Origin of the sequence: Shinella sp. SUS2, from assembly GCF_001262505.1 — a bacterium.
GTDB lineage: Bacteria > Pseudomonadota > Alphaproteobacteria > Rhizobiales > Rhizobiaceae > Shinella.
Window position 1 is genome coordinate 364,119 of the sequence record NZ_KQ410732.1, and the last position, 114,141, is coordinate 478,259.

Consider the following 114,141-nt stretch of genomic DNA (forward strand, 5'->3'; position numbering starts at 1 on the left):
CAAGAGATTTGACTTAATAAGGAGCCGAAGAGCTCCGGGGAACGGCGGCGGGTCTCCCGCCTTGATCCGACAAGGAGCTGTCAATGGTCCTCAGGGGCCGAGGCGGCCCGAAACGACCAGGGGTGCCCACAGGGTGCCCTCGGATGCATGAACCAAAAAAAGGAGGACGCAATCATGTTGAAATCGATAAAGAAGACCTTGCTCGGCGCGGTGCTGGTTGCCGGCGTTTCCGTTCCGCATGCCTTTGCGGAAACGACGCTCAACGCGCTCTTCATGGCGCAGGCCGCCTATAGCGAGGCGGACGTGCGCGCCATGACGGACGCCTTCACCAAGGCGAACCCCGACATCAAGGTGAACCTGGAATTCGTTCCCTACGAGGGCCTGCACGACAAGGCGGTGCTCGCGCAGGGTTCCGGCAGCGGCTACGACGTCGTGCTTTTCGACGTGATCTGGCCGGCCGAATATGCGACCAACAACGTGCTGGTCGATGTCTCGTCCCGCGTCACCGACGAGATGAAGAAGGGCGTGCTGCCGGGCGCCTGGACGACCGTCAATTATGACGGCAAGTCCTACGGCATGCCGTGGATCCTCGACACCAAATACCTGTTCTACAACAAGGAAATTCTTGAGAAGGCCGGCATCAAGGCGCCGCCGAAGACCTGGGCCGAACTCAACGAACAGGCAAAGGTCATCAAGGACAAGGGCCTGCTGGCGACCCCGATCGCCTGGAGCTGGTCGCAGGCCGAGGCCGCGATCTGCGACTACACCACGCTTGTCAGCGCCTATGGCGGTGAATTCCTGAAGGACGGCAAGCCGGCCTTTACGGAAGGTGGCGGTCTCGATGCCCTGAAGTACATGGTCGACAGCTACAAGTCCGGCCTCACCAACCCGAACTCCAAGGAGTTCCTCGAAGAGGACGTGCGCAACCTCTTCCAGAACGGCGAGGCGGCCTTCGCGCTCAACTGGACCTATATGTACAACATGGCCAATGGCGGCAAGGACAGCAAGGTCGCCGGCAAGGTCGGCGTCGTGCCCGCACCGGGCGTCGAGGGCAAGAGCGAGGTCTCGGCCGTCAACGGCTCGATGGGCCTCGGCATCACCACGACCAGCAAGAGCCCGGACGAGGCCTGGAAGTACATCGTGCACATGACCTCGCAGGAGACGCAGAACGCCTATGCCAAGCTCAGCCTGCCGATCTGGGCGTCGTCCTACGAGGATGCCGCCGTCACTGCCGGCCAGGAAGAGCTGATCGCGGCCGCCAAGCTCGGTCTTGCCGCCATGTATCCGCGGCCGACCACGCCGAAGTACCAGGAGCTTTCCACGGCCCTCCAGCAGGCCATTCAGGAAGCCCTGCTCGACCAGGCATCGCCGGAAGATGCGCTGAAATCGGCAGCCGACAACAGCGGTCTTTGACCTTCGGCCTTGTGGGCGGCTTCGGCCGCCCGCACACTCCCCTTTCCTGCAATCGATGAAGAGGACGCTATGTCCGGCACCTGGATGACGACCCGGGCATGGCTTCTCATGCTGCCGCTGCTGGTGATCATGCTCGCCGTGATCGGCTGGCCGATGGTCGATACCGTGCGGCTCTCCTTTACAGATGCCAAGTTGATCGGTTCCGGCGGTGCTTTCGTCGGTTTCGACAACTACCTGAAAATGCTGTCGAACAGCAATTTTCAGCGCGCGCTCTATGCGACGACCTGGTTTGCCGTGGTCTCCGTGACGGCGGAGATGGTGATCGGCGTTCTGGCCGCTCTCCTGCTGAACCAGCGGTTCTACGGCCGCACCGTGCTGCGCGCCCTGCTGATCCTGCCCTGGGCATTGCCGACGGTGGTCAATGCGACGCTCTGGCGGCTCATCTACAATCCGGAATACGGCGCGCTGAACGCGGCGCTGACACAGGTCGGCCTTCTCGACAGCTACCGCTCCTGGCTCGGCGAGCCCGGCACCGCCATGACGGCGCTGATCGTCGCCGACTGCTGGAAGAACTTTCCGCTCGTCGCCCTCATCGCGCTTGCCGCCCTCCAGGCCGTGCCGCGCGACATTACCTCCGCCTCGCTGGTCGATGGCGCAGGCCCCTTCGCGCGCTTCCGTTTCGTCATCCTGCCCTATCTCGCCGGCCCCCTGATGGTGGCGCTGGTCCTGCGCACCATCGAGGCCTTCAAGGTGTTCGATCTGATCTGGGTGATGACGCGCGGCGGCCCGGCCAATTCGACGCGCACCCTGTCGATCCTCGTCTATCAGGAGGCCTTCTCCTTCCAGCGTGCCGGCTCCGGCGCCTCGCTCGCCCTCGTCGTCACCCTCATCGTGACGGTGCTGGCGATCGGCTACGGCATGCTCGTGCGGCGCACGGCGGGGAGTGCCGCCTGATGGAAAGCCGCAGCCTTCTCGCCTCGATCCTCATCCATGCCGCCGCGCTGCTGCTGGCCGCGGTCATCGTCGCGCCGATCTTCTGGCTCTTCGTGATGAGCATATCGCCGGCGGCCGACCTCGTGGCGCGCCCGCTGCGCTGGTGGCCGAGCACGGTCGATTTCTCGCGTTACGCCACGCTGCTTTCGACCATCCCGAACAGTGCGGGTGCAACCTTCGTCGCCTCGCTCGTCAACAGCATCCTCGTGGCGGGCATGGCGACGGTTGCCGCCGTACTGCTTGCCGTGCCGGCGGGCTGGGCGGTCTCGCGCACACCTTCGGTCGGTTGGTCGCTCTCGCTGGTCATCGCCACCTACATGCTGCCGCCCGTCGCACTCGCCGTGCCGCTCTACATGGCGCTCGCCGCCTTCGGCCTGCTCAATTCTGTCTTCGGCCTGGCGCTCGTCTACCTCACCATCCTGGCACCCTTCACCACCTGGCTGATGAAATCCGGCTTCGACGGCATTCCGCGGGAAATCGAGCAGGCGGCGATGATGGACGGGGCAAGCCTTTTTGCGACGCTGCGCATCATCACCCTGCCGCTTGCCATGCCCATCGTCGCGACCTCGGCGCTCTTTGCCTTCCTGCTTGGCTGGGACGAGTTCTTCTATGCGCTGCTTTTCACTTCGGACCAGCGCGCCCGCACGCTGACAGTCGCCATTGCCGACCTCGCGGGCGGCCGGGTCTCCGACTACGGGCTGATCGCGACGGCCGGCGTTCTGGCAGCGCTGCCGCCGGTTCTGGTCGGCCTCCTCATGCAACGGGCCCTGATTTCGGGCCTTACCAGCGGCGGTGTGAAAGGATGACGATGGACACGACTGCATCCCGGCCGGAAGGTCTCAAGGCGATCGATCGCGAAATGGCGCGCCAGCATGCCGATGCGCTCGCCTCGTTCCGCAACACCGGCGCAATGGCCGAAAGGGCCGCTGCCAGCCTGAAGCGCACCGGCCGGCTGCTGCTCCTCGGCATGGGCGGCTCGCAGGCGGTCGGTCGCGCCGTCGAGCCGCTTTACCGCCGCCTCGGCATCGACGCGATTGCCTTGCCGCTTTCCGAGCAGCTCGGCGCGCCGCTCGCCCTCGACGGGCGCACGATCTTCGTCACCTCGCAGTCGGGGGAAAGCGCGGAGGTGCTGCGCTGGTTCGGGGAGACCGGTGGCAATGAGGACACATTCGGCTTCACGCTCGAAGGCGGCTCCTTCCTTGCGCGCACGGCGCCCTGCCTCGTCGGCCACGGCGGCACGGAGCAGGCCTTCGCCGCGACCCGCAGCCTGACCGTGAGCTTCGCGCTCCACCTTGCGATCCTCGCTGCCCTCGGCGAAGACGCCGCGTCTGCGGTCGGTATCCTGGAAACCCCGCAGGAGCCTTCCATCGATGCGGCGCTGGCCATGTTGCGCGACGTGCGCTCCGTCGTGACGTCCGGGCGGCGGCTGCAGGGGCTTGCCGAGGCCATCGCGCTCGGTTTCACCGAACTGTCGCGTCTGCCGTGTTTTTCGCTGGAAGGTGGCCAGCTGCGCCACGGGCCGATGGAGATGCTCTCGCCAGAGGTGGGCGTGGTCCTCTTCCGCGGTGACGACGCGACGGCGGATCTTGTGACGGCGATGGCGACTTCGGTCGTCGAGGCGGGCGCAAGGCTCGTCATGTTCGACGCATCCGGCCGGCCGCCGGTCGAGGGCGCGGCGACGATCGCCTTCTCGCCGCTGACCGGGCTTGCTGCCATCTTCGCCATGCTGCCGACGGCGCAGCGGCTGATGATCGCCTTTGCTGCGGAGCGTGTCACCGATGCCGGAACGCCGGTGCGCACGACCAAGATTACCCGGAGTGAATGAGTGAAGCCGCTTGCCGTCATCGGAAACGTCAATGTCGACCTGATCATGGGACCGGCTGCGCCCTGGCCGCAGCCGGGCACGGAAAGCATCGTCGATCACGACGAGCTGCGCGTCGGCGGTTCGGCGGGCAATGCCGCGCTCGCCTGGATGGCGCTGGGCACGCCCTTCGAGATCGCCGCAAGCATCGGCCGCGACCAGTTCGGCCGCTGGCTGGCGGAAAGTTTCGGCGCACGCGCAAGCACCTGGCCGGTACACGGCGACAGCACGACGCTCTCCGTCGGCATCACCCATCCGGACGGTGAGCGGACCTTCTTCACGACGCGCGGGCACCTGCCGCTGTTCAGCCTGGAGGACGTCCTTTCGGTGCTCGACGGACCGAGGCTTTCCGGCGGCATTGCGCTCCTTTGCGGCTCGTTCCTGACGGAGCGGCTGGTGGAGGACTACGACCGGTTTTTCGACTGGGCCGATCGGCATGATATCGCCGTCGCCCTCGATACCGGCTGGCCGCTGGACGGCTGGACGGAGGCGAACAGGCGGGCGGCGAAACGCTGGCTGTCGCGCTGCCGGATCGCGCTGTTCAACGAGGTGGAGACGACCAGTCTTGCCGGTGTTGCCGATCCTGCGGAGGCGGCACGTATCTTGCGGCAGGGCATGCCGGAAGGAAGCTTCGTCGTCGTGAAGTGCGGCCCGAAGGGGGCCATCGCCGTGGATCCCGACGAGCGGGTCTTTCACGTCGCTGCGCCTTTCGTGCAGGTTGTCGATACGATCGGCGCGGGCGACGTGTTCAACGCAGCTTTCCTTGCTTCCCACGCAGTCGGCGGAGGGCTTGAGGTAAGCCTTGCCGCCGGCACAGCGGTGGCCTCGCGCGCAATTTCCACCCATCCCCGAAGCTACACACCGACCGGGCAGGACACTACGGCATGAGCACGCTGACCATTGACGCCATCCGCAAGAGCTACGGCGCCGTCGAGACGCTGAAGGGCATCGACATCGCGCTCGAAAGCGGGGAGTTCCTCGTGCTGCTCGGCGCCTCCGGCTGCGGCAAGTCCACGCTGCTCAACATCATCGCCGGCCTTGCCGAGCCGACGAGCGGCGACATCCGCATCGGGGACCGCTCGATCGTCGGGGTGCACCCGAAGGACCGGGACATCGCCATGGTGTTCCAGTCCTACGCGCTCTATCCCAATCTCACCGTGCACCGGAACATCGGCTTCGGCCTCGAAATGCGCAAGGTGGACAAGACGGAACGCGATAGGGCCGTGCATGAGACGGCGAAGCTCCTGCAGATCGAGAACCTTCTGGAGCGCAAGCCCGGCCAGCTATCCGGTGGCCAGCGTCAGCGCGTCGCCATCGGCCGTGCGCTGGTGCGCAATCCGAAAATCTTCCTTTTCGACGAGCCGCTGTCCAACCTCGATGCGAAGCTGCGCATGGAAATGCGCACCGAGCTGAAGCGCCTGCACCAGATGACGAAGACGACCGTCGTCTATGTCACGCATGACCAGATCGAGGCGATGACGCTCGCCACCCGCATTGCCGTCATGCGCGGTGGCCGGATCGAACAGCTCGATACGCCGGAGGCCATCTACAACCGGCCGGCGACACTCTATGTCGCGACCTTCGTCGGCGCGCCACCGATGAATCTTCTGGCCGCTACCGCGGTCGAGGACGGCGTGCGGATCGACGGCACGGACATCGCCGTGCCTGTGCCGGGTCTCAACGGCGTCTCGTCCGGCCGCCGGCTCGTCCTCGGCATCCGGCCGGAGGCGGTCGAGCGGACGGGCGAAGGCGTGTCGCTTACGGCGCGCTGCGAGGTCGCGGAATTGACCGGGCCGGAACTGGTCGTCGCGGCGGTCATGGGCCGCCAGCGCCTCGTCGCCGCCCTGCCGGCCACCGCCCGCATCGCCGCCGGCGACGAGATCGCCCTTGTCGTTGCGCCCACTGCCTTCCATGTCTTCGACGCTGAGACGGAGCAGCGGCTGAACTGACGGTTACTTCGCCGCGGCGAAGGCTTCGGCGATGGCGGAATAGACGCGGATCATCGCCTGCGCACCACCGGCGGCGATGTAGAAATCGCCGGACGGCAGATAGACGACCTGACCCTTCTTCCACGCCACTGTCTCGGCGACCAGCTCGTTGTCGAGCGTGATCCTGGCGTTCTGCTCGTTGGAGCCGATCGCGGCGGCGCGGTCGAGCACGATCAGCCAATCCGGGTTGGCCTCGCGGATGAATTCGAACGAGACCGCCTCGCCGTGCGTTGCCGCCTCTACCTCGGTGATCGCCGGCGGAAGATCGAGCGAGCGGTGCAGCCAGCCGAAGCGCGAGCCGGGGCCATAGGCGGTGACTTTGGGCCCGTTGGTCATGACGATCAGCGCCTTGCCCTTGCCGGCAACCGCGGCACGGGCCGTTTCGATGGCGCCGTCGAGTTCCTTGCGCGCGGCCTCGGCCTCGGTTTCCTTGCCGAACAGGCGTCCGTAGGTGGCGATCCGCGCGCGGGCCTGGTCGATGAGGTCGTCCCCGTCCATCGTCATGTCGATCGTCGGAGCCACCTTGGCCGTGGCGCCCACCTTGGTGGAGGAGCGGCCACCGAGAATGATGAGATCGGGTGCGAGCGCGCTCAGTGCTTCGAGATCGGGTTCGAAGATGTCGCCGACCACAGTCGCACCGTCGCTCAGGCGCGACAGTTCCTTCAGGTAGAGATTGGACGGCAGGCCTGCCGGCCTGATGCCGAGTTTGTCCAGCGTGTCGATGGCGGCGATGTCGAAGACGGCGACGGTGGCGACAGGGGTTGCAACGGTCTTCCGGCCGGCCGCCGTGTCGATCGAGATATCGGCGGCGCCGGCAGTGCCGGTGGCAAGGAGGACTGCCGCAAGGGCGAGGGACTTCAGGCGTTTCATGTCTGTCTCCGGTAAGGCCCCGGCGGTCGGCCGGGGCCATGACGTCAGAACGTGGCGCGCACGCTGAGGAGGAACGCGCGTCCGGGCTGGTAAAGCGGCTTCACCTCGCCGAACTCCTGGCCATAGGTGGCGCGGTCGGCATAGGTCTCGTTGAAGATGTTCTTCACCTCGGCACGCAGCGTCAGGTTCTGGTGGCTCGGCGGCTTGTACTCGACGAAGCTGTTGACGACCTGATACGCCTTGAAGGCAGGGCTTCCATCCGGCACCTTATCGTATTTCGGCGCGATCTCGATATCGCCGCCGACGGTGAGGCCCCAATCGGCGAAGGTATGGGCGGCGGAGACCGTGATGATCTCACCGACCGGTGTCGTGAGGTAAGTGCCGGTATCGGAATCGGCCGGCTTCCCGTCGATCAGCGTGTCGATATTGGCATATTTCACGCGGATGTAGCCGTCGGTCCAGTCATAGCCGGCGCCGATCGAAAAACCTTCCGATTCCACATGCCGTCCCTCGAAGGCATATTTGTAGCGCGCCGCGCGGGCATTCTCCATTTCCGTGCGGAACACCGAGCCTTCCAGCGAAAAGCCGGCATATTTTGCGACGAGGCCGACCGTGTAGTTGTCGGAGGTCGTCGGCTCCGGCTCGGGCGAATAGACCCAGGCGGGGTTCATGATGAAGTTCTCGGCGAGCGGAATGCCGGCCCAGACATGGGAGTACCCGGCCTTGGCGATCAGGAAATCCGGGATGAGGTCGTACTCGCCGGAAATGTTGCCGCTAAGGCCGGCATTGTCCCATTCCTCGCCGGTCGTGCCGGTGAACCATTGCCGGTCCGCGCGGCCGCCGAAGGACAGGCGGGCACGCTCGAAGGGCTCGAGGCGCGCCTGGACATAGGCACCGATATTGCGCGCCTTTTCGGTGGCGGGCTCGTAGAGGTCTTCCACCTCCGCCTTGTCGCTGTAGAAGTCCACGCCGGCCGTCACCGTGCCGAGATCGAAATGGAAGCGGTTTTCGAACTTGCCGTTGAAGGTGCCGGTGATGCCGGTGACCGGATAGGTTTCCGGTGCGCTGCCGGGTTTCAGGTAGACGGTCGTGCCGACCTCCGTCTGGCCGTAGGCGAGCACAAGCTTCGGATCCCACCAGCCCTCGGGCGCGGCGTCCGTATAGGTCAGGACCGTGTTGGTGCGGTCGAGCGCGTAGTCGCGCACCAGCGGCTCCCACGGTTTGGCCCCCGTCGTCGTGCCCATGTTGGCGCGGAACGGGCGCGGTGCGTTGTCCTTGATCGCCTCGTGGCTGAGTTCGATGCGGTCGCCGCTTTCGAACTCATAGGCAAGCTTGCCGAGGCCGCTCTGGAAGTGCGTTCGGGTGCCCAGCACCTCGTCACCGTTGCCGGCGGAGAATTCGCTGCCGCGGCCAATGTTGAAGTAGCCGAGATATTCGAACCCGTCCTGCTTGCCGAAGGTCGAAAGGCCGGTGCTGAAAATGTTGCCGTTGGTGTTGAAGCCGGAATTGACGAAGCCGCCGTAGCCGTTGCCCTGGAGGAAATCGCCGACATCCTTGGTCTCGTAGACGATGGAGCCCGCGAGCGCGCCCGGGCCGGCATCGGCCGGGGCCACGCCCTCGTCGACGCTGACGGCCTTCAGCAGCGTCGGGTCGATCAGCGTCGTCGCATTGTGGTGGAACACCTTGTTGTTCTGGCGGCTGCCGTCGATGGAGATTGCGAGGTTGGTTTCCTCGATGCCGTTGACATAAACCTTCTGCGACATGGGCAGCGAGGAGCCCACCTTGACGCTCGGCTCTTCGCGGAAAACGTCCTGGATGGTGGCGGGGTTCTTGCGCTCGAGATCCTTGGCGGAAATGTTCAGTTCGCTGACGTCGCCCTCACCGACCTGTTCGCCCTCCACCGTGATCCGGTCGAGCGTCGTCGAGCCGTTTTCCACGGAACCGGTCACGAGCGGGGAGAGATGCGAGGCTGTGACGATCGCCGTGCCGTCGGTGGTGACCGAATGGCGCGTGTCGGTGCCCTCGAGAAGCCGGGCAAGCGCTTCCTGCGGCGTGAACGTGCCCTTGACCGGGCGGGAGGTCAGCCCGCGCGAGGTGGCGGCGGCGAGCGAGACCTGCAGGCCGGATTGCCGGCCGAAGCTGTTGAGGGCGCTCGCCAGCGGCTGTGCGGGAATGTCGAACGCCATGGTGCCGATGCGGGCGGATTTCGCCTGGGCTGCTGCCGGCTGTAGGGCGGCCTGCGGCAGGCTGAAGACGAGCGCCGCCGCCGTGGAGACCATCAGCCTGGTCATGAAGACGGTGCGCGTGCGCGCCTTGGCGCGCGACGTGGTCGATCGATCGATATGCAAACGCATTGTACCCCCGGTATCATCCTCGGGATGCGCTGCTCCTGAAGCGCGCATTCCCGGTGCAGAAACGATCGCCTCGGGAATCTTTTTCACGCTTCCGGCAAATTTCCTGAATTTTTCGGAAAACTTTCCGAAAGGCTCAATAACGCGAGACGATCCGGGTATAGGAGGAAATCGCGCGCACCTTGCCGCCATAGGGTTTGACCAGCGCCGTCAATGCCCGGTCCGGGTCGCGAAGGTCGTAGAGGCCGGTCACGCGCTGGCGGCCGAGCGTGCGATCCGGCACGCTGATCCAGGCGGGATGGTAACGCTGCAGGCGTGCAACGACGCTGTCCACGGTGACGTCATTGACGAAGAGCAGGCCGCTCCGCCAGGCACCGATCTCCTCCAATGGAATGGTCGCGTGGCGGATCGCGCCGGTCGCGCCATCGACCGTCGCCATGTCGCCGGGCGCCATTTCGGCAACGGCCTGTCTGTCGCCTTCGCCGGAAATACCGACCACGCCGCGGGCGAGCTGCACTGTGGTTGCGGTATCGTCGAGCGCCACGTCGAAGGCGGTCCCGAGCACGACCACCCGGGCATTGCCGGCCTCCACGGTGAAGGGGCGCTTGCCGTCATGCGCCACGTCAAAGAAGGCCTGGCCGGCGAGGAGGCGCACATGGCGGCCCTCCGGCGTCAGCTCGACATCGATGGCGCTGTCGGCGGAAAGGTTGACGGCGCTGCCGTCGGCGAGCGTCACCATGCGGCTTTCGCCCGTGCCGGTGCGGAAATCGGCCTTGAGCCAGATCATCAGGGCCGGCGCGGCCAGCACGACGAGGAGTGCGGCGGCAAGGGCCAGGGCGATGCCTGCCGCAAGGGGCCGGCGGCTGCGGCGGGGCAGGGGCACGACCGGGCGGGCCGGCCACAGGTCGGCGTGGCGCGGCCGTACCTCGCCGAGGGCATCCCACGCTTTCAGTGCATCGCGCCAGGCGGAACGGTTGGTTTCCGCCCGCGCAAGCCAGTCCTCCACATCCCGGGCGGCCTGCGGACAATCGGGATCGGCCTTCAGCCGCAGCAGCCAATCCATGGCTTCTTCGATCGCGCGGCGCTTTTCGCTGTCGTCCTGAATCAAGTTCTTACCCGTGCCCCGGCTCCCCACGCCATGCCTGGCGTTCTAGCCGAATATCAAATTGCTGCGTAGGGACGATTTGCGCGCCGATTTTTTTCACGGGGCGTCATTGCCGAGCCGAAGCGCGATCTCCACCAGCGCGGCGCGGACATGGCGATGAGCAGTGGCGACAGAGATCCCGAGATGGGCGGCGACCTCCTCCAGCGTGTAGCCGCCGAAGCGGTGCATTTCGAGTGCAACGCGGACATCCAGCGGAAACCGGTCAAGAATCCCGGTGATGGTCCGCACTTCGTCGGAGACGAGCACGGTCTCCTCCGGCGTCTCGACGGCGCGTGGCAGGGACCAGAACGGCGGCTCGCTGTCCTGTTCCCTCATCTCGATCTTGCGCCGCTTGATGAGATCGAGGCAGAGATTGCGCACGATGCGATAGAGATAGGCGAGTGTCTGGCTGGCGGAAGCGCCATAGGTGTTGGCCGGAGAAAAGCGCAGGAAGGCGTCCTGCACGATATCCTCCGCGGCCTCGCGTGAGCCGAGGATCCGCGTCGCATAACGCACGAGGGCAGGGCGGTGGGCGGCGTAGAGCAGTGAGGTGGCATCTCCTTCCTTCACGGCGCAGCCTTTTCGAGGTGGGTCCAGCGGGAGGCCGTCGGCAGGAGTCCGACCCGGCACGTCAAGCCGCGCGCCAGAACCTTTCCCGCTCGTTTTCCGGCATCGCCGCACGTCGCCGCCATTGCCAATCCTTCAGAATCGCCGCGCCTCAGGCGGCAGTCGTGTGTCCATGAGACATATCTTAACTTGATTTATAAGGTCAAGTTTGTCTCGGGAGCGCGGCTGCCCGTCATGCCCGCCGATGCTTCGGCGTCACGCCATAGGCCTTCTTGAAGGCGGTGGTGAAGCTCGATGGGTTGCGATAGCCGGCGAGGTAGGCGGCCTGCGAGATCGGAATGCCGTCCCGCTCCAGCGCGGCGGGTGCCGTCTCCAGCCGCTCCCGCCGGATGAAGTCCGAAACGGTCGTGCCGAAATGCTCCTTGAAATGGCGCTGGATGGAGGATGTGCTGATGCCGACTTCGCGTGCGATGCGGTCGAGCGTCAGGTCCTCGCAAACATGGGCGAGGATGTAGTCGCGCACCTTCTCGCTCTGCCGGCGGCTCAAGGCCGTCGGCTGGTGCGGCGCGGCCGCGTCGGCCTCGACCAGAACCGTGCAGGCCTGGCACATGATGTCGAAGGCGTGCGAGTTGCGGTAGAGTGTCAGGAGTTCGCCCGCCATGGTGCCTGGCGGTTTGAGGATGTGTTCGGCGATCTGGATGAGGTGACGGTTCGGGGCAAAGCTGAACTCGGCGAGGTGCCGGGCGAAGAAGGCGCGCAGCTTCGGCATGCTCGTCGGCTGCGAGCGCATCAGCCGGTCGATCCAGGGCAGGGGCGCGGAGATCATGACCTTGCGCAGCGGCGTCGTGCTTTCATTAACGAACTGCAGCTTGCAGTCCCGCCCGACATTCAGCATGAAGACGGTCGGTTCCGGGTTTGCCGCATCGCCGGCATCGATGCGGAAGTGCTCCCCGTCCATCACGAAATGCTGCTGGCCTTGCAGAAGCACCATGATGAGGAATTTCGGCCAGACGTCATAGAGATTGTCGTCCGGCGTGCAGCTCGCCGGGCCATCCATGGCGCCGACGAACAGGTGTTGGGGAACTTCCGGTTTGATCCTGATGTTCAAGACGCCGCCCTCTTGCATCGCCTTTTTCCGCGCGAGCTGACCTCGGCTGCCGCTTCCGCAAAGTTTTCTGCGGCTTCCGCGAAAGTCTTTGCGGTCGACAGCCGATCCAAGCTACTGGCATAGTTGACTTCGTTAATCAAGTTTAATTGCCGGCCGCCATGCCGGCCTTGTCGTATGTGGATTCAGGAAATGTGGGGCACTCTTTCGCCGTCGATCAGACACCGTCGTATCATGCTGCTTGCCGCGGCCAGCGCCCTGGCACTGAACGCAGCCGTCGCGCAGGATCAAGGGACCGGCCAGGGCAGCACCGCGCTGGAAGCGGTCGTTGTGGAGGGCGGCGCCGGCGAGCGGGGCGATGGACCGGTTGACGGCTACGTCGCCAAGAAGAGCCTTGCCGGTACCAAGACGGACACGCCCGTTTCCAAAACGCCGCAGACCGTCAGCGTCGTTTCCAAGGAGCAGATCGAGGACCAGAGCGCCCAGTCTGTCGCCGAGGCGCTGCGTTACACGCCGGGCGTGCTGACCGACTACCGCGGTGCCTCCAACCTGCGCGACGAGCTTTTCGTGCGCGGTTTCTACTATGTGCCGAAATATCTCGACGGTCTCTTTCTTGGCGGCGACCTCTCCTATGCGAAGATCGATCCCTATCTTCTGGAGCGGGTGGAACTGATCTCGGGGCCTGCTTCCGTCCTGTACGGGCAGGCCAATCCCGGCGGTATCGTCAACATGGTCAGCAAGAAGCCGACCGATACGCCGCTGCGCGCGGTGGAGCTTTCGGTCGGCACGGACAAGTATCTTTCCGCCGGCTTCGATATCTCCGACACCTTCGACGATGCTTTCGGTTACCGCATCGCCGCGAAGGGGCTTGGGCGCGACCTGCAGGAAGACTACGCCAGGAACCGCTCCTTCGCCATCGCACCATCCTTCACCTGGTCGCCGGACGAAGGTACGTCGCTGACGATCCTCGGCGGCTACCAGAAGGAACCGGATGCCGGCTATCGCAACTTTCTCGATGCCGCCGGCACCGTCACGCCGATCCCGGGTTTCGGCTTCGTGCCGCGCGATTTCTTCGTGTCCGATCCGGATTTCGAGCGCTCGGAGCGCAAGCAGGCCTGGATCGGCTACGAATTCAAGCACGAGTTCAACGACAATCTCACCTTCCGCCAGAATGCGCGCTACCACCATGTCGACTGGCTGCACCACACGCTGGTCTATGGCAGTGCCGGCCCCGACCCGGTGACCGGCAACAACACGATCGTCAGCCGCTCGGCGAGCGGCGGCACGGACACCTGGAACCAGTTCACCGTCGATAACCAGCTCGAGGCGACATTCTCGACGGGGGCGGCAGAACACACGCTGCTCGGCGGTGTGGATTTCCAGTATCGCACCCGCGACTACAAGTGGGGCCGTGCCGCCGGGCCGAGCATCGACCTTGCCGATCCGCGCTACGGTGATTTCGACTTCTCGTCGCTGGTGCTCGCAACCACTGATCTTCAGGACCTGACGGCCCGTCAGGCCGGCGTCTACCTGCAGGATCAGGTGGAGATCGGCGCGCTCAACCTCCTTGCCGGCATCCGCTACGACCGCGCCAAGACCGAGATCGACGACCGGCTGGGCACCAACGACCAGTCCTATGAGGACGGTGCCTTCACCTGGCGGGCCGGCGCGCTCTACGCCTTCGACAACGGCCTCTCGCCCTATGTCAGCTATGCGACCTCCTTCGAGCCGGCGCTCTACATGCCGCCTGCCGGGGCGTCGGCCTTCTCGCCCACGACGGCCGAGCAATTCGAAGTCGGCGTCAAATATGCGCCGGAAGGCTCCGGCCTGCTGCTGACGGCCGCCTATTACGATCTCAGGCAGAAGGACGTGGTGGCCGGTGCCTGGGACCCGGACCTCGGCCAGACGGTCTATTCGCAGGTCGGCAAGATCCACAACCGCGGCATCGAGCTTTCCGCCCGGGCGGAGGTGACGAACAACCTCTCGCTGATCGCCGGCTACAGCTACATCGACTCGATCGTCAAGGAATCCGTCAACACCAGCGAAGTCGGCAAGATGCCGTCGCGCATTCCGCAGCACCAGGCCTCGCTCTGGGCGACCTACACGGCCGATGAGGGTGCACTGGAGGGGCTGACCGTCGGCGGGGGGCTGCGCTACATCGGCACGAGCTGGGGTGACGGCGGCAATTCGTTCAAGGTCGGCGCCGTCACGCTGTTCGACGCCATGGCTTCCTACGATTTCGGCGCGAAGAGCCCGGACCTGAAGGGGCTCTCGCTCCAGCTCAACGTCAAGAACATCGGCGACGAGCGCTATGTCGCCTCTTGCGCCAGCGCCTATGCCTGCTTCTATGGCGAAGGCCGCAGCATCGTCGCGACGCTGAAGAAGGAATGGTGATGCGCAGGATAGTAGGATCGGGCGTCGTGGCCCTGATCCTCTCGGTGACACCGCTGCTCACCGCGGAAATGACACACGCCGTGCCGCTCGCGGTCGGCGCGGTGGTAACGGGGAAGGCTGTGGCGGCCGGGACAAGGCAGGTCTTCGATCCCGAGGCGGCTGCGGGCGACTATGTCAAGGGGACGCTTCGCGTCGAGGCTGGCGTGTTCGATCTCGATCTCGTCGCCAACGGGGGCCGGCACATGCGCCGCCTCGCGGAAGGGGCGGGGGGCGTCGCGGAGTTCCAGTTCGTTGCCGAAGGTTCTGGCGAGCGGCTGGTCGTCACGGCTGACCGCGAGGGCACCTATGTGCTCGGCATCGAGCGCAAGGTCGGCGTCGCCGATCAGCGGCCGGCGCCGACCGCCTATCTGAGCCCTGCCATCGCCGGGATCGCCGCCGCGGTCGCGACGGGTGGGACGACGGAGGCCTTCTGGGCGATGGTCACGGACCGCGGCACGCCACTCGTCGAGGACGGGCAGGACGGGCGCAAGGTCGTCACCTTCCTGGGGCGCGGTGCAAAGCGCAACATCCGCCTGTTCGGCGCACCGAGCGGCGATCACGAGGAGTTGCAGCGCCTTGGCGGCTCGGACATCTGGTTCAAGAGCTTCGAGGTGCCCGACGACACGCGGCTGTCCTATCAGCTGGCTTTCGATGTGCCTGATGTGCCGGGCACCGCGCGCGACCGGCGCGTCGCTATCCTTTCGACGGCCAAGGCCGATCCACTGAACCGGCACGGCTGGCCGGCGGAAGCGAAAGACGCCTACAATCAGGATTCCGTGCTGGAACTGGCCGGTGCCCCGCCGCAGCCGTTTCTGGCGGAGAAAGGCAACCCGCAGGGCCGGCTGAACACGCTGTCGGTCGAAAGCCGTCTGCTCGGCAACCGCCGCGACATCACGTTTTACTACCCGCCCGGTTTCGACCCGGCGCGCAAGGACACGATCCTGCTCTTCGTCTTCGACGCCGACCAGTATCTCGGGCGCGTGCCGGTGCCGCGCATCCTCGATAACATGCTCGCCGCCGGCGCCGTCCCGCCGGTGGTCGCCGTCTTCGTCGCCAATCCCGACCGGGCGGCGCGGGCGCGGGAACTCCCGGCCAATCTGGCCTTTGCGGATTTCATGGCCACCGAACTCCACCCGCTTGTCGCAAAGGAAACGGGGCTGGCGGTTCCGGCCGCGCGTACGGTGCTGGCCGGTTCCAGCTATGGCGGGTTGGCTTCGGCCACCGTCGCCATGCGGCATCCGGAGGTCTTCGGCAACGTGCTCGCCATGTCCGGCTCTTTCTGGTGGAGCCCGCCGGGTACGCCGGAGGATCGCCGGGAGCATGTGGCGGGGCTGATTGCCGCAGGCCCGGCGCTGCCGTTGCGCTTCTTTCTTTCGGCCGGGCTTTTCGAAACGGGTGCGCAGGGCACTGCGGGCATCCTCGAAACCAGCCGGCATCTGCGGGACGTGCTGCAGGCCAAGGGCATTTCCGTCATCTATCGCGACTATGCCGGCGGCCACGACTACCTCGTCTGGCAGGGCGTCATCTCGGACGGGCTGATCGCGCTTTTCGGTGGGGACCGGCCCTGACGGCCGGCTTCCCTTGTTGGGAAAACATGAGTAAAGACGTTATGTTTTCGGTGCCGTCGGCAGGAGAGCCGACCGCCGGACAGGAATGAAAGGGAAGGCCATGCTCGAATCCGTCGCCCATCTGGAAACCGCCCACGGCCGGAAATACCTGGCCCAGCTGTGCAAGCACTTCGCCCACAAGATCGAGGTCACTGTTTCGGAAAACCACGGTGAATGTCACTTCGCTTGCGGCCTCGGCATTCTCGATGCCGATGACTATGGCCTGCGCATGACCGCCCGGGCGGAAAACGGCGAGGATCTCGCCCAGACCCAGTCGGTGATCGAATCCCACCTCGCGCGCTTCGCCTTCCGCGAAGAGCTTCAGCCGCTCGACTGGCAATGGCAGAACAAGGCCGGCTGAGCGCTCGCATCCATCCAGCATGACAGGTAGACCATGAAACAGTTCCGCCCGCTCGCGGCTTTCGCCGCGCTTGCCCTTTCCATCCTGCCCGCCAGCGCCATGGACGTGACGACGGCGCGGGGAACGGTCGCGGTGGACGGCGTGCCGAAGACCATCGCCGTCTATGACATGGCTGCGCTCGATACGCTCGACCGTCTCGGCATCCGCCCGGCGGGCGTGCCGGACAAGCTTTACGTTCCCGCGCTGGAGCCGATCAAGGCGGGTGCGACCACGGTCGGCACCCTTTTCGAGCCCGATCTCGAGGCGCTGAGCGCGCTCGGTCCCGATCTCATCATCGTCGGCAGCCGGTCCGCCGCAAAGGCGGATGTTGTGGCCAAGGTCGCGCCGACGATCGACATGACGATCGATGGCGACGATCTGGTCGGGCAGGCCAAGCTGCGCCTTCAGGCCTATGGTGCCCTGTTCGGCAAGGCGGCTGAGGCAAAGGCGATTGCCGGCGAGTTGGACACGAAGCTTGCTGCTGCCAAGGCTGCTGTTGCCGGCAAGGGCAAGGCGCTGATCGTCATGACCAACGGGCCCAAGGTCTCCACCTATGGCCCCGGCTCGCGCTTCGGCTGGGTGCATGCGGCGCTCGACCTGCCGCCGGCAATCGCCGAGATCGAGACGGCGACCCACGGCGAGGCGGTGTCCTTCGAGTTCATCCGCGAGGCGAACCCCGACTGGCTGCTGGTGCTCGACCGTGCCGCCGCCGTCGGCTCCAACGAGCAGGCCGCGAGGGTGACGCTCGACAATGAGCTTGTCGCGGAAACGACGGCATGGAAGAAGGGCCAGGTCGTCTACCTGCCGGCACCGGATTTCTACATCGCGGCCGGCGGCGTACAGTCGCTCGAACGCGTGCTTGCGACGGTCACGGAGGCCTTTTCCGCCGCGAAATGAGCGCCAGCGCCCTGCACCCATCCTTGCGGACCGGAACGATCGCGGGCCTCGGGCTCGCGATCCTCTTTGTGCTGAGCCTTGCCGTCGGCGTCAGTCCGCTGCCGCTCGGCCGGGTGCTGAGCGATCCCGAAGCGCTCCAGCTCCTCCTCGTCAGCCGCCTGCCGCGCACGCTTGCCGCGGTCCTGTGTGGCGCTGGGCTGGCGATCGCCGGGCTCATCATGCAGACGCTGGTACGCAATCGTTTCGTCGAGCCAGCGACCGCAGGCACGGCGCAGAGCGCCGAACTCGGCATCCTCCTCGTCACGCTGCTCTTTCCCGCCGCCGCGCTGCCGGTGAAGACGCTCGTCGCCAGCGGCGCGGCCCTTCTCGGTACCTCGATCTTCCTGGCGACCGCCCATCGCCTGCCGCCCGCCCAGCCCTTTCTCGTGCCGCTCTTCGGCATCGTCTATGGCGGGGTCATCGGCGCGGCGGCGACCTATGCAGCCTGGCAGGCGGATCTCCTGCAGTTCCTCGCCGTCTGGACCAACGGGGACTTTTCCGGCGTGCTGCGCGGGCGCTACGAGCTCCTGTGGATCGCTGCCGTGATGGTCGCCATCGCCTGGGTGGTCGCCGACCGGCTGAGCATCATGGCACTCGGGCGGGAGGCGAGCATCGGGCTTGGCATCGACTATGCCCGCATGATGCAGATCGGCCTCGTCCTCGTCTCCGTCATCACCGCGCTGGCCGTTGCCGTCGTCGGCATGATCCCCTTCGTCGGGCTTGCCGTGCCCAACATCGTCTCGCGCCTGATGGGCGACAATGTGCGCGGCACGCTGGGCTGGGTCGCCGCCGGTGGAGCGGGACTGGTTCTCGCCTGCGACATCGTCGGGCGCCTCATCCGCTATCCCTACGAAATTCCGGTCGGCACGGTGATGGGCGTGGTCGGCGGCGCGATCTTCCTCTGGCTGCTCTTCCGGCGTGGCGCTCATGCCTGACCGTCGTCTTCTCGCTCTTGCCGCGGCCGCCCTTGCCGCCGCCGCCGCGTTCCTGGCGATCGGCCTCAAGGGCAACATCGTCTTCGTGCTGGAACTGCGGCTGCTGAAGCTTGCGGCTCTGGTGCAGGTGGGTGTGGCGATCGCCATTTCCACCGTGATCTTCCAGACCGTCACCGGCAACCGCATCCTGACACCATCGATCATGGGTCTCGATGCCCTCTACCTCTTCGGCCAGATGCTAATGGTCTTCCTGTTCGGCGGAGTCGGTTACGTGACGCTCGATCCGCAGCTGAAATTCGGCCTGGAGGTGCTGGTGCTGATGGCGCTCGCCTCGGCGCTGCTACTGCCCATGCTCAAGAGCCGCCTCGACATGGGGCTGATGCTGCTGGCCGGCGTCGTCTTCGGCGTCCTGTTCCGCAGTCTGCATTCGCTGCTCGCGCGCCTCATCGACCCCAACGAATTCTCCGTCGTGCAATCGGCGAGCTTTGCCAACTTCAATGCCGTGCGTACCGACCTCCTGGTCTTTGCTGCCATCGTCACGGTCGTCGCCGCCGTCATCGCCTGGCGCGCGCGCCACGTGCTCGACGTTATCTCGCTCGGGCCGGATACGGCGACGGGGCTCGGCGTCGGCTGGGCGGGCACGGTGACGGGCCTGCTGCTGCTCGTCTCCGCGCTGGTCGCCGTCTCCACGGCGCTCGTCGGGCCGGTCGCCTTCTTCGGTCTTCTGGTGGCGGCGCTCGCCGAGCGCATCGTCGATACCCGCCGTCACGGCGTGCTGCTGCCGGCAGCAGCCCTTGCCGGCATCGCCGTGCTTGTCGGCGGGCAGACGTTGTTCCAGCACGCGCTCGGCAATGCCACAGCACTCGGCGTCGTCATCGAATTCGTCGGCGGGCTTGTCTTCCTCCTGCTGCTGGTTCTCGGGAGCCGAAAATGATCCGGATCGAAAACGTCTCCTTCAAACACCGGACAACGCCGATCCTCACGGATGTCAGCCTGACGATCCCGAAGGGCGGCGTCGTGGCGCTGATCGGACCTAACGGCGCGGGAAAATCCTCGCTTCTTTCGCTCGTTGCCCGCCTGCAAGCGCTCCAGACGGGTACCATCGACATCGACGGCCTGCCGGTGGACACGACGCCCGGCCGGGAACTTGCCCGCGTCATCGCCATCCTGCGGCAGGACACGACGGTGGCAAGCCGCCTCAAGGTGCGTGAGCTCGTCGGCTTCGGCCGCTTTCCCCACGGCCGTGGACGCCTTACCGAGGCCGACCACGCCATCATCGACGCGGCCATTGCCCAGTTCGACCTCGCCGACCTTGCCGACCGCTTCATCGAGACGCTGTCCGGCGGCCAGCGCCAGCGCGCACTGGTCGCCATGGCCTTCGCGCAGGGTACGGACTACCTCCTGCTCGACGAGCCGCTGAACAATCTCGATATGTACTATGCCCGTGAGCTGATGCGCTCGCTGCGTAGCGCCGCCGACGGCAAGGGCAAGACGGTCGTCATCGTGCTGCACGACATCAACCAGGCGAGCGCCCATGCCGACCGTATCGTCGCGATGAAGGGCGGCCGTATCGTTGCGGACGGCGCACCGACGGAGATCCTGACGCCGGAAATGCTCGAAACCGTCTTCGGCTTCCGCATGCGGGTGGAGACGATCGAGGGCAAGCCCTTCGTGCTGCATCAGCTTTAGGGCTGATTGACGAACGGGTACGGGATGCGCATCAGTCCCTCCCGTCGCAGGCCGAGGGGGAGCAGCATGGTCTATCCGGATACCTATTATCGCCGCACCATGACGGATCAGGTGGTGCGTCCGGCGCTCTCCGGCACCGTCGAGTGCGACGCGGTGATCATCGGCGGCGGTCTTGCCGGTCTTTCGACGGCTCTCCAGCTCGCGCGGGCGGGGCGGAGCGTCGTGGTGCTGGAAGCGGAAAGCATCGGCTTCGGCGCCTCCGGGCGCAATGGAGGCTTCGTCAGCGCCGGTTATGCGACGGGGGAGGACAATATTGCCCGCATGGCCGGCCCGGCCGTGGCGCACGACCTGTATCGCCTGTCGATGGAGGGCGTGGAGTTCGTCCGCGACAACATCCGGACCCTCGGCCTTTCCGATGCAGATCTCCGGCCCGGCCTGATGAGCGTGCTGCGCTACGATGACGGCGCGCGTCTCAGGGCCGATGTGGAGGAGGTGCGCCGGCGCTATGGCGAAGATATCGCCTACATGGATCGTGACGCCGTGCGTGCGGTGCTGAAATCGGATCGCTACCATCAGGCGGTGCGCCACGGGGCTGCCTTCCACATGCACCCGCTGAACTATCTGCGCGGCATTGCCCGCGAAATCGAGCGCCTCGGCGGTCGCATCTTCGAGCAGTCTACGGCGACAGGCAGCGAACTGGACGAGGCGGAAAAGCGAGTGAGGACGGCGGGCGGCATGGTGACGGCGCGCGACGTCGTCTTTGCGACGGGTGGTTATACCGGGTCGCTGAATGCGCGGCTCCAGCGTGCCTTCCTGCCTATCGCCACCTATGTGATGGTCAGCGAGGAGGCGCCCGACCTTCTCGCCTCGGCAATCGCCACCCGCGACGCCATCGGCGACAACCGCCGGGCGGGCGACTATTACCGCCTGGTCGACGACGGCCGGCGGCTGCTCTGGGGCGGGCGTATCACCACCCGCGCCGCTTCGACCGCCGGGCTGGTGCGCGAACTGCGCGCCGAAATGGTCGGCACCTATCCGCAGCTTGCCGGCCTCGGGACGGAGCTCGCCTGGTCGGGTCTGATGTCCTATGCCCGCCACCTGATGCCCCAGATCGGACGCATGGCGCCGGGCGTCTGGCATTGCACCGCCTTCGGCGGCCACGGCCTCAACACGACGGCGATCGGCGGCAAGGTCATTGCGGAGGGCATTCTCGGTGAAAGCGAACGCTACAGGCTCTTTGCGCCCTTCGGCCTTGTCTGGGCCGGTGGCCTTGCAGGGCTGGCGGTGGCACAGCTGACCTACTGGAAACTGCAGGCACAGGACTGGTGGCGCGAACGCGCGGCCTGAGACGACGGCCGCCACTGAGCGGTGGGTTGCCTGAATTGCGGTGTTGACTATCGACGCCGTCGCCCATTCTTCTTCCGGGAGGATATCGCATTGGAGCAGAGACACCCATGACCGACCAGACCCGAGTAGCGCTCATAGCCGGTGGGGCCGGCGGCATGGGAGCGGCGATTGCCACGCGGCTTGCCGCCGACGGTTACGCTGTCGTTCTCGCAGACCTTGAATCCGAACGCCTGACGGCCGCGGCGGAGGCAGTGCAAGTCGGGGGCGGTGCCGCGCTTGCGGTGCCGCTCGACATGCGCAAGGTCGCCTCCTGTGCCGCTGCCGTGGAGAAGACGCTCGCCTGGCGCGGGCGCCTCGACGCCCTCGTCAATGCCGCCGGCGTCTGGCGCGAGGGCGCGGCCGGAACGATGACGGAAGAGGACTGGGACATCGTGCTCGACGTCAATCTCAAGGGAGCGTTCTTCCTCATCCAGGCGGCCATTCCGCATCTGGAGAACGGCGCCTCCATCGTCAACATCGCCTCGGATGCCGGCCTCGTCGGCAACAACGGCGCGTCGATCTACTGTGCCTCGAAGGGCGGGCTGGTTCTGTTGACCAAGGCGCTGGCGCTGGAACTTGCGCCGCGCCGCATTCGCGTCAACGCGGTCTGCCCTGGCGACGTCGCAACGCCGATGATCGAGTTCCAGGCGGAACGCTATGGCGGAGGCGACCCGGACGGCTACAAGGCGAAACTCCTGTCCAACTATCCCCAGCAGGAAGCCGCCCGCTTCATCCGGCCGGAGGAGATCGCCCGCATGGTCGCCTATCTCTGCGAGCCGGATGCCGCGCCCATCACCGGGGCCGCGCTCTCCATCGATTTCGGCGTGACGGCCGGCTACTGAGGAGGGACGGATGCAGCGCAAGACGGCGATCATCACCGGAGCAGGGGCCGAGGACGGCATCGGCTTTGCCTGCGCACGGAGCCTGGTGGAGGAGGGCTATGCCGTCCACCTCGTGGCAACGAGCGATCGGATTTTCACCCGTGCCGCGGAGTTGAGGCGCGACGGGTTCTCCGCGACGGGCCACATTTGCGACCTCACTGTCAAGGCCGATGTCGAGCGCCTGCGGCAAGCAACGGGGCCGGCCGCGGTGCTCGTCAACAATGCCGGCATGGGCAGTCTCGCGCAGCCGGCACTGCAGCGCGACTTTGCGATGCTGGAGGAGGCGGATTGGGACCGCGGCATCTCCGTCACGCTCAAGACGACGTTCCTTTCGACACGCCTCTATTTGCCGGACATGCTGGCGGACGGCTACGGCCGCATCGTCAATGTGGCGTCGGTGACGGGCCCCTATGTCGCCAATCCCGGCGAGACGGCCTATTCCGCCGCCAAGGCCGGCATGGTCGGCCTCACCCATGCACTGGCGCTCGAAGCCGGCCCGCATGGCGTCACGATCAATGCCGTGGCGCCAGGCTGGATCGATACCGGCGCGTCGACGGACGAGGAGCGCCGCGCCGCCATGGCGACACCCTGTGGCCGCGCAGGCCGGCCAGACGAAGTGGCGGCCGCCGTCGCCTTCCTTGCCTCACCCAAGGCGAGCTATATCAACGGTGCCGTGCTGGTGGTCGATGGCGGAAACATTCTTCAGGAGCGCAAGGCCTGAGATGTTACCGAGGCAGGCGCGGGGATTTCGGTTTTGCCCCGCCACTGTTTTCATCATAGTGACCACACCCCAACAGGCGCTGCAGGCGCCAAGACTGGAAGGCTTCCCATGACCGATCCCTGGCCCACTGCCGGCACGCCGCTCGACGATGTCCTCACCCCGATGCCCGTCATCGACGAGGACCGGCTGGCCGCCAACATCGCCCGCGCGCAGGCCTATTTCGACGGGCACGGCAAGGCCTTCCGCCCGCATATCAAGACCCACAAGATCGTCGCCGTCGCCGAGGCGCAGCGCGCGGCCGGCGCCGTCGGTCTCAATTGCCAGAAGATCAGCGAGGCCGAGGTTTTCGCCGATGCCGGTTTCGAGGACATCCTGATCACCTACAACATCCTCGGTGCGGCGAAGCTCGGGCGCCTGCGCGGGCTGCACGAGCGGGTGCCGCGTCTTGCCGTGGTCGCCGACAGCGCCACGACCGTGGACGGTCTTGCCCGCGCCTTCGATGCCGCCCGTCCGCTGACCGTGCTTGTGGAGTGCGATACGGGCGGGCGCCGATGCGGCGTGCAGACACCGGAGGCGGCAACAGAACTGGCGGCCCGCATCGCCGCCGCGCCGCCCCTCCGCTTCGGCGGCATCCTCACCTACCCTGCAACCGGCGGCGCAAGCGCCGTGGAGGCTTTCATCGCCGGGACCATGACGCTGCTGGCGGCAAGGGGGCTCGATTGCCCGGTGCGCTCCAGCGGTGGTTCGCCGGACCTCTGGAAGGCCCATCTCGTGCCTTCCGCCACCGAACACCGCGCGGGAACCTATGTCTACAACGACCGGAGCATGGTGCGCGCCGGCCATTGCACGCGGCAGGATCTTGCCATGCATATCCTTGCGACCGTCGTCTCGCGCCCGGCTGAGGATCGTGCGGTGCTGGATGCCGGTTCCAAGGCGCTGACCTCGGACCTGCTCGGTTTCAGCGACTACGGCGAGATCGAGGGCCACGAAGGCGCCCGCATCGTCTCGCTCTCGGAGGAGCATGCGGTGGTCGATCTCAAGGATTGCCGGGGAGAGTTTCCCGCCATCGGCAGCGTGGTGCGCATCGTGCCCAACCACACCTGTGTCGTCAGCAACCTGTTCGACCGTATGGTCTTCCACCGCGGTGGCATCGTGACGCGGGTCGAGGCAGTCGCCGCACGCGGCACGGTCTGGTGAGGCCGGATTTCGGTTGATGGCGCGCGGCAAAGCCGCTCGTGCTGGCCGGCAAACGCATTCAAGGAGAATCGCCATGGCTGACAACGACGCCCCCTTCTTCATCGAGGATACCGACGAGACGGAGATCTCCTCCGACACCGCCGGCCTAGGCAACCTCCTCGTCACCACGCATATCCCGCTGCGCGCCGACGGATCGCTGGAGACTGGCGATATCAGGACGCAGAGCATCGCGACGCTGGAGAGCCTGAAGGCGTCGCTGGAAAAGGCCGGAAGCAGCCTTGCCGACGTGATCCACCTGACAATCTACCTCATCGACATCAATGAGCGCCCGGCCTTCAACGAGGTCTATTGCGCCTATTTCAAGAAGCCCTATCCGGTGCGTTGCGCCGTCGGGGTCGCCGCGCTCGCTGATCCCGATATGCGCGTCGAGGTGACGGCGATGGCGGCGCGGCGCGGGCGCGCCTGAGCCCATGCCGGACGCATCGCCTGGTTTTGCGGTGCGTCTGGCTCTGCTCTCGCCGGTCGGCGCGTGCATCCACGGGCGATGCGCAATTGAAATTCATATTTTCTATAAAAATAGTGAAATAAGAAATGGCGTGCCTGCTATCCCGGGCTTCCGCTTGTTATCCCTATCAGCATCAAGGGTCTCAAGCGGAGCGGGAACGATGAACGCCCATGTCGAAAACACACGTTTCAACCTTCACGGCACGTCGCTGATCGAGCAGCCGGCCGACGCCGACACGCTGAAGGCGGCGCTGCGCACGCTCGGCGGCGGCGTCAGCATCATCACGGCCGGCGAGGGCGAAACCCGCACCGGCGCGACCGTCACGTCGGCGACGGCGCTCTCGGTCGAGCCGGCGCGCATGCTGGTCTCCCTCAACCGCACCTCGTCCACCTGGCCCGTCGTCGAACGCTACGGCCACCTCGGCATCAACATCGTCGGCAGCGCCCATGAGGCCCTTGCCAACCAGTTTGCCGGCCGCGGTGGTCTTCGTGGCGCCGATCGCTACCACGGCGCGGACTGGACCACCGCCGTCAGCGGCGCGCCGCTCCTGGTCGATGCCGTCGCGGCAATCGACTGCGTTGTCGAGGAAGCCATCGAACGGCACAGCCACGTCATCGTCATCGGGAAGGTTCTGGCGATCCGCCTCGGCGCCGGCCATTCGCTGCTCTATCAGGACGGCCGCTATCATGCCCTGTCCTGACGCCTGCTGAGCGGCGCCCGCCGCACCGGCATCCACATCCGAGCACTGCCGTACCCCGCCGTGGGCGGGATCGCGACCCCGTGGCCGACGCGGCCCTCTCCAGATGCGATGAAAGGAAACATGATGACACGCAAGATCAGGCTTGGCGCATTCCTTCCCGGCGGCGGCCAGCACGTCGCCTCCTGGCGGCACCCGGACCAGCCGGCGGACGGCGCCACTAGCTTCGAGTTCCACAAGCAACTCGCCCAGACTGCGGAGCGCGGCCTGTTCGACGCTTATTTCCTGGCGGACAACCTTGCCATCGGGTTCGGCGGGGCGCGGGAAGGGGGCAATGCCCGCGTCGCTGGCTTCGAGCCGGTGACGCTGTTTTCGGCGCTTGCGCCCTTCACGAAAAATCTCGGTTTCATCGCCACCGCCTCGACGACCTACGAGGAGCCCTACAACACGGCCCGCAAATTCGCCTCGCTCGACCTCATTTCCGGCGGGCGTGCCGGCTGGAATGTCGTCACCACGACGGGTGATCCGACCGCGCAGAACTTCAACCGCGAGACCCAGTTGCCCCATGCCGCGCGCTATCGCCGCGCTGCCGAGCATGTCGATGTGGTCAAGAAGCTCTGGGACAGTTTCGAGGATGACGCCTTCCTGCGCGACAAGGAGAGTGGCGTCTTCTACGATCCGGAGAAGCTGCACGAGAGCGACCATCGCGGCGAACATTTTCAGGTGCGCGGGCCGCTCAACGTCGCCCGTTCGCCGCAGGGCCATCCTGTCATCGTGCAGGCCGGCCAGTCGGATGACGGCCGCGGGCTTGCCGCCGCGACGGCGGAAGTGATCTTCACCGCCCACCAGCACATCGGGACGGCACAGGAATTCTACCGCGACATCAAGGCGCGCGCCCGCGGCCTCGGCCGCAATCCGGACCATATCCTCATCATGCCCGGCGTCTCGCCCTTTGTCGGCCGAACGCTGGAGGAGGCGCGCGAAAAATACGACCGCCTGACCGCGCTGATCGTCGAAGCGGATGGCGTCGGCCTCCTCAACGGGCTCACCGGCGGCACGCTCGATCTTCGTGGTTACGACCTCGATGGTCCGCTGCCGCCCGCACCGCCGACCGAGGGCATGAAGAGCCGTCAGGCGCTGATCCGCCAGATCGCCGACGAGAACAATTTCACCATCCGCCAGCTCTACCAGTGGATCGCTTCCGCCCGTGGCCATTACACCGTCGTCGGTACGCCAGAGACGATCGTCGATACGCTGCAGGAATGGTTCGAGAACGAGGCCGCCGACGGATTCAACATCCTGCCGCCCTGGCTGCCAACGGCGCTCGACGACTTTGTCGATCTGGTCATCCCCGAACTCCAGCGCCGTGGCCTGTTCCGTACCGCCTACGAGGGCACGACGCTGCGTGAAAACCTCGGTCTGCCGTTCCCCGTCAACCGCTGGGCCGGCGCACGCGCCGCCGTCCAGGCCGCCGAATAGGAGACGACGATGTCCTATGAAAACGTGAACTCCACCCTCGGTGCGGATTTTCGCCTTGCGAACCGGCCGCCGGCGGCGCCCGGTCTTGCGACACGGTTGAATGCGCTGTTGCCGTCGTTTCTCGCCCGCTACGGACTGGTTCTGGCCTTTTTGGCGCTCTGGCAGATTTCGAGCACACAGGGGTGGGTCAATCCCTCCGTCTTCCCGCCGCTCCACATCATCGTCTCGGCTCTCTGGGACAGCCTTGCCAGCGGCGCACTTCTCGATGATATCGCCATCAGCCTCCAGCGCTCCGGTATCGCCTTTGTCGCCGCCGTCGCGATCGGCATCCCGCTCGGCCTTGTTATGGGGCAGGCGAAGATCGTCGAGCAGGCGCTCGATCCGCTGCTGCAGTTCTTCCGCCAGACCTCGGCGCTGGCGCTCTATCCCGTCTTCATCCTGCTGCTCGGGCTCGGTGAAACGTCAAAAGTCTTCGTCATTTTCTGGGCGACGCTCTTCCCGATCCTGCTTGCCACGATCGGCGGCGTGAAGGAGGTCGACAGCAAGTTGATCGAGATGGCGCGGACCTATGGCGCAGGGCGTTTGACGATCTTCCGCCGCGTCATCCTGCCGGCCTCGGTTCCTGCGATCTTTGTCGGCCTGCGCCTCTCCGCCACCACGGCGCTGCTGCTCCTCATCGCCGCCGAGATGATCGGCGCCAACAAGGGCATCGGCTTCCAGGTGATGAACGCCCAGTACAATTTCCAGGTCCCGCTGATGTTCGCCGCCATCCTGCTTCTGGCGCTGCTCGGCCTCCTCGCCAATGCGGTGCTGGTCCTCCTCCAGAAAAAACTCTGCCGCTGGTCGCAGCCGAACGCCTGAACCTTCCGCATTTCTCTTTGTCAAAGGACACCGCCATGACCTTCCACTCGCGAAAACTTCTCCTCTCCACCACCCTCTTCCTGGGCCTTGCCGGCGCGGCCTTCGCCGAGGATGTGAACCTGCGGTACCTCGCCAGCCAGGGCGGTCTTTCCGCCCATGAGCTTGCCGCCGAACTCGGCTATTTCAAGGGAACCGGCATCACGATCGAAAATGTCGGTTATGCCGCGGGCGGCCCGGCCTCGCTGATCGCGCTCGCCTCCGGTGATGTAGAGCTCGGCAGCGCGGCCACCTCCGCCGTTCTGAACTCGATCATCGGCGGCAACGATTTCGTCGCCGCCTATCCCTCGAACGGCATCAATGCCGAAGTCCAGTCGATCTTCTACGTGCTGGAAGACAGCCCCATCAAGGACATCAAGGACATTGCCGGCAAGAGCATCGCCGTCAACACGCTGGGCGCCCATCTCGACTATACGATCCGCGAGGCGCTGCATTCGGTCGGCCTGCCGACGGATGCAGCCAACCAGGTCGTCGTGCCCGGCCCGCAGCTTGAGCAGGTGCTGCGCTCCGGCCAGGTGGACATCTCGGCGTTCGGATACTGGCAGACGACCTTCGAGGGTGCGGCCAGCAAGAATGGCGGCCTGCGTGCGATCTTCGACGATACGGACGTGCTCGGCGAGATCGCCGGCGGCTTCGTGGTGCTGCGCCGTGATTTCGTCAAGGCGCATCCCGAGGCGGCAAAAATCTTCGTCGAACAGTCGGCCCGTGCGCTCGATTATGCCCGCGAGCATCCCGAGGAGACCCGCAAGATCCTCGCAAAGGCCTTGCAGGAACGCGGCGAGAACCCTGATATCGCGCAATATTTCCGCGGCTATGGCGTTCGTGCGGGCGGTCTTCCGGTTGAGCGGGACGTGCAGTTCTGGATCGACGTTCTGGTCCGCGAAGGCAAGCTGAAGGAAGGCCAGCTCGCGGCCAAGGACGTGCTCTATTCGCCCGACGCTGCAACGAACTGAGGTCTCCCATGAGCCTTGCCCCTGCAACGATCCGCGGAGAGGTGACGATCCGTCACCTCTCGAAATCCTACACGCTCGATGGCCGGCCGCTGCCGGTCCTCGATAACATCAACCTGAAGATACGCTCCGGGGAGAGCCTTGCCATCGTCGGTGCCAGCGGCTCCGGCAAGACGACGTTGCTGCGTATCCTTGCCGGGTTGGAGGATGCCGATGGCGGCGAGGTGCTGATCGACGGCAAGGCCGTTTCGGGCGTCGGCGCGGAACGCGCCGTGATCTTTCAGGAGCCGCGCCTGCTGCCCTGGCTGACCGTGCTCGAAAACGTCGCCTTCGGTCTCGATACGCGCGGGGCCTCCCGCGAGGAAGCGAAGGCCCGTGCGCGGCGCTATGTCCAGCTCGTCGGCCTGCAATCCTTCGAGAACGCCTATCCGCGCCAGCTTTCCGGCGGCATGGCGCAACGCGTCGGCATCGCCCGGGCGCTTGCCGTGCAGCCGGAGATCCTGTTGCTGGACGAACCGCTCGGCGCGCTCGACGCCATGACGAAGATCGGCATGCAGCAGGAGCTGACGCGCATCTGGCGCGATGAGGACGTCACGACCATCCTTGTGACACACGACCTGGAGGAGGCCATCTACCTTGCCGACCGCATCCTCATCCTGCCGCGCGAGAAGAACGCCGCGCCGCGGCTGATCGAGATCGACCTGCCGCGTCCCCGCGACCGCAGCGCGCCGGAATTCGTCCGTCACCGCGAGGAGCTGCTGACCCTCTTCGGCCTGCACTGAGCGCCATCGCGCACGATTGCCTTTGACCCCGCCTGCTCCGGCCGATAGACGAACGTCATCCGGCCGGGCAGGCGGGCTTTTGCGTCAGGCCGCCGGGTTGGACAGGACCGTTTAAGACCGGAGGATGCCATGACCGATCTTTTCGACGCTGCGCCGCGCTCCGGCGTCATGCCGCTTGCCGCGGAACTGCGCCCGGCGACGCTGGACGACGTGATCGGCCAGGAGAAGATCATCGGCGAGGGCACCATGCTGCGCCGGCGCATCGCCGCCGGAAGGCTCGGCAGCATCGTGCTCTACGGTCCGCCCGGCCTCGGCAAGACGTCGATCGCCCGTGCCATCGGCAACATGCTCGGCAAGAGTTTCCGCCCGCTGCACGCCGCGCACAACAACGTGGCCGACATCCGTAAGATCGCCGACGAGGCGCGCATGCGGCCGACCCTGCTCTTTGCGGACGAGGTGCATCGTTTCAGCGCGACGCAGCAGGACCATCTCCTCGCGCTCTGCGAAGAGGGCGTCGCCGACTTCATCGGCGCAACGACCGGCAATCCCTACCACACGCTGACGCCTGCACTCATCTCCCGTTCGACCATCTTGAAACTGGAGCCGCTGACGCTCGAGGAGATGGAAGAGGTGGTGCGGCGGGGGCTTCGCCATCTTGCGGCGCGCGGCATCGAGGTGCGCCTGGAGCCCGCCCAGCTGCGCCGCATCGCCGGTCGGTCCGGCGGCGATGCGCGGCGGGCGCTGACGGTGCTCGAAAGCCTTGCCGTCGGGCACGCTCCGGGAATACCCGTCGTCATCACCGAGGCGATGGTCGAGGAGGCCTATGCCGCCGCGCCGGTCAACCACGACCGGTCGGGCGATGCGCATTATGACGTCGTCTCGGCCTTCGTGAAGTCGATGCGCGGTTCCGATCCCGATGCGACGCTCTACTGGCTTGCCCGGCTGATCCACGGCGGCGAGGATCCGCGCTACATTGCGCGCCGCATCATGATCCACGCCTCCGAGGATGTCGGCCTTGCCGACAATACGGCGCTGCAGACGGCGGTGGCGGCGCTGCATGCGGTGGAGAAGATCGGTTATCCCGAGGCGCAGATCATTCTCGCCCATGCCGCTCTCCACGTCGCCCGCGCGCCGAAATCGAACTCCGCCTGCCGCGGCATCTCGCTGGCACTTGCCCATGTGGCAAAGGAAGCGCCATCGTCGGTGCCGCTTCATCTGCGTGACGCCCACTACAAGGGTGCGGCGGCGCTCGGCCATGTCGGTTATGCCTTTCCGCATGATGACGGACGGGGCTGGAGCGAGCAGGTTTACGCGCCGGAGGTGCCGCGCGGCGCCTTCTACCAGAGCGACGCCCGCGAGGCAGGAACTTTCGAACGGCGCGCCGACGAGCACTGGGACCAGATCACCGGCCGGCCGACACCACGCCGCTTCGGCGAGAAGCGCTGACGGCTACGGGGCGGTGAGGCCGGCCCGAACCCGGTTGACGACCGTCCAGGCGAGCAGCACGCAGGCCATCGGCTGGATATGCCATGTCCAGGCGGGCAACGTGCCGAAACCGGCGACAAGCGCGCCGAGCGCCCCGAAGAGGACGGCCCGGTCGCTCTTGCCCATCGGCCCCTCGTAGCTGCGGCCGTTGCCATGGGCGACGCCGAGCACGCCGGCGAACTCCGTCAGCGCGGCGAGAAAGACGATGGCGGTGAACCACGGCAGGGAAAAGGGCGCGACCAGCGCGAAGGGCACGTACAGCGCGGCATCGGAGACGACATCGGTGATCTCGTTGAGATAGCCGCCGAGCGGGCTCTTCTGGCCGTGTTCGCGCGCGAGCATGCCGTCGATGGCGTTGAGCCCCATGCGCAACAGCATCCAGACCGGAACGAGCGCGAAAAGCGCGGGTGCCGGATTGACGAGAAGCAGCGCGCCGATCCCCACCGAGACGATCGCGGCGATCAGTGTTATCTGATTTGCCGTGACGCCCATGGCCGCCAGCCGTCCCACCAGGGGGCGAAGCAGGTTCTGGAAGGACGATTTCAGTTTATAGATCGACATGTCAGCTCGAATCCGCTCGATTGCGTGCCACAAAAGAGGATGCAAATCGTATGAAATCAACTGCAAACATGCGTCCTCATCCGTATAGGTGCTGAGGTTTCTACAGGAGAGATGACAGCATGATCGAATCCGCCTTTGCGAGCCATGACGGCGTGGAGCTTTTCTACCGTGCCTGGCCCGCCCGTTCCGGCACGGCGAAAGGCGCGATCGTGCTTTTGCACCGCGGCCATGAGCACAGCGGCCGGGTGGCGCATATCGCCGAGGAGCTCGGGCTCGACGACTTCGCCTTCTACGCGTGGGATGCGCGTGGCCATGGCCGGTCCCCCGGCGAGCGCGGCCATTCGCCGTCCTTCGCCCATTCGGTGCGCGATCTCGACTGCTTCGTCCGCCACATCCGCGAGACCGGCGGCTTTGCCATGGATCAGATCGCCGTCGTCGCCCAGAGCGTCGGTGCGGTGCTCGCTTCCACCTGGGTGCATGACTATGCGCCGGATATCCGCGCGCTGGTGCTGGCGTCGCCCGCCTTCGACGTGAAACTCTACGTACCCTTCGCCAGGGAGGGCATCGCGCTCTGGCAGAAGCTCAAGGGCACGTTCTTCGTCAACTCCTACGTCAAGGCCCGCTTCCTGACGCACGATCCTGCGCGCATTGCTTCCTTCGAGGCCGATCCGCTGATCACCCGTCCCATCGCCTCCAACATCCTCCTGGAGCTCTACGAGGCGGCGGACCGGGTGGTCGGCGATGCGCGTGCCATCACGGTGCCGACGCAGCTTCTCGTTTCCGGCAGCGATTTCGTCGTGCGCCATGCGCCGCAGCACCGCTTCTTCGAAAATCTCGGCAGCACGATCAAGGAGCGCCATGTGCTGCCCGGCTTCTACCACGACACGCTCGGCGAGCGGGACCGGGCCAAGGCGCTTGAAAAGGTGCGGACCTTCCTCCTCCAGCGTTTCGCCGAACCGCCCGTGGTGGCCGACCTGCGGCGTGCGCATCTTTCCGGCTACACCCGCGACGAGGCCGACCGGCTGGCGACACCCTTGTCGCTGCTCTCCCCGCGCGGGCTCTATTGGGCACTGACGCGGGGCTCGATCCGCCTCGGGAGCCTTTTTTCCAAGGGCATAGAGACGGGCGTGCGCACCGGCTTCGATTCCGGTTCCACGCTCGACTATGTCTATGAGGACGAGGCCCGCGGTCTCGGCCCCGGCGGGCGGCTGATCGACCGGCAGTTCCTCGATGCGATCGGCTGGCGCGGCATCCGCCAGCGCAAGGTCCATCTGGAAGAGCTGATCGGCAAGGCACTGGCACGCCTGAAGGCCGAGGGACGGCCGCTGCGTGTGCTCGACATCGCCGCCGGCCACGGGCGCTACGTGCTCGACGCGGTTGCGGGATCCGAAGCCAAGCCGGAGAGCATCCGCCTGCAGGACTATTCGCCGATCAACGTGGACAAGGGCGCGGCGCTGATCGCCGAGCGCGACCTGAGGGAGGTGGCGGAATTCCACCGGGCCGATGCCTTCGACACCGAAGGGCTTGCCGCGATCACCCCGCAGCCGACGCTCGCGATCGTCTCCGGCCTCTACGAGCTCTTCCCGGACAATGCCCTGATCGAGGCCTCGCTGGCCGGGCTCGCCCGGGCGATGGAGCCGGGGGCGCTGCTCCTCTATACCGGCCAGCCCTGGCATCCGCAGCTCGAGATGATCGCCCGGGCGCTGACCTCGCATCGCGGCGGCGAGGCGTGGATCATGCGGCGGCGCACCCAGCAGGAAATGGACCAGCTGGTGGCCGCGGCGGGTTTCCGCAAGGTCGAGCAACGCATCGACAAGTGGGGCATCTTCACCGTCTCGCTGGCCGAGCGTATCTGAGGCGATCATGGGGGAGGGCGTCGCATCTGTCGTTGCCGTCGATCGCCGCGCGGTTTTTCGCGCTGCGGCGCTGTGGCTCGCCTTCCTGGCACCGTTCTTCTACCTGACCTACGGTTTCTCCAACTGGCTGGCCGCGCAGCAGGCGGATGTGCCGAATCTCGCTTTCGGCTGGGAGCGGCACATCCCCTTCCTCGCCTGGACGATCCTGCCCTATTGGTCGATCAACGCCTTTTATGCGCTCTCGCTCTTCGTCAACGAGACGCCGGCGGAGGTCGGCCGGCTGGCGCGGCGTTATCTTACGGCGCAGGTCGTCGCCGTCCTCTGCTTCATCGCCTTTCCGCTACAGGCGATCTTCGTGCGGCCGGAGACGCAGGGGCTGCCGGGTTTCCTGTTCGACGTGCTCGGCGGCTTCGACAAGCCGTTCAACCAGGCGCCCTCGCTGCATATCGCCCTGCTGGTGATCATCTGGGAACATTGGCGCCTGCGGTTGCGCGGAGCGATGCTGGCGATCTGGCATGGCTGGAGTTTCCTGATCGGCATCTCCGTTCTCACGACCTGGCAGCATCACAGCATCGATATTCCGACCGGCGCGCTGCTCGGCCTTTTCGCCCTCTGGCTCTTCCCGGCCGGCCGGCCGTCGCCGCTGGCAGGGTTCCGCCTGACGCTCGATACGAAGGCGCGGCGACTCGCCGTCTGTTATGCCGCCGGCGCGCTCGTTTTCCTGTTCCTCGCCGTGTGGACGACGTTCGATTCAGGGGCGGGCCTGCTGCTGCTCTGGCCGGCACTTGCGCTCGCCCTCGTCGCGCTCGCCTATGCCGGTGCGGGGCCGGATGTGTTCCAGAAGCGGGCCGATGGCCACATCAGCCTGGCGAGCCGCTGGCTGCTGATGCCTTACAGGCTGGGCGTGCGGGCGAATGTCTGGTGGTGGACACGGCGCCTGCCCGATGCCGTCGAGATCGCCGACGGCGTTTTCCTCGGCCGGGTGCCGTCGCAACGCTCACTTTCCACTTATGCCGCCGTTGTGGATATGACGGCGGAAAGGCCGGGCCTTGTCGTTCCCGGCCTTTCCTGGCGTGCTTTCCCGACGCTCGACCTGCTGCCCGTCTCCGCCGCCCGGATCCGCGAGGCGGCGCTCGCCGTCGAGGAGGCGGGGCGGCATGGGCCGGTCCTTGTCTGCTGCGCGCTCGGCTTCCAGCGCAGCGCGCTCGTCGCTGCCTGTATCCTGATGCGGACCGGCTTTGCCACCACGGCAGCGGCGGCGGTCGCCCAGATCCGGGCGAAGGGTCGGCCGGTGCATCTTGCGCTGGAAACCTATGCCGCGATCGAGGAGGCGGCGCGATGACGGACTGGCAGACGGTTGTTGCGGATACCGTCCGGCGCCTTCAGCGCAACGGCCTTGCCGGCGGGGCAACGGCTTTGCTGATCCTCGCCGTGGCGCCGCCGACGGCCGGCGCCCATGGATTTACCGGGCCGCTCGCCTGGGGGCTGCTGCTCGCCTTCTGCCTCGTGCCGCTGGCACTTTCGGTGCATCTTCTGTTCGACGCCGCGCTCTTCCGGCTCGCCGCCTCCCATGACGGGGAAACGACAGGGCTTGCTGCCATCGACGACGTGCTGGCGCGCATGGGGCTTCGCGCCAGGGGGAGCGTTTCGGCAACGCTGCGGGAGCGTCTGCAGGGATGCCGGCGGCTCCTCTGGCTGCAGCGGATCGCATTGCTGATCGCCATCACACTCTACTTCGTCCTGCTCCTCGACGGGATGGAGGGAGGCGGGGCATGAGCGTGAGCGGTGTATCGCTTTTGCAGAGCGTGTCCGGGGCGGCGCTTGCGGGGCTTTCGCGGGCGGTCACCGGCGTGCGGCCGATCTGGGCGGGCTCGGCGCCCTATGGCCGGCAGCGCATCTATTTCGCCAATCATGCAAGCCACGGCGATTTCATCCTGATCTCCACCTGCCTGCCCTTTGCCGAACGACGCCGAACCGCCGCGGTCGCAGGGGCGGACTACTGGAATGCCGGCCCGGTCCGCCGCTTCATTTCCGGCAAGATGCTGCGCACGGTGCTCGTGGAGCGCAACTGGGTGGAACGCACCGCCGACCCGATGCAGGTGATGCTCGCCGCCCTGGACAAGGGGCAATCCCTGATCTTCTTCCCCGAGGGCACGCGCAACATGACAGAGGAGCCGCTGCTGCGCTTCCGCTCGGGCCTCTACAATCTTGCGGCGCTTCGGCCGGATATCGAACTGGTACCCTGCTGGATCGAGAACATGTCGCGTGTTCTGCCGAAGGGCGCGCTCCTGCCGGTTCCGCTGCTCTGCCGCGTCGTCTTCGGCGCCCCGCTGGTGCTTCAGGTGGGCGAGGAGCGGAAAGTTTTCCTTGATCGCGCCCGCGAAGCGCTTCTCGCCCTTGCGCCCCGAAAGGATGGAACCCGTTGATGAGCGACGACACGCGTCTTTTCCTCGGCCTCGTCTCCGTGCTCGTCATTGCGAGCCTTGTTGCGGGCGTGCTCTCCTGGCGCAGTGAAAAGCCGCTGCCGGCGACGCTCGAAAACCTCAATGCACGCATCAAGGCCTGGTGGATCATGGTCGCGGGTATCAGCGTCGCCTTCCTGTTCGGCACGGGCGGCGTGATCCTGCTCTTCGCCTTCGTTTCCTTCGCGGCGCTGCGCGAATACGTCACGCTTACCAACACCCGCCATGCCGATCGGTGGACGCTGCTCGGCATGTTCCTGATCATCGTGCCGACGCAGTATTACCTGATCTGGATCGACTGGTACGGACTCTATTCGATCTTCATCCCCGTCTACTGCTTCCTCGCCATGCCGGCGCTGACGGCCCTGCGTGGCGACACGTCCCGTTTCCTCGAACGGGTCAGCGAACAGCAATGGGGCATCATGCTCTCGGTCTACTGCATCAGCCATGTGCCGGCGCTGGTGACGCTGCCCATTCCCGGCAACGAGGGCCGGGGCCTGCTGCTCATCGCCTTCCTCATCGCTACCGTGCAGGGCAGCGACGTGCTGCAGTACATTTTTGGGAAGCTTTTCGGCCGGCACAAGGTCGCGCCGAGCATCTCGCCGTCAAAGACCTGGGAGGGGCTGATCGGCGGCATTGGCAGCGCCTCGCTGCTCGGGGCCGGGCTCTACTGGCTGACGCCGTTCTCGCCGCTCGAAGCGGGGGCGCTCGCCGCGCTCGCCTGCATCATGGGCTTCTTCGGCGGCCTCGTCGCTTCCGCCATCAAGCGCGACCGCGGGGTGAAGGACTGGGGCCACATGATCGAGGGCCATGGCGGCATGCTCGACCGCGCCGACAGCCTCGTCTTCGCCGCGCCGGTCTTCTTCCACATTGTCCGGTACGCGTGGACCTGAAACGATCCCGGCAAAAGGGCGCGGCGGTTACCGCCGTTTTGCCATAGGGGTCATCGGGCCGAGGCTGTCGAGATAGGCCGAGGCGCCGCCGTTCTCATAGGTGCCGAAGGCGACATTGCGTTCGCGGTAGGATTTCAGCACCTGGCCGAGCCCGTTGGCGCCTTCGGCGCGCACCTGGCGCACCAGGCCGAGATCGACATTGATCGGAAAGATTTCCGCGACCTGCCCGCACTGGTGCACGACATTGCCTGTCGGGTCGGCGACCAGCGAACGGCCGACGCCGCCGGCATCGAGCCCGTTCACGTCGATCACGTAGCAGGAGAACATCACTGCCGTGGCCTGCACGATGGCCAGCTCGGCCTTGCGGTCGGTCGTGCCCGTGAGGACAGGATGGAGGAGCACTTCCACGCCTGCCGAGGTCAGCGTGCGCGTCGTTTCCGGGAACCAGATATCGTAGCAGATGGACAGGCCGAAGCGGCCGACATCGGGCACGTCGAAGATCAGGAAGTCGGTACCACCCGTGACCCCGGCCTCGAAAGGCATGAAGGGGAACATCTTGTCGTAGCGCCCGACGATCTCCCCATCCGGGTTGATCACGATGGAATGGTTGTAGGTCCGACCTTCGCGGTGCACGAAGTAGCTGCCCGGTATGATCCAGACACGGTGCTTGGCGGCAAGCGCCTGGAAGGCGGCTTCGTCGACGGCAGGATCCTCCGCCGCGCAGGCATGCAGCGGCCCGTGCATGGCGAGTTCCGAAAAGACGATCATGTCGGTGCCCGGATAGAGCGCCATGGTCTTTTCCACCTGGATCGTCATGGCCGGAATGTTGCGGCCGCCGATCGGCACCGGCATCTGGATGCCGGATATCAGGAAACGGGAATTGTCCCGCCGGCCGCCGGACGGCAGCATTGCATTGGCTTCGAGGGAAGAGGCTGACATGGGGGACGATCTCGCTTGAACTACTTGCCCGTGCGCGCGGCCGGCCGCGTCGTCACGCCGCGCGGCGAGGGCGACACCAGGTCGTCGAAGGCCACGCCGCGGTAGGGCTTGCTGGATTTCAGCACGATATAGCTGGAAAGATTGCCGATCTTGGGGCCGAGCCGCAAAAGCTCGTCCGACAGCATCTGGTAGGAGGCGATGTCGGGGCAGACGAAGCGCACGAGATAATCGATCGGGCCGCTGACCTTGGTGCATTCCACCACGTAGCGCATGTCCTCGACCATCTGTTCGAAGATCTGGAAATCCTCGAGCCCGTGGCTGTTCAGGGTGACCGCGGCGATGACGTCCACATGCCGGCACACTTTTGCTAGGTCGATGCTGGCATGGTAGCTGTTGATGACGCCGGCCTTCTCCAGCCGCTTCACCCGCTGCAGGCAGGGGCTTGGCGATAGCCCCACCTCATCGGCCAGTTCCTGGTTGGTCATGCGTGCATTGGCCTGCAGACAGGCCAGAATCCGCAAGTCGATCTGATCGAGCCGGATCGACCCGTCTTCGTCCTTCATTCATTCGCCCCCTGCTGCACGGACCGGGCCATGCTGTCTCATGATGAGCGTGGCCTGGCGGCCCTGGCCATATGGATACTTTTGGCCCGACCCTGTCAAGCTGGCCCCCGTGCGCGCATTTTCCGGCCGGCAAACCTTGCTCCGGCCACGCGATAAAAACTGTCGCCAGGGATGGGCCAGGCAGCAGCAAGTGTCGGAAGAGGATCGAAATACGGCAGCCCCTTTGCCGCATCCGCCGCTACAGTTCTGGCATGTGAGGAGACATCGGAGGGGAGGACGATGGCATCATCTATCTTTGAGCAGATCACGCGCAAGAAGCCGGTCGATCGGCTTGTAGCGGATACGTCGGGCGGGGGCGACGGGCATGGCCATCTCGGCCGCTCGATCACGCTGTTCCAGTTGATCATGTTCGGCGTTGGCGCGACGATCGGCACGGGTATCTTCTTCGTGCTGAGCGAGCAGGTGCCGGTGGCAGGCCCCGCCGTCGTCATTGCTTTCGTCATCGCGGCGGTCGCGGCCGGGCTTTCGGCGCTCTGCTATGCGGAGATGAGTTCGATGATCCCGGTCTCGGGTTCGTCCTATTCCTACGCCTATGCGACGCTCGGCGAGGGCATCGCCTTCTTCGTCGCCGCCTGCCTGGTGCTGGAATACGGCATTTCCGCTGCCGCGGTGGCGGTGGGCTGGGCGGAGTATGTCGAAAAGCTGCTCGCCAACGTCACCGGCATCGTGCTGCCGGGCTGGATGATCAAGGGGCCGATCACCGTCGTCGACGGCGACCATCCCTTCGCCATGGCCTTCTTCGCCGAAGGTTCCGGCCTCATCAACCTGCCGGCCGTCATCCTCGTCATGCTCTGCTGCGTCCTGCTTTTGCGCGGCGCCAAGGAATCGGCGCGCGCCAACGCCATCATGGTGCTGGTCAAGCTCGCCGTGCTCACGCTCTTCATCGTCATTGCCGGCAGTGCCTTCAACAGCGCCAATTTCACGCCCTTCTTCAACGAGAGCGGTTTTGGCGGCGTGCAGGCGGCGGCGGCGTCGATCTTCTTCACCTTCGTCGGCCTCGATGCCGTCTCGACGGCGGGTGAGGAAGTGGTCAATCCGCGGCGCAACCTGCCGATCGCCATCATCTCGGCGCTCGTCATCGTCACCGCCTTCTATGTGCTCGTCGCCTTCGCCGCGCTCGGCGTGCAGCCGGCAAGCGCCTTCGAGGGACAGGAAGCGGGCCTTGCCACGATCCTGCAGAACATCACCGGCTCCACCTGGCCGGCGAATCTTCTGGCCGCCGGCGCCGTCATCTCGATCTTCTCGGTGACGCTGATCGTGCTCTACGGCCAGTCGCGCATCCTCTTCGCGGTGTCGCGCGACGGCCTTCTGCCCTCGATCTTCCACCGGGTCGATCCGCGCAGCATGACGCCGGTCGCCTGCACGATCATCGTCGCCGTCTTCGTCTCGCTGATCGCCGCCTTCGTGCCGTCTGGCCTGCTCTGGGACCTGACGAGCATGGGCACGCTCACCGCCTTCACGGTGGTGTCGGCCGGCGTGCTGATCCTGCGTTACACGCAACCGGACATGCCGCGTGGCTACCGAGTGCCCTTCGGGCCGGTCCTGCCGGTCCTGTCCATCGCCGCCTGCCTCTATCTCATCTTCAAGCTGAGCTGGATGGTCTATGCCATCACCGGCGTCTGGGTGGGGATCGCCGCCCTCGTCTATTTCGGCTACTCCGCCCGCAATTCGCGGCTCGAAAAGCCTGAAGGTCTCGGCGAGGCGGCGGAATGAAGATCCTCGTCGGACTTTCCGCCGACCAGGGCGGGCAGGAGGCGCTCGCGCTCGGCGCGGTGCTGGCCCGCTCCTGCAAGGCCTCGCTCGTCGCCTGCACGGTGACGCCCGATACCTGGGGGCATCCCTCGCCGGCACGCGTCGACGGTGAATATGGCAGCTTCCTTGCCCGGCACACCGCCACGCTGCAAGCCGAGGCGAAGGCATCGCTTCCTGCCGATGTCACGGCGGAGTTCCTTGCCGTTTCCGCCTCCTCGGCCCGCGAGGGCCTGATCCGGGCCGCCTCGGAAACCGGTGCGGACTGCCTCGTGCTCGGCTCGGCGCGCGAGGCTCCGCTGGGCCGTTTCGGCGAAGGGGGCGTTACGACGGAACTGCTGCGTTCGGCGCATCTGCCGATCATGGTGGCGCCGCACGGCTATTCGGCCGGGCCCGAGACCCGCATCCGTCGCCTCAGCGCCGCCTATTCGGGTTCGTCCTCCGCGCCCGACATCGTCGCCCGCAGTGCGGCGCTCGCCCATGACTATTCGGTGCCGCTGCGTCTCGTCACCTTCGTGGTGCGCGACAAGCAGATGTATCCGACGGGTGCCGGCTACGATGCGGAACAGTTCGTTTCCAACGTGCTGCGCGAGCAGGCGCGCGATGCGCAGACGGCCTTGCTTGCCGGGCAGGCGGGGCTCTCCGCGGAGATCGCGGATGGGGCGAGCTGGAAGGCGGCGTTCGAGTCGCTCGACTGGCAGGATGGCGAAGTTCTCGTGCTCGGCTCCAGCAAGCTCGGGCCGCTGCTGCGCGTCTTCCTCGGCTCGAATGCCCGCAAGATCGTGCACAATGCACCGGTGCCCTGCCTTATCCTGCCGCGCGGCGAAGAATAATCGAAAAGAGGTATTTTAGCCGCTCGGACAAGTCTCGTAGAGTGCCATGTAGGGTGGGGCAAAAGACCCAGACACACGCCCCGCCGGAGGAAGAAAAATGACGACAAGAACCTTCAACCAGCCGCTCGGCGGCAACGAAATGCCGCGCTTCGGCGGCCCCGCCACCATGATGCGCCTGCCGACGCAGCCGACCGCCGAGGGACTTGATGCCTGCTTCGTCGGCATCCCCATGGATATCGGCACGTCCAACCGTCCGGGCACGCGCTTCGGGCCGCGGCAGATTCGCACCGAGAGCTGCATGATCCGCCCCTACAACATGGCCTCGCGTGCCGCCCCCTTCGAAAGCCTGCAGGTGGCCGACATCGGCGACGTGGCCATCGACACCTTCAACCTGCCGAAATGCGTCGACATCATCACCGATGCCTATCGCGGCATCATCAAGGACGGCTGCATCCCGCTGACGCTCGGCGGCGATCACACGCTTTCCTATCCGATCCTGCGGGCGATGGCGGAAAAATACGGCCCCGTCGGCCTCATCCATGTCGATGCCCATTCGGATATCAACGAGCACATGTTCGGCGAACCTATCGCCCATGGCACCCCGTTCCGTCGCGCCGTCGAAGCCGGCGTGCTCGACACCAAGCGCTGCATCCAGATCGGCGTGCGTGGCACCGGCTATGCGGCCGACGACTTCGACTGGTCCCGCGAACAGGGTTTCCGCGTGGTGCAGGTGGAGGAGTGCTGGCACAAGTCGCTGACGCCGCTGATGGAGGAAGTCCGCGCACAGATGGGCGACCGGCCGGTCTATCTCTCCTTCGACATCGACAGCCTCGACCCGTCGATCGCGCCCGGCACCGGCACGCCTGAAATCGCCGGCCTCAACACCATCCAGGCGCTCGAAATCATCCGCGGCTGCTGGGGGCTCAACCTTGTCGGCTGCGACCTCGTCGAGGTCTCTCCGCCCTATGACCCCTCCGGCAATACGGCGATCACGGCGGCGAACCTTCTCTTCGAAATGCTTTGCGTCCTTCCGGGCGTGCAGAGGCGATAAAAATGGCAGACACCCGATTGACCACTGGCGAATACCTCGTCCGTCTCCTGGAATCCTACGGCGTCGAATTGATCTTCGGCATTCCGGGGGTTCACACGGTCGAACTCTATCGCGGCCTGCCCGCGACCAACATCCGCCATATCACGCCCCGCCACGAGCAGGGCGCAGGCTTCATGGCCGACGGCTATGCCCGCGTGACCGGCAAGCCGGGTGTCTGCTTCATCGTCACCGGCCCCGGCATGACGAACATCGCCACCGCCATGGGCCAGGCTTACGCCGACTCCGTGCCGATGCTGGTCATCTCGGCGGTCAATTCCCGTGGCGAACTCGCCATGGGCCAGGGCCGCCTGCACGAGCTGCCCTCGCAGCGCAACCTCGTTTCCGGCGTTGCCGCCTTCAGCCACACGCTGCTCGACCCTGCGCAGCTTCCCGAGGTGATGGCGCGTGCTTTCACCGTCTTCAACTCCGCACGCCCGCGCCCGGTCCATATCGAAATCCCGCTCGACGTCATCGTCGCGGAGGCGCAGCACCTTTCGGCAGACGCATGGCCGCTGCCCGGCCGCGCCGCCGCTGATCCCGCGGCCATTGAAAAGGCCGCCGCGATCCTCAAGGCCGCAAAGCGCCCGATGATCGTTGCCGGCGGCGGGGCTGCCGATGCGGCGGCCGAGATTGCCGCTATTGCCGAAAAGCTCGATGCGCCGGTCTTCATGACCATCAACGGCCGCGGCATCCTGAAGCCGGGTGACCCGCGCACCATGACCGGCAATCTCAGCATGCCGCCGCTGCTGGAAGAGCTGGCCGCCAGCGACGCGGTCCTCGCCATCGGCACGGAATTCGGCGAGACGGAAATGTATCCCGAGCCGAAGGCGCTGACCTTCGGCGGCCCGCTGATCCGCATCGACATCGACCCCGCGCAGATCGTCACCGGCCTGCGCGCGGACGTGCCGATTGCCGCCGATGCGAAACTCGCCGCCGCCAGCCTCAACGCCGCCCTCGGCGACGCGCGGCCGGCCGGCGAAGGCGCGGCACGCGCCAAGGCCGTGCGCGAGAAGGTCGCGGCCTTCCTGTGGCCCGCCTGCCGCACCCATGGCAGGCTGATGGAGGTGATCACCCGGGCGCTGCCCGACGCCACCGTTGCGGGCGACCAGACCGAGCCGGTCTATGCCGTCAACCAGTTCTACCAGGCGCCGCAGCCGCGCTCGTTCTTCAACTCTTCCACCGGCTACGGCACGCTCGGCTACGGCCTGCCGGCCGCCTTCGGCGCAAAACTCGGCGCGCCGAACCGGCCCTCCGTCTGCCTGATCGGCGACGGCGGCCTGCAATTCTCCGTGCAGGAACTGGCGAGCGCCGTGGAGGCTGGCATCGCGACCGCCGTGGTCATCTGGAACAACGCCAGCTACGGCGAGATCAAGGCCTTCATGGCCGAACGCGACATCCCGCAGATCGGCGTCGACATTTTCACGCCCGATTTCGTGGGCCTCGCCAAGGCACTCGGCTGCGAAGCCTCGCGCCCAGCCTCGCTCGCGGAGCTGGAAAGCGAGCTTGCCGCCTCGGCAAAGCGCAAGGTGCCGACCGTGATCGAAATCCAGGCGGGCTCCCCGCTTGCCGCAGCCCTGACGGCGTGAGGTGACGACGATGCGGCACCAGCTCTTCATCGACGGTCGCTGGCAGGATCCCGTCGAGCCGGGCCGCATTCCCGTCTTCGATCCCTACCGCGGCACCGTCTATCATGAGGTCTCCGCCGGTGGTCCGGCGGATGTGGACAAGGCTGTTGCCGCCGCGAAGGCCGCGTTCCCCGCCTGGCGCGATGCCGGCGGGCGCGGACGCGCCCGTTATCTCGCGGCCATCGCCGCACGGTTGACCGAGCGCGCCGAAGAGCTGGCGCGCCTTTCCTCCCGCAACAACGGCAAGCCGCTTGGCGAGGCGCGCATCGACATGGCCGATGTGGCCGCCTCCTTCGCCTACTATGCCGAGCAAGCCATCGCCTTGCAGGAGAGGCAGGACGCGGATGTCGCGCTGCCCGACGACGGTTTTCACGCCCGGCTGCGGCAGGAGCCGGCGGGTGTGGCAAGCCTCATCGTGCCGTGGAACTTTCCCCTCGTGACGACCTCCTGGAAGGTCGCGCCGGCGCTTGCCGCAGGCTGCACGGTGGTGCTGAAACCCTCGGAGATCACGCCTGTCGTGGAGCTGGAACTCGGCGCGATTGCCGAGGACGTGGGCCTGCCTGCCGGCGTGCTCAACATCATCACCGGTACCGGCGAGCGCGTCGGCGCGCCGATGACGACGCATCCGGATGTCGCCAAAATATCCTTCACCGGTTCGAACGCCGTCGGCGCCCGCGTCATGGCGGCCGGCGCGCCGGGCGTCAAATCGGTCAGCCTGGAGCTCGGCGGCAAATCGCCCATCGTGGTCTTCGCCAATGCGGATTTCGACGAGGCGGTGGACTGCGTGCTCGGCGGCATCTTTTTCAATGCCGGGCAGATGTGTTCGGCGACATCGCGCCTTCTGGTGGAAAGATCGATTGCGCCGAAGCTAATAGACGCCATAATCGCCGGAAGCCGGGCGCTGAACCCCGGAGATCCGCTCGACGAGGGGACGACGATCGGTCCGATCACCATGAAGGCGCAGCACGACAAGGTGCTTTCCTACATCGAACGCGGCAAGGCCGAGGGCCTGACATTGCTTGCGGGCGGCGGAAAGCCGGCCGCGGCCGGTGACGGCTGGTTCGTCGAGCCGACGATTTTCGGCGACGTGCCGACGACCAGCGCGCTCTGGCGCGAGGAGATATTCGGGCCGGTGCTCTGCATCCGCACTTTCGAGAGCGAAGAGGAGGCGATCGCACTCGCCAACGACTGCGACTTCGGCCTCGTCGCCACCGTTGTCAGCGGCGACGACGTGCAGGCGAACCGCGTGGCAAACGCCATCGAGGCCGGTCACGTCTGGATCAACAGCCCGCAGGCGATTTTCGTGCAAACGTCCTGGGGCGGCTTCAAGGCGAGCGGCATCGGCCGCGAGCTCGGGCCCTGGGGCATGTCGTCCTACCTTGAAGTCAAACACGTCACGTCACGCTTGAAACGTTAACCGCAACGACGGACCGGGGGGCATGTCGAAAAAGAAGAAAGATCGGAAGAAAGACGAGAAGAAACAAAAGAAGCGCGACAAGCGCCAAAAACGCTCCAGGAAACATGAGGGGTACATCATGGAAACCATTCGCAACGTTGCCGATCTGCGCGTCGTCATGCATCGCAACGAACGTCCGATCTATTTCATCTCGGCGACGAACTTCAACCTGATCGGCATCGACGAATGGGTGCGGAACTTCAAGTTCGTCAGCTATATCGACTGCTTCGACGGCCGCCATCCGAACGTCTTCGTCCCCTCCGAAATCCCCCATGCCGAATTCGAGAGCATCGAGGATATCAACAACTACCTGCTGCAGCACAAGGAAGTCATCGACTACATCACGAAACGCGGTGGCCGTGCCGTCGCCACCTTCCTGATGTTCGACGAGACGACGGAAGAAATCTGCAAGGAACTCGGCATCGAGATCTGGTTCCCCAGGGCAAAACTGCGCCAGCGCTGCGACAACAAGATGGAGACCGTGCGCATCGGCAACAAGGCCGACGTGCCCTCCGTGCCGAACACGCTCGCCCCCGCGCGCACCTATGAGGAGCTGCTGGAGTCAGCGAAGAAAGCCGGCATCGGCAAAGACCTCGTCGTGCAGACCGCTTTCGGTGACAGCGGCCACACCACCTTCTTCATCGCGAGCGAGGAGGACTACAACCGTCACGCCGCGGAGATCTCGGCGGAAGACGAAGTCAAGATCATGAAGCGCATCAAGTGCCGCGGCGCGACCATGGAGGCCTGCACGACGGCATCCGGCACGCTCGTCGGCCCGCTCCTGACGGAAGTCGTCGGCCAGCCGGCGCTGACGCCCTACAAGGGCGGCTGGTGCGGCAACGAGATCTTTCCGGGCGCGTTTTCGGAAAAAATCCGGGCCAAGGCGCGCGACATGGCCTACCGCTTCGGCAACCAGCTTCGCGAGGAAGGCTATCGCGGCTATTTCGACCTCGATTTCCTCATCGACGTCGAGGACAACGAGGTCTATCTCGGCGAACTCAACCCGCGCATCTGCGGCGCCAGCTCCATGACCAACCACGCCGCCTTCGCCTATGCCGATGCGCCGCTCTTCCTGTTCCACCTGATGGAGTTTTCGGGCATCGACTACAAGATTGACGTCGAGGAGCTGAACGACCGGTGGGCGCGAAAGGAGTTCATTGATTCCTGGGCACAGGTGGTGATCAAATCCACCGAAGACCTTGTCGACATCGTCACCCATGCGCCGTCGTCGGGCATCTACCGCATGGCGCCGGATGGCAGCGTGTCCTATGATCGCTTCGATTATCACCGCCAGGCGATCGAAAGCGACGAGGAGGCGTTCTTCCTGCGCATCACCGGTCCCGGCGACTACCGCTACGAGGGTGCCGACCTCGGCATCCTCATCACACGCGGGCGGGTGATGAACGACGAGTTCGAGCTGAACGAACGCGCCAGCAACTGGATCAAGGGTATCAAGCGCCTTTATGCCAGCAAGCCGCTCACCGAGATCCAGCGGGACGAAGCGCCGGAAGCCGGCTCGTTCAAGATCCTGTAGGGTGCCATGGACCTCCAGTTTGAAGCCATCGACGAAGACAGACCCGGCCCGAAATGGCGCCGGGTGTTCGATCGTCACTGGCACGCCTACAGCCGCTGGTTCGTGCGCGACGGGGTTCGTTCGCGCCCGACCTACTTCATGAGCCTCAAGGCGCTGCGCAGCCACATGCCGGAGCTGCTGCCGACTTATGAGGCGATCGTCGAGGCGGCCGGCGGCGGCGATCTCGAAGCGCGGTTCCTGTCCATGTGGTGCCCGCCCTTCTATGTCGGCGGCTGTTCGCAGGCGATCGTCACCGGTAAGGAACCGGCGCTGATCCGCAACTACGACTACAGCCCGCGCCTGCTCGAAGGCACCTGGCTCGCCTCGCGCTACAACAAGCGGGTGGTGGCGGTGGTCGATTGCCTGTGGGGCGTGCTCGACGGCATCAACGAGGATGGGTTGGCGGTCTCGCTCTCCTTCGGCGGGCGCACCGCCGCGGGGCAGGGTTTCGGCATCCCGGTCGTGCTGCGCTACGTCCTGGAATTCGCCAGCACCACGGCGGAAGCGGTGGCGATGCTCCAGCGCATTCCCGTGCACATGTCCTATTCGATCGCCGTCATCGACCGGCAGGACAACCACGCGACGGTCTATGTCAATCCGGATCGCCCGGCCGAAGTGGTGGAGCGGCGCGTCAGCACCAATCACCAGCACGGCGTCGAATGGGCCCGCCATGCCGAGACCACCAAATCGGTGGAGCGCGAGGCGGCGCTGGAAAAGTCGCTGGCGGGATCGGCGGATGTCGAAAAGGTGCTGTCCGGCTTCCTGCGCCCGCCGGTCTACCAGACGTCCTACGGGCGCGGCTACGGCACGCTCTACACGGCCGTCTACCGGCCGCTCGATGCTTCGGTGGAGCTGGTCTGGCCCGGCGCGGTCTGGCGGCAATCCTGCGCCGAATTCCACGACGAGGTGCGCATCATCCGTTTCAACGACGGGGATTCCGGCGGCTTCGCGCCGACCTTCAAGCAGGGCGCGGTCAGCAGTTAGGAGCAATTTCAGCAAAAGTGTGAGCGGTTTTGCGTCCGGAATTGCGTGGAAACAAGAACAAAAGGCCGGACCCGTTTCGCAAGACGAGGAAAAGCGGAACGTTCTCGGGGTGAGGGGAGCATCATGAAAGTAGTCGTTCTGGGGGCCGGCGTCGTCGGCACGGCGGCGGCATGGTATCTGTCGAAGGACGGCCATGACGTGACCGTGCTGGAGCGCCACGAGGACGTGGCGCGCGGCACCAGCCAGAGCAATGCCGGCCTCGTTTCGCCGGGCGATTCCACCGCCTGGGCCTCGCCCGCCGCGCTCACCACCTTCATCAAATCGCTGTTCCGCTCCGATCTCGGCATCAAGGTGCGCTTCAGCCTCGATCCGCAGTTCATCTCCTGGTGCCTGCGCTTCCTCATGCAGTGCACGCAATCGCGCGCCCATGCCAATACCGAAGTCAAGCTGCGGCTGGCCTTCTATGCCCGCGAGTGCATCAACGCGCTGCAGCAGGAAACCGGCATCTCCTACGACGACCGGCGCAAGGGCATCCTCTATTTCTACCGCTCGCAGCAGAGCATGGATGCCGGCGCCAAGCATATGCAGTACATCGCCGACCGCGGCCTTGCGATCGAGGTGGTCGACCGCGAGCGGCTGGTGGCGCTGGAGCCCGGCCTTGCCGCCGTCAAACACCAGCTTGCCGGCGGCGTCTATTCGTCGATGGACCAGACGGGCGACTCCTCGCTCTTCACCTGCAGCCTTGCCGAGCAGGCGCGGGTGCGCCATGGCGTCGACTTTCGTTTCAACACGGTTGTCACCGGACTGGATGTGCAGGGCAACAGGGTCGGGGCCGTGCTGACCGACAAGGGGCCGGTCGCCTGCGACGCGGTCGTGCTGTCGCTTGGCCCCGAGAGTTCACTGCTCGCCCGCAAGATCGGGATCGACGTGCCCGTCTATCCCGTCAAAGGGTATACCGCGACGCTCCCGATCGATGCGGACAAGGGCCCGACCATGGGCGGCGTCGACGAGGACCGGCTGATCGCCTATTCGCGCCTCGGCAACCGTCTGCGTCTTGCCTCCACCGCCGAATTCGCCGGCTACGACCGCTCGTTCAAACCCGCCGACTTCAAAACCATGTTCCGGACGGCGCACGACCTCTTCCCCGGCGCCATCGACGAGACGAAGGCCGTGCTCTGGTCGGGCCTCAGGCCCATGATGCCGGGCTCCGTGCCGGTGCATGGTCGAGCACGCTACGAAAACCTCTTCCTGAATACCGGCCACGGCCATGTCGGCTGGACCATGGCCTGCGGCTCGGGAAAGCTTGTCTCCGACCTCGTCTCCGGCCGCAGGCCCGACATCGACACGGCGGGGCTGCTCTATCGGAATTGAGCCTTTACCGGAAAGTGGACCCGGTTTCGTCCGGAAATGCGACAACAAGGGATTGCCATGTCCGATCCGCAAATCTCCATCGACCTCGCCCGCATCGAACACAATGCCCGCACCGTCGTTGACCTCTGCCGCGCCTCCGGCATCACGCCCTTCGGCGTCACCAAGGGCACCTGCGGCATGCCGCAGGTGGCGCGTGCCATGCTGCGCGGCGGCGTCAGGGGCATTGCCGAATCCCGCTTCGAGAACATCCGCCGCCTGCGCGATGCGGGCATCGACTGTCCGATCATGCTGTTGCGCAGCCCCCCGCTGACGCGTGTGGAAGAGCTGGTGCGCACCGTCGACATCAGTCTGCAGTCGGAGCTTCAATTGATGCGCGAGATTTCGCGTGTCGCCGAGCGGCTGGGCCGGGTGCACGACATAATCCTGATGATCGACCTCGGGGATCTTCGTGAGGGCATCTGGCCGAACGATCTGGTGCCCACCGTGGAGGCCATACTGGAGCTGCCGGGCGTGCGCATTGCCGGCGTCGGCACGAACCTCACCTGCTTCGGCGCAATCATTCCGACCCGGGAGAACCTGACCCAGCTCGTCGCCCATGCGCAGACGGTGGAGATCATGACCGGCCGGCCGCTCGATTGGGTTTCCGGCGGCAACTCTTCCTCGCTGCCGCTGCTGCTGGCCGGCGGCATGCCGTCCGGCATCAACAACCTGCGTGTCGGCGAGGCGATCCTCCAGGGTGGCCGCGACACGTTCCTCACCGAACCCTGGCAGGCGCTCGACCGCGACGCCTTCGAACTCACCGGCGAGCTTCTGGAGGTGAAGACGAAGCCCTCCCTGCCGATCGGCCAGTCCGGCATCGACGCCTTCGGCAACGTTCCCGTCTTTGTCGACGAGGGAGACCGGCTGCGCGGCATCGCCAATATCGGCCGTGAGGACGTCATCGCCGAGGGGTTGATCCCGACGCGGCCGGGCGTGCGGGTGCTCGGTGCTTCCAGTGACCATCTGGTGCTCGATCTCACCGAGGCCGACCCACCCCTTGCCGTCGGCGAAAATGTCAGCTTCCGCATGAACTACGGTGCGTTGCTCACGGTCATGACGTCAGAATATGTGGAGAAGGTTCCGATGCGGGATGTGCGCGAGACGGGCGAGGCGAAGACCTATGCGATCGAGACGGACGCGATCGGCGGTGCGCTCGTGGTGGTGCAGGATGTTGCCCAGCGTATCGAGCATCTCGGCTTCGAGCGGGGGGCGGAGGATGCGGATAAGACGCTCACGCTCTCCATCCGCGCACGCAAGCGGGATGTGCTGCCGTTCGTGGAGGAGGCTGGCCGTCGGCATGATGCGCTCGGCCTCATCTGGATCGATTCCGATGCAGCGATGATGCCGGATGGCGAGGCCGGCCTGCCGCCACCGGAAAACGCCGTGCTCAGCCGTATGCTCACCTGCCTGCCGCCCCATATCGCGCCGGAAAACATCGTCCTGATCGGCCTGCGCAATGCGGCGCCGGAGGAGGCGGCGGTGCTGAAGGCCTTGCGCCTGCGTGTCTTCACCATGGCGGAAATCGATGCGGTAGGCCTGCGCCAGGCGATGCGCGACGCGATCACGCTCGCCTCGGCCGGCACGCGCGGCTTTCACCTGTGTTATGCGCCGACCGCCACCGACATGTCCGGCTGGAGCGGCGGCATCGGCGGCATCACGGTGCGCGAGACCCATTCGGCAATGGAAATGGCGGCGCTCAGCGGCAAGTTGCGCTCGCTCAGCATTTCCGGCATTGATGCCGCGCTGCCATCGCCGATCGGCGCGGAATGCGCCAATTTCATCCTGTCGGCTTTCGGCAAAACCATTCTTTGATCAACAACATGGGAGATTTCCGATGATCAAGCGTATCAAGCCCGGCAAGCGGTTCTGCGAAGCCGTCGTCGTCAACGGCGTCGTCACCACGGCCGGCGTCACCGGCGATGGTGCCGACACCGTCGCCCAGACCCGCGACATCCTCGCGACCATCGACGGCCTGCTGGCCGAAGCCGGCACCTCCAAGGCCAAGCTGATCAGCGCCAACATCTGGCTGCGCGACATTGCCCATTTCGCCCAGATGAACGAAGTCTGGGACCAGTGGGTCGACCCGAACAACCTGCCGGTCCGTGCCACGGTCGAGGCGCGCCTTGCCGCACCGGAACTGCTGGTCGAAATCCAGGTCACCGCGCTCGTCTGAGCCCTTTGACGACCCGCTTGCCGGGTGACGAAGCGGGGCCGCATGCATGCGGCCCTTGCAACCCTTGATATTCATCAGGTCGGTTCCGGTTTGGCCTTGTGGAAAACATCCGGATCGGCCCGCACGGCACTTTCCCCATTTTCTTGAAGCGGTATTCTCTCACTGGTTGTGGGGGTGATCGTGTCCTGGTACGCGCATAGCACGGCAGACCAGAGCAAGGTGGACTGGCAGTTGCTCTCGGAGCATTGCTTCGGCGTCGCCGTCCTTGCCGCCGAAATGGCCAAACCGCTGGGCCTCGAACGCGCGGCCTTCTTCGTCGGTCTGTTCCACGACCTCGGCAAATACTGCATCGATTTCCAGCTGCGCCTCGAAGGCAGGGATGTGCCGGTCGATCACTCGACCGCAGGCGCCCAGGTGCTGTCCGGGCTTGCGCAGGGTTCGGACAAGCTGGTGGCGCATCTCCTCGCCTATGCCATTCTCGGCCACCATGCCGGCCTGCCGGACTGGCTGAACGAGACGGATGCCTGCTGCAACATGCGCCTGAAGCGGCCGCTTGCGCTTGATCCCGCGTGGCAGGATGAGTTGAGGCCGGAAGTCTCCGACCTGTTGCCGGACATGGTGGCGCAGCTCCCGAAAACCCCGCCGGAGCAGGCTTTCGCCTTCGCCTTCATGACGCGGATGATTTTCTCGTGTCTGGTGGACGCGGAGGCGTGGATTGAAACGTGCCGGCTGAATAGCCGAGCCCGCCCCAAGCAGTCGCCTCCTTGCGGAGGCGTGGATTGAAACGACGCCACCGGCATGGGCTGGATGGTCGCCGTCTGGGGGGCGCCCCAGCGCCGGAGCGGGGAATGTCCGCTCCGGCGTGCCTTCCGTCAGCCGGCCTTCAGTACGTCGGCAAGGGCGTCCACCAGCATGTCGGCGTTTTTGCGGGAGAAGACGAGAGGGGGGCGGATTTTCAGGATGTTGGCGTTGGGGCCGGAGGCGCTGATCAGGATGCGGCGGGCGCGCAGGCCGTTGACGATGCGCGCCGTCAGGGTGGCGTCGGGCTGTTTCGTCGTGGGGTCCGCGACGATCTCGACGCCGATGAAGAGGCCCGAGCCGCGGATGTCGCCGAGGGCCGGGTGGAGGCGGGAGAGCGTCTTGAGGCCGTCCATCAGGTATTGGCCGACATCGAGGGCATTCTGCTGCAGGCCCTCCGTCCGGATGGTTTCCAGCACGGCCTTGCCGGCCGCGGCGGCGATGGGGTTGCCGCCGAAGGTGTTGAAGTAGCGGGCACGGGGGCCGAAGTCGGCGACGACTTCCGGGCGCAGCACGATGCCGGCCATCGGGTAGCCGTTGCCCATCGGCTTGCCGATCGTTACCATGTCTGGGGAGACGCCGTGGCGCTCGAAGCCCCACATGGTTTCGCCGGTGCGGCCGAAGCCGGGTTGCACCTCGTCGGCGACGAAGAGGCCGCCGGCTGCGTGGATCGCGTCCACGGCCGGTCGCAGAAACCCTTTCGGGCCGGCGAAGATGCCGTCGCTGGAAAAGATCGTGTCGGTGATCAGCATGGCCGGCTTGATGCCGTGACGCTGCAGGTCGGCGATGGCGGCTTTGACGTCGCGGCCGAACTTTTCCATCATTTCTTCCGGCGTGTGGCGGTAGCTGTCCGGCGCCGGTACGGTGCGCACATGCGGGCCGAGCGTCACGGATTCTCCAAGCGAGGGCGAGAATTCGGCGACCGCGCTCGTCAGGCCGTGATAGGCGAGTTCCGTCGCGATGATGCCGGTCCCGCCGGTGACGAAACGGGCGATGCGCACGGCAAGGTCGTTCGCCTCGCTGCCGGTACAGGTGAACATCACCTGGCTGAGATCGTCCGGGAAGGTGGCGGTCAGCGCTTCGGCATAGTCGATGATGCCTTCGTGCAGATAGCGCGTATGGGTGTTGAGCACGGCGGTCTGGCGGGTGATCGCCTCGACGACGCGCGGGTGGCAATGGCCGACCGAAGCGACGTTGTTGTAGGCGTCGAGATATCTTTCGCCGGCCGCGTCATAGAGGAAGACGCCTTCGCCGCGCACGAGATGCAGCGGCTTTTCGTAGAACAGGCGGTAGGCGGGGCCAAGCACCTTCTCCCGGCGGGCGACCAGCACCCGTTCGCTCTCGTCGAGCCGCTCGAAATCCTCGCGCGAAAATGCATTCACCATCGACATGGTCAGGCCTCGGAAAGGTTGGGCACGAGCCTCTTCAGCCCGGCCGGGGTAAGGTCGCCTACGTTCTGCAGGCCGCGCCAGGCGGTGGCGTGGTTGCGCATGATATAATCCCGGTTTTCCGGAAAGCGGGCGGAACGCCATTCGGCGATGATGATCGACATGGCGAGGCGGCAGCGCGTCAGGAGTGGCAGCAGCTCGATCTCGCCGGGTTCCAGCGCGCGCGCTGACAGGAAGCCGGCAAGGAAGGCGCCGGTGCGCGCCGCCCAATTGTCCGTCGCCAGATGATAGGAGAGGGCGACGGCGAGATCGTTGACCAGCGGCGCATGCACCATGTCGCCGAAATCGATGATGCCGACCACCCGTGTCGGTTCCGCCGGATCGAGCAGGATATTGTGCGGATTGAAGTCGTTGTGGATGATCTGCCGCCGCGCGAGGCTGCTCATGGCGGGCAGTGCACGCTCGAATTCGGCGAGAATGGTTTCCACCCGCGCCCGGCGCTCGGGCGCGACATTGTCGACGACCGCGCAAAGGTCCAGCGTGTGGGAAATGTCCCACATCAATTTTCCGGCCGGCGGGCGGCCATCGTAGTTTTCGAGGCCAAGGCCGAGTTCCGCGAGTGCGCGGCCGACATTGCGGCTCTGTGCTTCCGATGCCGGCGTGCGATATTGCAGCTCACCGTCAAGGAAGGTGAGGAGGCGCACGATGCGCGGGCCGTCGCCGGTGGAAAGCGTGTGGCTCGGCCCACCCTCCGTCGTCAGGACGAGGCGCGGCACCGGCACGGCGGGGGCGGCGGCGGCAAGGTGCAGCAGGGCGCCGTCCTGGAATTCCAGAGCTGCAGGGTCTTCGGCGGGGTTGGCGATCTTCAGGACGAAGTTCGTGCCGTCGTTTCGCGTGAAGAGGAAAGTCTCGTCCCGCTCGCTGGAAAGCCGCTTCACGGTTCCAGCAAGGCCATAGATCGCCGCAACGGCGGCCTCGGCGTCGGGAAGCGCGGTCGCGCTCCAGGTTGCCGACATCGAATCCGTCTTCTTGTTTGCCGGCGCTGGCTGCGTCATGCTTGCTCCGTAGGCGCGGTTTCCCGCGGGTTTTTCGATCCTTGCGCGCCGTCTGCCAACGACGGTGCCGGTGCGATTGCCGTCGCCCGGCATTTGGCAGAGGATGCTCCGTGACGGGTTCTACTTGAAACATATCAAAAAAGATGCATCAAGTATCTTATTACTCGATTTTGCGGATCAGTGCCATGGCCGAATTCACGACGCTGGAACATGAGAACCTCAACAGCGTCGTTTATGGCGCGCTGTGCGACGCGCTGATGCAGGGGCGGTTTCAGCCGGGCGACCGGCTGAAGATCCGTGACCTTGCCGAGCAGTTCGGCACCAGCGTCACGCCGATCCGCGACGCCATCCTGCGCCTGGCCAATGACGAGGCGATCACCTTCCGCTCGCCGCGCGACATCCGCATCGCCGGCCTCAGCGAGAGTCGCTACCGGGAGATCCGGGCGATCCGCGTCCGGCTGGAAGGGCTGGCGGCGGAAACCGCCGCGCAGGTGGCGACGAGCGCGGATATCCAGGCGCTGGAGCAGATTTTGCGGGAAAACGAGCAGGCGATTGCGGCCGGGGACCGGCTCAAGGGCACACAGCTCAACCAGGCCTTTCACTTCCTGCTGCCGCAGATTGCCGGGCTTCCGGTGCTGACAACCATCCTCAGGCGACTTTGGCTGCAGATGGGCCCGCATATTTCCGATGCCTATATCGCCGGTGGCCGGGCGATGATCGATCATCACTATCCGGTCGTGGAGGCGCTGAAACGCCACGATCCGGCATCCGCCTCGATGGCGATCGTCGACGATATCCTGCTCGGCGGCAAGCCGATCCTGGAGCGCATCGAGGGGAGCGGAGAGAGGGAAGTGCGCCGGGCATAGCCTTTCACGCGGAGGGGCTTGCAATTCGGAAATGGCCGATTACGATGTATCAAGCATCAAAGGAGAGTGCGCATGACCGAAGAACGCCGCTACATGTTGCTGACGGGGGCGAGCCGCGGCATCGGCCATGCGACGGTCAAGCTCTTCCAGGCGAAGGGCTGGCGCATCCTGACTGTCTCCCGTCAGCCCTTTTCCGAGGAGTGCGCCTGGCCGTCCGCGCGTGAAAGCCATATCCAGGCGGACCTTGCCGACCTGACGCAGATCGACCGGCTGGCCGCGACGGTGCGCGAGCGGCTGCCGAACGGCCGGCTGCATGCGCTCGTCAACAATGCCGGCATATCGCCGAAGGGGCCGGGTCGCAGCCGTCTCGGTGTGCTCGATACGGATGCCGACGTCTGGACGCAGGTGCTCAACGTCAATATCGTCTCGACGGCGCTGATCGCCCGCGCACTGATGCCCGAGCTCGAAGCGGCGAAGGGCTCGATCGTCAACGTCACCTCGATCGCGGGTTCGCGCGTGCATCCCTTCGCGGGCGTTGCCTATGCGGCCTCAAAGGCGGCGCTTGCGGCGCTGACGCGCGAGATGGCGCATGAGTTCGGCCGCCGCGGCGTAAGGGCCAATGCGATCGCGCCGGGCGAGATCGAGACCTCGATCCTTTCGCCGGGCACCGATGCACTGGTTGCGGCGGAGGTGCCGATGGGACGGCTGGGTGAGCCGCGCGAAGTCGCGGAGACCATCCATTTCCTGTGCACCGAGCAATCGTCCTACATTAACGGTGCGGAAATCCACATCAACGGAGGGCAGCACGTCTGACGACCGTCAAGCGGGGAAAATATCCCGTTGACCGGCGAGACCCGGAATGCATCAATCGGCCGTAACGCCCAGGGGAAAGGGTGCGACGACCGGAGAGGCTGCAAGAGCCGACAGGCCAAAGGCCGCGGCGGATCAGCAGTCCGACAGGAGATCGTCATCGGGGCCGGGCCATCCGGTTCCTTCACAAATGAAGAAAAGGGGAGTGCAATGAAGACTGTCTTTAAATCCGGAATGCTCACGGCTGCCGCCATCGTGCTGTCGGCTGGCCTTGCCGCGCCGTCCCTCGCACGCGACCTCACCGTTGTCTCCTGGGGTGGCAACTATCAGGACGCGCAGCGCAAGATCTACTTCAAGCCGTTCGCCGAAAAGTCCGGCAAGCCGGTGCTCGACGAGGCCTGGGATGGCGGCATCGGCGTCATCCAGTCGAAGGTCAAGGCCGGCGCGCCGAACTGGGATGCCGTGCAGGTGGAGGCCGAGGAACTGGCGCTCGGCTGTGCGGATGGCCTCTACGAGAAGATCGACTGGGAGAAGATGGGCGGCAAGGAGAAGTTCCTCGACAGCGCCGTCAACGACTGTGGCGTTGGCGCGATCGTCTGGTCCACGGCGATCGCCTATGACGGCGACAAGCTGAAGGAAGGCCCGGCCAACTGGGCGGATTTCTGGAACGTCGAAAAGTTCCCGGGCAAGCGCTCGCTGCGCAAGGGGCCGAAATACACGCTGGAATTCGCGCTGCTCGCCGATGGCGTCTCCAAGGACGAGCTCTATGACGTGCTCGGCACGGAAGAGGGCGTCACGCGGGCCTTCAAGAAGCTCGACGAATTGAAGGCGAACATCGTCTGGTGGGAATCGGGTGCCCAGCCGCTGCAGTTCCTCGCTTCGGGCGAAGTGGCGATGACCTCGGCCTATAATGGCCGCATCACCGGCATCAACCGTACGGAAGGCAAGAACTTCAAGGTCGTCTTCCCCGGCAGCATCTACGCGGTCGACAGCTGGGTCGTGTTGAAGGACGCGGAGAACAAGGACGCCGCGCAGGACTTCATCGCCTTTGCCAGCGAGCCCGACAACCAGGCGAAGCTGCCGGAGTTCGTGGCTTACGGCCTGCCGGTCAAGGAGGCCGCGGCCAAGGTTCCGGCCGAGTTCGCCAAGGACCTGCCGACCGACCCAGCCAACATGACGGACTCGATCGCCCTCAATGTCGACTTCTGGATCGACAATGCGGAAACGCTGACACAGCGCTTCAACGCCTGGCTGGCGCAGTAAGGCTGCCGTTTGCGGGGCGGAACGGCCCCTCATCCCGCTTGCGGCGACCTTCTCCCTGCAAGCGGGGAGAAGGCAATCCCCGCAAGGCCCGGGCACAAACAGCCCCGCAGACATGTGTTGAGGAAAACGGTGCAGTACACCTTCTCCCTGCTTGCAGGGAGAAGGTGCCGGCAGGCGGATGAGGGGCGCTTGCCCGCCAGCGACCGTTGTGATGGAGTCATGATCTTGGCCGAATTCATCCGTTTCGACCGCATCACCAAATTCTACGGCCCGCTCTGCGTGGTCGAAAATCTCGATCTCGGCATCGACAAAGGCGAGTTCGTCAGCCTGCTCGGCCCGTCCGGCTCCGGCAAGACGACGCTGCTGATGATGCTCGCCGGTTTCGAACAGCCGACATCGGGCAACATCCTGCTCGACGGCACGGCGATCAACGACGTGCCGACCCACAGGCGCGACATGGGCGTCGTCTTCCAGAGCTACGCGCTTTTCCCGCATATGTCGGTCGGCGAGAACGTCGCCTTTCCGTTGCAGATGCGCGGCATGGGCAAGGCGGAGATCGAGGGGCGCGTCAAGCGGGCGCTGGACATGGTGCAGCTGTCGGCCTTCGCCGACCGTCGTCCCTCGCAGCTTTCCGGCGGCCAGCAACAGCGCGTGGCGCTGTCGCGTGCGCTGGTCTTCGAGCCGCGCGTCGTGCTGATGGACGAGCCGCTCGGTGCGCTCGACAAGCAGTTGCGTGAGCAGATGCAGCTCGACATCCGCGACCTGCACCGCCGGCTCGGCCTGACGATCGTCTTCGTCACGCACGACCAGTCGGAGGCGCTGACCATGTCGGATCGCGTCGCCGTGTTCAACAAAGGCAAGATCGAGCAGATCGGCACGCCGCGGCAGGTCTATGACGAGCCGGCGACGCGTTTCGTCGCCGAATTCATCGGCGAGACCAATCTGGTCGAGGGCGTCGTCGAGGCGGTCGAGGGGGCGGAGGCGACCGTGCGGCTGCCATCTGGCGCGCAGATCGTTTCGGCGGTCTCTGGCCGCGTCGCCTCCGGCCAGCCGGTCTTCCTCTCCATCCGGCCGGAACGGGTCGATCTCAGCGAGACCCGGGGCGATGCGCGCAACTGTCTGGAGACCGAGGTCACCGACAGCGTCTATCAGGGCGATCACCTGCGCGTGCAATTGCAGAACGCCGCCCACCCGCTGATCGCCAAGCTTGGCCGCCGGTCCCGCGAATTCCCGCCGGGCACGCGGGTCTACGCGGGCTTTTCAGCCGGCGATTGCCGGGTCATCGCGCCATGAGTGCAGGCTCCTCCCGGACCGGGCGGTCGCTCCTTCTGCTGGCGCCGCTGCTTCTCTTCCTCGTCGGCTTCTTCGTCTGGCCGCTGATCAGCATGATGTCGCAGGCCGTGTCGGATCCGGCCGTGCTGCGCCTCCTGCCGCGCAGTGCCGAAGTGCTGGCCGACTGGGACCGCGCCTCGCCGCCGACCATGCCCATGCAGGCGGCGCTGATGGAGGACCTGAAGGCCGTCGACGACGACCAGGCACTCGGCGACATGGTGCGTCGCCTCAACAGCGCCCGCTCCGGCTTCCGCACGCTGATGGCGAAGACGACGAGCGCACTCGGTGACACGGCCAACCCGCCCGGCGACCTCGTCTCCATCGATAAACGCTGGGAAAAACCGGAATTCTGGCTGGCGATCGCCGATGCGCTCTCGCCCTACACCGACCGAAACCTGCTCGCCGCCGTCGATCTCGGCCGCAATGCCGCAGGCAGCATAGAACACCTGCCGGCCGACCAGTCCGTCAACCGGGTGATCCTCGTGCGCACCTTCTGGATCGCCGCGCTCGTCACCTTCGCCTGCGCCTGCATCGGTTTTCCCTATGCGATCATCGCCGCCTCGCTGACGGGCTGGAAGCGTGACCTGATGCTCGGCGCCGTACTGCTGCCGCTCTGGACCTCGCTCCTCGTGCGCACCGCGGCCTGGTTCATCCTGCTGCAGGAGCAGGGGCTGATCAACGATCTCCTGCGCTGGCTGCACATCATCGACGCGCCGCTGCCGCTGATCTTCAACCGCACCGGTGTCATCATCGCCATGACCCATGTGCTGCTGCCCTTCATGGTGCTGCCGATCTATTCCGTGCTGATCACCATTCCGAAGAACCTGATGCCGGCCGCCGCCTCGCTCGGCGCGCCGCCCTTGCGGGCGTTCCTGCGCGTGCTTCTGCCGCTGAGCCTGCGTGGTGTCGCCTCCGGCAGCCTGCTCGTCTTCATCTCGGCGATCGGCTACTACATCACCCCGGCGCTGATCGGCGGGCCGGGCGACCAGATGATCTCGTCCATCATCGCCTTCTACGCCACGGGCTCGGCGAACTGGGGCATGGCCGGCGCCCTTGGCGTCGTTCTGCTCGTCGCAACGCTGCTGCTCTACAGCGTCTATGCGCGGCTCTCCTCCGATGAACCGGGGAGGCGCTAGGCCATGTCGATGAAATTCGCCAAGATCACCTTCGCCACGCTGGCGATCCTCTTCCTCGTCGCGCCGCTCATCGCCATCCTGCCGCTCGCCTTCACCTCGAGCGTCATCCTCACCTATCCGATCCCGTCCTGGTCGCTGCGCTGGTTCGAGGAACTGTTCACCGCCGATGCCTGGCGGCGGGCGATCATCAACAGCCTGATCATCGGCACGGGCACGACGCTGCTTGCCACGGTGCTCGGCACGGCCGCCTCGCTCGGGCTGCGCAACCGTCTGCTCTTCTTCCGCGGCTCGATGCGCACGTTGTTCCTGCTGCCGATGGTGGTGCCGGCGGTCGTGCTCGGCGTCGGCATGCAGGTGCTGCTTGCGGGTTTCGGCCTGACGAACAGCTATGCCGGCGTCATCATCGCTCATACGGTCGTCGCCGTGCCCTTCGTGGTGGTCAGTGTCACCGGCGCGCTCGCCGGTATCGACGAGCGGGTGGAGCTGGCGGCGCAAAGCCTCGGCGCATCGCCCGCCACCGTCTTCCGGCGCGTGACGCTGCCACTTGCCATGCCCGGCGTGCTCTCCGGCGCGGTGCTCGCCTTCGCGACCTCGCTCGACGAGGTCGTGCTGACGCTCTTCGTCGCCGGCCCCAACCAGCGCACGCTGGCCCGGCAGATGTTCTCCAGCATCCGTGAGAATATCAGCCCGGCCATTGCCGCCGCGGCCTTCCTCTTCATCGCCGCGACGGTCGCGATCGGCCTCATCGTGGTGCTGTCGCGCTCCATGCTGGCGAAACGGCGTTAGGCTGTGCGTTTCAGCGTATTGGCCAGAACCTGGTAGATGCGTGGTTCCAGCATGTGCGCCACATTGAAGCGCATGAAGCCGGCGGCGCTCTGCGACACGCTGAAGACGTTGCCGGGGGCCAGCACGACACCCTCGGCAACGGCTGCCTGTGCGATCTCGCTGGAATCCAGCCCCTCCGGCAGCCGGCACCAGAGGTTGAAGCCGCCGCGCGGCTGGAGCCAGGGCGTGATGCCGAGCCGCGAAAGCCGTTCCGCCACCTCGCGCCGGGTGCGCACCAGCTTGCGGCGCAGCTCCTCCATGTGTTTGCGGTAACCACCGCCGGCAAGCATATGGGCGATGATCTCGCTGGACATCGGGCTCGGCCCGCCGAAATTGGTGGCGATCTGCAGATCGACCAGCCCCTCGATCCAGTCCGGCCGCGCGGCGATGTAACCGCAACGCGCCGAGGCGGAGAGTGTCTTGGAGAAACTGCCGATGCGGATGACGCGGTCGAGCCCGTCGAGCGCGGCAAGCCGGGTGGAGGGCTCCGGCTCGAAATCGGCAAAGATGTCGTCCTCGACGATGATCGTCTCGCTGCCGGCGGCAGCGTTTAGCAGCCGGTGCGCCACCTGTGGCGACAGCGTAGCGCCCGTTGGATTGTGGATCGCCGAATTGGTCACATAGAGGCGCGGCCGCTCTGCCGCGAGCACGGCCTCGAAGGCGGCGATGTCGGGGCCTGACGGCGTATAGGGCACGCCGATGACCGTCACCTGATGGGCCTTCAGCAGTGCCTGGAAATTGAAATAGCAGGGGTCGTCCACCAGCACCGTGTCGCCCGGGCGCAGCAGGAAACGGCCGATCAGGTCGAGCGCCTGCGTGCCCGTGCTCGTCAGCATCAGCTGATCCGGCCCTGCGGCAATGCCTTCCTCCGTCAGCCGGCCGAGCAGCAGCCGGCGCAGAAACGAAGAGCCGCGCGTGCTGCCGTAGTAGGCGATGAGATCGCTGTCGCCGCGCGCAAGGCTGCGGATCGCGCGGCGCAGTGCCTCGTCCGGCATCCAGTCCGCCGGCAGCCAGCCGCAGCCGGGCTTGAGCACCACTGTGTCGGCATCGAGCGATTGCCGCGACACCCAGAACGGATCGACCGCACGCGCCTTCGGTGTCGCCGCTTCCGCCAGCTTCAGTGGGGGCAGAGCGCTCTGCGAGACGTAGAAGCCGGAACCGCGCTGCGCCCGGATAAGCCCTTCCGCCGCCAATCGGTCATAGGCCTCCACGACGGTGGAGGGCGAGACACCCATGCTCGCGGCGAACCGGCGGATGGACGGCAACCGATCACCCGGCGTGAGCGCACGGCTGGCGATGCGGTGGCCGATGGTCGCCATGACCTCCGAAATGCGCGTGTGCGGTGTTGTGTCAGTCATGATTTCTCATTTTTGTACTGGTTCGCATGTGGGTACAGTTTGGAGAAATTGTACTGCACTGTTTCTGTCTTTTCCAGCCTTGCAAGCCTAGGAAGGCAGGACTGTTCCTCTGGAATAAAGCCGCTTCCGCAATGTCAGTCAGGAAGAGGTTTGACGCTCCATGGCAACAGCTCTGCACAGGAAAGGCATGAGATCGATGAGAACATCCATGGAAGGCTGGGGCAGCGGGCTGACCGGCGTCATCATTTTCAGCGGTTCGCTGCCGGCGACCCGCGTGGCGGTGGCGGATTTCTCGCCGCTGTTCCTGACGTCGGCGCGCGCGGTCATCGCGGCTCTTCTTGGTGCGGCGCTGCTCCTTGCCCTGCGCCAGCGGAAGCCGTCGCGCGACACGCTCTTTTCGCTGGCGATCGTCGCGCTCGGCGTCGTCGTCGGTTTTCCGCTGCTGACGGCGCTGGCGCTGCAATATGTCACCTCCGCCCATTCCATCGTCTTCGTCGGGCTGCTGCCGTTGGCGACTGCCTTTTTCGGCGTCCTGCGCGGCGGAGAGCGGCCGAAGCCGCTGTTCTGGCTGTTTTCCGGCATCGGCAGCGCCACGGTGGTGGGCTTCGCGCTGAGTTCGGGCGGGGACGTCTCGCTCGTCGGCGACCTGCTGATGGTCGCCGCCATCATCGCCTGTGGTCTGGGCTATGCGGAAGGGGCGAAACTTTCGCGCACGCTCGGCGGCTGGCAGGTCATCTCCTGGGCGCTGATCCTCTCTCTGCCGTTGATGGCGGTGATCGCCCTCTTCTCGCTGCCCGCGACATTCTCCGGCATTGACGGCGCCGCCTGGGCGGGGCTTGCCTATGTCTCGGTCTTCAGCATGCTGATCGGTTTCGTCTTCTGGTATCGGGGCCTTGCGCTTGGCGGCATCGCGGCCGTGGGGCAGCTACAGCTGCTCCAGCCCTTCTTCGGTCTCCTGCTTGCCGCCGGCCTGCTGCATGAGCGTGTGAGCCCGTTGATGCTGGTCACGACGCTCGCCATCGTGCTGTGCGTTGCCGGCGCGCGCAAATTCGCGCGGTAGCGAAAGCTGCCCGGGACCGGCAGCCCGCGGCGTTCGGGGAATGGAGGTGGCGGGCGAAATCTGCTATGGCTCTTGCCAGCGGCTCGTGCCTTCGGCGATAGTGTCGGGCGGAACGGCCTGGGAGAGCTGGATGGCGGCAGATGTTCGGACGTCGAAGGAGATGAACGGTGCCCTGGCGCCGAAGGCGCTGCGCGTCGGCTTCATCCTGTCGAAAAGTTTCACCCTGTCCGCCTTCGCGCTGTTCGTCGATACGCTGCGGCTGGCCAGCGACAGCGAGGATCGCTCGCGCCGCGTCCATTGTGACTGGGACGTTTTGAGCAGCACGCGCAACTTCATCACCTCGTCGAGCGGCATCCAGGTCGCCCCGACCGCGCCCTTCGCCGATCCCTCCTGTTTCGACTACATTGCCGTCGTCGGCGGTCTCCTGTCGGTGGAAGAGCCCATAGACAGCTATGCCCAGGCCTATCTGCGCAAGGCGGCCCAGGCCGGCGTCGGGCTGATCGGCCTCTGTACGGGCAGCTTCATCCTGGCCGAGGCGGGCCTCCTCAAGGGGCATACGGCCTGCGTCAGCTGGCTGCACCACCGTGATTTCCGCGGCCGTTTTCCCGATATCGAGGCGACGTCGGAGCAGATCTTCCGTTTTGACGGCAAGGTTGCCACCTGTGCCGGCGGCAGCAGCGTTGCCGATCTTGCCGCAACGCTCGTGCGCCACCACGTCGGTGAGGCGGCCGAGCGCAATGCGCTGGAAATCCTGCAGATCCGCCACCGGCGTGATGCGACCGACGTACAGCCGCGCAACCCGCTCGGCCTTGAAGCCCGCGACCGGCGCGTTCACCTCGCCATCATGATGATGGAACAGCACACCGAGGACCTCCTGTCGATCGACAGCATCGCCACCATGACGGGCGTCTCCCGCCGCCAGCTCGAGCGGCTGTTCGAGGGCGATATGGGGGCTTCGCCGAGCGCGATCTACATGAAGATCCGCATGGCCGCCGCGCTCACCATGGTGATGCGCACCAACAAACCGTTGATCGAGATCGCGCTCGAGACCGGTTTCGAAAGCCTGTCGCACTTCACCCGCCGCTTCCGTGCCGCCTTCGGCGATACGCCCTCGCAGATCCGCCGCGACGGCCGCCGCCAGGCGGGCTGAGGGGCAAAACGCCCGGCCGCCGGGAACCAAGCCGCGCGAAAACCGTTCGGTCTCTATTGCTGACAAGAGACTGTAACGGGAGATCGCAATGGCAAGCACCAACGACGTCCAATCCCAGATTTCCGCCCTGCGCGCAGAGATCGCCCAGCTCCAGAAGGACCTTGGCGAGCGCGGCAGCGAAGCCTATGAGACCATCCGCGACCGCGCCGGGAATGCCGTGGAGGCTGCTCGTCCGGCCGTTCGTTCGGCAACGAGATATGTGCGCAACGAAGGTGCCGCCGTCGCGCAGGCGGCGCGCGAGCATCCCGCCGCACTCTCCACGGTCGTCTTGACCGCAGGCCTTGCCGGTGTCGTCCTCGGCTATCTGCTCGGCTCGCTTGAAAGCGAACCGCCGCGCCGGCAGCGCTGGTTCTGAACCGACAAAAGCCCGGCTTGGCCGGGCTTTTTCATGCTGTGAGGAAACGGGGGCAAGACGCGGGTTTCCCTGGTTTTCCCCGTATCCCCGGGCACGCATGTCACCGGTGGCGAAGACCGAAGAGATAACCGATGAAGGCGGCGCCGGCCAGCGCGGCGAGCGGGTTGGCCTGAATGGTCTGGCGCACCTCGTCCCGCAGCGATTCCGCCTTGGCGACCGCCAGCTGGCCGGTTCCTTCGGCGATCAGCCCTGCGGATTCCTTCAGCCGGCTGATTTCCGCCTTCAGGGCCTCGATCTGCTCGTTCACCGTCGCTTCCGCCGCTGCCGCGCGGGCGTCTTCCGAAATGCTGTCGCGCCCCTCAACGACGCCGAGCGTACGCTTTCCGGTGCTCTTTTCGTCAGCCATGGACATGTCTCCTGGATTTGATGGAATGGCGAAAGGGAGAACTTTTGCCGCGCCACTTGGTTCCCGCCGATGATTCAAACTGTGATCTTTCCGGCGCGATCAGGCGATTGACTCTTACGGAATTTGAGAACAAAAAGAGAACATATAGCCTTTCAACCGGGAGCTGCCAAGCCGATGTCCGCCTCCGCCCATGCCGTTGTCGCGGACCTGCGCGACCGCATCCGGCAGTTCGACGGCCGCGCCCAGCGCGACCGGGCGGTGCTGCCCTTCGGTGTGCCCGAAATCGACGAGCGGCTGCCGGGCGGCGGGCTGGCGCTGGCCAGCCTGCACGAGATCTGCGGTGGCGGTGACGATGCCGTCGAGGCCAGCGCCGCCATGCTCTTTGCCGCCGGCATCGCCGCGCGCACCAAGGGACAGGTGCTCTGGTGCCTGACGCGGCCAGATCTTTTCGCGCCGGCGCTGGCGCAGGCGGGGCTTGCGCCGGGCCGTGTCCTCTATGTGGAGGCGGGTGACGAGAAGAGCCTGCTCCTCTGTTTCGAAGAGGGGCTGCGCCATGGCGGGCTCGGGGCCGTCGTTGCCGAGGTGGCGCGCCTGTCGATGACCGCCTCGCGCCGCCTGCAGCTTGCCGCGGAGGCCGGCGGCACGCTCGGTCTTGCCCTGCGCCGCTTCCGCCACCGCAAGGAGACGGAGGCCCTTGCGCAGCCCTCCGCCGCGGTGACGCGCTGGCGGGTCTATATGCGGCCCTCCGTTTCCCTTCCCGTGCCCGGCATCGGCCGGGCGCAATGGCTGCTGAAACTGGCCCGTTGCCGGGCCGGCGAGGCGGCGGACTTTGATGTGGAGGCCACCGATGCCGAGGGTCGTATCGCTTTTTCTTCCCGGCTGGCCGATCGATCGCCTGCGGCGGGCGCTCGGCACTTCGGCGCCGCCGCCGGATAGCCGGCTCGTGCTTGTCGGCCGTGACGGCGCGCGCCGCATCTTGACGGCGGTGAGCCGGCCGGCCGAGCAGGCGGGCCTACGCGTCGGCATGCCGCTCACCAAGGCCCATGCGCTGCTGCCCGGGGTCCTCACCAGGCCGGCTGACCCCGTGGCCGATGCCGCCGCCTTGGGCCGCCTCGCGCTCTGGGCGCTGCAGCACTATGCACCCATCGTCGCCCCGGACGCGCCCGACGGTCTCGTTATCGATACGACCGGTGCCGATCACCTGCATGGCGGCGAAGCGCACATGCTGACCGGCCTCGTCAATCGTCTTGCCGCCTCCGGCATCTTTGCCCGCGCCGCCATCGCCGACAGCTGGGGCGCGGCCCATGCCGCCGCCCGCTTCCTCGCCGATCCTGTCTGTATCATTCCGCCGGGCAGGGCAGGTGAGGCCGTGTCGCCCTTGCCGGTCACGGGATTGCGGATAGCGCCGGAAACGGTGGCTGGTCTCCACGTGCTCGGCTTCTCTACGATCGGTGAGGTGCTGGCCGTGCCGCGCGCGCCGCTCGTTCTGCGCTTCGGCCCGCTTCTCGGCCGCCGGCTCGACCAGCTCCAGGGCCGGATTTCGGAACCCGTCGATCCGCTGCGCGACCCGGAGCTCGTCACCGTCCGGAAGGTTTTCGGTGAGCCGATCGGCGCACCCGAAACCATCGCGCGCTACACGGCCAGCCTCGTGCACGATCTCTGTGCGGCGCTGGAAAAACGCGGTCTCGGTGCCCGCCGGCTCGATCTCCTCTTCCATCGTGTCGACAATTCCCTCCAGGCGATCCGTATCGGCACGGCACGGGCCGTGCGCGACGAAAGACAGCTCATCCGTCTCCTGACGGACCGTCTCGAGACGATCGATCCCGGCTTCGGCATCGAGATCATGGACCTGACCGCGACGCTGGCCGAACCGCTCGTCCTGCAGCAGGCCGTCTCCTCCCTGATTGAGGCGGAGGAAGCGGACCTTGCCGGCCTTGTCGACGTGATCGTCAACCGCATCGGTGCCGCGCGCCTCTACCGCATCGCCCCGGTCGAAAGCGACGTGCCGGAACGTTCCTTCCGCCGCATTCCGCCGCTTTCGCCCGAAACCGGGGTGACCTGGCCAAGCCGCTGGCCGCGTCCTGCGCGCCTTCTGGCCCGGCCGGAGCCGGTCGAGGTCATGGCGCTCCTGCCCGACCATCCGCCCGCCTCCTTCACCTGGCGGGGCGTGCGGCGGCTGGTCAAGCGGGCCGATGGGCCGGAGCGCATCTTCGGCGAATGGTGGAAGCGCGATGCGGAACTGGCGGCCGTGCGGGATTATTTCCAGGTGGAAGACGCCGAGGGAGCGCGCTTCTGGCTCTTCCGCTCCGGCAATGAAGAGCAGGCGGCAAGCGGGGCCGGTCGCTGGTTCCTGCACGGGATTTTCGCATGAAACCGCGTTATTCCGAGCTTCAGGTCACATCCCATTTCTCGTTCCTGCGCGGGGCGAGCAGCTGCGCTGACCTGTTCGCGCAGGCAAGCGCCCTTGGCATCGAGGCACTGGCCGTCGTCGACCGCAACAGCCTTGCCGGCGTCGTCCAGGCCTTCAAGGCGTCGCGCGAACTCCCGGCGAATGCCTCGAAGGTGCGGCTGGTGGTCGGCTGCCGGCTCGACCTTGTCGATGGCATGTCGCTGCTCGTCTACCCGACCGACCGCGCCGCCTATGGCCGTCTCTGCCGCCTGCTCACCATCGGCAAGAAGAAGGCCGGCAAGGGCAAGTGCCATCTCGACTGGTCCGACGTCGTCGACTGGAACGAGGGCCTTCTTGCCGTGCTGGTGCCCGACGAGGCGGGCGAGACCGCCGCCTTTCATCTGCGCCGCCTGCGCGAGCATTTCAGGGACCGCTGCTACCTCGCCCTCACGCTCCGCCGCCGGCCGAACGACCAACTGCGATTGTTCGACCTCTCCAACCTCGCCGCCCGCCATGGCGTTCCCACCGTCGTCACCAATGACGTGCTCTATCACGAACCCGCCCGGCGCATGCTGCAGGACATCGTCACCTGCATCCGCCACAACGTCGCCATCGACAATGCCGGCTTCCTGCGTGAACGTCACGCCGATCGCTACCTGAAGCCGCCGGAGGAAATGCACCGGCTTTTCAAGCGCTATCCGGAGGCGCTGCGGCGGACGCTGGAGATTGTCGAACGCTGCCGGTTCTCGCTGGCCGAGCTGAAGTACCAGTATCCGGACGAGAAGGAATATTCGCATCTGACGCCGCAGGAAGCGCTTGAGAAATATACCTGGGAGGGGGCGGCCAGGCGCTATCCCGGCGGCGTGCCGGAGACGGTGCGCGACAAGCTTCTCTACGAATTGCGGCTCATCGAGAAGATGGAATACGCGCCCTATTTCCTCACCGTGAATTCCATCGTCCACTATGCCCGCAACCTGCCGGTCCCGATCCTCTGCCAGGGTCGGGGATCGGCTGCAAACAGCGCCGTCTGTTTCGTCCTTGGGATCACGGCGATCGACCCGATGGAGAATGGCAGCCTTCTCTTCGAGCGCTTCGTCTCGGAACAGCGCGGCGAGCCGCCCGATATCGACGTGGATTTCGAGCACGAGCGCCGGGAGGAAGTGATCCAGTGGATCTACGATACCTACGGTACGGACCGCTCGGCACTCTGCGCCACCGTCATCCGTTATCGCTCGCGCGCGGCCATGCGGGATGTCGGACGCGCGCTCGGCATGCCGGAGGACGTGTTGAAGGCACTCTCTTCGCAAGTCTGGGGCTGGTCGCACGACTTGCCGCAAGGCCATGCCAATGCGGTCGGGCTCAATGTGGATGACCGCCGTATCCGGCTGCTGTTCGAGCTCGCCCGCCAGTTGCTCAACGCGCCGCGCCACCTCTCGCAGCACCCCGGCGGTTTCGTGCTGACCCGCGACCGGCTGGATAATCTCGTGCCGATCGAGCCGGCGGCGATGGATGCGCGCCAGGTGATCGAGTGGGACAAGGATGACATCGAGTATCTCAACTTCATGAAGGTGGACGTGCTGGCGCTCGGCATGCTCACTTGCATGCGCCGCGCCTTCGATTTCCTGCAAGAGCACAAGGGCGAGAGCTATACGCTGGCCACCATCCCCGCGGGCGATGCCGCGACCTACGAGATGATTTCAAAGGCCGACACGATCGGCACTTTTCAGATCGAGAGCCGGGCGCAGATGTCCATGCTGCCGCGCCTCAAGCCGAAGGAATTTTATGACATCGTCATCCAGGTGGCGATCGTGCGGCCGGGGCCGATCCAGGGGGACATGGTGCATCCCTATCTGCGGCGGCGGCAGGGGTTGGAGAAGGTGGAATATCCCAAGGCTGCTTTCGAGAAGGTCCTCAAAAGAACCCTCGGCGTGCCGCTGTTTCAGGAGCAGGCGATGCAGGTGGCGATCGAATGCGCCGGCTTCGAGCCAGGCCGGGCCGATCAACTCCGCCGCGCTATGGCGACCTTCAAGCAAACGGGTGGCGTGGACAAGTTCCGGGACGAATTGACCAATGGCATGGTTGGCAAAGGATACACCCGCGACTTTGCCGAACGAATGTGCCGCCAGCTCGAAGGGTTCGGCTCCTATGGTTTCCCGGAGAGCCATGCCTACAGTTTCGCGATCATCGCCTATGCCTCGGCCTGGATGAAGTGCCATCACCCGGAGATCTTCTGCGGGGCCCTGCTCAATTCCCAGCCGATGGGATTTTACGGCCCGGCGCAGATCGTGCGCGATGCACGCGAGCATGGGGTGGAGGTGCGGCCGGTCTGTGTCAATGCCAGCCGCTGGGATTGCACGCTGGAGCCGGCAGAGGCGGGGCGCCTTGCTGTTCGACTCGGATTACGGCTTGTGAAGGGGCTTGATAACAAGGAGATGGCCAGATTTGTTGCGGAAAGAGGTGAGGAGCCGTTTGCCTCTGTCGATGATCTGTGGCGCCGCACCAAGCTGGCATCCGACACGCTGGTGCGGCTCGCCGAGGCGGATACCTTCCGGCCGTCGCTCGCACTCTCCCGTCGCGAGGCGCTCTGGGCGCTCCGTGGTTTGCGGGACGAACCGCTGCCGCTGTTTTCCGCGGCGGCCGAGCGGGAGGCCGTGGTCGTGCCGGAATTGACGGAGCCGGTGGTGACGCTGCGGCCCATGGTGGCGGGCGGCGAGGTGGTGGAGGACTATGGCCGCGTCGGCCTGACGCTCCGGGCCCATCCGGTCAGCTTCCTGCGGGAGAGCCTTGCGCGCCGCCGCCTGCTTTCCTGCGCCGATGCGACGCGGCTTCGCGACCGCCAGAAAGTCGAGACGGCCGGTATCGTGCTCGTCCGCCAGCAGCCGGGCTCAGCCAAGGGCGTCATCTTCGTGACGATGGAGGACGAGACGGGCATTGCCAATCTGGTTGTCTGGCGCAAGGTTTTCCTCGCCTATCGTCCCATCGTGATGAGTGCGCCGATGATCGCCGTCAAAGGATATATCCAGCGGGAGGGGGAGGTGGTGCACATCGTCGCGCAGCACCTCACCGATCTTTCGGCCGACTTCGCCACCATCGGCCGGCGTGGCGATGCGGCCCAGCCGGAAACCCGCGAGGCAGTGCAGACCATCCGCGTCAAATCCCGCGACTTTCATTAGGAAACTCGCGCAAGCCGCTGATAAACGGTTTTTTTTGGTGGAAATTGTCGCTCCTCTACATGAAGTCGCGCGGGACCGCCCGTTCGAACGTCTTCTCGAAGATCTGCACCTCCCCCTCATAGGCGCGCACGCTGGCCGAGATCAGCCAGTCCGTCGCCGTGCAGGCGATGGTCGCGGTCGAGAGGGTGCGCACGAACCAGCCGGGGCGTTGCATGTCGCAGGTCCAGACGGCGGTGCCGGTCATCGAAAGCGGATCGTTTTCGGCGATCGACCAGAGTTCGTCGCGCAGCTGGCGGGTGGCAAGGCCCGTGCCGGGGTGCTCGTAGAGGCCGGTGTCCTCGTAGATCGTATATTCGGTGAGGCCGTTCGTCAGGTCGCGCTCGACCCCGCGGACGGTCTCGGCGGGGGCAAGCTCGGTATATTTCGGCAGCGGATCGGGATTGGCCGGTTCGGGGAGTGCGATGACCCGGTGGGCGCCGAGCTTCGGCAGGGCGAGGCCGAGCGAGGCAAGATCGATCGTCACGCCGGCATTCGTCGGCGGCGGCAGCACCATCGGCCAGTAGGAGGTCGAGAGCGACAGGCGGATGCGATGTCCGGCGCGGAAACGGTAGCCCATGGCGTCGAGCATGAGACGGACATGGACTTTTTTGCCCCTCGGCATCGCCTTCGGTTCGGCGTTGCCGTCGCGGTGGGCGAGGTTGAGCACGCCGAAGGTGACGCGCGTCGCCGTTCCGTCCGGATGCAGATCGACGAGGCGGGCGCAGAGATTGGCGATATCGGCGTCCGTTGCGATGTCGAGTTCCAGCACGGGCCGGCCGAGGAAGTCTTCGGCTACCGTGAGCGGCGCGGTTTCGATCACCAGCGAGCCGGCGTCATCGAGGCGCTGGTCGAGCGCCATCTCCGCATCCGGCTTCAGCGTAAACCATTCGCCGGCCATGATGCCGGTGTCGAGCGGGGATTTCAGCGTGCGGTCGTAGCCGCTGGCGCCGGCGATCGGCATGCCGGGGGTTAGGGTGCCGTATTGCTCGACGTAGAAGGTCGCCATGTCGGGCGCCTCCCAGCGATCCTTGGCAATCCAGAAGCCGGGATCGGCCTCGCGGCGGAGCGCCGGGCGGGGGGCGTCCTGGATATAGGCGCGCACCTGCGGTGTTTCCTCCGCCCCGTTCTCTTCGCCGCGCAGCCAGCGGTTCCACCAGGCGATGGCTTCCGCATGGAAATCCATGCGCGGCTTCGGCCAGGCGAAGTGCGGATATTTATGCACCCAAGGGCCGATCAGCGCCTTGGCCTTGTCGCCGAGACCCTCGACGGCCTTCAGCGGCGTGCTGCGATAGCCGTCCGCCCAGCCGGCGATGACGAGGGCTGGCACCGGGAAGCCGGCGAAATCCTCGCAAATGGAGCCGTGCTTCCAGAAGGCGTCGCGGCGCTGGTGCTGCAGCCATTCCTCCAGGAAGAAGGGTTCGTTCTCCAGCCGCTCCAGCCACATCGCCTTCCAGCGTTCGCCGACGATGGCAGGGTCGGGCGAGCGGGACTGATAGGCGAGCATGGTGGCGGCCCAGGAAAGCTGGGCCGAAAGATGCGTGCCGTTCTTGTAGTGGATGTCGTCGTTGTAGCGATCCACGGTGGAGGCGATGGAGATGACGGCCTTCAGCGCCGGCGGCTTCAGGGCGGCGACCTGAAGGCAGTTGAAGCCGCCCCAGGAGATGCCCATCATGCCGACCGATCCGTTCGACCAGGGCTGCGCCGCAATCCACGCGATCAGTTCGCAGGCATTGGCGAGCTCCAGCGGGGTATATTCGCCGTCGATGACGCCGTCGGATTCGCCGGAGCCGCGGATATCGACGCGCACGCCGGCAATGCCGGCGGCGGCGAAGACGGGATAGGTCGATTCATCGCGCGGGCTCGTGCCGTCGCGCTTGCGGTAGGGCAGGAATTCGAAGACGGCGGGTACGGGATCCGCCTCCGCGCCGTCCGGCATCCAGATGCGTGCAGCCAGCCGGGTGCCGTCGGCAAGCGTGATCCACTGGTTTTCGATGACGGTGAAGGGGCGATCGGTCATGGACGGTCCGTTCTGAGGAGGGCGCGGCAAGAAGCATTGCCTCGAGCATGCCCGATTTTCACGCGGGGCGTCGAGCCGGATGCGACCTTTGCCCCCGCCAAATCGTCAAATGTAATAAAACTACAAAACTGAAAGTTTGCGAGATTTTTATGTTGCAAAATTTCAGATTCTCCCTCTAACTGCCCCCACGAAGCCGCGCATAGCAGGACAAACCGGCGCGCTTTCGATTTGGGAGGAGTGAATGGTGAACACGATCTTATGGCGCTCTGCCGCCGCTGCCGCGCTGTCGCTCGGCATGATGGCGGGCATCGGCGCCGCCAATGCAGCCGAACTGGTCTTCTGGTCGATGTGGAACGAGCCCGAGCCGCAGGCCGCCGCTCTGCGCAAGGTCATGGACAACTATACCAAGGCGAACCCGGACACGACCTTCAAGGTCGTCTGGAACGGTCGCCAGAACCAGACCAAGCTGCGCGCGGCGCTTCAGGCCGGCACGCAGGTCGACTTTGCCGACCAGGATGGCGACCAGCTGGCTGGTGGTTTGCAGAAGGAAGGGCTTGGCTACGAGATCGCGGCGGAGCTTGGCGATACGAAAGCAGCCCTCCTGCCCGGCGTGCTCGATCTCTACGCCACCGGCGGCAAGATCGTTCAGGTTCCCTACATCTACAACACCGTCAACATCTGGTACAACAAGGAGATGATGACCGAGGCCGGCGGTAGCGTTCCGCAGACCCTCGACGAGCTCTTCACCCTGTGCGGCAAGCTGAAGGAAAGCGGCAAGCATGCGCTGGTGACCGAGGGCAATGTCGGCTTCTACCAGGTGCTGTACTTCTCGCATCTCCTGTCGCGTGCCAAGGGCTCGGATGCCATGATCAAGGCCTTCGAGGTCAAGGACGGCTCGGGCTGGTCCGATCCGGCCGTGCTTGAGGCTGCAAAGACGGCCCGCAAGTTCTGGGATGCCGGCTGCATCGCGGAAGATGCGCGCGGTTTCCAGTATCCGGCCGGCCAGCAGACGATCGCACTCGGTGACACGATGGGCGAACTTGTCGGCTCCTGGCTTCCGACGGAGCTGACGGAGACGGCCGGTGCCGATTTCCCCTGGGGCGCCTTCAATTTCCCGGCCGTTGCGGGCGGTGCCGGCAAGGTGACGGATATCGAGGTCGGCCTCGTGTCTGTGATGGTTCTTAAGAATTCGCCGAACGCCAAGGAGGCTGCCGGTTTCGTCAATTATCTCCTCAGTGAGGAGGCGCAGTCGATCCTCGTTGCCGATGGCGGCGTTGGCGTGGTGCGTGATGGCGTCGAATGGCCGCCGGTGCTGGCGGATGCCTATGCCTCGGCGAAGAACGCGACGGCACTTTCCGGCTTTGGCGGCGGTCTCGGCGTCTCCTATCCGGAATTCAACGCGACGGTGCTGACGCCCGAATTCAGCAAGATGTTCCTTGCCCAGTCCACGCCGGAGGATTTCGTCAAGATCCTCGTCGAGCGGACCAAGGCTCATTGGGCAAGCCAGCAATAAGGCCCTTTCAGCAAGCCGGGGCGATGCGCCTGCGCCGCCCCGGCCGGCCTTGTGACGATCAAACATTTTGCCCAATGGAGACGACGCGATGATGAGGCGACGCATGGTGGTGGCGTTTTTGGCGCCCGCCCTCATCCTCTATCTCGGCCTGCTGATCTTTCCGGCGCTGCAGGCCTTCTATCTCAGCCTGTTCAAGACATCAGGCTTCGGCGACACGCCGGTCTGGGTCGGGCTCGGCAATTATACGCGTCTCCTCGCCGATCCGATCTTCTGGCAGGCGCTGCGCAACATGTCGCTGATCATGGTCGTGGGGGGCATTGCCACCTTCGGGCTCGCCTTTGTCTTCACCATGCTCCTGAATTCGGGGTTGTGGGGCAAGAAACTGTTTCGCGCGCTGATCTTCCTGCCGAACATCATCGCGGTCGTTGCGATCACGACCTTCTGGTCCTTCGTCTTCATGCCGCGCTACGGCCTGTTGACCAGCCTCCTGAAGGCGCTCGGCCTCACGGGACTTGCCTCCATCTCCTGGACGGCGCCGGAGAACGTCTTCTTCGCCATGATGGTCGGCCTCGTTTGGATCTCGGCGGGCTTCTACACGATCCTCATCCTCGCCGGTGCGGACAAGGTGCCGATCGACATGTATGAGGCCGCACGGCTCGAGGGTGCGAGCACCTTTCAGATCTTCCGCCTCATCACCCTGCCGATGATCTGGGACGTCATCCTGATCACGCTGGTGCTGTGGTCGATCCATGCCATCAAGATCGTCGAGTTCCCCTACGCTTTCGGTGGCCCGAACATCGACCAGAACCTCTATACGCCCGCGATCTACCTCTACATCATGGGTTTCGGCCAGCGTGAACCGGTCTATGCGCTCGGCTATTCGACCGCCATCGGCGTCGCGCTCTTCTTCCTGACTCTCGTCACGATCGTGCTGCTGCGCGTCGTCTTCAAGCGCGAACGCGTGGAGTATTGAGATGAGCAAGCTTCTGACGCTGCGCGGCGCAAAACGCGGGTTTTCCTATCTCGTGATTGGTGGCTGGTCGGCCCTTTCTGTCTTTTTCGTGCTCTGGATCATTCTCGCCTCACTGAAGCGCAACCGTGATCTTTTCGGAAAACCCTGGTCGATCCCGCTTGATCCCGCCTGGGGCAACTACGTCAAGACCTGGGTGAACAGCCGCTTCGGCGACTATTTCCTCAACAGCCTGATCGTCACTTCCGTCTCGGTCATCGCCCTGCTCCTCGTCTCGGTACCGGCCGCCTATGTGCTGAGCCGCGGGCGCTTTGCCGGGCGGGCGGCGCTGTCGAACTTCTTTGCCTTCGGCATGGGTGTGCCGATCCCGCTGCTCTTCGTGCCGCTCTTCGTCATCATGACGACGCTGAGGCTCGGGGACAGCCTGACGGGGCTCTCCCTCGTCTATGTGGCGCTTTCCATTCCGTTCAGCATCTATGTGCTGGAAGGCTTCTTCGCCTCGCTGCCGTCCGAACTGGAATCAGCGGCGATCATCGACGGCTGCTCGGATTTCCAGGTGTTCCGGCACGTCATGCTGCCGCTCGCCGGCCCCGGCATCGCCACGGTCGCGATCCTCAACTTCGTCGGCCTGTGGAACGAGTACCAGCTCTCGCTCGTGCTCCTCAACAGCCCGGAGAACCGGACGCTCTCGCTCGGCATCTATTCGCTGATCACGTCCATGCAATATTCGGGCGGCGACTGGGCCGGCCTCTTCGCCGGCGTCACCATCGTGATGGTGCCGACGATCATTCTCTTCATCATCCTCTCCGAGCGGATGATCAGCGGTATCACCATGGGAGGCGTCAAGTGAACCAGACCCTGCAGAAACCCCGCGCCGAGGGCGTTACGACAATCGAGCAAACGGTCGTGACCCTGCCGATGTCCCATCTTGGCGACCCGAGCCGACTGCCGCGCCTGCGCTGGCAGCAGCCGATCCCGGACAAGGCGACACCACCGTCGCGCGGCCTTACCGCGGAAGAAAGCGCCAACGCCTTCGACTGGGGCAAGGATTCCATCCTGCCCTACCGCGTCTATGACGACTACGACCGCGCACAGCAGCCCGCAGACATGCCGCTGATCGTGCTCGACAACGGCCGGCTGCGCATCGCTGTCGCTCCGCAATATGGCGGGCGCATCATGCAGCTCTACGACTACGCGCTCGGCCGCGATCTCGTCTTCCGCAATCCCGTCTTCCAGCCGGCCAATCTGGCTGCGCTGAACGCCTGGTTTTCCGGCGGTATCGAGTGGAACGGGCTTATCCCCGGCCATACGCCCTTCACCGCGGCTCCGGTCTTTGCCGGCGTCGTCGAGACGGAGCGCGGCCCGGTGCTGCGCATCTACGAGTTCGACCGTATCGTCGAGGCCACCTGGCAGATCGATCTCTTCCTGCCGGCGGGCGAGGACCGGCTCTATGTGCACGGGCGCATCGTCAATGCCGCGCCGGTGGAAAAACACGCCTATTGGTGGACCAATGTCGCCGTACCGGCGAGTGCCGGCATGCGCGTCATCAGCCCTGCGGATTATGCGATCGAACATGTCCTGCCGGGCAACGAGCTTGCGCGCTTCGCTTTTCCCGATCCGGCGCGCTTCGATGGCTCCTATCCGGGCCTCTGGAAGGGGGCGACATCGGTCTTCTTCCGCAAGCCTGATGCAAAGCGCCTGTTCATTGCCGCCCTCGACAAGACGGGCACCGGCCTTGCGCAGACGGCGACATCGGGCCTGAAGGGCCGGAAGTTCTTCTATTTCGGCACGGCGGCCGGCGGGCAGCACTGGATGGACTATCTCGCGCGCAAGGACGAGGGCGACTACATCGAGATCCAGGCCGGCATCACGCCGACGCAGAACCAGCGCTTCGTGTTGGCTGCGGAAAGCGAAACGCGCTGGACCGAGGTCTATGGCGGCCTGTCGGTCGATCCGGCCGCAGCCCATTGCGAGAGCTATGCGATCGCTGAACGCGCGACGGCGGAGGCGGTGGATCGGCGTTTCCCGCAGGCCGACCTCACGGAAGTCGACGGGTTCCTGGCGCGCCTGTCGCAGATGCCGGTCGATCGTCGCCTTGCCGCGGGCTCGCCCTGGGGCGGCCGGCAGGAAAAACTCACCGGCAAGCCGCTTGCCGCAGGCCTCGATTTCTCCGTCGACCGGACCGCCGACCTCTGGGACGACCTTGCAGAAAGCGGCAAGATCTCTGCAGCCAACCTGGCCCGTGTTCCCGCCGACCTTGCGGTTTCGGACGCCTGGGTCGCAGCGCTGGAGCGCAGCGCCGAAGCACAGGGGAAGACATGGCTGCATGAGCTGTTGCTCGGCATCGCCGCGCTCGACCGCGAGAACGTGGCAACGGCGCGCGACCTATTCGCGCGCTCGACGGCGGCGCACCCAAGCTGGCTGGGGCTGCGCCAGCAGGCTCTGATCACGGAGAACGGCGCGGAGGCCGAGCGGCTCTATCTTGCCGCCTGGAAGGCCGAGGATGCCCCGGCCGAGCTGGCTGTCGAGATCGTGCAGTTCCTGCTGCGTGCCGACCGGTCCGCCGCGCTTGAAACCTTCCTGGCCGACCTTCCGGAGGCCGTCGCAGCGCAGGAGCGCATCGTGCTCGCCCGCGCCTCGGTGGCGGCGGCGCGGGGTGATCTCGATACGCTGGAAGCGCTGCTGGCGGTCGAGTTCGCGACCATCCGCGAAGGCGAGGATCTTTCGGCCGACCTCTGGCACGCCCTGCAGACGGGTCGACTGGAACAGCGGCTGGGCCGCGCGCCCACTGCCGCCGAACTGGAAACGCACAACAGGGCCAACCCTTTGCCGGAACATCTCGATTTCCGCATGCGGGTCGTGCTCGAAGACGGGACGAACTGATGACGACGGTCGAGATCCGCGAGCTTCGCAAATCCTATGGCAGCCTGGAGATCATCCGCAGCGCCGACCTTGCCATTTCGAGCGGCGAGTTCGTCGTGCTGGTCGGGCCGTCGGGCTGCGGCAAGTCCACGCTGCTGCGCTGCATTGCCGGACTGGAGCCGATCAGCGGCGGCACCCTCGCCATCGACGGTGAGGACATGACCGCGGCCGATCCGGTGAAACGGGGCGTCGCCATGGTCTTCCAGTCCTACGCGCTCTATCCGCACATGACGGTCGCCGAGAACATCGGTTTCGGCCTGAAGATCGCGGGCACGCCGAAACCGGACATCCGGGCGCGCGTGATCGAGGTGGCAAAACTCCTCAAGCTGGAGGCGCTGCTCGACCGCAAGCCGAAGGCGCTTTCCGGCGGCCAGCGCCAGCGCGTGGCGATCGGCCGGGCGCTGGCACGCAATCCGCGCATCTTTCTGTTCGACGAGCCGCTGTCCAATCTCGATGCCTCGCTCAGGGGCGAGATGCGCGTCGAGCTGGCCAAGCTCCACGCCAAGCTCGGCAACACCATGATCTACGTGACGCATGACCAGGTGGAGGCCATGACGCTTGCCGACCGCATGGTGGTGATGCGGCAGGGGATTATCGAGCAGGTCGGCGCGCCGCTCGAACTCTTCAACAACCCGATCAACCGTTTCGTCGCCGGCTTCCTTGGGCAGCCGCCGATGAACTTCATCCGCTTCGCTTCGGCTGCCAATGAGGGGCGGAGGGTGACGGGTACGCTTCCCGGCGCCGGGCGTGTTGCCCTCGACCTGCCGCCCTCGGCCGTACCTTCACCGTTGGAGGGGCTGGAGCTCGGCGTCCGCCCGGAGGATATGACCGCGTCCGACGGCGGCGAACTGAGCGCGACGGTTGAGGTGGTGGAACAGCTTGGCGGCGAGACCATCGTCTACGGCCGGCTGGCGGACGGCCAGGCCCTGACGGCAAAGCTTGCCGGCCAGGCGGGTGTCAGGGCCGGCGATCGGCTCTCCTTCACGCTGGCGCAGGAGCGCCTGCAACTCTTTGATGCGATGGGCCGCAACTTGCGTTACCGGATGCGAGAGGCCGGTGCGCAGCCCGGCAGTCTGGTCGAAAGGAGTGTGCCTTGACCTCTGTTCCCCCACCCGGCCAGACCCTGATCGAGACCGTTTCCGCCGATTTGCCGGAACTCAACAAGACCTTCCGGCGGGTGGCGCAGTACATGCTCGCCGCGCCGGAGGGCTTCATGCACAAGCCGGTGCAGGAGATTGCCGCCGCCGCGGAGGTGAGCGAGCCCTCCGTTATCCGCTTCTGCCGTCGCTACGGTTACAAGGGCATTCCGGATTTCCGCATCGCGCTTGCCATGGCGCTGGCGAACGGGCCGGCAGCCGAGCGCAGCTCGTTCCTCGAGCCGCAGATCACCGACAAGGCCGTGGTCAACCTCGCACTGAAGCGTGCCATTGCGCGCCACGCGCGCACGCTGATCGGCACGGACCGCTCGATCATCATCGATTCCGGTTCGACCGCCCAGCTCTTCGCTGAAACGCTTCGCGATGCCGACCCGCTGGCGGTGATGACCACCGGCCTCAACATCGTCGATGCGCTGCGCGGGGCAACGCAGCATTCCATCATGCTGCCGGGCGGCGTGCTGCGCCATGAATCGCGCTCGCTCTCCGGCCGCATGGTGGAGAACACGCTTGCCAACATGCATTTCGACGCCGTCTATCTCGGTGCCGACGCCATCGATCCCGCCTCCGGCCTCAGCACCTTCAACGAGGATGAAGCGCACCAGAACACGGCGATGATCCAGGTTTCGCGGCGTGTCGTCGTGCTGGCGGATTCGACGAAGTTCCGTGCGCCCGGCCTGCACCGCTTCTGCGAGATCGAGCGCATCCACACGATCATCACCGATACCGGTCTTGGCGACGACGTGGTCGCCGCGATCGAGGCGCGGGGCGTTGCCGTTCACCGCGTGGAACCAATCGAAGAGACTGCAAAATGACGTCGCAAAGCGCTTCCACCGCCATCCCCGGCCTCGACCGCTGGGACACCACGCGGGAAATCCGCCAGCAGCCCGCGGTCTGGCGGGCTTTCGCCCCCGAACTTGCCGGCATTGCCGCCGAAATCCGCCCATGGCTGGCAAGCCGCGCGCATGATGAGGTGTGGTTCTGCGGTGCCGGCACCTCCGCCTTCATCGGCGAGACGCTGGCATCCTATCTCAACCGCGCCGCCGGCCCTGCGCGCTTCCGCGCCGTGCCGACGACGGACCTCGTGTCGAGCCCGTTGAGCTTCCTGAGGCCCGGCGCACGCAGGCTGGTCGTTTCCTTCGGCCGCAGCGGCAACAGTTCGGAAACCCTTGGCACCCTCCGGCTGCTGGATGCGCATGCGCCCGAGGCCGACCGCCTGCACATCACCTGCAACGCCGAGAGCGCTTTGGCGCGGCCGATGGGGCCGGGGCCGGGCGAACAACGGACGATCCTGCTCCCGCCGGAAACGAACGACCGCGGCTTCGCCATGACCTCCAGCTACACGACGATGCTGCTTTCGGCGCTCGCCTGCTTCGATCCCGCCCCGCCGGACGAGCCGACCGCGCTGCTGGCGCGCCTTGCCGATGCGGCGGAGGGACTGATCGGCCGCGGTTTTGCCGATCTTGCTAGGCTCGCCACGCCCGAGCGCGTCGTCTTCCTCGGTTCCGGTCCGCTGATTGGCTCGGCGCGGGAATGTGCACTCAAAGTGCTGGAGCTGACGGCCGGCGGCATCGCCACGTCCTGGGATTCGACGCTCGGCTTTCGCCACGGCCCGAAGGCGGTGGTGAACAAGAATACGCTGGTCTTCGTCCTGCAATCGGCCGATCCGTTCACGCAGGCCTATGACATCGACCTTGCCCGGGAGATTGCCGTGCAGTTCGGTCCCCAGGCCATCGTGCGGCTCGGCGCGGCGACGGGCGGCGCTGATATCGACGTGCCCGCCATCGGTAACGATGCCTGGGGTTCCGTGCTGCATGTCATCGTTGCGCAGATGCTGGCCGTGATCTGGTCGGACCGGCTCGGTTTTGCGGTCGATGACCCCTTTGCCGGCCGGAACCTTACCCGTGTCGTTGCCGGCGTGACGCTCTACGACCTGCCGAAGCCCGCCCCGGCCGCCTATGGCGCCATCGATGTCGGTGGTTCGAAGATCGAGGCGGCGTTGTTCGGGGACGACTTGCAGCCGATCGAAAAGCGCAGGATCGATACCCGCAAGGACAGCTACGACGACCTCGTGGCGGCGATTGCCGAGCAGGCCGGCTGGCTTGAGGCAAAAGCCGACAACCTTGCCGCCATCGGCATCGGCCTGCCGGGGCTGATCGATGCAGCGACCGGGCTTTCGGTGACCTCCAATCTGCCGGCGACCGGGCGCAGCCTTGGCGCCGACGTTTCGGCGTGCCTCGGCCGCCGCGTGCCGGTGGAGAACGACTGCAAGTGTTTTGCCCTGTCGGAAGCCAATGGTGGAGCGGGCGAGGGCCATCGCACCGTCTTCGGCCTCATTCTCGGCACGGGCGTCGGTGGTGGTGTTTGCGTCGATGGCCGGCTGGCGAAGGGCCTCAACGGGCTTCCCGGCGAGGTCGGCCATTTTGGCCTGCCGGCCGAGCGCGTGGCGACTTACGGCCTGCCGCTCGTCGCCTGCGGTTGCGGACGCACCGGATGCTACGAGACCTACGTGTCCGGCCCCGGCCTGACGCGCATCGCGCAGCACGTCGCCGGCCGGCCGCTGCGGGCGGAGGAGATCGTCGTGGCTGCGGCCGGAGGCGACGCGGCGATGCGGTCCGTGCTGGACATCTGGCTCGACCTGCTCTGCGAACTCGTTCACACGATCCAGCTGACGATCGACGCGGACTGCGTCGTGCTCGGCGGCGGCCTGTCGCGCATGGCTGGCCTTGCCGACGACCTTGCCGCGGCCTTCGAGGCGCACAAGCTGCCGGGCGTGCGCAGCCCCGTCTTTCGGATCGCGTTGCATGGCGACGCCAGCGGAACCCGGGGCGCGGCCATCCTTGCCCGCCAATCGCTGCGGGAGGGCCGGCCATGAAGGAGCTGCGTGCTCTGATCGCCCGCAACCGCGCGGGTTCGGGCGAGACCATGCCCTCAGTGTGTTCGGCGCATCCGGATGTCATCGCCGCCGCACTTCTTCTCGCCGAAGAGCATGGGGTTCCGTTGCTCGTCGAGGCGACGAGCAATCAGGTCAACCAGTTCGGTGGCTACACCGGCATGCAACCGGCCGATTTCATCCGCTTCGTGCACGAGATTCGCGATCGCGTCGGCGCATCGGGCCAGCCACTGCTCTTCGGCGGCGACCATCTCGGGCCGCAGGTGTGGCGCAGCCAGCCGGCCGATGTGGCGATGGCGCATGCGCGGGACCTCGCGGCGGCCTATGTGCGTGCCGGTTTTACCAAGATCCATCTCGACTGCTCGGAAGGCTGCGCGGGTGAGCCTGCCCAGGTGGCCGATGCGGTCAGCGCCGCGCGGGCGGCCGAACTTGCGGGCGTCTGCGAGGCCGCCACTGACGACCCGTCGTCGCTGAGCTACATGTATGGCACGGAAGTGCCGCCGCCCGGCGGTGCCCGGGCGGAGGAGGGCGGGCAGGGCATCGCCCCGACGACGCCGGAAAGCGCAGAGGCCACCATCGCGGCGCATCGCGATCATTTCGAGGCCCTGGGGCTTCATGGTGCCTGGCAACGGGCAGTGGGCCTCGTGGTCCAGCCGGGCCTGGAGTTTGCGCCGGACCACATCCATGCCTTCGATTCGGCAACGCCCGATCGCCTGTCGCCGGTGCTGCGCGATCGTCCCGGCCTGAGTTTCGAGGCTCATTCCACAGATTACCAGGCGCCGGACGTCTATCCCGAGCTCGGGCGGCGTCATTTCGCGGTGCTGAAGGTCGGTCCGGCGCTGACCCATGCCTATCGCCAGGCGGTCTATGCGCTGGAAGGTGTGTCGGACTGGATCGGTGCGGAGCCGGATCGTCCGCGTGTTCCTGCCGTCATGGAGGACCTGATGCTGGCCGATCCCGCGAACTGGCGCAAACATTACAGCGGTGGCGAGGCACAGCTTCGCCTGCTGCGGCACTTCAGTTATGCCGACCGCATCCGCTACTACTGGACCCAGCCGGCGGCGCGGCAGGCGGTGGAGCGCCTGATGTCCCTCCTCGGCGAGACCCGGCCGCCGCGCATGGTGCTGGAGCAATATTTCGCGCCTGGCGTTCTTGCGCGTGCCGATCGCCTGGCATCGCGCGTGCGCGACTGGCGGTTGGCTCTCGTCTATGCGCAGATCCAGGCGGCGCTTGCGCCCTACTATGCGGCGTCTGCGAGGTCCGCGGGATGACGGTCATCGCCGGGCAGGACGTGGCTCCCTTCGATATCGACGCGACCGAGGCGTGGTGGCTCGTGCCGGAGAGGCTTTTCGACGGCGAGACGCTCGATACGGGCCGCGCCGTGCGCATCGTGGCGGGACGCATCGACGACCTGCACCCGGTTGTGGAGGCGGGGCGGGACGACCTGCCCGTCTGGCGGACGAACGGCCTCGCATCGCCTGGATTCTTCGACGTGCAGGTCAATGGCGGCGGCGGTGTCATGGTCAACGGCACGCCGACGGCCGATGGTCTCCGCGCCATCGCCGCTGCGCATCGGCCGGGCGGCACGACGGCCATCCTGCCGACGCTGATCACGGATGCGCCCGAGGTGATGGAAAAGGCCGTCTCAGCCGTGATCGCCGCGGTCGGGCGGGATGGCATCGTCGGCGTTCATCTCGAAGGCCCGCATATCAGCGTGGCACGCAAGGGGGCGCACAATCCACGCTTCATCCGCCCGATTGACGACGATACGCTTTCCTGTGTCCGGCGCCTGCGCGCCGCCAATGTGCCCGTCCTCCTGACGCTCGCGCCGGAATGCGTGCCGCCGGGAACGATCGCGTCGCTGCGCGCGATGGGCGTCGTCGTCTCGCTCGGCCATACCGCGGCCGATGCCGCGACGACGCGGGCCGCGATTGCGGAGGGCGCGCGAGCGGTGACCCATCTCTACAATGCGATGACGCCCATCACCTCGCGCGAGCCGGGTGTCGTGGGCGCCGCGCTCGACAGCGATCTTTATTGTGGCTTCATTGCCGACGGGCACCATGTGGACGATGCGGTGCTGCGCCTGGCAATCCGTTCCCGTCCGATGGTCGGGCGCATGGTGCTCGTCTCGGATGCCATGTCGACGTGGAACGGGCCGGATCATTTCACCCTCTACGGCGAGACCATCCGCCTTGAAGGCGGCAAGCTGGTGAACAGTATCGGCTCGCTGGCCGGCGTGCATACCGACATGGCGACCTCGCTGCGGCGGCTGGTCGATGTCGTGGGTGTTCCTCTCGAGGACGCGTTGAAGATGGCAACGGCAAATCCGAGCCGCCTCATGGGGCTGGAGGCAAACGTCGGCTTCCTCAGGCCGGGCATGCCCGCCGATATCGTCCTGCTCGGCGGCCTGTAAGGCCAATTGATACTCAGCCGATGCCGGTCTGCAAATGGCGAATTTCCGCGCTTCCGGTGCTCGCGCACCGAAAGGACGCTGCGCTGTGGATCGTAAAAACATCAGGCTTGGGTCTGGCCGCTTCATCACTCGATAGCCCGGTTGTCGGCCGGGTCTGTATGTCCGCGCTGCGCGGCCTGTGACGGTGGGCGTATTAGCCGCCGATGTGCGCCCAGCAGAGTGCGTGTTTCCCGCCGGACCAGATGACATCGTTGGCGGCGATGCTGGCCGTAGTGCATCGGATTCCCGTCTCCAAGCGCCGCTCTCCCTATCCATGAAATTTACGTTGACAATAGCTGGCGGTAAATCTATTTCGAGGTATGTAGTAACCTATGTGATAGGTAAGGGCGGCGCGATGGAATCGAAGTCGGAACCGGATGCGGTCAGTGGTCAGAAGGGCGGCGAGGGGCTGCTCGGCGGCGTCATGGATGCCGTCCGGATCCATATTCGCGAAAATGGCCTGCAGGTCGGCGATTGGCTGCCGAGCGAGGGCGCCTTCGCGGAAAAACTCGGCGTTTCCCGTGGCATCGTGCGCGAGGCCTATCGGTCGTTGTCCGCGCTGACGCTGATCGATATCGGTAACGGCCGGCGCCCCCGGGTGGCGGCGCCCAGGGCAGACGTGCTGGCGCTGGTCACCGATCATGCCGTGCACACCGACCAGGTGACGATCCAGCAGATTTTCGATGTCCGCCGCACGGTCGAGCGCCGGACGGTCGTGCTTGCTGCCATGCGCCGCACCGACCGCGAGGCGGCTGCAATCGTTGCGCTGGCCGAAGCGATGCAGCGGGATTTCGAAGAGCCGCAAAAGGTCATGGAGCACGACATCGCCTTTCACGAGGCGATCGGCGCAGCGTCGCGCAATCCGATGTTCTCGCTGATCGTCGGCTCGTTTCATGTGGTGACGCGCCAGACCTGGCCGATCGGCTGGGCAAGCCGCGCCAGCAACGAGACGCGGCAGGAAAGCATCGACGGTCACATGACCATCGCCCAGGCCATCGCCAATGGCGACCCGACGACGGGCGAGCAGGCGATGGTCGAGCATTTCGACCTGACGGTGAAGGCGCTGCTGGCAGCGGGAGTGTACTGAGCATGAAGATCACCGCGTTTGAAACCGTCCGCGCCCGCGACTTTGCCAACATCCTCTGGGTGCGCATCCACACCGACGAAGGCCTTGTTGGGCTTGGCGAGACCTTCTTCATGGCTGCGACCGTGGAGGCCTATATCCACGAGGTCGTGGCGCCGAAACTGCTCGGCCGCGATCCCCTTGAGATCGACCGTATTTCCAAGGATCTGACGGGTTATCTCGGCTTCCGTTCGACGGGGGCGGAAATGCGCGGCAATTCGGCGGTGGATATCGGTCTCTGGGACCTCTTCGGCAAGGCGACGAACCTGCCGGTCGCCCAGTTGCTCGGCGGCTTCTCGCGGCGCGAGATCCGCACCTACAACACCTGCGCCGGTAACACCTACATGCGCGAGGCCAAGGGCCAGCAGACCGGCAATTACGGCATCGGTGGCCCGCGGCGCGACTATGACGACCTTAACGGCTTTCTGGAGCGGGCGGACGAGCTTGCCGAAGACCTCCTGTCGGAGGGCATCACGGCCATGAAGATCTGGCCGTTCGACATCGCGGCGGAAAAGAGCGGCGGCCAGTACATTTCCGGGCCGGATCTGCGCAAGGCGCTCGAACCCTTCGAGAAGATTCGCAAGCGCGTCGGCGACCGCATGGACATCATGGTCGAGTTCCATTCCATGTGGCAACTCACCCCGGCCATCCAGATCGCCCGGGCGCTGGAGCCCTATGCCACCTTCTGGCACGAAGATCCGATCAAGATGGATTCGCTCTCCAGCCTCAAGCGTTATGCGGCGGCAAGCCGCGCGCCGCTCTGCGCCTCGGAGACGCTTGCCACCCGCTGGGCCTTTCGTGATCTGATGGAGACCGATGCTGCCGGCGTCGTCATGCTCGATCTTTCCTGGTGCGGAGGCCTTTCCGAGGCCAAGAAGATCGCCACCATGGCGGAAGCATGGCACCTGCCGGTGGCCCCGCATGATTGCACCGGCCCCGTGGTACTCGCCGCCTCGACGCACCTGTCGCTGAACGCGCCGAACGCGCTCGTGCAGGAAAGCGTGCGCGCCTACTACAAGACCTGGTACGCCGACCTGACGACGCAACTGCCAACCGTGACGAACGGCATGATCACCGTGCCGCCCGGACCGGGCCATGGCATTGATCTTGCGCCGGATCTCGACCGCAAATTCGACGTCTCGCGCCGGACTTCGGCGCTGGAGTGACCGGCACGGCGCTGATCGCTTGACTCGTATGGTAGTAGGCTAGTAGCCTTTGACGGAGTGAGGGAGGCTGGAATGCAGAACATCAAACCGCAGCGCGTTCTCTCGGTCGCCGAGGCCGTCGGGCCGCAGGTCTATCGCATCTTGCGCGAGCAGATCATCCAAGCCGAGCTGATGCCGGGGGAGCGCATCTCGGAGGCGGAGATCGCCAAAAGCCTGTCGATCAGCCGCCAGCCGGTGCGCGAGGCCTTCATCAAGCTGTCGGAGGAGGGGCTGGTGCAGGTCCTGCCGCAGCGCGGCACCTATGTGACGCGGATTTCCACCGCTTCCGTAATGGACGTGCGCTTCGTGCGCGAGGCGATCGAGGCCGATATCGTGCGTCAGGTCACCGCAGAGCATACGGCCGAGACCGTGCGGGAACTGCGCGATCAGATCGCAAGGCAGAAGCAGGTGCCGCAGGACGACCGCGCTACCTTCCTGCGGCTAGACGAACTCTTCCACCACACGCTCGCAGCGGCGGCCGGCCGCGCCTATGCCTGGAGCGTCATCGAAAGCGTCAAGGCGCAGATGGACCGCGTGCGCTTCCTCAGCGTCGACGATATCCAGATCGGCCGGCTGATCGGGCAGCACGAGCGCATTGTCCATGCGATCGCTGCGGGCGATGTCGGCAAGGCCGAAGCGGCGCTGCGCACGCATCTGCGCGAGATCCTCAAATCGCTGCCCGAGATTGCCCGGGCGCGGACGGAATTCTTCGACGGCGTGGAGTGACGCCGGAACAACCACGATTGATGTTCAACGGGAGGTACGCATCATGATGATCCGGAAATTTCTTGCAGGAACGGCCCTCTGCCTGGGGGTGATGGTCTCGGGCGCCAGCGCGGAAGGCCTCAACATTGCCTTCATCAGCCACTCGTCCGCCTCGAACACCTTCTGGCAATCGGTCAAGAAGGGCTATGACGACGCCTGCGAGAAGGTCGGGGCCTCATGCCAGTTGATTCTGACGCAGACCGAAGGCGCTGTCGAGCAGGCCGTCGCCAACCTGCAGGCGGCGATCGCCACGAAGCCGGATGCGATCTTCGTCGCGATCGTCGACAACAAGGCCTATGACAATGTGATCAAGGAAGCCGTCGATGCTGGCATCCTCGTGCTTGCCGTCAATGTCGACGACAGCGAAGGCGCCAAAGGCAATGCACGCAAGGCTTTCATCGGCCAGGGCTTTACGGCGGCCGGCTATTCGCTCGCCAAGGCGCAGTCGGAGAATTTCCCCAAGGAAGGCCCGCTCAGCCTGCTGGTCGGCGTCAACGCGCCGGGCCAGACCTGGTCCGAACAGCGCGCCGGCGGCGTGATGAAGTTCCTGGAAGAATACAAGGCCGCCCATGCCGATCGCGAGATCACCATCACGCGCATCGATTCGGCCACCGACCTTGCGCTGACCGCCGACCGCATCGGCGCCTATCTCAATGCCAACCCGAACACCACGGCCTATTTCGACACTGGCTACTGGCATGCCGGCGTCGCCAAGGTTCTGAAGGACCGGGGCATCGAGCCCGGCAAGGTGCTGCTCGGCGGCTTCGACCTCGTGCCGGAGGTTCTGCAGCAGATGGAAGCCGGCTACGTGCAGGTGCAGGTCGACCAGCAGCCCTACATACAGGGCTTCATGCCGGTCATGCAGGCCTATCTGTGGAAGACGGCCGGCCTGACGCCGTCGGACATCGACACGGGGCAGGGCATCGTCACGCCCAAGGACGTGCCGACCATTCTCGAAATGGCAAAGCAGGGCCTGCGCTGATCCGGCGCTCCTATGGGAAAACCGGTGCCTTGCCTATGCGGCGGGGCACCGAAGCACGAGTGGAGCCCATGAAGCGGTTTCTGAAAATCTATCTCGACAAGCCGGAGCTTGCCGGCCTCGCCCTCCTGATCATCCTTCTTGCCGTCTTCCAGGTGAAGTCGAACGGCGTGCTTCTCTCCTTCGAGAACGTACGCGGCGTCATGGGGCTTCTGCCGGAAATGGCGCTCGTCGCCATCGGCGTGACGATCCTGATGATCTGCGGCGAGTTCGACCTGTCGGTCGGCTCCGTCTTCGCGCTGATGCCGATGTCGATGGCGGTGATCCTCAATTCCGGCGTGCCCTTCGCCGCCGCCGTGCTGCTCGGCCTTGCCATCTGCGCGGTGATCGGCTTCATCAACGGCTATGTGACGCTGCAATTCTCGATCCCGAGCTTCATCACCACGCTCGGCATGCTGTTCATCGCCCGCTCGCTCACCATCGTCATATCCGGGGGCTTTCCGCCGCTTCTGCCGTCCGATCTGCCGACCTGGCTCTTTACGGATTACATCTGGCAGGGCGCGCTCTTCCGCATGTCCTTCGTCTGGTTCGTCGGCATTGCCGTTCTTGCCGCGGCGCTGCTGTCGCTCACCAATTTCGGCAACTGGATCCGCGCCACCGGCGGCTTCAACGAGGCGGCGGCCTCGATGGGCATTCCCGTCAAGCGCGTGAAGATCGCCTGCTTCATGCTTTGCTCGGTGCTGGCGGGTTTCGCCGGCCTGCTACAGGTGTTGCGCCTCGGCTCGCCGCTGCCCTCGATCGGCGAGGGGCTGGAGCTGCAGGCGGTCGCCGCGGCCGTCATCGGCGGCACGGCGCTTGCCGGCGGCATCGGCACGGTTTTCGGCGCAATCATCGGCACTCTGCTCATCCGCACCATCGACAATGGCCTGGTGCTGTCGCGCGTCGATGCTAACTGGTTCAAGTTCGCCATCGGCGTGCTCACCATGTTTGCGGTCATCGCCAATGCCTGGATGGGCAAGATCTCCCGCAAGATCAAGGTGGAGGCGCACAAGTGACGACACCGGTCATCGAATGCCGCAACCTGCAGAAATGGTACAGCGGCGTGCACGCGCTGAAGAATGTCAACCTCACCATCCATCCCGGCGAGACCGTCGGCCTTGTCGGCGACAACGGCGCGGGCAAGTCGACGCTGATCAAGATCCTTTCCGGCGCGCACCACCAGGATTCCGGCGAGGTGCTTATCGAGGGCAAGACCGTCGATCTGCGCAGCCCGAAGGACGCGATGCGTCACGGATTGGAGACGATCTATCAGTACAATTCCATGGTGCCGACCATGTCGATCGCCCGCAATCTCTTCATCGGCCGCGAGCCGTTGAAATGGTCGGTCTTCGGTGTCGGCCTCATGGACCAGAAGCGTATGCGCGCCGAAAGCATGCAGGCCATCGCCGATGTCGACCTGCATCTGCGCTCGCCGGATGCGCTGGTCGGCGAACTGTCCGGCGGCCAGCGGCAGGGCGTGGCTATCGCCCGCGCCATGCATTTCAAGTCCAAGGTGCTGATCCTCGACGAGCCGACCAACCATCTTTCCGTCAAGGAGACGGACAAGGTGATCGGCTTTGTGCGCGGCCTGAAGGCGCAGGGCCTCACCGGCATCTTCATCTCGCACAACATGCAGCACGTCTTCCAGTCCTGCGACCGCATCGTCGCCATGGCGCGTGGCGAGATCGTCTTCGACAAGCCGACCGCTGCAACCTCGATCGACGAGGTCCATGCCCTTCTGTGAGGAGACCATGACAGAGCTTTCAGGAAAGACCGTCCTCATCACCGGTGCGCTCGGCACGCTCGGCCGCGCCCAGGCCGCGCGGCTCGCCCGTGCCGGCGCCAGCCTGCTGCTGCTCGACCGGCCGGGCGCCGAGGGCGGCGCGGCCTTCGCGGCGGATGTTGCCGTAACCCATGGCGTTACGGCTACCTATGTCGGTGAGGACCTCAACGACCTTGCTGCGGCGGAGCGGCGGGCGGAATCGCTTTCGCGCGCGCATGGCGGCATCGTCATCCTCATCAACAATGCGGCGCTGATCATCAACAAGCCGTTCGAGGATTTTTCGCTGGAGGAATACGAGGATCAGGTCCGGGTCAATTCCTCCGCCGCCTTCGCGCTTGTCCGGGCTGTCGCCCCGGCGATGAAGGAAAAGCGTTACGGCAAGATCGTCAATTTCTGCTCGGTCACCCTGAATGGGCGCTGGGACGGCTATGTGCCCTATGTCGCCTCGAAGGGCGCGATGCTGGGCCTTACGAAATCGCTGGCGCGCGAACTGGGTCCGTATGGCGTGCGCGTCAACGCGGTGTCACCGGGCGCGGTGGTGTCCGAGGCGGAGGCGCGCGTCTTCGCCGATCGCCTGCAACAGTACAATGACTGGATCCTCGAGAACCAGTCGCTGAAGGCGCGCATCCAGCCGGCGGATGTCGCCGATCTCGTGCATTTCCTCGTCTCGCCGGCCTCAGACATGATTTCCGGCCAGAACATCGCGATCGACGGCGGCTGGTAATGGGGATCGAACTCGACAATGGAGCAGCGCGCATCTGCGTTCGTCCCGACCTTGGTGCCGGCCTGACCTGTTTCGATGTCAGGCAGGATGGCGTCTGGCAGCCGGTCTTTCGCACGGTGGATCCCGCAACGGACCATCCCTTTGCGCTCGCCAACATCCTCCTCGTGCCATTCTCCGGGCGGGTCTCCGGCGGCGGGTTTTCCTTCGACGGGGCCTTTCACGCCCTGCCGCGCAATGTGGAGACGGAGCCCTATCCGATCCACGGCAACGGCTTCTCCGCCACATGGACGGAGGCCTCCCGGAGCCGCGATTCCATTACCCTGACCCTGTCGTCGGACGGGCCGGGGCCGTTCCGCTACGATGCGATGCTGTGCTATCGTCTGGAAGGCGCCGGCCTCGTGATGGAACTGAGCCTCGTCAGCCGCGCCGAAACACGCCTGCCATATGGTGCCGGCTTCCATCCCTGGTTCGTGCGCGATGCGGATACGACGCTCACTGCGCCGTCGAAGGGCGTCTGGCTGGAGCAGTCCGATCATCTTCCGAAGGCTCATGAGCCCATCGCGAAGCATCCGGATATGGACTTCAACGCGCCAAGGTCCCTGCCGCCGCGGTGGATCAATAACTGGTTCGACGGCTGGGACGGCAAGGCGCGGATCGGCTGGCCGGCGCGTGGTCTGCAGGCCGATATCGAGGCAAGCGAGGTGCTGGACCAGTATGTGGTCTTCTCGCCTGCCGCCGATGCCGATTTTTTCTGTTTCGAACCGGTCAGCCATCCCGTCGATGCCTTCAACCTGCCGGACCGGGCCGACGCCTACGGCCTGAAAGTGCTTTCTCCCGGCGAGACGCTGGACATCTGGACCCGCATCGCCGTTTCGCCACGCAAACCGGCCTGATCCGCGCAAGACATTCGATCTTTCCACCCTGGCAATCGTGGCGTTGCCGGGGCCGATCGCGTGGCCGCGGCGGGGGCATATCCATACGTGAGCCGTTGACAGGCTTGCGAGGCTTGAAACGACAATCCATATATGAAAGAATAATTTAAATAAGAATTGCACGGCGCGACCTCGGGGAGCGCAGGAGGACATGCGCATGCAGGATGAGACAGGACTTCTGGCCGGCCTGACGGTGGTCGATATGAGCCAGTTCCTCTCCGGCCCCTATTGCTCGTTGCGGCTGGCCGATCTCGGCGCCCGCGTGATCAAGATCGAGCGGCCGGACGGCGGTGATCTCTCCCGCCGGCTCTATCTCAGCGACACCGAGGTCGGGGGGGATTCGACGCTCTTCCACGCCATCAACCGCGGCAAGGAAAGCCTCGGCATAGACCTGAAGAACGCCGACGACCTTGCCTTCCTGCGCCGGCTTCTCGGCAAGGCCGACGTGCTCATCCAGAATTTCCGTCCGGGCGTCATCGAACGCCTCGGGCTCGACTATGCGGCCGTCAAGGCGATCAACCCGACAATCGTCTATGCCTCGATCAGCGGCTATGGCGAGGATGGCCCCTGGGTCATGCGGCCAGGGCAGGATCTCCTGGCGCAGGCACGCTCCGGCCTGATGTGGCTGAACGGCGACGCGGCGCAAGGACCGGTGCCCTTCGGCCTGGCGGTCGCCGACATGCTCGCCGGCGCCAATGCCTGCCAGGGCATTCTCGCCGCCCTCGTGCGTCGCGGTATTTCCGGCAAGGGCGCCCATATCCAGACGAGCCTGCTCGAAAGCCTCATCGATTTCCAGTTCGAGGTGCTGACCACCCATCTCAACGACGGCGGCCGCAAGCCGCAGCGCTCGGATTTCCGCAGCGCGCATGCCTATCTTTCGGCACCCTACGGCGTCTATCCGGCGAAGGACGGCTATCTTGCGATCGCCATGACGCCACTCGGCCGCCTGCAGGATCTGCTGCAGATCGAGGCGCTGGCACCCTATCGCGACGACAGCAGGGCCTGGTTCACCGCGCGCGATACGATCAAGAGAACCATCGCCGAGCGCATTGCGAGCGAAACCGTCGACCATTGGCTCTCCATCCTGGAGCCCGCCGACATCTGGTGCTCAAAGGTGCTGGAATGGCCAGAGCTTCTGGCCAGTGACGGTTTCCGCATCCTCGACATGCTGCAGACGGTGACGCGTGAAGATGCGGTTTCGATCGGCACGACCCGCTGCCCTGTGCGGGTGAACGGTCAGCGCCCGGCCGGCCATCGCGCCGCGCCGCGCATCGGCGAACATTCGGCGACGATCCGCGCGGAGTTTGCGTGATGAGCGCGATCACGCTCAGGGGCATGACCTGGAGCCATCCGCGCGGCTATGATCCGATGGTTGCCTGTGCGCAGGACTGGTTTGCCAGAACCGGCGTCACCATCGAATGGGACAAGCGCTCGCTGCAGGATTTCGAGAGTTTTCCGGTCGAGGATCTCGCCCGCCGCTACGATCTCATTGTCATCGATCATCCCCATGTCGGCCAGATCACGGCGGAGAGCTGCCTCGCGCCACTTGACCTGCCCGGCCGCGAGGCGGCCTTCGCGGCGCTTGCGGGCGGCTCCGTCGGCCTCTCGTTCCCGAGTTACAACTGGCGGGGCCGCCAATGGGCCTTCCCGGTCGATGCCGCCACGCAGGTGCTGGCCTTCCGGCCAGACCGGTTGGCGGCGGCACCGGGCTCGTGGGCAGAGGTTGTTGACCTTGCAAAAGCCGGGGAGATGCTGCTGCCGCTGCGCCCGCCGCATTCCCTGATGTGCTTTTTCACGCTTTGCGGCAATCTCGGCCGACCCTGCTCGGTGGAAAGGGACGTGCCTTTCGTCGATGTCGAAATCGGCGTGCAGGCAATCGAGATGATCCGGGAACTGGCCGCGCTCACCGATGCCGCCTGCACCGAAATGGACCCTATCGCCGTGCTGGACCGGATGGGCGAGGCGGGGTCGCACTACAGCGTCTCGCCACTGATTTACGGCTATGTCAGCTACGCCCTTGCAGGCTTCCGGGCCAATCGCATCGCCTTTGCCGATATGCCGGTTGCCGGCGGTGCGGGACCGGTCGGCTCCGCGCTGGGCGGCACGGGCATCGCCGTTTCCGCCTTCTCGGCGCATCGTAAGGTGGCCGTGGACTTCGCCTACTGGATTGCGGCAGGGCCGCAACAGGCGGGTCGCTACTGGCAGACCGGTGGCCAGCCCGGTCATGCGGCGGGATGGGAGGACGAGGCAGCCAATGCCGCAACGCTCGGCTTCTACCGCAACACGCGCCGAACGCTGGAGGGTGCCTGGCTGCGTCCCCGCCACGATGGCTACATGCCCTTCCAGGAGGCCGCGTCTGAGCGCATCAATCAGGCCGTGACGGGCCGTGAACCGGCGGGAAAAGCCATAGCGGATCTCAACGCGCTCTTCCTGAAGAGCTTTGCGAGGAACGGATGAGCCAATGCTTGGGGTGCTGGCGAATCACGCGTTCAGATACGAGGCCTATTGTTCCTCGGCATTGAAGCCGGCGCCCGCCATTTCTGACAGCCTGCGCGTCGTCTCGCCGAGCAGTTGGATGGTCGTCGAGATGTCAGGCGCGACCGGCGCATTGATCAGGGTGATGTAGGGGATCGTCAGGGCGGCGATCGCCCTGCCGTCCGCACCGAGCACGGGGGCCGAGAGGTTAATGACGCCCGCCGTCTGGGCGCTTGGCATCATTTCGTAGCCGCGGGAGCGGATGAGGTCGAGCCGTGCGAGGAATTCCGGCGTGACGCGCACATCCGTGCCGCCGTCGCCGACATGCTCGGCGATCATGCGCAGGCGCTCTTCCGGCGAGCGGAAGGCGAGCAGCGCGTGGCCGGAGCCCGTGTCGAACAGGCCGATGCGCGAACCGACGCGGATCGAGATGCCCCAGTAGCCTGGCGCTTCCTGCTGGGCGATGACGACGGGATTGCCGCGGTCGAAGACGACAAGCTGGTTGGCCTGGCGCGAGGTTTCGGCCAGTTCGCGCATCAACGGTACGGCGAAGGAGACGAGTCGGCGCACCGGCGCGTGCAACTGCGCGAGGCCGAAGAGTTTCAGGGTGAGGGAGAAACGGTCGCCGTCGATGCGGGTGACGTAACCGCGTTTCACCAGTCGGTCGAGCATGCGGTAGAATTCGTTGGGGCTGCGATCGAGCCGCTTGGCGATTTCCGCCTGGGTGAGGCCGCCGTCGACGGCGGCGAGAAGTTCCAGGATGTCGAGGCCCTTGTCGAGCGCTGGCGCCCTGTAGCGATCGTTTTCCTCGTCCGTCACCTGAAATCCTCTAGTGAATGAGCAAATTCATATACGCAGAAACAAGGCGTGACAATCCCGGGATGCTGATTTCCGCTTGACGATATGTGAATAATTGGTTTGTATATGAATGAAGCTCTTATCGGTAAGGGCTGGCGAAAAGCCACTGGGAGGAGAAGATGACAAGATTTCTAACCGGCGTTGCTGCCGGTGCCGTGATCTGCGCGTGGGCTGGCTCTGTGCTTGCCGCCGATCTGCCGGGAAAATTCGAAGGCGTGACCGTCGATGCGAAGCTCATCGGCGGCCAGCAGTATGAAGCGCTCTATGCGCGCATCGCCGAATGGGAGAAGGCGACCGGCGCGAAGGTGAACGTTCTTTCGAAGAAGAACCATTTCGAGCTGGACAAGGAGATCAAGTCCGACATCGCGACCGGCAACATCACCTGGTGCGTCGGCTCGAACCACTCGTCCTTCGCTCCGCAGTATCCTGATATCTACACCGATCTTTCGGCGCTTTTGCCGAAGGAGGAGATCGACGCCTTCGTGCCGGCCAACATTTCGTCCTCGACGCTCGATGGTAAGCTGGTGATGCTGCCGCGCGCGCAATTCGACGTTTCCGCGCTCTACTATCAGAAGAGCCTCTATCAGGACGACGCGAAGAAGGCGGCGTTCAAGGAGAAATACGGCTACGATCTCGCCCCGCCGGACACCTGGCAGCAGGTCGCCGACCAGGCGACGTTCTTCTCCAATCCGCCGGATTTTTACGGCACGCAATATGCCGGCAAGGAAGAGGCGATCAACGGCCGCTTTTATGAGATGCTGGTGGCCGAGGGCGGCGAATATCTTGCCGCGGACGGCAAGCCGGCCTTCAATTCGGACGCTGGCGTTCGCGCGCTCGACTGGTTCGTCAATCTCTACAAGGCGAAGGCCGTGCCGGTCGGCACCACCAACTATCTGTGGGATGACCTCGGCCAGGGCTTTGCGTCGGGCACCATCGCCGTCAATCTCGACTGGCCTGGCTGGGCGAGCTTCTTCAACGACCCGAAATCCTCGAAAGTCGCCGGCAATGTCGGCGTGAAGGTGCAGCCGGCGGGTTCCTCCGGCAAGCGCACCGGCTGGTCCGGCCACCACGGTTTCTCGGTCACGGAAAGCTGCGCCAACAAGGACGCCGCCGCCTCGCTCGTCTGGTTCCTCACCAACGAGGACAGCCAGAAGCTGGAATCCTCGGCCGGCCCGCTGCCGACGCGCACGGCCGTCTGGGATTACAACATCAAGCAGGCAGAAAGCGACGCGTATCGCAAGGAAGTCCTGACCGCCTTCCAGGAAGCGGCCAAACACGCCTTCGCCGTGCCGCAGACGCCGTCCTGGATCGAGATCTCCAACGCCGTCTATCCGGAGCTGCAAGCCGCCATCCTCGGCGACAAGACCTCCAAGGAAGCGCTGGACGCGGCAGCCGAGAAGGCGACGCAGATCCTTGAGGATGCCGGCGCGCTCTGAGGGTGGTTGCCCCTCACCCTAACCCTCTCCCCGCAAGCGGGGAGAGGGGACGTGCCCCACGAACGGTTCCTGGTTGGGGAAACCGGCGCAGCATATCCCTTCTCCCCGCTTGCGGGGAGAAGGTGGCGGCAGCCGGATGAGGGGCGACGCCTATCCGCACCCTAGACCATCCGCTCTTTACGCCTTTGGGTGGGGCAAACAAACAAACTGGCGGCCGCCTTGCGCGGCCGCTTCTTGAAACGCGGCCGCGTCCCGGAAAAGACGGCCGGTCAGCGCATATCCAAGAGGCACATATGAAAGGCTGGAGGCCACCGGCGCCGTTTCTGCTTCTGCTGCCCGCCGTCGTGGTGCTCGCAGCCGTCGTCATCGTCCCGCTCATCCTGTCGCTCTATTCGAGCTTCACGCCCTTCCGGCTGACGCAGCCCGCCTCGCTCTATACGTTTGTCGGCTTGCGCAACTATGCGCGCATTCTGACGGACCTCGAATTCTGGACGGCGTTCGGCCGCACCGTGCTCCTGCTCACCGTCGCGCTCAACGTGGAAATGCTGCTCGGCCTCGGCCTTGCCATGCTGGTGGAGAAGGCGACGAGTGGCCAGCGGCTGCTCCGCACCATCATGATGTTCCCCATGATGTTCTCGCCGATCCTCGTCGGCTTCCAGTTCAAGTTCATGTTCAACGACAATATCGGCCTCGTGAACAATGCCCTGCAATCGCTCGGCCTGACGGACCAGGCGATCCCGTGGCTGATCGACGGTTCGCTCGCCTTCACCGCGATCCTGATTGCCGAAATCTGGTCGTCCACCTCGGTCTTCGCCATCCTCATTCTCGCCGGCCTGCTCGCCATGCCGAAGGAGCCGATCGAGGCGGCGCGCGTCGACGGCTGCACGCCCTGGCAGACGTTTCGCTACGTCACCTGGCCCTTCATCATGCCCTTCGCCTATATCGCCATGACCATCCGTTCGCTCGACGTCGCGCGCGCCTATGACATCGTGAAGATCATGACGGACGGCGGCCCGGCCAAGCGCACGGAACTGCTGTGGACGCTGGTCTCGCGCACCGCCTATGCCGATGCCCGCATGGGCCTTGCCAACGCCATGGCTTATGTCGCGATCCTGCTCTCCATCCTCTTCACCGTCTATTTCTTCCGCAAGCTCGCCGCGGCGCGGACCCAGATTGCGGCGGAGTGGTAAGCAAGATGAACGAGAACGCAAAAGCCCGCCTCAACGGCCTTCTCCTGTCCGCCGCACACAAGATCGGCCTGTTCCTGGCCATGACGGTCATCTGCCTGCCGGGCCTCTGGATCGTGCTCGCCTCCTTCCGCCCGACGGTCGAGATCATGGCGAAGCCGCCTGTCTGGATCCCGCAGGACCTCTCTTTCGACGCCTATGTCGCGATGTTTTCCGGCGTCGGGCAGGGCGGCATTCCGGTCATCGACTATTTCCGCAATTCGCTGATCATCTCCGTTACCTCGACGGCGATCGCGCTCGCCATCGGCATGGCCGGCGGCTACGCCTTCGCGCGCTTCCGCTTCAAGGCGAAATCCTCGATCTTCCTCGGCCTGATGCTGACGCGCACCGTGCCGGGTATCGCGCTCTCGCTGCCGCTGTTCTTCGTCTATTCGAAGCTCGGCATCATCGACACGCATTTCGGGCTGATCATGGCCTATGTGGCGCTCAACGTGCCCTTCACGATCTGGTTGATCGACGGCTTCTTCCGCCAGGTGCCGAAAGATCTGGCCGAGGCCGCGCAGATCGACGGCTGCACGCGCTGGCAGGCTTTTTGGCAGGTGGAGTTCCCGCTCGCCGGCCCCGGCATCGCATCGGCCGGCATTTTTGCCTTCCTCACCTCCTGGAACGAGTTCGCACTCGCCTCGCAGCTCACCCGTTCCGTCAATTCCAAGACACTGCCCGTCGGTCTGCTCGATTACACGGCGGAGTTCACCATCGACTGGCGCGGCATGTGTGCGTTGGCGGTGATCATGATCATCCCCGCCCTCGTGCTGACCTTCATCGTGCAGAAGCATCTCGTGTCCGGCCTCACCTCCGGCGCAGTCAAAGGATAGTCCATGGCAACCGTTTCCCTCGAAAAGCTGGTCAAACGCTATGGCGCGGTTGAAGTGGTGCACGGCATCGATTTGGAGGTTGCCGACCGCGAGTTCATTGCCCTCGTCGGCCCGTCCGGCTGCGGTAAATCGACGACGCTGCGCATGATCGCAGGGCTGGAGCCGATCTCCGGCGGCAATCTCAGGATCGGCGGCAAGATCGTCAACGACCTGCCGCCGCGTTCGCGTAACCTCGCCATGGTCTTCCAGTCCTACGCGCTCTATCCGCACATGACGGTACGCGAAAACATGGGTTTTTCGCTGAAGATCGCCGGCCAGAAACCGGAGGACATCGCCCCGCAGGTGGAAGAGGCGGCGAAGACGCTCGACCTGACGCATCTTCTCGACCGCCGCCCCTCGCAGCTTTCGGGCGGCCAGCGTCAGCGCGTCGCCATGGGCCGCGCCATCGTGCGCCAGCCGGAAGTGTTTCTGTTCGATGAGCCGCTGTCGAACCTTGACGCGAAACTGCGCACGCAGATGCGCGTCGAGATCAAGAAGCTGCATGCGAAAGTCCAGTCGACGGTAATCTACGTCACGCACGACCAGGTGGAGGCGATGACGCTCGCCGACCGCATCGTCATCATGCGCGACGGCCATATCGAGCAGGTCGGCACCCCCGAGGATGTCTTCCAGCGCCCGCAATCGAAATTCGTCGCCGGCTTCATCGGCTCGCCGCCGATGAATTTGAAGGACGCCGAGGTGACGGACGGCCAGCTCGTCTTCGAAAACGGCGACCGCCTGCCGCTGCCCGTCCGTTTCAGGGAGCGCGTGACGGCCGGCCAGAAAGTCACCTTCGGCCTGCGCCCGGACGATCTCTATCCCGCCGGCCACGGCATCCATTCCGGCGAGGATGCCGACGTGCACCGGCACGAGCTTCGCGTCATCCTCACCGAACCGCTCGGCAACGAGACGCTGGTGTTTTCCGCGTTCGGCGGCGCCGAATGGGTCGGCCGCATGCTGAACCCGCGGCGGCTCGCGCCCGGTGAGACGCTGCCGTTTTGTTTCGACCTGTCGCAGGCCCATCTCTTCGACCGCGACAGCGGCCGCACGCTCAGGGGCTGACATGGCCAGGATCGAACGCATCGAACTGAAAATGGTCGACCTTCGCCCGAAGGTCGAGCGCACCGACGCCATCCAGAGTTTCGTCAGCCAGGAAACGCCGCTCGTCACCATCACCGATGCCGACGGTGCGGTCGGCACCGGTTACAGCTACACGATCGGCACCGGCGGCTCCTCCGTCATGCGGCTTCTTGCCGATCATCTCGCGCCGCGCATCCTCGGCCGCGATGCCGATCGGATCGAGGCGATCTGGCACGAACTGGAATTCGCCACCCACGCCACGACCATCGGCGCCATAACCTCGATCGCGCTCGCTGCCGTCGACACCGCGCTGTGGGATCTTCGCGCACGAAAACAGAACCTGCCGCTCTGGAAGCTCGCCGGCGGGGCCAAGGACCGCTGCCCGCTTTACACGACCGAGGGCGGCTGGCTGCATATCCCGGTGGAGGCGCTCGTCGAGGATGCGCTGGACGCCAAGGCGAAGGGTTTTACCGGCTCGAAGGTGAAGATCGGCAAGTCGCACGGTTCCGAGGATTTTGCCCGCCTTGCGGCGGTGAGGAAAGCGGTCGGCGACGGGTACGAGATCATGACCGACGCCAACCAGGGTTTTACCGTTGACGAGGCGATCCGCCGTGCCGAGCGCCTGCGCGACCTCGATCTGGGCTGGATCGAGGAGCCGCTGCCGGCCGACGACATCGACGGCCATGTCCGCCTCAACCGCGCGACGGCGACGCCGATCGCCATCGGCGAATCTCTCTATTCCATCCGCCATTTCCGCGAATACATGCAGAAGGGCGCCTGCTCGATCGTGCAGGTCGATGCCGGCCGCATCGGCGGCATCACGCCCTGGCTGAAGGTGACGCATGCGGCGGAAGCCTTCGACATGCCGGTCTGCCCGCACTTCCTGATGGAGCTGCATGTCAGCCTCACCTGCGCGGTGCAGAACGGCAAATATGTTGAATACATCCCGCAGCTCGACGACATTACCGCCTCGCGCCTTAGGATCGAGAACGGCATGGCGCTTGCGCCCATGACGCCGGGTCTTGGCATCGACTGGGACTGGGATGCGATCCGCAGCCGGTCGATTGCTGAATTCCAGCACGAGATCTGCAAGGGAGCCTGAGACATGCAGCGCATCGGCATGGTGATCGGCGTGAAGCCGGAGACGGTCGAAGAATACAAACGCCTGCACGCGGCCGTCTGGCCGGAGGTGCTGGCGATGATTTCCGCCTGTAACATCCAAAACTATTCGATCTTCCTGAAGGAGCCCGAGAATCTTCTCTTCTCCTTCTTCGAATATCACGGCACGGATTTTTCTGCCGACATGGCAAAGATGGCGGCGGACCCGAAGACGCAGGAATGGTGGGCCGTCTGCATGCCCTGCCAGGCGCCGCTTGAGACGCGGAAAGAAGGGGAGTGGTGGGCTGGCATGGAGGAGGTGTTCTTTCATGCTTGAGCGCAAGGACTTGCCCCTCACACTAACCCTCTCCCCGCAAGCGGGGAGAGGGGACGTGCCCCGCATGACGGAAACGTATGCGGAAAACGGTGCGGCATATCCTTCTCCCCGCTTGCGGGGAGAAGGTAGCGGTAGCCGGATGAGGGGCGGACATGCGCGACAGGGGATGAACCGTGACTTTTGATCCCCGCACGCTCGCCCAATCCTGGCCGCTACCCTCGAACCCACGCCCCATCGTCACCTTCGGCGCCGGCTCGATCGTCGGCGACGCGCACTACCCCGCCTATCGCAAGGGCAGCCTTCCGATCGCCGGCCTCTACGATCCCGATCACGATAAGGCGAAGGTGCTGGCGGAGAAATGGAGTGTCACGGCCTATCGCACCGTTGAGGAAGCAGCCTCTGTCGAGAACGTGGTCTTCGACCTCGCCACCCCGCCGGCCGCGCATGCGAAGGTGCTGGCGGCCCTCCCGGACGGCGCGGCGGCGTTGATTCAGAAGCCGATGGGCGCCGATCTTGCGGCGGCGACCGAAATTCTAAAAATCTGCCGCGATAAGCAGCTCAAGGCTGCCGTCAATTTCCAGCTTCGCTTCGCGCCTATGATACTGGCGCTGAAGGATGCCATCGCCAAGGGTCTGCTCGGCGAGGTCGTGGACTTCGACGTCTATCTGGCGCTCGATACACCCTGGCAGCTCTGGTCCTTTCTCGAAGGCCTGCCGCGCATCGAGATCGCCATGCACTCGATCCACTATCTCGACGTCATCCGCCAGGTGCTGGGCGATCCGCAGGGTGTGCACGCCAAGTCGATCGGCCATCCGAGCCACCGGATGGCGCAGACCCGCACAACGGCGATCCTCGACTATGGCGACCGGGTCCGTTGCGCCCTGTCGATCAACCACGACCACAGGTTCGGCCGCCGGCATCAGGCTTGCGAGTTCCGCATCTCCGGTGCGGACGGCGCGGCCTATCTCCAGCTTGGCGTCAATCTCGACTATCCGCGCGGCGAGCCGGACATTCTGGAAATCTATCCGAAGGGCGGCGATGGCTGGGTGCCCGTGCCGCTGGAAGGGACGTGGTTTCCGGACGCCTTCGTCGGCCGCATGGCGAACCTCCAGCGCTTCGTTTCCGGCGAGGATGCGGAGCTGGTCTCCTCGGTTGAGGATGCGTGGATGACCATGGCGCTCGTCGAGGCGGCCTATGCCTCCAGCGCTGCACCCGCGACACCGCTCGCCGTACGGCCCTAGACAGGAACGGGACATGGAACAGGTCAAGTATTTCGAGGACTATGCCATCGGCGAGGGGCGCAAGACGAGCGGGCGCACCATCACCGAGACCGATTTCGTCGTGCATGCCGGCCATACGGGCGACTTCTTCCCGCATCACATGGATGCCGAATTCATGAAGACGCAGCCCTTCGGCCAGCGCATCGCCCATGGCACGATGGTCTTCTCGATCGGCGTCGGGCTGACGGCGAGCATCACCAATCCCGTTGCATTTTCCTACGGTTATGATCGCATGCGCTTTATCAAGCCTGTCTTCATCGGGGATACGATCCACACCCGCGTGACGATCTCGGGCAAGGAGGATGATCCGAAGCGTGCGGGTTTCGGCCGTGTGATCGAGCGCACGGAGGTCGTCAACCAGAAGGGTGAGGTCGTTCTCGCCGCAGACCATATCTATGTCGTCGAGCGCCGGCCGAGCGCCTGACACACCAAAAGGAGCCATCATGAGCCTTTCCATCAAAGACAAACGTGTCCTCATCACCGCAGCCGGCCAGGGTATCGGCCAGGCGAGCGCCATCGCCTTCGCCCGTGCAGGTGCAAAGGTCGTCGCGACCGATATCAATGCCGAAGCGTTGAAAAGCCTTGCCGGTGAAGCCGGTATCGAGACCCAGGTGCTCGATGTGCTGAGTGAGGAGGCGGTGAACCGGGTGGTGTCAGTGACCGGCCCGTTCGACGTGCTCTTCAACTGCGCCGGCTTCGTGCATGCCGGCTCGATCCTCGACATGCCGGACAAGGACCTCGACTTCGCCTTCGATCTCAACGTGCGCGCCATGGTGCGCACCATCCGCGCCGTGTTGCCGGCGATGCTGGAGAAGAAGGACGGCGCGATCATCAACATGGCGTCGGTCGCCTCCAGCGTGAAGGGCGTGCCGAACCGCGCCGCCTACACCATCACCAAGGCGGCGGTCGTCGGGCTCACCAAGTCGGTTGCGGCCGACTACGTGGCGCAGGGCATCCGCTGCAACTGCATCTGCCCCGGCACGGTCGAAAGCCCCTCGCTGCAGGATCGTTTGCGCGCGCAGGGCGACTACGAGGCGGCACGCGCGGCCTTCATAGCCCGCCAGCCGATCGGTCGTATCGGCACGCCGGAGGAGATCGCCGATCTTGCCGTCTACCTCGCCGGCGCCACCTATACGACCGGACAGGCCTACGCCATCGACGGCGGCTGGACCATCTGAGACACGTCTATCATCGCAAGGGCCGCACCCATGACCAAGATCACCAGCCTTCGCTCCATCGACCTGCGCTTCCCCACCTCGCAGAGCCTCGACGGCTCGGACGCGATGAACCCTGACCCGGATTACTCCGCCGCCTATGTGGTGCTCGGCACGGATACGCCCGGCCTCGAAGGCCACGGCCTCACCTTTACCATCGGCCGCGGCAACGACATCTGCTGCATGGCGATCGAGGCGATGAAACATCTGGTGATCGGTCTCGATCTCGCCTGGGTGCGCGAAAATCCCGGCCGTTTCTGGCGCCATGTGACCAGCGACAGCCAGCTCCGCTGGATCGGCCCGGACAAGGGCGCGATGCATCTGGCAACCGGCGCTGTGGTGAACGCCGTGTGGGACCTCCTGGCCAAACAGGCGGGCAAGCCCGTCTGGCGGCTTGTCGCCGAGATGAGCCCGGAGGAGATCCTCTCCATCGTCGACTTCCGCTATCTGACGGATGCGCTGACGCCGGAGGAGGCGCTTGCCATCCTGAAGAGGGCAGAAGCGGGCAAGGCCGACCGCATCGCGACGCTGGAGAGCGAGGGTTACCCCTGCTACACCACCTCGGCCGGCTGGCTCGGCTATGACGACGAAAAGCTGCGCCGCCTCTGCCAGGAGGCCGTCGATCAGGGGTTCACCCATATCAAGATGAAGGTCGGCCGCGATCTGGAGGACGACAAGCGGCGCCTGCGCATCGCCCGGGAGGTGATCGGCGACGAGCGCACCATGATGATCGACGCCAACCAGATCTGGGAGGTGGGGCAGGCGATCGACTGGGTGTCGGAGCTGAAGCCGTACAAACCCTTCTTCATCGAGGAGCCGACGAGCCCGGACGATGTTGCCGGCCACAAGGCGATCCGTGAGGCCGTTCATCCGGTCAAGGTGGCGACGGGCGAAATGTGCCAGAACCGCATCATCTTCAAACAGATGATCGCCGGCGGCGCGATCGACATCGTGCAGATCGACAGCTGCCGCATGGGCGGGCTTAACGAGGTGCTCGCGGTTCTGCTGATGGCGGCAAAATATGGTCTGCCGGTCTGGCCGCATGCCGGTGGCGTCGGCCTCTGCGAATATGTCCAGCATCTCTCGATGATCGACTATATCGCCGTTTCAGGCACCAAGGATGGTCGCGTGATCGAATATGTCGACCATCTGCACGAGCATTTCATCGATCCCTGCCATATCGAGAATGCTGCCTACATGCCGCCCACGCTGCCGGGCTTTTCGATCGAGATGAAGCCGGAATCGATTGCCGCTTACACGTTCGGCTGACGCGGCCGGGGCGGCCGTCTCCGCCGCCCCGTTCATGATGGAGATCAGGAAACAGGCTTCAGGTCTCCGTCCATCACAAAACGCGGCGTATCTTCCGGGCGATCATAGACCTGCCAGCGGATGCTGTTCGTGCCGACGTGGAACACTGCGGTTGCCAGCGTGTTCTCGTGGTCCGGGTCGTCCGGCTGTGCGCGATAGATGGGCAGCGGCGATACGGCCTTGTCCCACAGGATGGTACGCGGATCCCGCAGGGTTTCGCCACCTTCGGCGACAAGACGGTCTCCGCGCTGCTGCCGCGCCCCGGACGAGCCGGTGATCACCTGCCGCTCGCCAGCCATACGGGCATGAACCAGATGATTGGAATGGCATTGCGGGCGGTCAAGCGTGATGGCGGAGCATTGCCCATGGGTGAATTCCACGCTGACGAGCCGCGGATCGCCCCTTTGCCCGAGCGTCATGTGAAAGGCACCGGCCCGTTCCGAGGTCTTCAGCAGATGGATGGCCGCATCTATCGACGGGCAGTCCAGCAGGGCGCGCCCGAGCACCATGCGCGGGAGGCCCGTGCCGACACCGCGCGAGCGGATGTTGTTGACGGTCTGAACGAGGCCCGCCGCCGTCACCGCAAAGGTGTGGCCGGGGATCGAGGCCGGATAGACGAAACTGGTGAAGGCCGTGCCGCCCTCGGGGCGGATATGGGCGAGCGCGCAATACCCGCGAAAGCCGGGATCGCCGTCCTCGTTATGGGCGAGCAGCGGTTCGGCGCCGGGTATCTGCACGGTCGTGCAGCCATCTGGCGCGAAGGCCCAGAGGTCGCCGCGGCAATTCCACAGGAAGACGTCGTCGAAGGGAAGATCGAGGCCGAGGGCGAGGCCCTGGAGTTCCGCCCAACAGGTCGGGAAGCGGGCCTCCACCATCCGGCGCATCGCGGCAACGCGCGGATCCGCGCGAAAGGCGAGGACCGAAGCCCAGGCATGGCCGTGCACCAGATGCCGATGGACGATGTCTCGACCGAAACGACCGAGCTGGAGGCCGATCTCCCGCGGCCTGCCGGCAATCTCGATGAAACCCAGCCTGGTGTCAGTGGACATGCTGCAAAAACTCCCGCAGGCGTGGATTTTCAGGATTGGCGAGCAGGTCGGCCGGCTTGCCGTCGACGGAAATCTTGCCGTCCTCCATGAAGATCAGCCGCGTGCCGACCTGCCGGGCGAAGGCCATTTCGTGCGTGACGACGATCATCGTCATGCCCTCCTCGGCCAGCGCTTGCATGACGCGCAGCACCTCGTGGCGCAGTTCCGGGTCGAGGGCGGAGGTCGGTTCGTCGAACAGCATCAGCTTCGGCTTGACGGCCAGCGCCCGGGCAATCGCCACGCGCTGCTGCTGTCCGCCCGAAAGCTCGGCCGGGTAGTGGTGGCCGCGCTCGGCGAGACCGACTTTGGCGAGCAGCGCCCGCGCCTGTTCCTCGGCCTCGGCGCGGCTGGCGCCGCGCACGCGGCGGGGGCCGAAGGCGACGTTCTCCAGCGCCGTCATCTGCGGGAAGAGGTTGAACTGCTGGAAGACCATGCCGGCCTCCTGGCGAATGAGGCGCACCTGCGAGCGGCCGGCCTTGACGCTGATGTTGTCGACGGCGAGATCGCCGCCATTGATTTCCTCCAGCGCGTTGATGCAGCGCAGCAGCGTCGACTTTCCCGAGCCGGACGGGCCGATCAGCACGACCACCTCGCCCTTGTCGATGTTGAGGTCGACCTCGCGCAGCACCGCGACGGGGCCGAAGGTCTTCGTGACGTTTCGAAATTCCACGATGCTCACAGGATCCGCATCCTCTTTTCGGTGACGCGCAGGATCAGCGTCAGGGTTCCGGTCATCAGCAGGTAGAGGATCGCCACCGCGCTCCAGATTTCGACCGCGCGAAAATTGGCAGCCATGATCTCCTGGCCCTGACGGGTGAGTTCGCCGACACCGATGACGATGAACAGCGAGGTGTCCTTGAGGCTGACGATGAACTGGTTACCGAGCGGCGGGATCATGCGCCGGAAGGCGACGGGGCCGATGATGTAGACCAGCACCTTCCACAACGGCAGGCCGAGCGCTAGACCGGCCTCCTTCAGGCCCCTGTGCACGGACAGGAAGGAGCCGCGCACGATCTCCGCGATATAGGCGCCCGCATTGACGACGATCGCCGTGACGGCGGCAGTCATCGGGTTGACGCGGATATCGGCGAGAACCGGCAGCGCGAAATAGATGAACATCACCTGCACGACGATCGGCGTGCCGCGGATGAGCTCGATGTAAGTAAAGGCGATGGCGTTCAGCAATGCGTTGCCATAGGCGCGCATCAGACCAGCGACGAAGCCGACGACAAGGCCGCCCACAAGGCCGGCGAGGGTGATGAGGATGGTGAGGCGTGCGCCGCTCAACAGGGCGGGCATGGCCTCGCCGATGACGGACCAGTCGAATTCCATGAAGGGCTCCCCAGCGTGAGGAGGGTGCGCCGGCATGCCGACGCGCCCGGCGAGAGCAGGTTCAGCAAGTGGGCGGGGCGGTTTGCCCGCCGAAACTTGCCGAACGCCGAGACATCAGAGTTTCGGTTCGGTGCCGAACCACTTCTTGTAGATCTCGGTGTAGCGTCCGTCCTTCTTCATGTTGGCGAGCGCGGCGTTCACCTTGACGACGAGCTCACTGCCCTTCGGAAAGCCGATGCCGTATTGGTGGGCCATCATCTGCTCGCCGACGGCCTTCACCTTGCCGCCGCCGGCGGTCTTGACGTAGTAGAGCACGTTCGGCGTGTCGTGCATGGCGGCATCGACGCGGCCGGTCTGGAGTTCCAGATAGGCGTTGTCGATGTTCGGGAACTGGCGCAGCTCCGTTTCCTTGAAGTGCTCCTTGGCATAGTCCGTTGCCGACGTGCCGGTCTTGGTGGCAAGGATCTTGCCCTTCAGGTCCTCGGCGCTCTGGACCGTGCTGTCCGCCGGCACCATCAACAGGAAGCCGCTGTCGTAGTAGCCGTCGGAAAAATCGATCGCCTTCTTGCGCTCGTCCTTGATGGTGATGCCGGCAAGCGCCACGTCCACCTGCTTGGTCTGGAGAGCGGGAATGATGCCGTTGAAGTCCATCGGCTGCAGCGTGTAGGTAACGCCGATCTCCTTGGCGATGGCATCCCACATGTCGATGTCGAAGCCGACATATTTGTCGCCTTCCTTGAACTCGAAGGGCAGGAAGGCGGTGTCGGTGGCGACCACCAGGTCTTCGGCATGCACGCCCTGGCCAAAGGCAAGGGCCGATGCGAAGGCGGCAAAGAGAATGGTACGCAGTTTCATGGTTGTTCCCCTTTTGCTTGGTTATGCGTTTGGAAATGCGCCGATAGCGGCGTCGATTGCGTCGCCCAGCCTTTCGACGATGCGCGCGATGTCCGCGCGCTCGACGATGAAGGGCGGGGCGATCAGGACATGGTCGCCCTGCCGGCCGTCGATCGTGCCGCCCATCGGGTAGACCATCAGGCCGCGCGCCATGGCTTCCTTCTTGATCAGGCCGTTGAGCTTCAATTTCGGGTCGAAGGGTCGCTTGTTGACGCGATCCGCCACCAGTTCCACCCCGCGGAAAAGACCGCGCCCGCGGATGTCGCCGACATGGTGGTGGTTGCCGAGGCGCTCGACGAGCTGGCTTTCCAGTTCGGCGCCCATCGCGACGACATTGGCAAGGAGATTTTCACGCCGGATGACCTGCTGGACGGCAAGCCCGGCGGCAGCGGCCATCGGATGGCCCATATAGGTATGGCCGTGCTGGAAGAAGCCAGAGCCGCTGGCGAAGGCCTCGAAGATCTTTTCCGAAAGCAGGACGGCGCCGACCGGCTGGTAGCCGCCGCCAAGCCCCTTGGCGATGGTCATCAGGTCGGGCGCGACACCATCCTGCTCGCAGGCGTGCAACGTGCCGGTGCGCCCCATGCCGCACATCACCTCGTCGAGGATCAGCAGCACGCCGTAACGGTCGCAGATGGTGCGGATGCGCTTCAGATAGTCGGCGACGGGCGGGACCGCGCCGGCCGTGGCGCCGACGACCGTTTCGGCGACGAAGGCGATGACTTCGTCTGCGCCCAGTTCCAGGATCTTGTCCTCAAGCTGCCGGGCGGCGCGGGCCGCATAGGCCTCGTCGCTCTCGCCCGTTTCCTGCAGGCGGTAGGCGTAACACGGGTCGATATGGTGGGTTTCGACGAGCAGCGGCTTGAACTGCGCCCGCCGCCACTCGTTGCCGCCCGCCGCGAGCGCCCCGAGCGTGTTGCCGTGATAGCTCTGCCGGCGTGCAATGATGTGACGGCGCTGCGGTTCGCCCTTCTCAACGAAGTACTGCCGCGCCATCTTCAGTGCCGCCTCGACCGCTTCCGAGCCACCGCTGACGAGATAGGCGTGGCTCAAGCCTGCCGGCGCATCAGCGATCAGCAACTCCGCCAGCGCCTCGGCGGCCTCGGAGGTGAAGAAGCCCGTATGGGCATAGGCGAGCCGGTCAAGCTGTTCGTGCAGCGCGGAAAGGACAGCGGGATGGGCGTGGCCGAGGCAGGAGACGGCGGCGCCGCCCGAGGCGTCGATATAGGCCTTGCCCTCGGCGTCGAACAGTTCGATGCCCCTGCCGCCCACGGCGACCGGCATGCGGGAATGGATGGTGCGATGCAGGAGGCGGGTCACGGACGCTTCACCCTTGTCTTGAGATGGATGTTGAGGGCCGCCGACTGCCGGTCGACGGCAGCAAGCGCGGATCCTGCCGCATCCCCGGCCTGGCCGGCGACCAACGCGCCGAGCACTTCGGCGACGACGAAGGCAGGCGACATCGTGTGCAGGAACGAGGGGCTTTCGGTCGGCACCACCAGCGTGCAGGCGGCTAGCTGGGCGAGAGGGGCGACGAGGCTGTCGGTGATGGCGATCAGCGGCACGCTCGCCTCGCCGGCGTAGTCGGCGATTTCGATCGTCTGGCGCGTATAGGGCAGAACGCTGACAGCGACCATCACGTCCTCGGCGCTCGCGCTGCCGAGCGCATCGGCGCCGATGCCGCCGACGGCATCCAGCATGATCGAATGTTTTCCCGCGAGCGACAGGATGTAGTGCAGATGCCAGGCCGGCGAATGACTTGAGCGCAGGCCAAGGCAGTAGATGCGTCGCGCTGTGCCGAGCAGGCGGGCGGCCTCCACCAGCATTTCCAGCGATTGCGGCTGCGAGAGCTGGCTGACTTGCGCGGCGATGCCGCCCAGCATGTCGGCCGCCAATACCTGGTCACCCTTGAGCTTCTGGTTTTTCGCCTGTGCGCCGACGCGGCCGGCAAAGCCCGTGACGTCGCCGCGCATGGCATCCGCATGGCGCTGGCGGATATCCTCATAGCCGGCGAGGCCGAGATGTTTGGCAAGCCGCGTCATGGTGGCGGGTTGCACGCCCGCCTGCCTTGCCTGTTCGCGCATGGAGAGCAACGCAACCTCGTGCGGCTGGTTCAGCACATATTGCGCGGCGGCCTGAAGTTGCTCCGACATCGTGTCGAAGGCCTGGACGATCTGATCTGCGAGAGGGCTGGTTTGCATGGCGATCGAATACACCTTTCCAAATCTCTTTGCAACATGTGTTTCATTAATGTAGAATAATGATCCATATGAATCATAGCATGGATGCACGATGACAGATTCTTCCGTACTGCGCCGCGTGGCCATCGCCGTAGCCCCGAACGGCGGCCGCCGCACCAGAGTGGACCATCCTGCTATTCCGCTGACGCCTGCCGAACTGGCGGATACCGCCGCACGCTGCCTGGAGGCGGGTGCCGCGATGATCCACGCCCATGTGCGCCGGCCAGATGGCCGCCATCTCCTTGACGCCGATGCCTACGGGGCGGCGATTGCGGCCGTCCGCGCGGCGGTGGGCGATCGCCTGGTCATCCAGATCACCACGGAAGCGCTCGATCTCTATACGCCAGCGGAGCAGATCGCCGTTCTGAAGGCGGTGAAGCCGGAAGCGGCCTCGCTGGCGTTGCGGGAACTCGTGCCGGATGCGGCTGCCGAACCCGCCTTCGCCGACGTGCTCCTCTGGATGAAACGGGAAAACGTCCTGCCGCAGATCATCCTCTACGAGCCGACGGAGGCGGTGCGCCTCGCCGAAATGATCCGGCGCGGCCTCGTGCCCTGGCCGGATATTCCCGTGCTCTACGTGCTCGGGCGCTACACCGTCTCCCAGACCTCGCAGCCTGCGGACCTGCTGCCTTTCGTGGCACCGGAGACGCCGCGTTTTTCCAACTGGAGCGTCTGCGCCTTCGGTCGCCATGAAGCGGCCTGCGTCACCGCCGCCGCCTTGCTCGGCGGCCATGCCCGCGTCGGCTTCGAGAACAATCTCTTCAGGCCCGACGGCAGCCGCGCGATGTCCAATGCCGATCTTGTTGGCGCGGTCACGCTGGCCCTCGGCCATCTCGGTTGCACACCGTGCACTGCTGACGAAGTGCGCAAGGGTCTCGGCACTCCAGCCTGATGTATTTTGTCAGCATTGATGCTCAAGCCTTTGCGATATCGTCAAAAATATCTTCATAAAAATTGTAGAGGCCGCGATATCTTTGCCGGGCAGTTGAACTCGGCGGTATCCTCTTCGCCCTTGCGCTCTTTGCGGCGCTTGTCCCGGTATGCCGGGCAGCTTGCGAGGGTCGGGAAACTCGCATACGGAAGGAAGGGGACACGTAGGAGGGGTATCATGCAGGATCGAAACACGGCTTTGCAGGAGAGTGTGCGGCTCGACGATCCCGAACGTGCCTACCGTGTCCTGATTGCCGATCTGGTCGGCCTGCGCTTCGATGCCGAAGGGCGCCCCGATTTCAGCGAGGTCGCAGCCTATATCGAGGAAAGAGGCGGTACGTTCCATGACGCGGCCTTCGCCGGCGAGGCCCTACCGCCCGGCATCCACTTCTTCTACCAGCCGGATATCAGCACCGAGGCAGAGATCCTGGCGCAGACCTCACGCGGGCAGTACGATGCGCTCATCGCCGCGGCGACCTTCATTCCGCGGCTGGCGGTCTTTCCCCTCGGCGGGGTGCGCATTGGCGCGGGGACCGGCAATATGGGCTCGCTCTCCTGGGGCGGCGGCAACGGCGAGGGTGGCATCGCGCCGCTGATGAACACGCCGGGCATCAACAGCCGGGCGACGGCGCAGATGGTGATGAAGGCGTTGTTGAAGGTGTCGCCGGATCTGCCGGTCGGCCTCATGCATGAACGCGTTGCGAACGGCGATTTCGACACCGGCCGCGACCTCAAATCCTATCCGACCGCCAAGCTGGAGGGGTGCCGCATGGCGGTCATCGGCTATGGCAACATCGGCCGCGAAGTCGCCAAACTCGCCCGCGCCTTCGGCATGGAGGTGGCCGTTCATGCGCGCGCAAAACATCGCCAGTGGATCGAGGCGGAGGGGTTCGAGTATGCATCCTCTCCGACGGATGCGGCGGCGGGGGCTGATGCACTCAGTGTCCATGTCGGCCTCGGACGGCTCGATCCCGTGACACGCGCCTATGCCAATGCCGGCATCATCAACGACGCCGTGCTCTCGGCGATGAGCCGCGGCGCCGTCGTCGTCAACTATGATCGTGGCGAGGTGGTGGATGCCGGGGCGCTCGACCGGGCGCTCGCCTCCGGCCAGGTGCGCCACGCTGCCATCGATGCCGATCTCTTCAAGGATGCGGCAAGCAGCGCACTCAGCGGGCCGATGCTGCCCTATCTGACGCTCGCTGCCCGCCATCCCGGAAAGCTCGAGCTTCTGCCGCATGCGGCAGCCGACACGGACCATCCCTCGCGTGTTGCCGGGGCCTGCCAGGCGGTCGACCAGATCATCGACGTCATCCGCTATCGCCGCATCCGCAACCTCAAGGGCGACCTGCCGGAAGGCTATGTCGACGCGGGGGCGAAGGTGCCGCACGGCATCGGCCGCGTGTCGACCGCGACGCTTGCTGCCGCCGTCGCCGATCGGCGGTTCTCCGAACTTCACGGTGTCTCGCGTGAAATCTTCGATACGCTGGAGGCGATCGTCGAGGCGGTGGACGAGGGCATGACGCACCAGCCGGCGGCCGGCGACGTCGTTGCGCTCACCCATCTGCTTTTGCGCCAGCGGCGGCTTCTCGAAGCCCTCGGGCTGGACGGCCCGGCAGAAGCCTGAAACCGTACTTTGAGCTGCCTCCTGCTGCGGGCGCCCGATGCTATCGACAATCAGGCGCTGGTCTGCGTTTCTCCGAACCGGCCATAGCGCTGCATGACGGCCACCAGCTCGTCGTGCCTGATGGCATCGATGCGAAACCGGTCATGTGGCGTGCCGCCGCTGTCCTTGGCCGCCAGCATGGCGTTGACCACGGCCTCCTCCACGCTTTGCACCGCCGCCTGGTAGATCGGATCGAGATATTCGTCGTTGACCATGCCGAGGCCGAGCATGAGCGGCGCGCGATGCGCCATCGGCTGCGGATTGGCGGTGGAGAAGGCGAGGAAGATATCGCCGGAATTGTTGCCGCCGGGCGTGCCGTTGCGGCCGATGCCGATGGCGGCGCGGCGGGC

General features: G+C 65.4%; 103 protein-coding genes and 1 pseudogene (1 of these 104 cut by a window edge). 83 read left to right on the plus strand and 21 right to left on the minus strand.

What is annotated here, in order from left to right:
• The first annotated feature begins 174 nt into the window (after nucleotides 1-174).
• From AKG11_RS17830 to AKG11_RS17855, 6 genes are all read left to right on the plus strand, one after another.
• Nucleotides 175-1,413: an extracellular solute-binding protein gene (locus AKG11_RS17830; protein ID WP_023516311.1), complete on the plus strand. Its 1,239-nt coding sequence runs from the start codon at nucleotides 175-177 to the stop codon at nucleotides 1,411-1,413.
• A 69-nt stretch (nucleotides 1,414-1,482) separates the two neighbouring features.
• On the plus strand, nucleotides 1,483-2,367 hold the full coding sequence (locus AKG11_RS17835; RefSeq protein WP_023516312.1) for a carbohydrate ABC transporter permease: 885 nt from the start codon (nucleotides 1,483-1,485) through the stop codon (nucleotides 2,365-2,367).
• Nucleotides 2,367-3,212: a carbohydrate ABC transporter permease gene (locus tag AKG11_RS17840; RefSeq protein WP_050744846.1), complete on the plus strand. Its 846-nt coding sequence runs from the start codon at nucleotides 2,367-2,369 to the stop codon at nucleotides 3,210-3,212. Before AKG11_RS17835 ends, AKG11_RS17840 begins: the two co-directional genes overlap by 1 nt.
• A 2-nt stretch (nucleotides 3,213-3,214) precedes the next feature.
• Complete coding sequence (locus AKG11_RS17845) at nucleotides 3,215-4,231, plus strand: SIS domain-containing protein (RefSeq protein ID WP_088016443.1); 1,017 nt, start codon at nucleotides 3,215-3,217, stop codon at nucleotides 4,229-4,231.
• Nucleotides 4,232-5,155 (plus strand): PfkB family carbohydrate kinase, encoded by a 924-nt coding sequence (locus AKG11_RS17850; RefSeq protein ID WP_050744848.1) that lies wholly within the window; start codon nucleotides 4,232-4,234, stop codon nucleotides 5,153-5,155.
• Entirely contained in the window at nucleotides 5,152-6,216 is a 1,065-nt protein-coding gene (locus AKG11_RS17855; protein ID WP_050744849.1) for an ABC transporter ATP-binding protein, read from the plus strand. Before AKG11_RS17850 ends, AKG11_RS17855 begins: the two co-directional genes overlap by 4 nt.
• Nucleotides 6,217-6,219: 3 nt before the next feature.
• Here the strand turns inward: AKG11_RS17855 and AKG11_RS17860 are convergent, their stop codons facing one another.
• The 5 genes from AKG11_RS17860 to AKG11_RS17880 all read right to left on the minus strand — a co-directional run bounded on the left by AKG11_RS17860 (nucleotide 6,220) and on the right by AKG11_RS17880 (nucleotide 12,295).
• A complete protein-coding gene (locus tag AKG11_RS17860) occupies nucleotides 6,220-7,125 on the minus strand; it encodes a siderophore ABC transporter substrate-binding protein (RefSeq protein WP_050744850.1) in 906 nt (301 codons plus the stop codon).
• 44 nt (nucleotides 7,126-7,169) lie between these two features.
• Complete coding sequence (locus AKG11_RS17865; protein ID WP_245290122.1) at nucleotides 7,170-9,479, minus strand: TonB-dependent receptor; 2,310 nt, start codon at nucleotides 9,477-9,479, stop codon at nucleotides 7,170-7,172.
• A gap of 133 nt (nucleotides 9,480-9,612) precedes the next feature.
• A complete protein-coding gene (locus AKG11_RS17870) occupies nucleotides 9,613-10,584 on the minus strand; it encodes a FecR family protein (RefSeq protein WP_050744851.1) in 972 nt (323 codons plus the stop codon).
• Nucleotides 10,585-10,677: 93 nt separating this feature from the next.
• Complete coding sequence (locus tag AKG11_RS17875) at nucleotides 10,678-11,190, minus strand: RNA polymerase sigma factor (protein WP_050744852.1); 513 nt, start codon at nucleotides 11,188-11,190, stop codon at nucleotides 10,678-10,680.
• 229 nt (nucleotides 11,191-11,419) lie between these two features.
• Complete coding sequence (locus AKG11_RS17880) at nucleotides 11,420-12,295, minus strand: helix-turn-helix transcriptional regulator (RefSeq protein ID WP_082342514.1); 876 nt, start codon at nucleotides 12,293-12,295, stop codon at nucleotides 11,420-11,422.
• 189 nt (nucleotides 12,296-12,484) lie between these two features.
• Here AKG11_RS17880 and AKG11_RS17885 point away from each other — a divergent pair, with 189 nt between their 5' ends.
• The 18 genes from AKG11_RS17885 (at nucleotide 12,485) to AKG11_RS17970 (ending at nucleotide 31,254) form a co-directional block, all read left to right on the plus strand.
• Complete coding sequence (locus AKG11_RS17885; protein WP_050744854.1) at nucleotides 12,485-14,686, plus strand: TonB-dependent siderophore receptor; 2,202 nt, start codon at nucleotides 12,485-12,487, stop codon at nucleotides 14,684-14,686.
• On the plus strand, nucleotides 14,686-16,293 hold the full coding sequence (locus AKG11_RS17890; RefSeq protein WP_050744982.1) for an alpha/beta hydrolase-fold protein: 1,608 nt from the start codon (nucleotides 14,686-14,688) through the stop codon (nucleotides 16,291-16,293). The genes AKG11_RS17885 and AKG11_RS17890 overlap by 1 nt, the downstream gene beginning before the upstream one ends.
• A gap of 100 nt (nucleotides 16,294-16,393) precedes the next feature.
• Nucleotides 16,394-16,693 carry a DUF2218 domain-containing protein gene (locus tag AKG11_RS17895; RefSeq protein ID WP_050744983.1) on the plus strand — a complete coding sequence of 100 codons (300 nt, stop codon included), beginning with the start codon at nucleotides 16,394-16,396 and terminating at the stop codon, nucleotides 16,691-16,693.
• A gap of 33 nt (nucleotides 16,694-16,726) precedes the next feature.
• Entirely contained in the window at nucleotides 16,727-17,629 is a 903-nt protein-coding gene (locus tag AKG11_RS17900; RefSeq protein ID WP_050744855.1) for a siderophore ABC transporter substrate-binding protein, read from the plus strand.
• Nucleotides 17,626-18,603 carry an ABC transporter permease gene (locus tag AKG11_RS17905; RefSeq protein ID WP_050744856.1) on the plus strand — a complete coding sequence of 326 codons (978 nt, stop codon included), beginning with the start codon at nucleotides 17,626-17,628 and terminating at the stop codon, nucleotides 18,601-18,603. Before AKG11_RS17900 ends, AKG11_RS17905 begins: the two co-directional genes overlap by 4 nt.
• Complete coding sequence (locus tag AKG11_RS17910) at nucleotides 18,596-19,537, plus strand: iron chelate uptake ABC transporter family permease subunit (protein ID WP_050744984.1); 942 nt, start codon at nucleotides 18,596-18,598, stop codon at nucleotides 19,535-19,537. The genes AKG11_RS17905 and AKG11_RS17910 overlap by 8 nt, the downstream gene beginning before the upstream one ends.
• Nucleotides 19,534-20,292: an iron ABC transporter ATP-binding protein gene (locus AKG11_RS17915; protein ID WP_050744857.1), complete on the plus strand. Its 759-nt coding sequence runs from the start codon at nucleotides 19,534-19,536 to the stop codon at nucleotides 20,290-20,292. Before AKG11_RS17910 ends, AKG11_RS17915 begins: the two co-directional genes overlap by 4 nt.
• A gap of 66 nt (nucleotides 20,293-20,358) precedes the next feature.
• Nucleotides 20,359-21,639, plus strand: coding sequence for an NAD(P)/FAD-dependent oxidoreductase (locus AKG11_RS17920; protein ID WP_082342492.1), 1,281 nt, complete (start codon nucleotides 20,359-20,361; stop codon nucleotides 21,637-21,639).
• Nucleotides 21,640-21,746: 107 nt separating this feature from the next.
• Nucleotides 21,747-22,520 carry an SDR family NAD(P)-dependent oxidoreductase gene (locus tag AKG11_RS17925; protein WP_050744858.1) on the plus strand — a complete coding sequence of 258 codons (774 nt, stop codon included), beginning with the start codon at nucleotides 21,747-21,749 and terminating at the stop codon, nucleotides 22,518-22,520.
• 10 nt (nucleotides 22,521-22,530) lie between these two features.
• Nucleotides 22,531-23,280 carry an SDR family NAD(P)-dependent oxidoreductase gene (locus tag AKG11_RS17930; protein ID WP_050744859.1) on the plus strand — a complete coding sequence of 250 codons (750 nt, stop codon included), beginning with the start codon at nucleotides 22,531-22,533 and terminating at the stop codon, nucleotides 23,278-23,280.
• A 108-nt stretch (nucleotides 23,281-23,388) separates the two neighbouring features.
• Entirely contained in the window at nucleotides 23,389-24,477 is a 1,089-nt protein-coding gene (locus AKG11_RS17935; protein WP_050744860.1) for a D-TA family PLP-dependent enzyme, read from the plus strand.
• Between the two features lie 73 nt (nucleotides 24,478-24,550).
• The gene (locus tag AKG11_RS17940) at nucleotides 24,551-24,943 is read left to right on the plus strand and encodes a RidA family protein (RefSeq protein ID WP_050744861.1); all 393 of its coding nucleotides are present in this window, start codon (nucleotides 24,551-24,553) and stop codon (nucleotides 24,941-24,943) included.
• 199 nt (nucleotides 24,944-25,142) lie between these two features.
• Complete coding sequence (locus tag AKG11_RS17945) at nucleotides 25,143-25,682, plus strand: flavin reductase family protein (protein WP_050744862.1); 540 nt, start codon at nucleotides 25,143-25,145, stop codon at nucleotides 25,680-25,682.
• A gap of 123 nt (nucleotides 25,683-25,805) precedes the next feature.
• The gene (locus AKG11_RS17950; protein WP_037409281.1) at nucleotides 25,806-27,158 is read left to right on the plus strand and encodes an LLM class flavin-dependent oxidoreductase; all 1,353 of its coding nucleotides are present in this window, start codon (nucleotides 25,806-25,808) and stop codon (nucleotides 27,156-27,158) included.
• Between the two features lie 9 nt (nucleotides 27,159-27,167).
• Nucleotides 27,168-28,019, plus strand: a complete 852-nt coding sequence (locus tag AKG11_RS17955) for an ABC transporter permease (protein WP_050744863.1) — start codon at nucleotides 27,168-27,170, stop codon at nucleotides 28,017-28,019.
• A gap of 35 nt (nucleotides 28,020-28,054) precedes the next feature.
• A complete protein-coding gene (locus AKG11_RS17960) occupies nucleotides 28,055-29,029 on the plus strand; it encodes an ABC transporter substrate-binding protein (protein WP_050744864.1) in 975 nt (324 codons plus the stop codon).
• 8 nt (nucleotides 29,030-29,037) lie between these two features.
• On the plus strand, nucleotides 29,038-29,808 hold the full coding sequence (locus AKG11_RS17965; protein WP_023515039.1) for an ABC transporter ATP-binding protein: 771 nt from the start codon (nucleotides 29,038-29,040) through the stop codon (nucleotides 29,806-29,808).
• Nucleotides 29,809-29,937: 129 nt separating this feature from the next.
• Nucleotides 29,938-31,254, plus strand: coding sequence for a replication-associated recombination protein A (locus AKG11_RS17970; RefSeq protein ID WP_050744865.1), 1,317 nt, complete (start codon nucleotides 29,938-29,940; stop codon nucleotides 31,252-31,254).
• A gap of 3 nt (nucleotides 31,255-31,257) precedes the next feature.
• Here the strand turns inward: AKG11_RS17970 and AKG11_RS17975 are convergent, their stop codons facing one another.
• Nucleotides 31,258-31,854, minus strand: coding sequence for a CDP-alcohol phosphatidyltransferase family protein (locus tag AKG11_RS17975; protein WP_050744866.1), 597 nt, complete (start codon nucleotides 31,852-31,854; stop codon nucleotides 31,258-31,260).
• 119 nt (nucleotides 31,855-31,973) lie between these two features.
• Between AKG11_RS17975 and AKG11_RS17980 the strand changes: the two genes are divergently transcribed.
• Genes AKG11_RS17980 through AKG11_RS18000 form a run of 5 tightly spaced genes read left to right on the plus strand, consistent with a single transcriptional unit; the run spans nucleotide 31,974 to nucleotide 37,065 of the window.
• Nucleotides 31,974-33,710 (plus strand): bifunctional alpha/beta hydrolase/class I SAM-dependent methyltransferase, encoded by a 1,737-nt coding sequence (locus AKG11_RS17980; protein ID WP_050744867.1) that lies wholly within the window; start codon nucleotides 31,974-31,976, stop codon nucleotides 33,708-33,710.
• Nucleotides 33,711-33,717: 7 nt separating this feature from the next.
• Entirely contained in the window at nucleotides 33,718-35,052 is a 1,335-nt protein-coding gene (locus AKG11_RS17985) for a phosphatase PAP2/dual specificity phosphatase family protein (RefSeq protein ID WP_050744868.1), read from the plus strand.
• Nucleotides 35,049-35,486, plus strand: coding sequence for a hypothetical protein (locus tag AKG11_RS17990; RefSeq protein WP_050744869.1), 438 nt, complete (start codon nucleotides 35,049-35,051; stop codon nucleotides 35,484-35,486). The genes AKG11_RS17985 and AKG11_RS17990 overlap by 4 nt, the downstream gene beginning before the upstream one ends.
• A complete protein-coding gene (locus AKG11_RS17995; RefSeq protein WP_050744870.1) occupies nucleotides 35,483-36,136 on the plus strand; it encodes a lysophospholipid acyltransferase family protein in 654 nt (217 codons plus the stop codon). Before AKG11_RS17990 ends, AKG11_RS17995 begins: the two co-directional genes overlap by 4 nt.
• A complete protein-coding gene (locus tag AKG11_RS18000) occupies nucleotides 36,136-37,065 on the plus strand; it encodes a phosphatidate cytidylyltransferase (protein WP_050744871.1) in 930 nt (309 codons plus the stop codon). The genes AKG11_RS17995 and AKG11_RS18000 overlap by 1 nt, the downstream gene beginning before the upstream one ends.
• Nucleotides 37,066-37,092: 27 nt before the next feature.
• Here AKG11_RS18000 and AKG11_RS18005 read toward each other — a convergent pair whose 3' ends face one another.
• Entirely contained in the window at nucleotides 37,093-38,004 is a 912-nt protein-coding gene (locus AKG11_RS18005; protein ID WP_197283993.1) for a carbon-nitrogen hydrolase family protein, read from the minus strand.
• Nucleotides 38,005-38,024: 20 nt separating this feature from the next.
• Nucleotides 38,025-38,567, minus strand: a complete 543-nt coding sequence (locus AKG11_RS18010; protein ID WP_023515030.1) for an Lrp/AsnC family transcriptional regulator — start codon at nucleotides 38,565-38,567, stop codon at nucleotides 38,025-38,027.
• A 279-nt stretch (nucleotides 38,568-38,846) separates the two neighbouring features.
• Between AKG11_RS18010 and AKG11_RS18015 the strand changes: the two genes are divergently transcribed.
• From AKG11_RS18015 to AKG11_RS18065, 11 genes are all read left to right on the plus strand, one after another.
• A complete protein-coding gene (locus AKG11_RS18015) occupies nucleotides 38,847-40,340 on the plus strand; it encodes an APC family permease (protein ID WP_050744872.1) in 1,494 nt (497 codons plus the stop codon).
• Complete coding sequence (locus AKG11_RS18020; protein ID WP_050744873.1) at nucleotides 40,337-41,209, plus strand: universal stress protein; 873 nt, start codon at nucleotides 40,337-40,339, stop codon at nucleotides 41,207-41,209. The genes AKG11_RS18015 and AKG11_RS18020 overlap by 4 nt, the downstream gene beginning before the upstream one ends.
• Nucleotides 41,210-41,306: 97 nt before the next feature.
• Nucleotides 41,307-42,260 carry an agmatinase gene (speB, locus tag AKG11_RS18025; RefSeq protein ID WP_023517217.1) on the plus strand — a complete coding sequence of 318 codons (954 nt, stop codon included), beginning with the start codon at nucleotides 41,307-41,309 and terminating at the stop codon, nucleotides 42,258-42,260.
• A gap of 2 nt (nucleotides 42,261-42,262) precedes the next feature.
• The gene (locus AKG11_RS18030) at nucleotides 42,263-43,885 is read left to right on the plus strand and encodes a 5-guanidino-2-oxopentanoate decarboxylase (RefSeq protein WP_050744874.1); all 1,623 of its coding nucleotides are present in this window, start codon (nucleotides 42,263-42,265) and stop codon (nucleotides 43,883-43,885) included.
• 10 nt (nucleotides 43,886-43,895) lie between these two features.
• The gene (locus AKG11_RS18035) at nucleotides 43,896-45,341 is read left to right on the plus strand and encodes an aldehyde dehydrogenase family protein (RefSeq protein WP_050744875.1); all 1,446 of its coding nucleotides are present in this window, start codon (nucleotides 43,896-43,898) and stop codon (nucleotides 45,339-45,341) included.
• Between the two features lie 118 nt (nucleotides 45,342-45,459).
• Nucleotides 45,460-46,914 (plus strand): biotin carboxylase, encoded by a 1,455-nt coding sequence (locus AKG11_RS18040; RefSeq protein ID WP_050744987.1) that lies wholly within the window; start codon nucleotides 45,460-45,462, stop codon nucleotides 46,912-46,914.
• 6 nt (nucleotides 46,915-46,920) lie between these two features.
• Entirely contained in the window at nucleotides 46,921-47,937 is a 1,017-nt protein-coding gene (locus AKG11_RS18045; RefSeq protein WP_050744876.1) for a C45 family autoproteolytic acyltransferase/hydolase, read from the plus strand.
• A gap of 123 nt (nucleotides 47,938-48,060) precedes the next feature.
• On the plus strand, nucleotides 48,061-49,308 hold the full coding sequence (locus tag AKG11_RS18050; RefSeq protein WP_050744877.1) for a D-amino acid dehydrogenase: 1,248 nt from the start codon (nucleotides 48,061-48,063) through the stop codon (nucleotides 49,306-49,308).
• A 57-nt stretch (nucleotides 49,309-49,365) separates the two neighbouring features.
• Nucleotides 49,366-51,159, plus strand: a complete 1,794-nt coding sequence (locus tag AKG11_RS18055; RefSeq protein WP_050744878.1) for an alanine racemase — start codon at nucleotides 49,366-49,368, stop codon at nucleotides 51,157-51,159.
• 22 nt (nucleotides 51,160-51,181) lie between these two features.
• A complete protein-coding gene (locus AKG11_RS18060; RefSeq protein ID WP_050744879.1) occupies nucleotides 51,182-51,520 on the plus strand; it encodes a RidA family protein in 339 nt (112 codons plus the stop codon).
• Nucleotides 51,521-51,682: 162 nt separating this feature from the next.
• The gene (locus tag AKG11_RS18065) at nucleotides 51,683-52,303 is read left to right on the plus strand and encodes a CRISPR-associated endonuclease Cas3'' (protein ID WP_305809619.1); all 621 of its coding nucleotides are present in this window, start codon (nucleotides 51,683-51,685) and stop codon (nucleotides 52,301-52,303) included.
• An 89-nt stretch (nucleotides 52,304-52,392) separates the two neighbouring features.
• On the opposite strand, the gene AKG11_RS18070 is transcribed toward AKG11_RS18065, so the two are convergent.
• Both AKG11_RS18070 and AKG11_RS18075 read right to left on the minus strand, forming a co-directional pair.
• Nucleotides 52,393-53,709 (minus strand): aspartate aminotransferase family protein, encoded by a 1,317-nt coding sequence (locus AKG11_RS18070; protein WP_050744881.1) that lies wholly within the window; start codon nucleotides 53,707-53,709, stop codon nucleotides 52,393-52,395.
• Nucleotides 53,710-53,711: 2 nt separating this feature from the next.
• Nucleotides 53,712-54,761: a phosphotransferase gene (locus tag AKG11_RS18075; RefSeq protein WP_050744988.1), complete on the minus strand. Its 1,050-nt coding sequence runs from the start codon at nucleotides 54,759-54,761 to the stop codon at nucleotides 53,712-53,714.
• A gap of 185 nt (nucleotides 54,762-54,946) precedes the next feature.
• Here AKG11_RS18075 and AKG11_RS18080 point away from each other — a divergent pair, with 185 nt between their 5' ends.
• From AKG11_RS18080 to AKG11_RS18105, 6 genes are all read left to right on the plus strand, one after another.
• Nucleotides 54,947-55,627: a GntR family transcriptional regulator gene (locus AKG11_RS18080; RefSeq protein ID WP_023514360.1), complete on the plus strand. Its 681-nt coding sequence runs from the start codon at nucleotides 54,947-54,949 to the stop codon at nucleotides 55,625-55,627.
• A 72-nt stretch (nucleotides 55,628-55,699) separates the two neighbouring features.
• Nucleotides 55,700-56,440, plus strand: coding sequence for an SDR family NAD(P)-dependent oxidoreductase (locus AKG11_RS18085; protein ID WP_023514359.1), 741 nt, complete (start codon nucleotides 55,700-55,702; stop codon nucleotides 56,438-56,440).
• Nucleotides 56,441-56,671: 231 nt separating this feature from the next.
• On the plus strand, nucleotides 56,672-57,700 hold the full coding sequence (locus tag AKG11_RS18090) for an ABC transporter substrate-binding protein (RefSeq protein ID WP_050744882.1): 1,029 nt from the start codon (nucleotides 56,672-56,674) through the stop codon (nucleotides 57,698-57,700).
• Nucleotides 57,701-57,919: 219 nt separating this feature from the next.
• Nucleotides 57,920-58,993 (plus strand): ABC transporter ATP-binding protein, encoded by a 1,074-nt coding sequence (locus AKG11_RS18095; RefSeq protein ID WP_050744883.1) that lies wholly within the window; start codon nucleotides 57,920-57,922, stop codon nucleotides 58,991-58,993.
• Nucleotides 58,990-60,168: an ABC transporter permease gene (locus AKG11_RS18100; RefSeq protein WP_050744884.1), complete on the plus strand. Its 1,179-nt coding sequence runs from the start codon at nucleotides 58,990-58,992 to the stop codon at nucleotides 60,166-60,168. Before AKG11_RS18095 ends, AKG11_RS18100 begins: the two co-directional genes overlap by 4 nt.
• 3 nt (nucleotides 60,169-60,171) lie before the next feature.
• Nucleotides 60,172-60,954 (plus strand): ABC transporter permease, encoded by a 783-nt coding sequence (locus tag AKG11_RS18105; RefSeq protein WP_023514355.1) that lies wholly within the window; start codon nucleotides 60,172-60,174, stop codon nucleotides 60,952-60,954.
• Here AKG11_RS18105 and AKG11_RS18110 read toward each other — a convergent pair.
• Nucleotides 60,951-62,351, minus strand: a complete 1,401-nt coding sequence (locus AKG11_RS18110) for an aminotransferase-like domain-containing protein (protein WP_050744885.1) — start codon at nucleotides 62,349-62,351, stop codon at nucleotides 60,951-60,953. The two genes, AKG11_RS18105 and AKG11_RS18110, sit on opposite strands and share 4 nt — an antisense overlap.
• A gap of 196 nt (nucleotides 62,352-62,547) precedes the next feature.
• On the opposite strand from AKG11_RS18110, the gene AKG11_RS18115 reads away from it, so the two are divergent.
• From AKG11_RS18115 to AKG11_RS18125, 3 genes are all read left to right on the plus strand, one after another.
• Nucleotides 62,548-63,411: a DMT family transporter gene (locus tag AKG11_RS18115; RefSeq protein WP_037409247.1), complete on the plus strand. Its 864-nt coding sequence runs from the start codon at nucleotides 62,548-62,550 to the stop codon at nucleotides 63,409-63,411.
• A 130-nt stretch (nucleotides 63,412-63,541) separates the two neighbouring features.
• Nucleotides 63,542-64,561 carry a GlxA family transcriptional regulator gene (locus AKG11_RS18120; RefSeq protein WP_023514352.1) on the plus strand — a complete coding sequence of 340 codons (1,020 nt, stop codon included), beginning with the start codon at nucleotides 63,542-63,544 and terminating at the stop codon, nucleotides 64,559-64,561.
• An 88-nt stretch (nucleotides 64,562-64,649) separates the two neighbouring features.
• Nucleotides 64,650-64,976: a hypothetical protein gene (locus AKG11_RS18125; protein ID WP_050744886.1), complete on the plus strand. Its 327-nt coding sequence runs from the start codon at nucleotides 64,650-64,652 to the stop codon at nucleotides 64,974-64,976.
• A gap of 100 nt (nucleotides 64,977-65,076) precedes the next feature.
• Here AKG11_RS18125 and AKG11_RS18130 read toward each other — a convergent pair whose 3' ends face one another.
• Nucleotides 65,077-65,382 (minus strand): hypothetical protein, encoded by a 306-nt coding sequence (locus AKG11_RS18130; protein ID WP_023514350.1) that lies wholly within the window; start codon nucleotides 65,380-65,382, stop codon nucleotides 65,077-65,079.
• A gap of 174 nt (nucleotides 65,383-65,556) precedes the next feature.
• Here AKG11_RS18130 and AKG11_RS18135 point away from each other — a divergent pair, with 174 nt between their 5' ends.
• From AKG11_RS18135 to AKG11_RS18145, 3 genes are read left to right on the plus strand one after another with little or no spacing between them, the layout of a single operon-like run.
• Complete coding sequence (locus AKG11_RS18135; RefSeq protein ID WP_050744887.1) at nucleotides 65,557-66,318, plus strand: ImuA family protein; 762 nt, start codon at nucleotides 65,557-65,559, stop codon at nucleotides 66,316-66,318.
• Nucleotides 66,230-67,753: a DUF6504 family protein gene (locus tag AKG11_RS18140; RefSeq protein WP_050744888.1), complete on the plus strand. Its 1,524-nt coding sequence runs from the start codon at nucleotides 66,230-66,232 to the stop codon at nucleotides 67,751-67,753. Before AKG11_RS18135 ends, AKG11_RS18140 begins: the two co-directional genes overlap by 89 nt.
• The gene (locus tag AKG11_RS18145; protein ID WP_050744889.1) at nucleotides 67,750-70,944 is read left to right on the plus strand and encodes an error-prone DNA polymerase; all 3,195 of its coding nucleotides are present in this window, start codon (nucleotides 67,750-67,752) and stop codon (nucleotides 70,942-70,944) included. Before AKG11_RS18140 ends, AKG11_RS18145 begins: the two co-directional genes overlap by 4 nt.
• Nucleotides 70,945-70,999: 55 nt before the next feature.
• Here the strand turns inward: AKG11_RS18145 and AKG11_RS18150 are convergent, their stop codons facing one another.
• Complete coding sequence (locus tag AKG11_RS18150) at nucleotides 71,000-73,000, minus strand: CocE/NonD family hydrolase (RefSeq protein ID WP_050744890.1); 2,001 nt, start codon at nucleotides 72,998-73,000, stop codon at nucleotides 71,000-71,002.
• Between the two features lie 241 nt (nucleotides 73,001-73,241).
• On the opposite strand from AKG11_RS18150, the gene AKG11_RS18155 reads away from it, so the two are divergent.
• From AKG11_RS18155 to AKG11_RS18245, 19 genes are all read left to right on the plus strand, one after another.
• A complete protein-coding gene (locus AKG11_RS18155; RefSeq protein ID WP_050744891.1) occupies nucleotides 73,242-74,513 on the plus strand; it encodes an ABC transporter substrate-binding protein in 1,272 nt (423 codons plus the stop codon).
• 88 nt (nucleotides 74,514-74,601) lie between these two features.
• Nucleotides 74,602-75,486 carry a carbohydrate ABC transporter permease gene (locus tag AKG11_RS18160; RefSeq protein ID WP_081870758.1) on the plus strand — a complete coding sequence of 295 codons (885 nt, stop codon included), beginning with the start codon at nucleotides 74,602-74,604 and terminating at the stop codon, nucleotides 75,484-75,486.
• A 1-nt stretch (nucleotide 75,487) separates the two neighbouring features.
• Nucleotides 75,488-76,333: a carbohydrate ABC transporter permease gene (locus AKG11_RS18165; protein ID WP_023513660.1), complete on the plus strand. Its 846-nt coding sequence runs from the start codon at nucleotides 75,488-75,490 to the stop codon at nucleotides 76,331-76,333.
• Nucleotides 76,330-78,366: a DUF5107 domain-containing protein gene (locus AKG11_RS18170; protein WP_050744892.1), complete on the plus strand. Its 2,037-nt coding sequence runs from the start codon at nucleotides 76,330-76,332 to the stop codon at nucleotides 78,364-78,366. Before AKG11_RS18165 ends, AKG11_RS18170 begins: the two co-directional genes overlap by 4 nt.
• On the plus strand, nucleotides 78,366-79,502 hold the full coding sequence (locus AKG11_RS18175) for an ABC transporter ATP-binding protein (RefSeq protein ID WP_088016442.1): 1,137 nt from the start codon (nucleotides 78,366-78,368) through the stop codon (nucleotides 79,500-79,502). The genes AKG11_RS18170 and AKG11_RS18175 overlap by 1 nt, the downstream gene beginning before the upstream one ends.
• Nucleotides 79,499-80,374: a DeoR/GlpR family DNA-binding transcription regulator gene (locus AKG11_RS18180; protein WP_050744894.1), complete on the plus strand. Its 876-nt coding sequence runs from the start codon at nucleotides 79,499-79,501 to the stop codon at nucleotides 80,372-80,374. The genes AKG11_RS18175 and AKG11_RS18180 overlap by 4 nt, the downstream gene beginning before the upstream one ends.
• Entirely contained in the window at nucleotides 80,371-82,434 is a 2,064-nt protein-coding gene (locus AKG11_RS35145; protein ID WP_088016441.1) for an ROK family protein, read from the plus strand. The genes AKG11_RS18180 and AKG11_RS35145 overlap by 4 nt, the downstream gene beginning before the upstream one ends.
• Nucleotides 82,431-83,723, plus strand: a complete 1,293-nt coding sequence (locus AKG11_RS18190; RefSeq protein WP_050744895.1) for a class II D-tagatose-bisphosphate aldolase non-catalytic subunit — start codon at nucleotides 82,431-82,433, stop codon at nucleotides 83,721-83,723. Before AKG11_RS35145 ends, AKG11_RS18190 begins: the two co-directional genes overlap by 4 nt.
• Nucleotides 83,720-84,865 carry an N-acetylglucosamine-6-phosphate deacetylase gene (nagA, locus tag AKG11_RS18195; RefSeq protein WP_050744896.1) on the plus strand — a complete coding sequence of 382 codons (1,146 nt, stop codon included), beginning with the start codon at nucleotides 83,720-83,722 and terminating at the stop codon, nucleotides 84,863-84,865. The genes AKG11_RS18190 and nagA overlap by 4 nt, the downstream gene beginning before the upstream one ends.
• Before the next feature lie 394 nt (nucleotides 84,866-85,259).
• Nucleotides 85,260-85,991, plus strand: coding sequence for a FadR/GntR family transcriptional regulator (locus AKG11_RS18200; protein WP_050744897.1), 732 nt, complete (start codon nucleotides 85,260-85,262; stop codon nucleotides 85,989-85,991).
• A 2-nt stretch (nucleotides 85,992-85,993) separates the two neighbouring features.
• A complete protein-coding gene (locus AKG11_RS18205) occupies nucleotides 85,994-87,193 on the plus strand; it encodes a mandelate racemase/muconate lactonizing enzyme family protein (protein ID WP_050744898.1) in 1,200 nt (399 codons plus the stop codon).
• Between the two features lie 72 nt (nucleotides 87,194-87,265).
• The gene (locus AKG11_RS18210; RefSeq protein ID WP_050744899.1) at nucleotides 87,266-87,958 is read left to right on the plus strand and encodes a GntR family transcriptional regulator; all 693 of its coding nucleotides are present in this window, start codon (nucleotides 87,266-87,268) and stop codon (nucleotides 87,956-87,958) included.
• Nucleotides 87,959-88,004: 46 nt separating this feature from the next.
• Nucleotides 88,005-88,979, plus strand: coding sequence for a sugar ABC transporter substrate-binding protein (locus AKG11_RS18215; protein ID WP_050744989.1), 975 nt, complete (start codon nucleotides 88,005-88,007; stop codon nucleotides 88,977-88,979).
• Nucleotides 88,980-89,047: 68 nt separating this feature from the next.
• Nucleotides 89,048-90,031 (plus strand): ABC transporter permease, encoded by a 984-nt coding sequence (locus tag AKG11_RS18220; protein ID WP_050744990.1) that lies wholly within the window; start codon nucleotides 89,048-89,050, stop codon nucleotides 90,029-90,031.
• A complete protein-coding gene (locus AKG11_RS18225; protein ID WP_023513672.1) occupies nucleotides 90,028-90,759 on the plus strand; it encodes an ATP-binding cassette domain-containing protein in 732 nt (243 codons plus the stop codon). The genes AKG11_RS18220 and AKG11_RS18225 overlap by 4 nt, the downstream gene beginning before the upstream one ends.
• Nucleotides 90,760-90,766: 7 nt before the next feature.
• The gene (locus AKG11_RS18230; RefSeq protein ID WP_050744900.1) at nucleotides 90,767-91,522 is read left to right on the plus strand and encodes an SDR family oxidoreductase; all 756 of its coding nucleotides are present in this window, start codon (nucleotides 90,767-90,769) and stop codon (nucleotides 91,520-91,522) included.
• A complete protein-coding gene (locus AKG11_RS18235; RefSeq protein ID WP_050744901.1) occupies nucleotides 91,522-92,415 on the plus strand; it encodes an aldose 1-epimerase in 894 nt (297 codons plus the stop codon). Before AKG11_RS18230 ends, AKG11_RS18235 begins: the two co-directional genes overlap by 1 nt.
• A gap of 196 nt (nucleotides 92,416-92,611) precedes the next feature.
• A complete protein-coding gene (locus tag AKG11_RS18240) occupies nucleotides 92,612-93,766 on the plus strand; it encodes a CaiB/BaiF CoA transferase family protein (protein ID WP_050744991.1) in 1,155 nt (384 codons plus the stop codon).
• A complete protein-coding gene (locus AKG11_RS18245; RefSeq protein WP_050744902.1) occupies nucleotides 93,766-94,911 on the plus strand; it encodes an extracellular solute-binding protein in 1,146 nt (381 codons plus the stop codon). The genes AKG11_RS18240 and AKG11_RS18245 overlap by 1 nt, the downstream gene beginning before the upstream one ends.
• A gap of 45 nt (nucleotides 94,912-94,956) precedes the next feature.
• Here the strand turns inward: AKG11_RS18245 and AKG11_RS18250 are convergent, their stop codons facing one another.
• On the minus strand, nucleotides 94,957-95,748 hold the full coding sequence (locus AKG11_RS18250) for an IclR family transcriptional regulator (RefSeq protein ID WP_023514812.1): 792 nt from the start codon (nucleotides 95,746-95,748) through the stop codon (nucleotides 94,957-94,959).
• A gap of 158 nt (nucleotides 95,749-95,906) precedes the next feature.
• On the opposite strand from AKG11_RS18250, the gene AKG11_RS18255 reads away from it, so the two are divergent.
• From AKG11_RS18255 to AKG11_RS18300, 10 genes are all read left to right on the plus strand, one after another.
• A complete protein-coding gene (locus AKG11_RS18255; protein ID WP_050744903.1) occupies nucleotides 95,907-97,223 on the plus strand; it encodes a type 2 periplasmic-binding domain-containing protein in 1,317 nt (438 codons plus the stop codon).
• 293 nt (nucleotides 97,224-97,516) lie between these two features.
• A complete protein-coding gene (locus AKG11_RS18260; protein ID WP_050744904.1) occupies nucleotides 97,517-98,413 on the plus strand; it encodes a carbohydrate ABC transporter permease in 897 nt (298 codons plus the stop codon).
• Nucleotides 98,414-98,418: 5 nt separating this feature from the next.
• Entirely contained in the window at nucleotides 98,419-99,285 is an 867-nt protein-coding gene (locus tag AKG11_RS18265; protein ID WP_050744905.1) for a carbohydrate ABC transporter permease, read from the plus strand.
• A gap of 3 nt (nucleotides 99,286-99,288) precedes the next feature.
• Entirely contained in the window at nucleotides 99,289-100,386 is a 1,098-nt protein-coding gene (locus AKG11_RS18270; protein WP_050744906.1) for an ABC transporter ATP-binding protein, read from the plus strand.
• Nucleotide 100,387: 1 nt separating this feature from the next.
• Nucleotides 100,388-101,506, plus strand: coding sequence for a mandelate racemase/muconate lactonizing enzyme family protein (locus AKG11_RS18275; protein WP_050744907.1), 1,119 nt, complete (start codon nucleotides 100,388-100,390; stop codon nucleotides 101,504-101,506).
• Between the two features lie 3 nt (nucleotides 101,507-101,509).
• The gene (locus tag AKG11_RS18280; RefSeq protein WP_050744908.1) at nucleotides 101,510-101,839 is read left to right on the plus strand and encodes an L-rhamnose mutarotase; all 330 of its coding nucleotides are present in this window, start codon (nucleotides 101,510-101,512) and stop codon (nucleotides 101,837-101,839) included.
• A gap of 173 nt (nucleotides 101,840-102,012) precedes the next feature.
• On the plus strand, nucleotides 102,013-103,080 hold the full coding sequence (locus tag AKG11_RS18285; RefSeq protein WP_050744909.1) for a Gfo/Idh/MocA family protein: 1,068 nt from the start codon (nucleotides 102,013-102,015) through the stop codon (nucleotides 103,078-103,080).
• Nucleotides 103,081-103,093: 13 nt separating this feature from the next.
• The gene (locus tag AKG11_RS18290) at nucleotides 103,094-103,543 is read left to right on the plus strand and encodes a MaoC/PaaZ C-terminal domain-containing protein (RefSeq protein ID WP_050744910.1); all 450 of its coding nucleotides are present in this window, start codon (nucleotides 103,094-103,096) and stop codon (nucleotides 103,541-103,543) included.
• Between the two features lie 19 nt (nucleotides 103,544-103,562).
• The gene (locus AKG11_RS18295; protein ID WP_050744911.1) at nucleotides 103,563-104,297 is read left to right on the plus strand and encodes an SDR family oxidoreductase; all 735 of its coding nucleotides are present in this window, start codon (nucleotides 103,563-103,565) and stop codon (nucleotides 104,295-104,297) included.
• Nucleotides 104,298-104,327: 30 nt separating this feature from the next.
• Nucleotides 104,328-105,602 (plus strand): L-fuconate dehydratase, encoded by a 1,275-nt coding sequence (locus AKG11_RS18300; RefSeq protein WP_050744912.1) that lies wholly within the window; start codon nucleotides 104,328-104,330, stop codon nucleotides 105,600-105,602.
• A 44-nt stretch (nucleotides 105,603-105,646) separates the two neighbouring features.
• Here the strand turns inward: AKG11_RS18300 and AKG11_RS18305 are convergent, their stop codons facing one another.
• From AKG11_RS18305 to AKG11_RS18330, 6 genes are all read right to left on the minus strand, one after another.
• Nucleotides 105,647-106,690, minus strand: a complete 1,044-nt coding sequence (locus AKG11_RS18305) for a C45 family autoproteolytic acyltransferase/hydolase (protein ID WP_050744913.1) — start codon at nucleotides 106,688-106,690, stop codon at nucleotides 105,647-105,649.
• Nucleotides 106,680-107,408 carry a glutamine ABC transporter ATP-binding protein GlnQ gene (glnQ, locus tag AKG11_RS18310; RefSeq protein ID WP_050744914.1) on the minus strand — a complete coding sequence of 243 codons (729 nt, stop codon included), beginning with the start codon at nucleotides 107,406-107,408 and terminating at the stop codon, nucleotides 106,680-106,682. The genes AKG11_RS18305 and glnQ overlap by 11 nt, the downstream gene beginning before the upstream one ends.
• A complete protein-coding gene (gene glnP, locus AKG11_RS18315; protein WP_023515215.1) occupies nucleotides 107,405-108,061 on the minus strand; it encodes a glutamine ABC transporter permease GlnP in 657 nt (218 codons plus the stop codon). Before glnP ends, glnQ begins: the two co-directional genes overlap by 4 nt.
• Nucleotides 108,062-108,175: 114 nt before the next feature.
• Nucleotides 108,176-108,916, minus strand: coding sequence for a glutamine ABC transporter substrate-binding protein GlnH (gene glnH / locus AKG11_RS18320; RefSeq protein ID WP_050744915.1), 741 nt, complete (start codon nucleotides 108,914-108,916; stop codon nucleotides 108,176-108,178).
• 21 nt (nucleotides 108,917-108,937) lie between these two features.
• Nucleotides 108,938-110,275 carry an aspartate aminotransferase family protein gene (locus tag AKG11_RS18325; protein WP_050744916.1) on the minus strand — a complete coding sequence of 446 codons (1,338 nt, stop codon included), beginning with the start codon at nucleotides 110,273-110,275 and terminating at the stop codon, nucleotides 108,938-108,940.
• Nucleotides 110,272-111,156, minus strand: a complete 885-nt coding sequence (locus tag AKG11_RS18330; RefSeq protein ID WP_050744992.1) for a MurR/RpiR family transcriptional regulator — start codon at nucleotides 111,154-111,156, stop codon at nucleotides 110,272-110,274. The genes AKG11_RS18325 and AKG11_RS18330 overlap by 4 nt, the downstream gene beginning before the upstream one ends.
• A gap of 91 nt (nucleotides 111,157-111,247) precedes the next feature.
• On the opposite strand from AKG11_RS18330, the gene AKG11_RS18335 reads away from it, so the two are divergent.
• On the plus strand, nucleotides 111,248-112,087 hold the full coding sequence (locus tag AKG11_RS18335) for a beta-keto acid cleavage family enzyme (protein WP_024271639.1): 840 nt from the start codon (nucleotides 111,248-111,250) through the stop codon (nucleotides 112,085-112,087).
• Nucleotides 112,088-112,336: 249 nt separating this feature from the next.
• Nucleotides 112,337-113,752 (plus strand): annotated as a pseudogene (locus AKG11_RS18340) (NAD(P)-dependent oxidoreductase); the annotation flags it as partial.
• Between the two features lie 50 nt (nucleotides 113,753-113,802).
• On the opposite strand, the gene AKG11_RS18345 reads toward AKG11_RS18340, so the two are convergent.
• A protein-coding gene (locus AKG11_RS18345; RefSeq protein ID WP_050744917.1) for a DmpA family aminopeptidase crosses the window boundary here: on the minus strand, nucleotides 113,803-114,141 show its end. The gene runs 798 nt beyond the window's last position; 339 of the gene's 1,137 nt are visible here — the last part of the coding sequence; its start codon lies off the right edge, out of view; it ends in the stop codon at nucleotides 113,803-113,805.

Bases quoted from the DNA above. Each gene is read 5' to 3' on its own strand.
- AKG11_RS17830 (WP_023516311.1), top strand. From the start codon at position 175: ATGTTGAAATCGATAAAGAAGACCTTGCTCGGCGCGGTGCTGGTTGCC.
- AKG11_RS17835 (WP_023516312.1), top strand. From the start codon at position 1,483: ATGTCCGGCACCTGGATGACGACCCGGGCATGGCTTCTCATGCTGCCG.
- AKG11_RS17840 (WP_050744846.1), top strand. From the start codon at position 2,367: ATGGAAAGCCGCAGCCTTCTCGCCTCGATCCTCATCCATGCCGCCGCG.
- AKG11_RS17845 (WP_088016443.1), top strand. From the start codon at position 3,215: ATGGACACGACTGCATCCCGGCCGGAAGGTCTCAAGGCGATCGATCGC.
- AKG11_RS17855 (WP_050744849.1), top strand. From the start codon at position 5,152: ATGAGCACGCTGACCATTGACGCCATCCGCAAGAGCTACGGCGCCGTC.
- AKG11_RS17860 (WP_050744850.1), bottom strand. From the start codon at position 7,125: ATGAAACGCCTGAAGTCCCTCGCCCTTGCGGCAGTCCTCCTTGCCACC.
- AKG11_RS17865 (WP_245290122.1), bottom strand. From the start codon at position 9,479: ATGCGTTTGCATATCGATCGATCGACCACGTCGCGCGCCAAGGCGCGC.
- AKG11_RS17885 (WP_050744854.1), top strand. From the start codon at position 12,485: ATGTGGGGCACTCTTTCGCCGTCGATCAGACACCGTCGTATCATGCTG.
- AKG11_RS17890 (WP_050744982.1), top strand. From the start codon at position 14,686: ATGCGCAGGATAGTAGGATCGGGCGTCGTGGCCCTGATCCTCTCGGTG.
- AKG11_RS17895 (WP_050744983.1), top strand. From the start codon at position 16,394: ATGCTCGAATCCGTCGCCCATCTGGAAACCGCCCACGGCCGGAAATAC.
- AKG11_RS17900 (WP_050744855.1), top strand. From the start codon at position 16,727: ATGAAACAGTTCCGCCCGCTCGCGGCTTTCGCCGCGCTTGCCCTTTCC.
- AKG11_RS17905 (WP_050744856.1), top strand. From the start codon at position 17,626: ATGAGCGCCAGCGCCCTGCACCCATCCTTGCGGACCGGAACGATCGCG.
- AKG11_RS17910 (WP_050744984.1), top strand. From the start codon at position 18,596: ATGCCTGACCGTCGTCTTCTCGCTCTTGCCGCGGCCGCCCTTGCCGCC.
- AKG11_RS17915 (WP_050744857.1), top strand. From the start codon at position 19,534: ATGATCCGGATCGAAAACGTCTCCTTCAAACACCGGACAACGCCGATC.
- AKG11_RS17920 (WP_082342492.1), top strand. From the start codon at position 20,359: ATGGTCTATCCGGATACCTATTATCGCCGCACCATGACGGATCAGGTG.
- AKG11_RS17925 (WP_050744858.1), top strand. From the start codon at position 21,747: ATGACCGACCAGACCCGAGTAGCGCTCATAGCCGGTGGGGCCGGCGGC.
- AKG11_RS17930 (WP_050744859.1), top strand. From the start codon at position 22,531: ATGCAGCGCAAGACGGCGATCATCACCGGAGCAGGGGCCGAGGACGGC.
- AKG11_RS17935 (WP_050744860.1), top strand. From the start codon at position 23,389: ATGACCGATCCCTGGCCCACTGCCGGCACGCCGCTCGACGATGTCCTC.
- AKG11_RS17940 (WP_050744861.1), top strand. From the start codon at position 24,551: ATGGCTGACAACGACGCCCCCTTCTTCATCGAGGATACCGACGAGACG.
- AKG11_RS17945 (WP_050744862.1), top strand. From the start codon at position 25,143: ATGAACGCCCATGTCGAAAACACACGTTTCAACCTTCACGGCACGTCG.
- AKG11_RS17950 (WP_037409281.1), top strand. From the start codon at position 25,806: ATGACACGCAAGATCAGGCTTGGCGCATTCCTTCCCGGCGGCGGCCAG.
- AKG11_RS17955 (WP_050744863.1), top strand. From the start codon at position 27,168: ATGTCCTATGAAAACGTGAACTCCACCCTCGGTGCGGATTTTCGCCTT.
- AKG11_RS17960 (WP_050744864.1), top strand. From the start codon at position 28,055: ATGACCTTCCACTCGCGAAAACTTCTCCTCTCCACCACCCTCTTCCTG.
- AKG11_RS17965 (WP_023515039.1), top strand. From the start codon at position 29,038: ATGAGCCTTGCCCCTGCAACGATCCGCGGAGAGGTGACGATCCGTCAC.
- AKG11_RS17970 (WP_050744865.1), top strand. From the start codon at position 29,938: ATGACCGATCTTTTCGACGCTGCGCCGCGCTCCGGCGTCATGCCGCTT.
- AKG11_RS17975 (WP_050744866.1), bottom strand. From the start codon at position 31,854: ATGTCGATCTATAAACTGAAATCGTCCTTCCAGAACCTGCTTCGCCCC.
- AKG11_RS17980 (WP_050744867.1), top strand. From the start codon at position 31,974: ATGATCGAATCCGCCTTTGCGAGCCATGACGGCGTGGAGCTTTTCTAC.
- AKG11_RS17985 (WP_050744868.1), top strand. From the start codon at position 33,718: ATGGGGGAGGGCGTCGCATCTGTCGTTGCCGTCGATCGCCGCGCGGTT.
- AKG11_RS17990 (WP_050744869.1), top strand. From the start codon at position 35,049: ATGACGGACTGGCAGACGGTTGTTGCGGATACCGTCCGGCGCCTTCAG.
- AKG11_RS17995 (WP_050744870.1), top strand. From the start codon at position 35,483: ATGAGCGTGAGCGGTGTATCGCTTTTGCAGAGCGTGTCCGGGGCGGCG.
- AKG11_RS18000 (WP_050744871.1), top strand. From the start codon at position 36,136: ATGAGCGACGACACGCGTCTTTTCCTCGGCCTCGTCTCCGTGCTCGTC.
- AKG11_RS18005 (WP_197283993.1), bottom strand. From the start codon at position 38,004: ATGTCAGCCTCTTCCCTCGAAGCCAATGCAATGCTGCCGTCCGGCGGC.
- AKG11_RS18010 (WP_023515030.1), bottom strand. From the start codon at position 38,567: ATGAAGGACGAAGACGGGTCGATCCGGCTCGATCAGATCGACTTGCGG.
- AKG11_RS18015 (WP_050744872.1), top strand. From the start codon at position 38,847: ATGGCATCATCTATCTTTGAGCAGATCACGCGCAAGAAGCCGGTCGAT.
- AKG11_RS18020 (WP_050744873.1), top strand. From the start codon at position 40,337: ATGAAGATCCTCGTCGGACTTTCCGCCGACCAGGGCGGGCAGGAGGCG.
- speB (WP_023517217.1), top strand. From the start codon at position 41,307: ATGACGACAAGAACCTTCAACCAGCCGCTCGGCGGCAACGAAATGCCG.
- AKG11_RS18030 (WP_050744874.1), top strand. From the start codon at position 42,263: ATGGCAGACACCCGATTGACCACTGGCGAATACCTCGTCCGTCTCCTG.
- AKG11_RS18035 (WP_050744875.1), top strand. From the start codon at position 43,896: ATGCGGCACCAGCTCTTCATCGACGGTCGCTGGCAGGATCCCGTCGAG.
- AKG11_RS18040 (WP_050744987.1), top strand. From the start codon at position 45,460: ATGGAAACCATTCGCAACGTTGCCGATCTGCGCGTCGTCATGCATCGC.
- AKG11_RS18045 (WP_050744876.1), top strand. From the start codon at position 46,921: ATGGACCTCCAGTTTGAAGCCATCGACGAAGACAGACCCGGCCCGAAA.
- AKG11_RS18050 (WP_050744877.1), top strand. From the start codon at position 48,061: ATGAAAGTAGTCGTTCTGGGGGCCGGCGTCGTCGGCACGGCGGCGGCA.
- AKG11_RS18055 (WP_050744878.1), top strand. From the start codon at position 49,366: ATGTCCGATCCGCAAATCTCCATCGACCTCGCCCGCATCGAACACAAT.
- AKG11_RS18060 (WP_050744879.1), top strand. From the start codon at position 51,182: ATGATCAAGCGTATCAAGCCCGGCAAGCGGTTCTGCGAAGCCGTCGTC.
- AKG11_RS18070 (WP_050744881.1), bottom strand. From the start codon at position 53,709: ATGTCGATGGTGAATGCATTTTCGCGCGAGGATTTCGAGCGGCTCGAC.
- AKG11_RS18075 (WP_050744988.1), bottom strand. From the start codon at position 54,761: ATGACGCAGCCAGCGCCGGCAAACAAGAAGACGGATTCGATGTCGGCA.
- AKG11_RS18080 (WP_023514360.1), top strand. From the start codon at position 54,947: ATGGCCGAATTCACGACGCTGGAACATGAGAACCTCAACAGCGTCGTT.
- AKG11_RS18085 (WP_023514359.1), top strand. From the start codon at position 55,700: ATGACCGAAGAACGCCGCTACATGTTGCTGACGGGGGCGAGCCGCGGC.
- AKG11_RS18090 (WP_050744882.1), top strand. From the start codon at position 56,672: ATGCTCACGGCTGCCGCCATCGTGCTGTCGGCTGGCCTTGCCGCGCCG.
- AKG11_RS18095 (WP_050744883.1), top strand. From the start codon at position 57,920: ATGATCTTGGCCGAATTCATCCGTTTCGACCGCATCACCAAATTCTAC.
- AKG11_RS18100 (WP_050744884.1), top strand. From the start codon at position 58,990: ATGAGTGCAGGCTCCTCCCGGACCGGGCGGTCGCTCCTTCTGCTGGCG.
- AKG11_RS18105 (WP_023514355.1), top strand. From the start codon at position 60,172: ATGTCGATGAAATTCGCCAAGATCACCTTCGCCACGCTGGCGATCCTC.
- AKG11_RS18110 (WP_050744885.1), bottom strand. From the start codon at position 62,351: ATGACTGACACAACACCGCACACGCGCATTTCGGAGGTCATGGCGACC.
- AKG11_RS18115 (WP_037409247.1), top strand. From the start codon at position 62,548: ATGAGAACATCCATGGAAGGCTGGGGCAGCGGGCTGACCGGCGTCATC.
- AKG11_RS18120 (WP_023514352.1), top strand. From the start codon at position 63,542: ATGGCGGCAGATGTTCGGACGTCGAAGGAGATGAACGGTGCCCTGGCG.
- AKG11_RS18125 (WP_050744886.1), top strand. From the start codon at position 64,650: ATGGCAAGCACCAACGACGTCCAATCCCAGATTTCCGCCCTGCGCGCA.
- AKG11_RS18130 (WP_023514350.1), bottom strand. From the start codon at position 65,382: ATGGCTGACGAAAAGAGCACCGGAAAGCGTACGCTCGGCGTCGTTGAG.
- AKG11_RS18135 (WP_050744887.1), top strand. From the start codon at position 65,557: ATGTCCGCCTCCGCCCATGCCGTTGTCGCGGACCTGCGCGACCGCATC.
- AKG11_RS18140 (WP_050744888.1), top strand. From the start codon at position 66,230: ATGCCGAGGGTCGTATCGCTTTTTCTTCCCGGCTGGCCGATCGATCGC.
- AKG11_RS18145 (WP_050744889.1), top strand. From the start codon at position 67,750: ATGAAACCGCGTTATTCCGAGCTTCAGGTCACATCCCATTTCTCGTTC.
- AKG11_RS18150 (WP_050744890.1), bottom strand. From the start codon at position 73,000: ATGACCGATCGCCCCTTCACCGTCATCGAAAACCAGTGGATCACGCTT.
- AKG11_RS18155 (WP_050744891.1), top strand. From the start codon at position 73,242: ATGGTGAACACGATCTTATGGCGCTCTGCCGCCGCTGCCGCGCTGTCG.
- AKG11_RS18160 (WP_081870758.1), top strand. From the start codon at position 74,602: ATGATGAGGCGACGCATGGTGGTGGCGTTTTTGGCGCCCGCCCTCATC.
- AKG11_RS18165 (WP_023513660.1), top strand. From the start codon at position 75,488: ATGAGCAAGCTTCTGACGCTGCGCGGCGCAAAACGCGGGTTTTCCTAT.
- AKG11_RS18175 (WP_088016442.1), top strand. From the start codon at position 78,366: ATGACGACGGTCGAGATCCGCGAGCTTCGCAAATCCTATGGCAGCCTG.
- AKG11_RS35145 (WP_088016441.1), top strand. From the start codon at position 80,371: ATGACGTCGCAAAGCGCTTCCACCGCCATCCCCGGCCTCGACCGCTGG.
- AKG11_RS18190 (WP_050744895.1), top strand. From the start codon at position 82,431: ATGAAGGAGCTGCGTGCTCTGATCGCCCGCAACCGCGCGGGTTCGGGC.
- nagA (WP_050744896.1), top strand. From the start codon at position 83,720: ATGACGGTCATCGCCGGGCAGGACGTGGCTCCCTTCGATATCGACGCG.
- AKG11_RS18200 (WP_050744897.1), top strand. From the start codon at position 85,260: ATGGAATCGAAGTCGGAACCGGATGCGGTCAGTGGTCAGAAGGGCGGC.
- AKG11_RS18205 (WP_050744898.1), top strand. From the start codon at position 85,994: ATGAAGATCACCGCGTTTGAAACCGTCCGCGCCCGCGACTTTGCCAAC.
- AKG11_RS18210 (WP_050744899.1), top strand. From the start codon at position 87,266: ATGCAGAACATCAAACCGCAGCGCGTTCTCTCGGTCGCCGAGGCCGTC.
- AKG11_RS18215 (WP_050744989.1), top strand. From the start codon at position 88,005: ATGATCCGGAAATTTCTTGCAGGAACGGCCCTCTGCCTGGGGGTGATG.
- AKG11_RS18220 (WP_050744990.1), top strand. From the start codon at position 89,048: ATGAAGCGGTTTCTGAAAATCTATCTCGACAAGCCGGAGCTTGCCGGC.
- AKG11_RS18230 (WP_050744900.1), top strand. From the start codon at position 90,767: ATGACAGAGCTTTCAGGAAAGACCGTCCTCATCACCGGTGCGCTCGGC.
- AKG11_RS18235 (WP_050744901.1), top strand. From the start codon at position 91,522: ATGGGGATCGAACTCGACAATGGAGCAGCGCGCATCTGCGTTCGTCCC.
- AKG11_RS18240 (WP_050744991.1), top strand. From the start codon at position 92,612: ATGCAGGATGAGACAGGACTTCTGGCCGGCCTGACGGTGGTCGATATG.
- AKG11_RS18245 (WP_050744902.1), top strand. From the start codon at position 93,766: ATGAGCGCGATCACGCTCAGGGGCATGACCTGGAGCCATCCGCGCGGC.
- AKG11_RS18255 (WP_050744903.1), top strand. From the start codon at position 95,907: ATGACAAGATTTCTAACCGGCGTTGCTGCCGGTGCCGTGATCTGCGCG.
- AKG11_RS18260 (WP_050744904.1), top strand. From the start codon at position 97,517: ATGAAAGGCTGGAGGCCACCGGCGCCGTTTCTGCTTCTGCTGCCCGCC.
- AKG11_RS18265 (WP_050744905.1), top strand. From the start codon at position 98,419: ATGAACGAGAACGCAAAAGCCCGCCTCAACGGCCTTCTCCTGTCCGCC.
- AKG11_RS18270 (WP_050744906.1), top strand. From the start codon at position 99,289: ATGGCAACCGTTTCCCTCGAAAAGCTGGTCAAACGCTATGGCGCGGTT.
- AKG11_RS18275 (WP_050744907.1), top strand. From the start codon at position 100,388: ATGGCCAGGATCGAACGCATCGAACTGAAAATGGTCGACCTTCGCCCG.
- AKG11_RS18280 (WP_050744908.1), top strand. From the start codon at position 101,510: ATGCAGCGCATCGGCATGGTGATCGGCGTGAAGCCGGAGACGGTCGAA.
- AKG11_RS18290 (WP_050744910.1), top strand. From the start codon at position 103,094: ATGGAACAGGTCAAGTATTTCGAGGACTATGCCATCGGCGAGGGGCGC.
- AKG11_RS18295 (WP_050744911.1), top strand. From the start codon at position 103,563: ATGAGCCTTTCCATCAAAGACAAACGTGTCCTCATCACCGCAGCCGGC.
- AKG11_RS18300 (WP_050744912.1), top strand. From the start codon at position 104,328: ATGACCAAGATCACCAGCCTTCGCTCCATCGACCTGCGCTTCCCCACC.
- AKG11_RS18305 (WP_050744913.1), bottom strand. From the start codon at position 106,690: ATGTCCACTGACACCAGGCTGGGTTTCATCGAGATTGCCGGCAGGCCG.
- glnP (WP_023515215.1), bottom strand. From the start codon at position 108,061: ATGGAATTCGACTGGTCCGTCATCGGCGAGGCCATGCCCGCCCTGTTG.
- glnH (WP_050744915.1), bottom strand. From the start codon at position 108,916: ATGAAACTGCGTACCATTCTCTTTGCCGCCTTCGCATCGGCCCTTGCC.
- AKG11_RS18330 (WP_050744992.1), bottom strand. From the start codon at position 111,156: ATGCAAACCAGCCCTCTCGCAGATCAGATCGTCCAGGCCTTCGACACG.
- AKG11_RS18335 (WP_024271639.1), top strand. From the start codon at position 111,248: ATGACAGATTCTTCCGTACTGCGCCGCGTGGCCATCGCCGTAGCCCCG.